The sequence below is a fragment of the Photobacterium sp. TY1-4 genome (assembly GCF_025398175.1).
In the GTDB taxonomy this organism is placed as follows: Bacteria; Pseudomonadota; Gammaproteobacteria; order Enterobacterales; family Vibrionaceae; genus Photobacterium.
In genome coordinates, this window is sequence record NZ_CP099734.1 from 1319730 (window position 1) to 1435072 (window position 115343).

The following is a 115343-nucleotide window of genomic DNA, read 5'->3' on the forward strand; positions in this document are numbered from 1 at the left end:
CTGGACGGTAAGCGGCGATCAGGGATTGTCGGTAGCGCAGTTGATGGCCAACGTGCAGACCAACCCGATCAGTTATACGCTGGCCCTGACCGGTGCCTTTCTCTGGGCGGTGTATTGCAATATCACCCGTCGGTTGGCGGATGGAAAGAATGCGATCACCTGGTTTTTTATCGCCACGGCCATGGTGTTGTGGGTGAAGTATTGCTTCAGTAGCGAGCCACCAATGGTATGGAGCGTCGGGGTGGGCATTGATCTGCTGCTGGTGGCCATTGCGATGGGGGGCGGTTATGCGCTGTGGAATATCGGGATCATTGGCGGCAATATGATTTTTCTGGCGACAATGTCTTATTTCACGCCGGTGTTTTCAACCTTCCTGTCGGCCATGATCCTGGATATTGAGCTGACGACCAGTTTCTGGCAGGGTGTGATCATGGTCACCGTTGCCTCATTGCTGTGCTGGTGGCTGACACGGGACAAACCGCAATCGTCACCAGACACGGAGCTGGCCGAAGAACGCGTGTAATCACCGTTGGCTAAAAGCGATTCACCTGTATTCGGGCTACTGCACGGGGCGCGTTCGTTATTCGAACGTGCCCTTTTGTTTTGTCTGTGGCGGGAGGCTATCTAGTAAAGCGTCCGGTCTTTCGTCGCTATACCCGGATAAAATCATAAAAATCAAAGATACCATTTGATGCACGGTGGAGTTTGAACAACATCCGATCCCGGCGTTGGGAATTTCGTTTTAATAGCGTGACCATTCGCAGAGAGAGCAAATAACGATGTTAGTAAGTAACGTGATGGATGAGATCCGAACCGAGCAGGCAAAAGAAAACTGGCTGGCGTACTGGAAGCATTTCAGCCGCTGTCAGGATCAGTATTGCGCCGAGGTCAATTGCCTGAACCCGCAGCATCACGGGGTATTGGTGAAAACGCAGCGTGCCGGTGATGCGGAAATTTATGTGATCCCGATGTGCAAAGATCACAGTGATAATTTTACCTCGCTGTTTGAAATTGCAGACAACACGGAGATTGTACCGGCCTCCTATACCCTGTAACAGGCAGTCGCTCGCGACGCATGAGGCTGCATTCATTGCGATACCTTGGCACGATGCGAGCGACATGAGCCGAATCAGGCTTTTTTCTGGTAGATCCGCTCGGGTCGACCGACTTTGCCGTGTTGGATCACGGCTTCCAGAAACCCACTGGCCGTAGAAAATTCCAGATACCGCCGCGCGGTGGTCTTGCTGATCCCGATGGATTTTCCGAGAGAGTCTGCGGTGTGCTGAACGTTCGCGATAGCAAACACTTCTTTGATTTTGTTCAGTGTCAGCTCGTCAATTCCTTTGGGCAGGTGTTCATGCTGTTTGTTTTTCGACTGGAAGTTAAACAGTTCATCGACATGGCGTTGATTGACGCTGTCACTGGCCCGCAATGAGCTGGTGTATTTCAGGTAGCGATCCAGAGAGTCTTTCAGCCGGTCATAAGAGATCGGCTTGAGCAGGTAGTCGAACACACCGCATCGAACAGCTTCGCGCACCGTTTCCATCTCACTGGCGGCGGTGATGAAAATGACATCGGGCGGTGATTTCGCGGTAGTGATTTCTTTGAGAAAATCGATTCCCTTGCCATCTGGTAAGAAGTTATCCAGCAAGATCAGCTTGGGTTTTAACAGGCGTACCATGTTCCGGGCTTCGGCGACGTTTTTGGCAACACCAATCGGTCGAAAACGGCGGGTTTGCTGAAGGTAGTGGGTGTGGAATTCAGCAATATTGGATTCATCTTCCACGATCAAGACATCAAAAAGTTCCATCTTTACAGCTCTTATGGTTATTGGAAATCGTATTGGGTATAAACAGAGAAAAAATAGTGCCCTGCGGCTCGGCATCATCGACCAGAATGGTGCCACCGGCCTGGGTGACAAAGCTATGAACTAAGTAGAGTCCAATGCCGTGCCCCGGCTGATTTTTACTGGACACGCCTTTGGTAAACAGGGAATCGGCAATGTTATCCGGGATCCCGGGACCGTTGTCGGCGACTTCAATCACCAGCTCATCACTGGCATCGGTCAGCAGGATCGAAATGGTTTGGTGGCTGTCCGGGTTTTTCAGCGTCGCCTCAAAAGCATTGTCGAGCAGGTTGCCGACAACCGCCGCCAGCTCGTCGGGCGTGATGTTGACCGGATCGGCATTAAGCTCGCAGCAGGGGTCAAATTCTAAGGTCAGGCCCAGCTCTTTGGCCCGGCAGTATTTGCCGAGCAGCTGACCGGCGATGACCCGTGAACGGAACGTCTGGGCGATGTAGTCAATCAGTTGTTGCTTGTCCTCCGTTTCGCTGCGAATGGCCTTTAAGGCCTCAGCGTAGGCACCGATTTGGATCAGGCCGCCGATGGTGGATAGCCGGTTGGCATGTTCGTGGCTGAGCACGCGCAGATTGTCGGTATGCTGGTGGATCTGGCTCAACTGCGAGGTGAGGGTGTTGAGATCGTCGCGTTTGCGAAAACTTACCACCCATCCGGCATGATCCCGGGCCGTTTCCACAAGGCCGGGTTCATCCTCCCAAATATTGACCCGATTGGCGATGAGGGTTTCGCCGTTACAGGCAATCAACTCATCTTTCATGTCGGCCGGTGCAGGTTCGCCCCGCTGGTTTCGGCCGGTAAAGAAATCTGCCGGGGTGATGAACTCACTGGCCTGACGCCCAACCAGATAACCGGGCGGATAGGCAATGCCCAGAATCGACAGTGCACGTTTGTTTACTGACAAGATGCGTCCCTGACCGTCAACCGCGATCACCCCTTCATAGACGGCTTGCAGCACCGATTTCTGGACCCGAAATGCCAGGGCGATCTCTTCCGGCTCCATGTTATACATCTGGCTTTTAATATGCCGGGTAAACACCCAGGCACCGAATGAGGTGGCAAACAGGATCATCAGGAGCGTCATCGACAGGGGCTGGAGGTAAGTAAACATCCAGTCACTGATATTTTCCTGTAAGTAACCGACCGAGACGACACCAATTACTTCCCCGGCTTGGGTCACGATCGGGGATTTTCCCCGAATGGATCGGCCGAGGCTGCCTTTGGCATAGGAGTAATAGTGTTCGCCTTGCTCCAGGGCACGGTGGTTATCGCCGCCTTTCATTTTCAGGCCGATTTTCTTCTCGTCAGGGTGGGCCAGTCGGATACCGTCCTGATCGCCGACCACAATAAAGTTGGCGTCGGAAATCCCCTGCAGGCGTTTAATTTCCCGCTGAATGCCATCTAAGTTATTGCGCTTTACTTCCTCAATCAGCTGGGGATCGCTGGCGATTTCCCGGGCCTGAACCACGGCACGGGTGCTGATTTGATGCTCCAGGGTGTTGGCAAGGGTGCGATGGAAGAAGACGAATACCAGCGACAGCTGTACGGTGACGAGAATGACCAGCAGCAACCAGACGCGTTTGCGAAATGACAGCCGACTGCAGATGTAGCGATGGAGAAGGTTGTGAATCAAAGGAAGCATAATCGTCATCTATACCAGTCAGTTGAAGCGAGTTTAGCGAGGGTATCCGGATAAAATATTGATCGGGATCTAGAACGATCCCGATCTGATATCCTGATTAACAGAAGTGTTAATTAGCCCCCCAGAACGTATTTGATCATCACCCCGGCGGCGACAGCGGAGCCAATGACCCCGGCGACGTTTGGCCCCATGGCATGCATCAACAGGAAGTTCTGGGCATTGGATTCCAGCCCGACCTTGTTCGATACCCGGGCCGCCATCGGTACGGCCGAAACGCCTGCCGAACCAATCAGCGGATTCACTTTTTCCTTCGCAAAACGGTTCATCAGTTTCGCCATCAGCACCCCGGCGGTGGTGCCGATACAGAAGGCGACGATCCCCAGCAGCAGAATGCCGATGGTTTCGGCCTGAAGGAACTTATCTGCGACCAGTTTCGAGCCCACGGACAGGCCCAGGAAAATCGTGACGATATTGATCAGGGCGTTCTGGGCGGTGTCGTTCAATCGCTCCACTACACCACATTCCCGCATCAGGTTGCCGAAGCAGAACATCCCCAGCAACGGGGTGGCCGATGGCAGCAGCATGGCGATCAGCACCAGCAGCATCAGCGGGAAGCAGATTTTTTCCACTTTGCCGACCTGGCGCAGTTGGCTCATGGTGATTTGGCGCTCGGCCTCGGTGGTCAGCGCGCGCATGATCGGTGGCTGGATCATCGGCACCAGCGCCATGTAGGAGTAGGCGGCCACGGCAATGGCACCCAGCAACTCAGGGGCCAGCATGCTGGAGACATAAATGGCGGTCGGGCCATCGGCACCGCCGATAATGCCGACGGCGGCGGCTTGCGCTACACTAAAATCCATTAGACCGAGAGAGCTGAAACCCAGCGCGCCGAGGACGGTGGCGAAAATCCCGAACTGCGCAGCCGCGCCCAGCAGTAGGGTTTTCGGGTTTGCTAGAAGCGGACCGAAATCCGTCATGGCACCCACACCCATGAAAATGATCAGCGGACCGGCACCGGAGGCGATGGCGATGCTGTAGAACAGGTACAGCATGCCATCGCTATAGAGGTGTTCTTCGGCCAGCAGACGGATGGAGGCGAGTTCGGACGGGGTGGCTGACGCCAGCGCCGCCTTGATTTCTGCCGCGGATGAGGTGGTGAGATCCAGCACCGAGGCAAACGCCTGCATCACTTCCGGCTTCCCGGCATGCAGGGCATTTTCAACTGCGGAGAGGGCCAGCCCAGCGTCCGGCAGATTCGCCAGGATCCCACCAAAGCCAATCGGAACCAGCAACAGGGGTTCGAACTGTTTGACAATAGCCAGATACAGCAGGCCGAAACCCACGGCAATCATGATGGCTTGTCCCCAGGAGAGGTGAAATAAGCCAAAGTCGTTAATTAATGCGGTGATTTGTTCCATAACTGCCTTACCTCATTAAGCCAGCATCAGCAGCGAGTCGCCAACCTGGACCGCGTCACCTTCACTGACCTCAATGCTGGCAATCACGCCACTGCGTGGCGCTTTGATTTCCGTTTCCATCTTCATCGCTTCCAGGATCAGCAACACATCGCCTTCTTCAACTTGCTGGCCCGGTTTGGTTTGAACCTTCCAGATATTTCCGGCAAGCGGCGCGGTCATCGGCTCGGCATCTGCGGCGGCAGGCGCCGGTGCTGCGGATGCGGCCGGTGCGGAAGTCTGGACCTGGGTGACATCGCCGCCTTCATTGACCTGAACCACATAGCTTTGGTTGTTGACGGTGATGGTGTATACGCCGGACGTTACTGAATTGGACATGGATTGCTTCTCGCTGGTTGTCGTTGTGGATGCGGTTGTTGTAGTTGTCGCTGTTGGGGTGGATGCGTCAGGTGCCGGTTCAAAGGCACCGGGATTGTTGCGGTTTTCGAGGAATTTCCAGCCGACCTGAGTAAACAGGGCCACGGTCAGGACATCATCGATGGCGTGTTCGGCCAGGGAAATGCCTTTGGCTTTGGCCTCGGTTTTCACCGCGTCAACCAGTGCTGCCATTTCCGGGGCCAGTTTGTCCGCCGGTCGGCAGGTGATGGCGGTGTCGCCATCAAGCACCTGGGCCTGGAGCGCGTCGTTCACTGCGGCCGGGGTACGGCCATATTCACCTTTCAGGACCCCGGCGGTTTCTTTGGTGATGGTTTTGTAGCGCTCGCCCATCAGGATGTTAATCACCGCCTGAGTGCCGACGATCTGTGAAGTAGGAGTGACCAGCGGCAGGTGACCGAGATCCTCACGAACCCGCGGGATTTCTTCGAGCACCTGATCCAGCTTGTCGAGAGCATTTTGCTGTTTGAGCTGGCTTTCCATGTTGGTCAGCATGCCGCCGGGCACCTGGGCAACCAGAATACGTGAATCGGTGCCTTTGAGCTGGCCTTCAAACGCGCTGTATTTTTTGCGCACGTCACGGAAGTAGGCCGCAATGCTTTCCAGTTTCTCAATGTTCAGCCCGGTGTCATACGGTGTGTCTTTGAGGCTGGCGACCAGCGATTCGGTCGCCGGGTGGCCGTAGGTGCCGCTCATCGAAGAAATAGCGGTATCGACCCGATCAACCCCGGCTTCAATGGCTTTCAACAGTGTCATGTCGGCCAGACCGGCGGTAGCGTGGCAGTGCAGGTGCAAATCAACATCAACCTGTTGTTTCAGGGTCGATACCAGCTCGTAGGCTTCATAAGGGGTGAGAATGCCTGCCATGTCTTTAATGGCGATGGAATCAACGCCTTGTTCGGACAGTTGCTGGGCAACGTCGATCCAGGTTTGCATGCCGTGCGCCGGGCTGGTTGTATAACAAAGGGTTCCCTGAGCGTGCGCGCCCTGTTTTTTCACAGCCTCGATTGCGCGCGCCATGTTGCGTGGGTCATTCATGGCATCAAAAACCCGGAACACGTCCATGCCGTTGGCGACGGCGCGTTCGATAAAGGTATCGACCACATCATCGGCGTAGTGGCGGTAGCCGAGCAGGTTCTGGCCGCGCAGCAACATCTGGAGCGGGGTTTTCGGCATCGCTTTTTTCAGCTCGCGCAGCCGGTACCAGGGATCTTCGCCCAGAAACCGGATGCAGCTGTCAAAGGTTGCACCTCCCCAGCATTCCAGAGACCAGTAGCCGATGTCATCCAGCTCGCTCGCAATCGGCAGCATATCGTCAAGCCGCATGCGGGTGGCGAATAACGACTGGTGGGCATCGCGCAGTACGACATCGGTCAGGCCGATCGGTTTTTGAATAACAGACATGTCTATCCCCTAGTAACGTGATGATTGTGTGATTTTTTTATGGTGAATGGCGGCGGCCATAACCGCGACCAGCTGTTCGTTTGTCTGCGCAGATGCAGGTTGCGGTGTCCGTTTAGGTTTCGGGATAACCGGTGGCGGTGCGAAGCGCGCCACGGCTTGTGACAGCATTGTGGTCGCGAAAATCAGAAAAACCAGAAAGACCATGACAAAGCCCATGCCGAGCATGAGCAGGTTAAGGCCTTCGGCAAATAAGTGTTGTTCCATTCAAAGCTCCAAATCGACAGGAAAGGAGAGCGTGAGACCACGCCCTCCCAAGGTGAGAGCGGGGGTTAGCCGCCAAGCATGCCGAAGACGACACTGGCGATGACCAGCACGATACCGCCGCCCAGACGTGAGGAGATTTGGGCATAAGACAGCAGGCTCATTCGGTTTGAGGCCGCCAGCACTTCCAGATCGCCCGAGCCGCCACGGTTAGCCATACACAGGCCGGCCGTGATTGAAGATTCAATCGGATAGAAGCCCATCAGCCAGCCGCCGATAGATGCACCCAGAATGGCACCAATAACAATCAGGCTCGCGATGAAGACGTTGGTGAAGGTCAGTGCCGCCAGAATTTCGCCGATATCGGTGTAGGCAATCCCGACACCCACCATCAGGACCCACAGCAGTTGCTTGGAGAAGAAAGTCGACAGGCGCTTGGCCCCTTCTTTGATTTCGTCGGTACACAGGCCGGAGGCATTCAGGGCTGCGACCAGAATCACCATGTAAGCGAAGGTGTGAATTTTTACATCACCAAAGCCCGGCAGGATGTCTTTTGACAGGGAGTAAGCGAAGGTGTAGATCCCGGCTGCCAGCATCAGGCCAATCGCAATTTCACGGTGGGTAATGGTGACTTCTTTGTCCTTGGTATCGACATCAAAGTTTGAGTTGCGCAGTAGCTCGCCGTTGCCGCTCAGAGATGGGATTTTTTCGCCGATGTTGTTTAGTACGGCAGCAGCCACGATAGCGACGATGTTAGCAATTGTCAGGATGGCAATCGCCACCGAGTAGTACTGCTCTTTCGAGCCGCCGGTCACGGATTCATAGATCTCAGACAGCGGAATTGCACCGGCACCGTTACCACCGCCCATGATTGGTAGCACATACAGCATCATGATGCGATCAACCGGGATCCCGAACAGCATCCCCCCTAGAATCCCCAGAATCGATGCACCCAACACGGCCGCCAGAATAGTCGGGATATAGCCCAGCAGGGATTTCAGCAGCAGGTTCCGGTTCACGGCCAGAATGGATCCGGTGATCAGGACCGCAATAAATAAGTCCAGAAAGTCAGTGTCTTTCATGACGGCGGTGACGACATCGATCTCCCGCTGTGACAGCAGGCCGATATGCACGAACCAGGCCGCGACCAGAAAGATCATGACGGGGGCACCACCAATGTATTTGTTGAATATCGGCAGGCGTTTACCGATTTCACCAAAAATGGCGCCAATGACAAACATAAAGGCGAAACCGCCGACGATGTTATTGGGCAGGGTGTCGGTGACATGTGCAGCTAAAAGAATTAAACCTAAGACACAGAATAGTGGTACAGGCAGTCCGAATATCCTGACTTGAGATAATAAGCCCAGCGCCGGGCTTCTTTCTTTTGCAATGTGATTATGCAGGGTCTTTTCATTCATTTTCTATTTATCCATGGTTGAATATCCTTTTTCAATTTATGGCTTTATTGAGTCGTCAAATGTGAGTGTGATCATTTCTCGCTGTGGAATAAAATCGGCTTATGAATTTTAAGATTTTTATTTCCTTGTTTCCTTTTAAAACAAAAGCTTAATAAATTAAAAACGTTAAAGTCATAAAGAGTTTTTAGGCGCGGCCAGAACTCGATATGTGTCATTATTTTTCATGCGCCGCTCTTGCATCATGAACGTCAGTCACCAATGAGGACAGTGTTCATGTTTGATACTTATACGTTTAGCCGCGTTTCAGCAGGCAATAGGGAAAAAGTCGAACCTATTCGTGCGTTTCTGGCCGAGCAAAATTTGGATATCGATTCGGATGTCGAATATTTCGTGGTGGCCTATTCAGAGCAGCATGTCATCGGATGCGGCGGGATTGCGAGCAACATTCTGAAATCGATCGCCATTGCGCCCGCGCTCCAAGGCAGCGGCTTCTCGCTCAAGCTGATGACGGAACTGACGAACTTTGCCTATGAGATGGGACGCTTCCACCTGTTCTTGTTTACTAAACCGGATAATATTCCGATGTTCCGCGCCACCGGATTTTTCCCCATAGCGCAGGTCGGCGAACAACTGGCATTGCTGGAAAACAGTAAGAATAAACTGTCGCGTTATTGCCAACAGCTGTCTTTATTAAAGGTGCAGGCACCCAAAGTCGGCAGCATCGTGATGAATGCCAATCCATTTACCTTGGGGCATCAATATTTAGTCGAACAGGCCGCCAGTGAATGTGATTGGTTGCATTTATTTGTGGTGCAGGAAGAAGGTAGTGAGTTTGCTTATCTAGATCGCTTTGACATGATCCAGCAGGGCACCCGGCATATTGAAAATCTGACGGTGCATCCGGGATCGAAATATATTATCTCCAAGGCAACGTTCCCCACTTATTTCATTAAGGATCAGGGCGTGGTGGATTATTGCCATACCGCCATCGATCTACAGATATTCCGCCAGCATATCGCACCGGCACTCGGGATCACCCATCGCTTTGTCGGCACTGAACCCCATTGTGTGGTGACCCGCAACTATAACCAGCAGATGCAACATTGGCTGCATTCTCCGCTGGTCGAGAGCCCAGCGATTGAATGTGTCGAAGTACCGCGACTGACGTCCGGTGAGCAGCCTATTTCGGCTTCCCGGGTTCGCGCCTTATTGGTTCGGGGCGACTTTGGTGCGCTTGAGACGCTCTTGCCCCGAACCACCCTGGAGCACCTGAGACACGCGCCGCTCGGAGCGGGCGTTCAGCCCCCGGTTGCTCAACCCTATGATTCCGTCGTGGCGTAAATTGCCGCGAGCATTCATATCCATCATCCAATAACAAGGTTTAACCGATGAATATTACCCAACCCGCCTTTGCAGGCACGCTGGAGTCCAGTGATCTGCAAGTTCGTATTGCGCCCAATCCCGATACCGGGATCCAACTGACGCTCGACAGTACCGTGGAGAAGCAGTTCGGCAAAGCCATTGAAGCCCTGATCTGCGACACGCTGGAACAGCTGGGCGTGACCTCCGCCATTCTGAACGTCGAAGACAAGGGTGCGCTGGACTGCGTAATTAAAGCGCGCGTTCAGGCTGCCGTGATGCGAGCCGCTGATTCCAATGATATCTACTGGAGCAAATTATCATGAGTAAACTTCGTCGCAGCATGCTGTTTGTGCCCGGTGCCAACGCCGCCATGCTCAGTAATACCTTCATCTACCAGCCGGATACCATCATGTTCGATCTGGAGGACTCCGTCTCCCTACGCGAGAAAGACACGGCGCGAATGCTGGTGTTTAACGCATTGCAACATCCGCTGTATCAGGACATTGAGACCGTGGTTCGGGTCAACCCGCTGGATTCAGAATTTGGCCTCAAGGACCTTCACGCTGTGGTTCGCGGCGGTGTTGATGTGGTGCGGCTTCCGAAAACCGACAGTGCTGAAGATGTGCTGGAAATGGAGCGCCATATCAAAGATATCGAGCGTCTGTGTGGCCGTGAAGTGGGCAGCACCAAGATGATGGCAGCGATTGAGAGTGCCCGGGGGGTGATCAATGCGGTGGAGATTGCCCACAGTTCGCCGCGGCTGATCGGCATCGCGCTGGGGGCGGAAGATTATGTCCGCGATCTGCGTACCCAGCGTTCGCCGGAAGGCATCGAGTTGCTGTTTGCCCGTTGTTCTATCTTGCAGGCCGCGCGCTCTGCCGGGCTGATGGCGTTTGATACCGTCTATTCCGATGTCAACAACGAGGAAGGCTTCCTCAATGAAGCCGAGCATATCAAGCAATTGGGCTTTGACGGCAAATCTCTGATCAACCCGCGTCAGATTGAACTGCTGCACAACGTTTTCGCGCCGACCCAGGCCGAAGTGGATCACGCCAAAGCGGTGATCGAAGCGGCGGAAGAAGCCGAGAAAAAAGGGCTGGGCGTGGTCTCCCTGAACGGCAAAATGGTCGACAGCCCCATCATCGAGCGAGCCCGTTGGACGCTGCAAAAAGCACAATCCGGTATTAAACAGTAAGGCATTCCCATGACGATGAAGACATTCCCTGGCCTGTTGCCAACCCATGAACTTGAAGCCCGCAATCTGGTTGCGTTTACCGATGCCAATACCATCACCCCGCATCTGGCGGATGAAACCGGCAAGTGCTCGCGCAAGCTCAAAGCGACCCTGAAAGAAGCTATTTTTGATATGGGACTGGAAGACGGGATGACCATCTCGTTTCACCACGCGTTCCGTGGCGGTGATAAAACCGTGAATCTGGTGATGGCGGTGATTGCCGAGATGGGCTTTCAAAACCTGACGCTGGCGTCAAGCTCGCTGACCGGGGTGCATGCCCCGCTGGTGGAGCACATCAAAAACGGCGTGGTGACCAAAATCTATACCTCTGGTATTCGCGGTGAATTGGCTGAAGCGATCTCCGGTGGTCTGCTGGCCGAGCCGGTTCACATTCATTCCCACGGCGGTCGGGTGCATCTGGTCCAAAGCGGTGAGCTGCAAGTGGATATCGCTTTCCTCGGTGTGCCTTGCTGTGACGAGTACGGCAATGCCAACGGCTTCCACGGGAAATCCCGTTGCGGCTCTCTGGGTTATGCCAAAGTCGATGCCGAGCATGCCCGTAAAGTGGTAATGCTGACAGAATCTCTGGTGGGTTATCCGAACCATCCGGCCTCGATTACCCAGGATCGCGTTGATGCTGTGGTTCAGGTCGAGGAAGTGGGCGATCCGTCGAAAATCGGGGGCGATGCGACCCGTCTGACCAAGAACCCGCGTGAGTTGCTGATTGCCAAGCAGGCGGCGGAAGTCATCGCCCATTCCGGTTATTTCAAAGACGGCTTTACCCTTCAGACCGGCTCCGGCGGGGCATCTCTGGCCGTGACCCGATTCCTGGAAGACAAAATGGTCCGCGAAGGCATTACGGCGGAATTTGGCCTGGGCGGGATCACGTCGACCATGGTCGAGATGCACGAGAAGGGGCTGATCAAGCACCTGCTGGATGTGCAGTGCTTTGATGCCGGGGCGGCGGACTCACTGTCGCGCAATCCGCACCATATCGAAATTTCGGCCAATGAATATGCCAACCCGTCATCGAAAGGCGCGGTGGTGGACCGCCTGGATGTGGTGATCCTCAGTGCGCTGGAAATCGATACCGACTACAACGTCAACGTGATCACCGGATCTGACGGGGTGATCCGCGGCGCTTCCGGCGGGCACAGCGATACGGCTGCCGCGGCGAACCTGGCAATCATTGTTGCGCCGCTGGTTCGCGGTCGGATCCCGACGGTTGTGAAGCAGGTGACCAATGTGATCACCCCGGGGCAGTCGATTGATGTGCTGGTCACAGACCATGGCATTGCCGTCAACCCGGCCCGGGAAGCGATGAAGGCCCGGTTGATTGCGGCAGGCTTGCCGGTGGTAGAGATTGCAGACTTGCAGGAGCGCGCGGAGATGCTGACCGGTGTACCAGCCCCGATTGAATTTGAAGAGCGGATTGTCGGCTATGTTCGCTACCGTGACGGCTCTGTTATTGATGTGATTAAGCAGGTGAAAGCATGACCCAAACTGTCTCTCTGTCGGAAGTCAGCCTGATGGAAGTGCTGGCCAATAAAGAAGCCCGAGTGAAGAGACAGCAGGAGTGGCTGAAAAGCCACTCTTTGCCCCTGATCTCTTTCAGCGTCAATATGCCGGGTCCGGTCAAGATGAGTGAAGCGGCAATGCACATTTTCAACCAGGGTGTCGATGCGGTCATCGACGCCTGTGACAGCCATGGTTGGACGATTGTGACCCGCCAGTTGCTCCAGGAAAAAACTGGACCGGAAGGGGTGTTTGTGGTCGATGCGCCGTCAGCCTCGTTGCTCAAACTGGCGATGATGCAGGTCGAAAACGGGCACCCGCTAGGTCGATTGATGGATCTGGATGTGCTGGGGGCAGACGGCAAAATCATTTCGCGTCAGGGTAGCCGAATGGCCCGGCGTCAATGCTTGCTCTGCGAAGAAGATGCGTTCGTTTGTGCGCGCTCCCGGCGACACGACTTACAGGGCTTGCTCGGCAAAATTAATGAGATGACAAACTATGGCTAATACTGCAGTGAGTCTGCTGGTTGATCCCGCGGGGTTTCGGGTCGAGACCCCGCAAGGCAAGCTGCCGCTGATCAACCTGTTCAAACTGGTGGGTGATCTGGGTTTTCACGCCATGATGCTGGAAGTCCATCTGACGCCTAAGCCCGGTTTGGTCGATCTTTACTCCTGCGGGGCGCACACCGATATGGATATCCAGGCATTTATCGCCAGCGCTGAGGCAATCCATCCCTATCTGGATAAATTCGCCTACGCCGGTTGGCAGTGCGCCGGCCAGCCGGCCCACACGCTGCTGGCCGCGCTGCGCCCGATCGGGCTTGAAGCGGAGCAGGCGATGTTCCGTGCCACCCGGGGCGTGAATACCCACAAAGGGATGATTTTCAGTTTGGGCCTGGTGTGTGGTGCCGTCGGCTGGTTGCGCGGCAAGCAGATTGCTTTTGATGCGATGCATATCAGCCAGACCATCAAGCAGTGCTGTGCGCATCTGGTTCGGGACGAACTGCGCGGCAATACGGGGCGGCAACCGGCGACGTCAGGTGAGCAGATCTTTCAGCAATATGGGTTGAGCGGCGCCCGGGGAGAAGCAGCGTCCGGGCTGGCAACCGTCATGACCCACGCGCTGCCGTGCTACGAAGCCTCGATTGCCGAGGGATTTTCAACCGAGCAGGCGTTGTGGCAAACCTTGCTGGTTCTGATGGCTGAAAATCCCGATACCAATGTTGTTTCGCGCGGTGGTCTGGCTGGTTTGCAGTTTGTACAGGCACAGGCACAAGCGTTGCTGGCCCAAGGCGGCGGCATGTATCCGGGCATCGAAGACGCGCTGATCGCAATGGACCAGCGTTTCATTGAACGCAATTTAAGCCCGGGCGGCAGTGCCGATTTACTGGCGGTGACCTGGTTGCTGGCGCAGCTGAACGAGTTCAACCGAAAACAAGCTTGATCAACACTTTCTCCCTTGCTTCCTTCTTCTTATCCCCCGATAAGTGTGTGCGATGTTTCGCCCTGGCTCTGGATGTCCAATGTCATATTGGTTTCCTGCACCAGGGCGCTTTTTGCCCTTGTTGGCTGTTCTTTTTCGTATTTTTAATTGCGATAAAAAATTCCTTATTAGTATTCAAGCGGGCAGCGAATGGGGCTCTGGAATTAAATCAATAAAGTTTATAAACAAAATTTAAATAGCTCCTCAGGTTTTCCCGGCTTCGGTATTCTGCTGTCTATGATTTGATCTGACGCATTTGAACCGTATGAAACCTGATTTAACATTGAGCTTCAAATTTAAAGTTCTGTTTCCGATATTCATTGTCGCCCTGTTATTTTCCGGCGTCTCGGCATTTACCTATCACCACCTGAACCGGATGGTAAAAACGGAGCTGTACCTGACCGAACATGTTCAACCGGTACTGAACAACCTCAACGATGCTTATCGGGATATGTATCAGGTCATCACCGCCGCACAGAATCTGATGCTGGACTACAGCGATGCGGCTTATATTCAACAGCAACAAGCGGAATATCAGAGCAATGCCGAGAAAGCAGCCAGCCGACTGGCATCGACGCACCAACTGATTGACGCGCATTTTATTGCTGACGGCAATCGCGCCAAGCTCAAGCTGGTGCTGGATCAGTTTCACCAGTGGAGCGCGCTGTATGGCCAGCTGTTTGCTGCGCCGGAAAATGCATCGGATTTCTACCTGCAGCATCAGGCCGAGCTGGCGCGCCTGTTTCACCAAATCCGCACCGCGTTGATTGAAATCCGGACCGAAATCGAGTTGCAGGAGCAAACGCTCAAGGCGGAATTGCCGAGAAACGAGCAGATTGTCCAGTCTGTCACGGTGTACGGCACCTTGGGGGCCTTGCTGATCTCGTTGGGGATCGCCTGGGTGGTCTCGGGCTTGTTGCTGGCTTCGATCAAACGGTTGCAACAGGCAATGATGAATGTCGTCACAGGCGATGGCGATTTGACGCTACGGCTGGCAGTGGAGTCGAAAGATGAAGTCGGCCAGTTGGCCGATACTTTTAATGAGTTCCTGGCCAAGATCCAACAGTCGGTCAGAGCGGTGGTGCTCTCGGCAGCGGATGTACGCCAGGAAGTCGCAGCCATAGATGCAACCACCCGGACGATTCAGGCGTCGGCCAGCGTTCAGCAAACGGAAAGTGAGAAAGTTGCGGTGGCGGTCAATCAGCTGACGGTGACTAGCGAGAGCATGAGTGCGTACGCCAACCAGGCGGCCTCGGCGAGTAGCCAGGTGAATCAGGAGGTGCAGGCGGCGCGGCACAATGTCACGGAATCGGTCGAAACCATTTACCAGTTGTCGCGTGAAATTAATGATTCCTGTGCGGCGATTCAGGCGCTGGGTCGGGAGGTCAGCAATATTTCCTCGGTGCTGGATGTGATCCGCAGTATTGCCGAACAAACCAACCTGTTGGCGTTGAACGCTGCCATTGAAGCCGCGAGGGCAGGTGAGCATGGCCGAGGATTTGCGGTGGTGGCAGATGAAGTGCGGATGCTGGCCAGCAAAACCCAGGGCAGCATCGGTGAAATCGAGAGCATGATCGTCCGCTTGCAAAGTGGCGCAGAAGGGGCAGCGCAGGCAATGAACGTCAGTGCGCTGAACGGGCAGGAGAGTGTGCGTTATGCCGATAATACCACCCAATCGATCAATGAAATCAGCGGCTCGATTATCACCATGGATGAGATGAACACCCAAATTGCGTCTGCGGCGCTGCAGCAAAGTCAGGTCAGCGGCAGTGTTCACCAGAACGTGCAGAAAATTGTTGAAAAGAATGAGGATACGCTGCGTACGACCAATGATGCGCAAGCCGCTTGCCTGCGGCTGGTCCGGCTCTGTGAGAAGCTCGATAGCGTGGTGAATCAATTCAAAGTGTAGGTGAGTGTCTACTCAGCTGTGATCTATCGTCCCTGCAGTATTTGCAAACAGGCGGCGATGCAGACTCTTAATGTGAAACAATGGAAAGAAAGTCAGATGAAGTATAAAAATGTGATCGGGTTTGGCATTGCCGGTAACTTTGCCGGCCATTTAGAGCAGGCCGGGGAGGCCGCAGATTTTGAAGGGATGGCCGTGAGTGATCCTCTGGCGCCCAAAGCGTTGTTTCCCTTGTACGTCCCCGGTGAAACGGCAGGATTTTTATCGGTATATCCTTTCTCTGACAGGACAATTACCCCGCCGACAGATGCCGATAATCTGCAAATCGAACCGGAAGTGGCGCTGATTTGCGACATCACCTACCAGGATGGGCAGGTGACGGCTTTAACGCCGAAACAGTTCGGCGCATTCAATGATTGTTCTATCCGCCGTCCGAATGCCCTCAAAATCAGTGAGAAGAAAAACTGGGGCGAACACTCAAAAGGCCTGGCGGCGACCCTGTTTACGCTCGATTCTCTGGCGGCCGGCAGTACGATTGACCGTTTCCGGATTGCCAGTTTCCATCAGCGGGCGGGAAAAGTGGTGCGTTACGGCGAAGACTGCCAAGTGAAAGACTACAGTTACTTTCACGAAAAGCTGCTGCATTGGATCGTGGATCGTATGAATCATCAGCAAGATGTCGGCCCGGCGGAAGATATTTCGAAGATCCTGGCAGAGGCCGGCTATCCGATGCAGGCGGTGATCGCGATTGGCGCAACCCGTTATACCGAGTACGGGGAAACTCATTTTCTGCAACCGGGTGATGTCAGCGTAGTGGTGGTTTATGACGGCGAGCGGTACACACCTGAACAAATTTTCACCAGAGTGAGCAATGGGCAACTCGAAGTCGAGGGGATTTCGGCGCTGATTCAAACTGTCGCGTAGCTGGCTGTGTCGTCAAGCCCCGGATCTATGCTGACCGGGGCTATTTTATTTTGTGTCTTCTTTTCTGAAAAATAGGTCATATCTCTGGGGAATGGATGGGCCTTTCTGAGGGGCTTTTTCCGCATTTCTTGCCGGGATTTGGTACCCGGTCAGCAAACTGTAAATGAATAGATAATACAGCGTTCTGAATTAATATTCATTTGTTGCATATAAGTCCAAGAAATGACGAGATCTTGTTACAAAACACTGTAATTTGTCTATTGGTAATTTATAAATATTTGGTATATTTCTCATTTATGTCTGAAGTTTCTATGAAGCCGCATGCGCTTAATTTAGTATCCGCTTGATAAATTTCAGGTATGACCTTGTTGCTGTCTCTGGCAGCCAAGGCGGCTTAGGGTGAAACAGGAAGTTGCAGCGCCCGACAGTAGCCCTTTCGTCGATACCCGGTTTGGACAGTGCCTGTCCAAATCGTATGAGTCTGACTCATGGAAGTAGCTGCAAACAATGTGATTTATTTAACAGGAAGTTATATGAAAAAATTCACGATGCTCCCGTTGGCAGCACTGGTTGCCTCCAGCCTTGCAATGGCTGAAGACATCAAAGTGTTCAAATTCTCAGAAGACGGCACGCCAACGACCTTCGACCCGGTTCAATCTGGCACCACCTATGCCAATACAGTGACGACCGCTGTCTACGATACCCTTTACGAGTACAAATACCTGAAGTCTCCGTTTGAGCTGAAGCCGAACCTGGCTGTTGACATGCCTCAAGTCTCTGAAGACGGCCTGACGTACACCATCAAACTGAAGCAGGGCGTGAAGTTTATTGACGATCCGGCGTTTGAAGGTGGCAAAGGGCGTGAAGTCACAGCTGAAGACTTTGTTTACTCGATTAAACGTCACTTTGATGCTGAAAACCGTTCCCAGGGCTCCTGGCTGTGGGCCGGCAAGATTGTCGGTCTGGATGCGTGGAAAGATGAAGGCTCTGACTATGGGAAAACCATTGAAGGTCTGAAAGCCCTGGATCGCCATACGGTTCAAATCAAGCTGGTGAAGCCATTCCCGCAGCTGACCTACACCCTGGCAATGGGTTACGCCGGCGTGGTTCCGGTCGAAGCGGTTGAGAAGTACGGTCGTGAACTGTCGATCCACCCGGTTGGCTCTGGTCCGTTCAAACTGGTTTCTCACAACAGTACGAAGACCGTGCTGGAGAAAAATCCGGATTATCGTCAGGAAACCTTCGACCTGGCCGGCGCTGGCTATAACGAAAAACTGCACGGCTTTACCGGTATTGCCACGCTGGACGGCAAGCAACTGCCGATCGTGGATCGTGTTGAGCTGAACTGGGTGAAGCAAGCTTCAGCGCGCTGGAACTCATTCAGCAAAGGTTCTGAAATTGTCAACACCACGCTGCAGAACGAGCAGATGGATGAAGTGCTGGCCAGCAAACACCCAGTGAAGCTCAAGCCTGAGTACGCTGAGAAATTCAACTTCCGTGTCAATCCGGAAGCGGGTCTGGTGTACAACTTCTTCAACTTTGATGATGAGTATTTCGGTTACTCTGACGATCCGAAAACCAATGCACAGAACAAAGCACTGCGTTGTGCGATCGTGAAGTCCTTCGACTGGCCACAGCGGATCAGCCGCTTCTATCTGGGCATCGGCGAAGCGTACCCAGGCTTTATCGTCCCGGGCACCGACGGCTTCGATCCGAATATGGATGATGCCTCCATCACCCAGGATCTTGCCGGCGCGAAGCAACTGCTGAAAGAGCACGGCTGGAACAAGCAGAATCTGCCGGTGATTTACTATCCGGGAACGGCTAACACACGGAACAAGCAGTTCTTTGAACAGTTCCGCGGTAACCTGACCAAGATCGGCTATCCGAAGAACAAAGTGAAGCAGAAAACCTTCGCGACGTTCGGTGACTTCAACCGTGACGTGAAAAACAGCAAAACGCAGCTGATCCCAATGGGCTGGGGCCTGGACTACCCGGATGCCGAGAATACCCTGCAGCTGTTCTACGGTCCGAACCGTTCACCAGGTTCGAACAGCGCAAACTACAACAATCCTGAGTTCAACAAACTGTACGAGCAGGCTTCTGTGATGCAGCCAAGCCCTGAGCGGACGGCGTTGTACCAGAAAATGAACCAGATGGTTGTCGATGACTGTGTCGGCATTGGTGGTTACTCACGCACGCGCATCCGGATGTGGCACAAAAATGCCATCATGTGGCCACAGCGCGACGTCATGGGTAACTATCTGAAGTATGTTGATATCAAATCATAAGTAAAGCTGGGTCATTATGGAGATTTTAAAACACTGTTTCAGGAAGCTGATCTACAGCATCCCATTGCTTTTCGGGGTGACCCTGATCAGCTTCGTATTGATGGTTTATTTCGGTCCGGACAAGACATATGACTTGTTGGGCCGGAACCCGACTATCGAGGAGATTAACGAGATTCGGCATCAGCTGGGTTATGACCGTCCTTTCCTGATTCGTTACATTGAGTACGTCAAGGAAGTGTTGGTGTTTGACTTTGGCTATTCCGACTCTACCGGCGAGCAGGTGACGTCAATTCTGGCGAAAACCATTCCGGTATCCATCGCATTGCAGCTGCCCGGATTTATTCTGGGGAACGTGCTTGGGGTGTTACTGGCGCTGTTTGCGGCGATGCATCGCTCAAGCTGGTTGGACAAGATGATCATGTCGTCTTCGGTGGTGGGGATGAGTATCTCGTATCTGATCGTCATTATCGCGACACAGCTGATTTTTTGCTCCAGTTATGGCCTGAATCTCTTCCCAGTCTATGGCTGGGAAGTGAATTCCCTCTCGGATTATCTCTACTACATCACGGTGCCGACGATTTCATCGGTGTTCGTGGCACTGGGCTATAACACCCGGTTCTATCGGGCAGTGATTGTAGAAGAGACAACCCGGGATCATGTGCGCACGGCCAAAGCCTTTGGTCACAGCGCCAATACGATTCTGTTCAAACATGTCCTGAGAAATGCCCTGGTGCCGATCGTAACCCGCATCGTGTTTTCTATCCCGTTTGTCATTGTGGGTGGTGCACTGCTGCTGGAAAGTTACTTTGGGATCCCGGGGGTCGGACTGACGGCTTATGATGCAATCACCACCGGTGATCTGCCGGTACTGAAAGCCATTATTGTGCTGACAACCTTATTGTTTATCGTGGTTGTGAGCCTGGTTGACGTGCTGTATCGCGCCGTAGATCCGCGTATTTCATTAAAATAAAGGACGCAAGCAATGTCGGAAGCAATTATGGAGCAGGGCGCGAGCGCGGCCAAACCGGCCAAACATGAGTCTCTGTGGACGAAAGCTTTTTATAAATTTACCCGCGACAAGGTCGGGATGATCAGCCTGTCCGTGGTGATGCTGTACTTTGGGATTGCCGTACTGGCCTGGTCCGGTCTGATTGCCCAAAACTGGGATGCACTACTGGCCCCGGGTCAGAATGGGCCGACGGCGGAGTACTGGTTCGGTACCAACATCAACGGCCAGGATATTTTCCAGCGGGCGATTTACAGCACCAAAACCGCCTTTGAAGTGGGCCTGACGGTGGCGGTTGTCGCCACAATTACCGGCGCGCTGGTGGGGGCAACCACCGGGTACTTCTCCGGTACCGTGATTGACGAGCTGTTTCTGTGGCTGATGAACTGTCTGGATTGTATCCCGTACTTCCTGATGGTTGCGGCGTTTGCCGTCGCGCTGGCGGAAAACCCGTACGCCATGCACATCGCCATGATGTCCTGTTTCTGGATGGGCACGGCACGTCTGGTACGTGGTGAAGTGATCAAACTAAAAAACATGGAATTTACTGAAGCGGCCCGGTCGCTCGGGGTTCCGGTGTATCGCGTGATCTTCAAACACCTGCTGCCGAATACCTCGCATATTCTGCTGGTAGAAATGACGCTGTTGTTTATCACGGCAATCAAGAGTGAGGTGATTCTGAGCTTCCTTGGACTGGGCGTGAAAGACAGTATCAGCTGGGGACTGATGATTTCAGAAGCGAGTGGTGAGGTGACCGCCGGTCATTTCTGTAACTTCTTCGCTGCCTCCGGCATGCTGTTTGTGCTGGTCCTGGCTTTCAACATGTTCTCTGATTCGCTGCAAGATGCGCTGGACCCAAGGAAGATTTAAATATGTCTGAGCAAACCCCACTGCTGTCAGTGGATAATCTGACGGTCGAATTTAAAACGGACAAAGGTACGGTTCGTGCGATCAACGGTGTGAATTTCAAAGTCATGCCGGGCGAAACGGTCGCGATCGTGGGTGAATCCGGTTGTGGTAAGTCGGTCAGTTCGCTGTCGATCATGGGCCTGGTCCCTTCGCCGCCGGGTAAAATCGTTGATGGGAGTATTACCTTCAAGGGCCGTGAACTGATCGGCCTGAGCGAGAGGGAATACCGCAAGATCCGGGGCAACGAGATCTCGATGATCTTTCAGGAGCCGATGACGGCCCTGAACCCGGTACTGAAGATCTCCACGCAGATGATCGATGTGATCCGTCTGCACAATGATGTGAACAAAGCGGAAGCGCGGACCCGTGCGATTGAGATGCTGGACAAAGTCGGCATCCCGTCGCCGGAGAAGCGCATCAATCAGTACCCGCATGAGCTGTCCGGCGGGATGCGCCAGCGGGTGATGATCGCCATGGCGTTGTCCTGTGGTCCGGAGCTGTTGCTGGCCGATGAGCCGACCACCGCGCTGGATGTGACCATTCAGGCGCAGGTGATGGACGAAATGGTCCGGCTGCAGAAAGAGCTGGGCATGGCAGTGATCCTGGTCACCCACGATCTGGGTGTCGTGGCCGAATCCTGTCAGCGCGTGGTGGTGATGTACTGCGGCCAGATCATCGAAGAAGGTCCGGTTGAAGAGATCTTTGCCAACCCGAAACATCCGTACACTAAAGGGTTGCTGGAGTCGATCCCGGTCGTTCGTGACAAGAAGATCCCGCGTCTGCCGACCATCAAAGGCGTGGTCCCGGATCTGCTGCACCTGCCGGAGGGTTGTCGTTTTGCCGACCGCTGCGACAAGGTACAGTCGGAATGCCGTCAGGCAATTCCGCAACTGACCGGTGATGTGCATCACAGGGTGGCCTGTTTTCGTCCGAATGGAGATGGACAATGAGCGAAGTATTACTAGAAGTGAATGGTCTGAAGAAGCATTTTGCAGCCGGTAGTCGCTTCTTTGGCACCCAGACTCTGTGTAAGGCCGTCGACGATGTCAGCTTTACCATTGAGCGTGGCAAAACGTTAGGTCTGGTCGGCGAGTCCGGTTGTGGTAAGTCGACGCTGGGGCGCTGTGTTCTGCGGTTGCATGAGCCGAGTGGCGGCGAGGTGAAGCTGGAAGGTAAGGATATTGCCCATTTCAGCGCCAAAGAGATGAAAGCGATCCGTCGTGATATTCAGATCATCTTCCAGGATCCGTATGCATCGCTGAACCCGAGGATGACGATCCATGAGATCCTGCGTGAGCCGCTGGATACGCACCAGATTGGCACGCCGCAGGAGCGGGAAGATAAGATCGCTGAAGTCATGGCGATCGTGGGCCTGCGTCCTCAGGTGCTCAACCGTTATCCGCATGAGTTTTCCGGCGGTCAGCGCCAGCGGATCGGGATTGCCCGCGCGCTGGTACTGGAGCCGAAATTTATCGTCGCGGATGAGCCGGTGTCTGCGCTGGACGTTTCGGTACAGGCGCAGGTGCTCAACCTGATTGCTGAATTGCAGGAAAAGAAAGGCATTTCCTTCCTGTTTATTGCCCACGACCTGGGTGTTGTGCAGCACATCTGTGACGAAGTCGGGGTGATGTATCTGGGACGGATCGTGGAAAAAGCACCGGCGGAAGTGCTGTACCGCAATCCGAAACACCCGTACACCCAGGCCTTGCTGTCGGCGATCCCGGTGCCGGATCCAACGGTCACCAAAGAGTCGCTGAAACTGGAAGGGGATGTGCCGTCGCCGCTGTCACCACCGAGCGGTTGTACGTTCCGGACCCGTTGCCCGCATGCAACCGAGCAATGTAAGCAAACCCGTCCGGAAACGCACAATACGGGCGAAAATGGCGTTGAACACTTGGTTGCCTGCCATTTGTTTAACTGATCCGGTTTTACGGATCCAGAAACCACGTTCATCGTGAACAATCGTGAACAAAGCCAGCCGGTTTCGGCTGGCTTTTTTAATTGCTTTGATTGGACTGATGCGACCGGGCTTAGGAGGACACCGAGGCCAGCACGTCCAGATGAGTATAGACACTGCGCGCCAGCGCGGTGAGGTGATACCCGCCTTCCAGCGTCGAGACCACCCGATGATTGGCATACGTGGCGGCGGCATCCACAATCAACTCGCTGATCCAGCGAAAGTCCGCTTCATTCAGACGCAGATCGGCCAGCGGATCGTCTTTATGGGCGTCAAAGCCGGCAGAGACGAACAGCATCTGCGGCTGGTGATGTCTGAGTGCCGGCAGCCAGCGTTCGGTTACGGTTTGGCGAAACGGGTGGCTGCCGGTCCCGGCTGGTAGCGGACAGTTAATGATATTCGGCCGCTCAATATCGTAATAGCGCAGCGGATAAAACGGATGCTGAAACGTTGAGCACACCAGCACTTCCGGCCGGTCCTTGAAGCTGTCGACGGTGCCGTTGCAGTGATGGACATCGAAATCCAGGATGGCGACGCGATCGATGCCCGGTTGAGCCAGGGCATGGGCTGCGCCAACGGCAATATTGTTGAAAAAGCAAAAGCCCATCGCGGTAGCGTGTTCGGCATGGTGGCCCGGCGGACGAACGGCACAAAACGCATTGGTAACCTGACCGGTGAGAACCAGATCAACGGCCTGGGTGACCGCTCCGGCAGCCAGACGCGCGGCATGCAGGGTGTGAGGATTCAGGGCAGTATCCGGATCGGCATACACCAACCCTTGCTGCGGCTGGAGCGATTCCAGGTGGCGAATATAGCCGGCCGGGTGGATCCGTTCGAATTGCTTTGGATTGACCTCAAGGGCGGTGTGCCATTGCAGTTGGTCGGCCAGCGGCTCGCCGGCCAGATACTGGAGTATGGCACCCAGCCGCTCGGGACATTCCGGGTGATCCGGCCCCATGGTATGGCGCAGATAGTCGCCATGAGTGATTAACGCTGTGGTCATTTCAGAGATCCACGGTTGATGATTGTCTGTCAGGCAATTTTCGACGCAAGGCGTTGCTCCCGGCGCAGCCTTTTTAATCACCCTTCTTTGTACCGTGAGGGCGCTGTTTTTAACTATAGTTGAAGGGATTCAAGCAGCGAGGGTGCGTCATGGACTGTATTTTTTGTCAAATCGCCAGCAATGCGATCCCCGGCAAACGGGTGTACGAGGATGATCAGGTGGTCGCATTTCATGATAATAATCCCCAGGCTCCGACCCATATCCTGATCATTCCACGCCAGCACATCGAAACCACCAATGAGTTGGAATTGAGTCATAGTCCGCTCATCGGGCACATGGTGTTGACGGCGACTCAACTGGCCAAGGAGCTTTCTCTGGCGGAGGATGGCTACCGTTTGGTTTGGAACTGCAATCGATACGGCGGGCAGGCGGTTTATCATATTCACCTTCACTTACTCGGGGGACGGGCCATGCGCTGGCCGCCAGGATGAGATTTCAGGTACAGGTAACATCTTGGCGGTGAGGTGTTTGACATTTTTTCGGTGCCTGTCTTAACTGGTCTAATCAGTCATAAAAAAGGATAGATGCCATGGAAAGCCGAGTCGCGAGCGCAAACGCAATGCTCAAACAATTTGCCGAGCAACACGTGAAACTCATTGATTATTGTTCCCCTGAGATCCAGGCGATCAGTGACGATCACCTGGCGCTGCGTATCCCACTCAATGATCGCACCAAAAATCACCTGCAAAGTATGTATTTCGGCGCGCTGGCCATTGGTGCCGATGTCGCAGCCGGTCTGTTGGCGATGGAAATGGCGGCCCGCTCAGGATTGACGCTGTCTCTGGCCTTTAAATCAGTCCAGGGTGATTTTCTGCGCCGTCCTGAAGGGGATGTGGTCTTTACGTGTCATCAGGGGGCTGCTATCCGGGAGATGCTTCAACGCTGTGCTGAGACCGGTGAGCGGGTCAATGAGCCGGTGGAAGTGGTGGCTACCTGTCCGAGTCAGGATGGCGATGAGCCCGTCGCCCGGTTTACGCTGACCCTGTCGCTCAAAGTGGTTCCGGCAACCGCTTCAGCCTAAGCCAAAGCCTAAGCCTAAGCCTAGGCGTTTCCCCGCGAAACAGCCGGGAAGACAGGGAGACACAGGAAGAGGGGCGGTTTTTTGCCGCCCTGAGCCATGGTGTTTATTTCCGACTGTTCAACGACTCAATCGCGTGAGCATTCATTCCGCCGTGCGCATTCACCCCAAACAGTGACGCGATTAACGCGCACTCCAATCCAAACGGCAAGTAGCCGGCATAGCCCAGCAGTGGCATTTCAAACAGATAAAACCGATCCACATACGGGATGTTATAGATCCACGGCGCTTTACTGCCGAAATTCCACAGCTCCCACAGGAACCCGCATTGCAGGCCAGCCAGCGCCGGCAGTGCGAACGGGCGCCAATCACCCTTTGGGATCACGGAGAAGAGGGTCGGCTTGCCGGCCAGGGTTTCAAGACCAACGATGACTATGAGCGGTGAAATCCAGACCAGGGGGAAAAAGCTGTCCGGCCAGGCGCCCAGCGCAAACAGAGATGAAATGGCGGCCAGGAGCGCCAATCCGGCCAGTCTTTTGGGGTGAGGCAGCGGAAAATGCACGTATTGGGTGTAGGCAACTTGGCAGCGTTGGAACCCGGCCAGCCAGAAGACGGTGCTCATCACCGCCGGTAGTACCGTGGAGAAGGATAAACTGGCCGTGAGCGTACGCGTCAGCGGCGTGATCGGCGGGCCGACATAATACCAGTTGTGGACAAACAGATTGAGGTACTCAAAGAACCACCAAAACACGGCACTCACGAGAAATAACCAACCCAATCGACCGGGCTGCGCACGGAGCAGGCTCATGCCGTGTTGCTTCTCACTCAGTCCATTGATCACCAAGATATAACCGAGCCAGAGCGGGGTAAAGGTGTAGCGTTGCCAGGAGGGTCCGCCGGGGATCTCGATCCAGGCCAGAACCCAGCTCAGGATCAGCAGACAGAGTCCCAGCCAGCCCCAGCTGGGAAATGCGGTGGCGGAAATGTGGCGGCGTGAGGCCGCCGGCCCGCTCAAGCTGTTCCTTTCGGCGGGGGGACTGATGAGCCGCCACAGTAGCGGGTACGTGCAACACAGGATCAACAGGGTCAACAGGAGAAAGATGGGCCATGAAAACCCAGGCTTTTCTACATACAGGGTTGAAGGCATCAGGCTGAGGTAGGGGGAAAGCGGTTTGCCGGCGAACCACACGCCGACCAAAGGCGGGGCGATCAGTAAGCCAACGGCGATGAATACTCTCAGCAGTTTGCGGAGCAGTTCGGCTGAATTATCGGTCCGTGTCATGGTTCAGTGTCCAATAGCGCTGCATCTCCAGATAAAGAAACGAGGCAGTCCAGGTAATGAGCACTAGCCCGGTCAGCGATTCAACCCCGGTTAAAAACCGCAGGTGACCTACCGGCTCAATGTCGCCAAACCCCAGCGTGGTGTAGGTGGTGAACGAGAAATACACGCAGTCGAGCAGGCTACTATCAAAGTTTCCCGTCAGCGATCCCCAGTTTTCAGAATGATGCAGCTTGTAGTAGGCATAAGCGAAGATCCAGACTTCCGCGGAGTGTGCGACCAGGGCCCCCAGTACGCCGAACAGGATTTTAAACCCATGGAGCATCGGGATCCGTGGAATATGGAGACTCATTTGACGCAGAAAGGTGTAATGCAGGAAAACAGTTAAAGCAACAATGGCGCTATTGACCAGAAAAAGCGTTATCACGTGATCTCCTTGTAATTTTTTACATTTTATTTAGGTCCATGAACATTACATTGTGCTTTGCAAACAGTGTAGCTCACCCGTCTCTATATGATTAATTCTACAATGTTTTTTGTGAATCGAAACGTCTGATACGCGAGAGGTATGTGGTATTTGGGGAAGTTGCGCTGTTTGAATTTGTCGGGAGGGGTTCATATAATCCTGCGAGTTACAACGCAATTCATCGTACAAAAGGTCCAGGCTTAATGCTGACAAGGTTATTGCTCGTTTTATTCTGGCTTGTGCCGATGGCTGCGTTTGCTCAGTCCCACCCAACCGTGCTGCTGCTCAACTCCTATGATTCTCAATATCCCTGGAGTGAGGCACTGACCCGCGGCGTGAAAGACGAGTTTTCAAAGACCTTCCCCGATTACGACCTCCATGTCGAGTATATGGATGAGCGGCGCTTCGTTGATGATGAGACCTACCATCACCTGCTGGTGGATTTGCTGCAGTATAAGTACCGGCGATATACCCCGGAGATCATCATCACCGGCGATGATCTGGCCTATAACTTTATGCTCGAACATGCCGAAACCCTGTTTCCGGGAACGCCGGTGGTGTTTAGCGGGGTGAATGTGTTTGATCCGGATGCCCTGAAGGATAAACCGAATTTCACTGGGATCCAGGAAGGCATGGAAATCCAGGGCAACCTGGAATTGATCACTCACCTTCAACCGGATGTTGAACGTATCGTGTTGCTGGGCGATCGTACTGAGCTGGGCCGCAAGATGGTCGAGCAGGTCGATGCGATTAAAACGCAATGGGAAGATGACCCGGAAAAGGCCCGGATCCAACTGGATGTTTGGGATGACTTTACCCTTAAGGGCTTGAATGAACGTGTGAAAGATCTCGGGGAGCATACGGCCATCCTGATGATGGCGATTCATATGGATAATGATGGCAATTATTTCTCTTACCGGCACGATCTGCCGTTGTTGGCAAAGCATAGCCCAGTACCGATTTACGGGATGTGGGGCACTTTGCTGATCGGCAACTGTGTGATGGGTGGGTTGATGAATGATCCATACCAGCATGGCCGAAATGCCACCAAAATGGCCATCAGTATTCTTAATGGCACGCCGGTCGAGGCCATTCCGGTCAAGGATAAGGCTGCTTATGCGCCGGTGTTTGATTACCGTGTTCTGGAGAATTTTCAAATCGATCTGGCTCGGTTGCCGCCGGACAGCAAAATTGTGGGAAAACCGGTTTCATATTATGAAGAACATATGATGCTGGTGAACACAACGGTGGCGGTGGTTGTCGTCTTGTTGGGGATTATCTCGGCGTTGATGGTGAATATTCATCAGCGTCGCCAGGCACAAAAGAAGCTGGATGAATTCAATCAGACGCTGGAAACGCTGGTGGAGCGCCGGACCCGGGAACTCGATGCCCGGAATCAGGAGCTGAGAAAAGCATCAACAATCATGCAGTCCCTGGCCTATACCGATCCGTTGACCGGTTTGGGGAACCGTCGGGCAGGAACCAGTGAACTGATGGCCCGTATCGAGCGTGGTGAGGTAGACGGCTCCCCGTTCCATGTCGCGCTGCTGGATATCGACTTCTTTAAACAGATCAATGATACCTATGGCCACCCGGCCGGGGATGCGGTGTTGTGTGCGGTCGGACAGGTGTTGCGGGAGAACATCCGGGCCGCAGACCGGGTGTTCCGGTGGGGCGGAGAAGAGTTTCTGCTGTTGATGACCTGCCAGCAAGCTGGGGAGTGTACCGAGATGTTACAGCGTTTGCGGTCTCAGATTACCCGGATGTCAGTAGACAATGTGGCACGTATCACCATCAGTATCGGGACGGCATCCTTCGCCGATGCGGACACGTTTGAGTCCATTCTCCACCGTGCCGACCAGGCCTTGTACGCCGCTAAACATAACGGGCGGGACCAGGTGGTCGCATTCTAAGTCGCCATAAACCGAATGTGTCTTCGGTTATGGCGCAGGCCTCTGATGGGGAGGATTATCCTTGCTGAGAGCTGAGAGCTGAGAGCTGAGAGCTGAGAGCTGAGAGCTGAGAGCTGTAAAATGAGGTCCGGTCGACAGGGTCGACCGGACAAGATATTGCAGACGAATGGTCACTAGCCCATCTGGGATTGCAGGTAATTCGGCAGGCCGATTTTATCGATGAGTCCGAGTTGCTTTTCCAGCCAGTAGGCATGATCTTCCTCGGTATCGGCCAGCAGCTTTTCCAGAATTTCACGTGATTGATAGTCCTGCTCGGTCTCGCAGACCTTAATCGCCGCCTTAAGCGCTTTATCGACGTCATACTCCAGCGCCAAATCGTTCTTGAGCATTTCCGGAACGTCCTTCCCGATATGCAGGTCGGCACGTTTGGTGAGATCCGGCGTGCCTTCCAGGAACAGAATACGTTCAATCAACAGCGCTGCATGGCTTTTTTCATCATCGAATTCGTGGTCGATTCGCTCGTAGAGTTTATCCAGTCCCCAATCCTGATACATCCGAGAATGGATGAAATACTGATCCATCGCGGTGAGCTCACCGGCCAGCAGGGTATTCAGGGTGTCAATGATCTTGGTATTACCTTTCATGTGAATCACCTATTTATGAAATCTGAGATTGAAGATAGTTTTCAAGACCGATGCTACTGATCAGTGCTTGCTGGGTTTCGATCCAGTCGACATACTCTTCTTCATAGGCAAGAATATCTTCCAGCAATTCGCGGCTGACATAGTCGGATTTGGTCTCACAAAATGCGATGGCTTCCCGCAGCAGAGCCAATTGCTCCATTTCCAGGATCAGGTCACATTGCAGCATCTCTTCCGCTTCTTCTCCGATACGGATTTTTTCCAGATGTTGCAGGTTCGGCAGTCCTTCGAGGAACAGGATCCGCTCAATCAGATCATCGGCTTGCTTCATGTCCTTGATCGATTTTTTATACTCTTTTTCGTTCAGTGCTTCCAAGCCCCAGTTTCGGAACATTCTGGCATGCAGAAAGTACTGGTTAATTGAGGTGAGTTCTATCGTTAGTACCTGATTGAGATAACTGATCACCTGTTTTTTACCTTGCATGAACCTTCCTCCTGAATGACGCTGTTTCATTTGATGTTTCAGCTTTCATATCAGCATAGGCGCTGGCGCATCCATGTGGGGTATTCAGTGTGAAAAATGGTGATTTTCTTTTGATTTCATGGCGAAAAGGGTAAAAGCGATATTAATCAGAATGATTCTCATTTTGCAATCATGGTTTGCTGCTGTGCAGCGCCACCCCGATCACCGATGCGCAAAGTGAGAGGGTTTTCAGGTATGCGTGAGTGATTTTCTGGACGTTATTGTCTAAAATTACGGGGTGCTGACATACCTTCAAGCACTGCGCTTCAGGGACTGAATATGACTGAGCTGTATGAAAAGATCGCTGTGAAATCAAACTGAAACGGACTTCTTTACCTGGCCTGATACGCTGCGGGGCGTACGACCGGGTGTTCTCCTTGTGGTGAAGGCTTCTCGTCCAGCCGGCGCGCAAGCGCGTGGGGAGTGGAGCAGCAGGATTTTCTGACTAAGTTATAACCACTTGGATATATTGAATTTTATACTTTATTTTTTCAGATATATGGTAAATACTGCTGCTTAGTTTGTTCAATTTACCAATCTGCGTTCAAAAGCTTTTGTCCCCTTTTTGTCAAGTGACACCTGGCAGAGAAACTTTGCGCTAAAACACAGAAACAGTGGCAGCTCAGATTTCAAGTTAGGGTAAAATTGGGTAAGATCAGTAATAGCTATCCTGCCAATTCCGGCTGGGTGCAGAGCCAAATCATATCGGAGATACAGCTTGATTAATGTATTCCTTGTAGATGATCACGAACTGGTTCGCACAGGGATCCGACGTCTTCTTGAAGACGTCCGTGGTATTAAAGTGGTAGGGGAAGCCGACAGTGGTGAAGAAGCCGTCAAATGGTGCCGCCAGGAGCATGCGGACATCGTGTTGATGGATATGAATATGCCGGGTATCGGTGGCCTTGAAGCAACGCGTAAGATTCTGCGCTTTAGCCCCGATGTCAAAATCATCGTTTTAACGATTCACACCGAAAACCCGTTCCCGACCAAGGTGATGCAAGCGGGGGCCGCGGGCTATCTGACCAAAGGGGCTGGCCCTGATGAAATGGTCAATGCGATTCGGATGGTCAACAGTGGCCAGCGATACATTTCTCCGGAAATTGCCCAGCAGATGGCGTTGAGCCAGTTTGCTTCGGATGCGGAAAATCCGTTTAAAGACCTCTCTGAGCGCGAACTGCAGATCATGATGATGATCACCAAAGGGCAGAAAGTCACAGAGATTTCCGAACAGTTGAACCTGAGTCCGAAAACGGTCAACAGCTACCGCTACCGCTTGTTTAATAAGCTGGATATCAATGGTGATGTTGAGCTGACCCACCTTGCGATTCGTCACGGAATGTTAGACACAGAGACGTTGTAGTAGTGTCAGAACCGCTTGAATCCAACAGCTTCGATTCGAAGAGCTTTCTCAAAACAGTGACTCACCAGCCGGGCGTCTATCGGATGTACGACCAGGCTGGTGAGGTCATTTACGTCGGTAAAGCCAAAGATCTGAAAAAGCGCTTGTCGAGCTACTTCCGGACCCATGTTGCGGGCGAGAAAACCCGGGCGCTGGTTCAGAGAATTTGCAAGGTCGACGTGACCGTGACCCACACGGAAACCGAAGCGCTGATCCTCGAACATAACTACATCAAGTTGTATCTGCCGAAATACAACGTCCTGCTCCGCGACGACAAGTCGTATCCCTACATTTTTCTCAGCAACAATGCCCATCCGCGATTAACCATTCACCGCGGTGCCAAAAAGCGCAAAGGCGAGTATTTTGGCCCGTACCCGGACTCCGGGGCGGTGCGTGAAAGCCTGCACCTGTTGCAGAAAATTTTCCCGGTTCGCCAGTGCGAAGACTCGGTGTATGCCAATCGCAGCCGGCCGTGTCTGATGTATCAGATCGGTCGTTGTCTGGGCCCGTGTGTGAAAGGGCTGGTCAGTGATACCGATTACCAGGAGCAGGTGAATTTCGTCCGGCTGTTCCTGCAGGGCAAAGATCGTCAGGTGATCGCGTCGTTGGTCGAAAAGATGGAGCAGGCCAGTCAGCAACTGGCGTTTGAAAAGGCAGCGACTTATCGTGATCAAATCCAGGCACTGCGTCGGGTCCAGGAGCAGCAGTTCGTCAGCCAGGATAGCGAAGATGATATGGATGTGATCGGCATTGCCCATGAGCAGGGCATGGCCTGTATTCATGCACTTTATATCCGTCAGGGTAAAATTCTGGGCAGCCGGAGCTACTTCCCCAAACTACCGACCGACACCGAGCTCACTGAAGTGTTGTCCAGTTTTGTCAGCCAGTTCTATCTCAACCAGGCGGAAGGTCGGGTGATCCCGTCGGTGATTTTGCTGGGGGCTGAGCTTGGCGATGAGAAAACGGTGATTGCCAAAACCCTGACCGAGCTGGCCGGGCGCAAGATTGAACTCAGAACCCAGTCGCGCGGCAACCGGGCGCGTTTCCTGAAGCTGGCCCAGACCAATGCCAGCACGGCGCTGACCAGTAAGCTCAATCACAAAATGACAGTTCACCAGCGCGTGACTCAACTGCGTGAAGTGCTCAAGCTCAACAGCCTGGCGCGGATGGAATGTTTTGATATCAGTCACACTATGGGTGAAAAAACCGTCGCTTCGTGCGTGGTGTTTAATCAGGACGGGCCGCTGAAGCAGGAATACCGTCGCTATAACATCAGCGGGATCACCGGCGGAGATGATTATGCCGCCATGGCGCAAGCCCTGGAGCGTCGTTACGGTAAACAGTTGGATCCGGACAAGATTCCCGACATTATTTTTATTGATGGGGGTAGAGGTCAGCTTTCAAGAGCGTATGATGTAGTAGGTCCGTTGATGGGTGAATGGCCCAAGCGTGCCCTGCTGGTTGGGGTGGCCAAAGGCACCACGCGGAAACCCGGGCTGGAGACCCTACTTCTGGTGACGGGTGAAGAGTTTTCGATGCCGTCGGATTCACCGGCGCTGCATTTAATCCAGCATATCCGCGATGAAAGTCATAACCATGCCATCAGTGGCCACCGGGCGCAGCGCGCAAAAGTAAGGAAACGCAGTGTACTGGAAGATGTGGAAGGTATTGGGCCGAAACGTCGCCAGGCGCTTTTAAAATATATGGGCGGGTTACAAGAACTGAAAAGAGCAAGTCGAGAAGAGATTGCCAAGGTCCCTGGTATCAGTCGTTCACTGGCAGAAAAAATTTATGACGCATTGCAGCACGGCTAGCTTTGCGGCACCCTAAAAATAATTAATCATAAGAACTATTCATTATGCGTTTAACGATCCCGAATATCCTCAGTTTCATCCGGCTGCTGCTTATCCCTTTTTTTGTGGTCACTTTTTACCTGCCGTATAGCTGGGCGCCTTTTGCGACTGCACTGATCTTCTTCATTGCCGGTGTCACCGACTGGTTTGACGGATACCTGGCGCGTAAACTCAACCAGACCACCCGATTCGGCGCTTTTATCGATCCGGTTGCCGATAAAGTGATGGTGGCGGCGGCGATGGTATTGGTCGTTGAACATTACCACTCGGTCTGGGTGACGATTCCTGCTGTGACCATGATCGGCCGGGAAATTATCATTTCTGCGCTGCGGGAATGGATGGCCGAGCTGGGCAAACGCTCGAGCGTGGCAGTTTCCTGGGTGGGCAAGGTCAAAACCGGCTCCCAGATGTTTGCGTTGTTGGTATTGCTGTGGCATCCGAATGAGTGGCTGGTTTGGGTCGGTTATATTGCCCTGTATGCGGCGATGGTGCTCACTTACTGGTCAATGTATGTTTATCTTCGGGCGGCGAAAGACGATTTGTTGAATTCCGAAGACGTGTAAGGCGCGCCTGAGCGTGATTCGAGACAAAAAGCGGCAGTGGATGCCGCTTTTTTTGATCTCAGGTTCGCTGATGACGATGAGATGGGGGGATTGCAGCGTCTGATCCCTGTGCAGTAAGCTGGTATTTTGAAGGGTCTGGTGAAAAATGAGTCGAACGCATCTGTTTTTTCATTTTTTTCGTGACACGCTCCGGTGGATCTGTACAATGGCCGCCATACCAGACAGGGTCACCCGACATGGTAACAATTCAGAGGCGCGTTGGCAGAGTGGCTATGCAGCGGATTGCAAATCCGTGGACCTCGGTTCGACTCCGGGACGCGCCTCCATTTTCTCCTTCTATTCGGGAGAAACAGACCAGCATGATGCTGGTTTTTTTGTATCTGGCGTTTTTCTTCCCTTCATCTTTCATGCTTCACGCATCTTTCTCTTTTCTCTCCTTTCCGGTGCCGCAGAATTCCGGTTATGAGTGATTGGTAAACTTTTTGCAACAGGCTTGTGAATCCGAGTTTATTTATTTGCTAATATCCCCCCGATAAAATACGGCTATTCCAATCACTGCCTGTCCCGGTGTGTTTCATACCTGTCCGGCAGTACATAATAAAAAATCCCTATGGATGAAGTACACGGAGCCGCCATGCAGCAGCCATATAACACCCTGATTGCACAGTTACAGGAGCGCATTGATGCGCAGCGTATCATCACCGATCCGACCCTGACGCTGGCCTATGGAACCGATGCCAGTTTTTACCGCCTGATCCCCAAGCTGATCCTGCAGTTGGATAACCTGGAGGAAGTGGTTTTTGCGATGAAGGCGTGTTACGCCCTGAATATCGCCGTTACTTTCCGGGCCGCCGGAACCAGTTTGTCGGGCCAGGCCCTATCCGATTCAGTGTTGATCACCCTGACGACCAACTGGCGCCAACATGAAATCTTAAAGGGCGGTGAACAAATCTGGTTGCAACCAGGCGTGATTGGGGCGGATGCCAATAAGTTCCTGGCGCCGTACGGGCGCAAAATCGGTCCGGATCCAGCTTCGATTAACACCTGTAAAATCGGCGGTATTGCGGCGAACAACGCCTCGGGCATGTGTTGCGGGACGGCACAGAACAGCTACAAAACCCTGGCGGGGATGACGGTGGTGCTGGCGGATGGCACCGTGCTGGATACCCTGGATGACGAGAGTGTGGCGGCGTTTCGTCGCAGTCACGGTGAGATGCTGGATGATTTGTCAGCGCTGGCGCAAAGCTGTCTGGACAATCCGGCGCTGACAGACAAAATCCGCCACAAGTATCGGCTGAAAAATACCACCGGCTACAGTCTGAATGCTTTGGTGGATTATGACGACCCCATCGAGATCCTGCAGCACTTGCTGATCGGCTCGGAAGGTACCCTCGGCTTTATTGCCGATATCACTTACAACACAGTGGTGGATCATGCCTTTAAAGCCTCGGCTCTGTTTGTGTTTGCGGATATCGAAACCACATGTCGGGCCGTAAGTGAGCTGAGCAAGACCCAGGTCGCGGCGGTAGAGCTGATGGACAGCCGCGCGCTAGCGTCGGTCGCGGACAAGCCGGGGATGCCGGGCTTTATTGCCCGTTTGGGTGCTGAAGGCAATACGGAAGCAGCGGCGTTGCTGGTGGAGATCCACGCAGAAGATGATCCAGGTTTGACCGCGCAGGCGGAAGCGCTGACGGCGCTGATCAAAGGTTTCGTCCCGATCGAAGCCGTCCCGTTTAGCCGGGATCCGCAAGTGTGCGCGCAGCTGTGGGGTGTCCGAAAAGGGTTGTTCCCGGCCGTAGGCGCGGTACGTGAAACCGGCACCACGGTGATTATTGAAGATGTGGCGTTTCCGATTGAGCAATTGGCGCCGGCGGTGCGTGAATTGCAGGAGTTGTTCACCACGTACGAATACCATGAAGCGATTATCTTCGGTCATGCGCTGGCGGGGAACCTGCACTTTGTTTTCACCCAGGCATTTGATACTGAGGCAGAAATCACCCGCTATGGCGCGTTTATGGATGCGGTAGCCAAGCTGGTTGCGGTCGATTATCAGGGCTCACTGAAAGCTGAGCACGGGACCGGGCGAAACATGGCCCCCTTTGTCGAGCTGGAGTGGGGCAGTGAAGGCTACGCCCTGATGCAACAAATCAAGCGGATTTTCGATCGCACCGGGATCCTGAACCCGGGGGTGATCCTCAATGACGACAGTGATGCCCACGTCAAAGATCTCAAAGCGATGCCAGCGGCCGATATGCTGATCGACAAGTGTATCGAATGTGGATTCTGTGAGCCGGTCTGTCCGTCGCGCAACCTGTCCCTGACGCCGCGCCAGCGCAATACCGTGTATCGGGAAATCCAGCGCCTGCGTCGCAGCAACGAGGATCCGGCACGCTTGGCGCAGATTGAAAAGGCGTTCCAGTACCAGGGAATTGATACCTGTGCGGCGACCGGTTTGTGTGCCGAGCGATGCCCGGTGGATATCAACACCGGCGATCTGATGCGCAAACTTCGGGCGAACCATTCGGCGATGGCAAGCACGATTGCCCGCTGGACGGCGGATCACTTTGATGGCGTCACGGCCGCCGCCAGAGTCGGGCTTCGCGCCGCCGATGGCATACACGGCGTGCTAGGCAGTGGCGCGATGCGCTCGGTGAGCACAGCGGCTCGCAAATTGTCCGGTAACCGGCTGCCACTCTGGACGCCTCATATGCCGCGCTCTGCCGGGAAGCTGTGCCTGCCGTCCGGGTTGAAGATCAACGCCATCGGCCGGGAGAAAATTGTTTACTTCCCGAGTTGCGCCTCACGCAATATGGGGACCGAGAAACAGGCCATGGATCCCCGCTCCCTCTCAGACGTGACGATATCGCTGCTGGCCAAAGCTGGCTACGAAGTGGTGATCCCGGAGAACCTGAATAGCCAGTGTTGTGGTATGCCGTATCAAAGCAAGGGGTTCCCGGAAACCGCTGCCAGGAAAGCTCAGCAACTCGAGGCTGCTTTGTGGCAGGCCTCCGAGCAGGGCCAGTTACCGGTATTGATGGATACCAGTCCATGTGCCAGCCTGAGTAAAGATACCCTGCGCGGCGATCTGACCATCTACGAGCCATTTCAGTTTGTGGCAGAGTTCGTCATGCCGCGGCTGACGATCACGCCACAGGAAGCGCCGGTGATGCTGCATATTACCTGTACCTCACGACGCAAGGGCTTGGCAGGCGTGATGCAGAAAGTCACCGAAGCTTGTGCAACGCAGGTGATCATCCCGGAGGATATCCAGTGCTGTGGTTTCGCCGGTGATAAAGGCTTTACCACACCTGAGCTCAATGCCGCGGCGCTGTCGCCACTGAAGGCGCAGGTACCGGAAGACTGCCGGGAAGGGTATTCCAATAGCCGGACCTGTGAGATCGGCCTGTCGGAGCACAGCGGCATCGAGTATCGTTCGATTCTGTATCTGGTGGATAAGGTCAGCCAGCCGATCGCGGGTTAGCCCTAGATCTGGTGAGGTCATGTTGCGCCTCACCAGATCTGCCGGATTGCGGTCAAAATTTGTCTTTGTGCTGCTGGTAGCACTGGTAGAGGTGTTCAATGAACAACCGAATTTTGGCCGGTTGTTGGCGGGTATACGGGTAGATGGCGTAGATCCCGAGCCGTTTGGCCACCTGATCCTGCAGCACCTCGATCAGCTCGCCCCGGGCCAGATCGTCGGCCACCAGGATGCGCGGGACATACACCAGCCCTTGTCCCAGCAGGGCAGCACTGCGCAGGGATGAGGCGTTGTTGGTGCTGAAGTTCCCCTGAACCTTGGCGGTAAACGGACCGGTTTTGCCGTGAAACAGCCACTCTGTTGCCCCGGTTTCCTGATAGGAATAGGCCAGGCAATTGTGTTTATCCAGCTCCTGATATGACTTCGGGGCTTTCCGGCGGTCGAAGTAAGCCGGGGCACCACAGATGACCCACTGTGCCTCGACCAGACGTCGGGCGATGTAGCTGGAGTCCGGCAGCATCCCGGTGCGGATGGCCAGGTCGTAGCCTTCTTCCACGATATCGACAAACCGGTTGTCCAGATCCATCTGAATGGTGATGTCCGGATATTTGTCGCTGAATGCGGCAATGGCTTTGGGCAGGATCAGCTCCCCGGAAATGGTCGGGACCGTGATGCGGATGGTGCCTGACAGCCGTTCTCCGAGGCCACTCATGGCATCTTCTGCATTTTGCACCGATACATAGACTTCGCGCGCGTGGCTGAAGAAGACTTCTCCGGCTTCCGTCAGTGTCAGCTTGCGGGTGGTTCGGTAGAGCAACTGAACCCCGAGCTCTTCTTCGAGCCGGGTCATGCGCTTGCTGACCACGGATTTCGTCAGGCCGATATGTTCGGCGGCCTTGCTGAATGAGCCTTGCTCGATCAGGTGATAAAAGATCAGAAAATCGTCAGTGTTCCGCATGATTAATAAACTTAAAGCAACAATAAAATTTTTTGTTGCATTATACGCCATAGCGTCGATTGTGCCATAGACGCAGGCCGGAAATCGGTTAAGTCGGTGCTCTGTGGGTAGATTATGTTGTACAAGATGGGATTGTCATAAAAATATAACAGTCGGGTAAAAAATAATGTTTGTCATTGCCATCAACACTATGTTACGTTCTGCGCAATCTCAGACGACGGCTTTCTGAGACATATGCGCTGTGATGAACTCAGGCTGATTGCATCACAGCGGTCGTAGGTACTGACAGACCGACTGTCAGTAGAAGGGCATTGATAGCGCTATCCTGCCAGAAGTAAGCAGGAGCATATTGAAGGAACCCAACAGTGATCACGCTAATATCGAATTCACAAATCAGCTTTGTCTTACCGAACTGCAGTATTATTACTGAGCCTTGATCCCATCCCCGACCGATACAGCTTTTTGGCTGTAAACCCGTGACCTCATCGGCATTGGCTGATGATGAGTTTGTGTTTGCAGGCAGAGAACATACCTCTGATATCTCACCCGGGCACCTGAAATTCCCACGAGGGCATGACAGGTGGTTGTGTGTTTTTGTAGTCAGATTGATATGTGCTCAGCCTACCGCTGGCAGCGGATTAACTTTTTTGGATCGCACTCATGAGTAATGTGTTTGATTTTGATGGTATCAAGCTAGATTCAACTGTACCGAATGTACAGGATTTATACGACCTAACCCCGGATGAGCTTCTGCTGAGTCAGGAGCACTATGAGTCTGAGGTTCGTTCGTACCCGAGACGCCTGCCGCTGGCAATCAAAAAAGCCGCCGGTGTGCTTGTCGAAGACAGCCGGGGCCAGGTGTTTCTGGATTGCCTGGCCGGTGCCGGTACGCTGGCGCTGGGCTACAACCACCCGGAAATTAATCAGGCGATCATCGATCAGCTGAATCAGGGCCTGCCGTATCAGACCCTGGATATGACCACGCCGGTGAAAGATAAATTTATCAAAGAAGTGATGAACTTCTTACCGGACGATTTTGCGGCCAATGCCCGCATTCAGTTCTGTGGTCCGTCTGGCGCCGATGCTGTGGAAGCCGCCATTAAACTGGCCAAGCAAACCACGGGTCGCAACACCATGGCGGCGTTCCATGGTGCATATCACGGGATGACCAACGGTACCATGGCCATGATGGGGAACCTGGGCACCAAAGCGCGTCGTCAGGGGTTGATGGCTGATGTACATTTCCTGCCATTCCCATACACACTGCGCTGCCCGTTTGGCCTGAAAGGCAACGAGAGTGCCAAGCAGAGCATCCGTTATATTGAGCGGATGCTGAACGATGACGAGAGCGGCGTACAAAAGCCGGCGGCGATTATTGTTGAGCCGGTTCAGGGCGAAGGCGGGGTGATCCCAGCGCCGGCGTTCTGGCTGCAAGAGCTGCGTCGGATCACCAAAGAGCACGGCATTCTGCTGATCCTGGATGAAATCCAGTGTGGTATCGGTAAAACCGGTTATCGTTTCGCATTTGAAGAAGCGGGCATCACACCGGATATTCTGTGCTTGTCAAAAGCTATCGGTGGCGGTTTGCCGATGTCGCTGCTGATTTTTGACAAATCAATCGATACCTGGCGTCCGGGCGAACACACCGGGACGTTCCGCGGCAACCAGCTGGCGATGGCGACCGGTGCCAAGGCGCTGGAAATTATCCGTCGTGACAACTTGGTGGAACACGCCGCCAAAGCAGGTCAGTACCTGCGTGAAGGGCTGGAGCGTATTGCCCGCCAGACCAGCTGTATTGCTGAAGTTCGCGGTAAGGGCCTGATGCTGGGCGTTGAGATTGTGAAGCCAGACGGCACCAAGAACAAGTTTGGTGAGCCGGAAGCGGATCCGGCGCTGACGATTAATATCCAGCGTGCTGCGCTGGAGCGTGGTCTGATCATTGAAAAAGGTGGCCGCCAGGGCTCTGTTCTGCGCTTCCTGCCGCCACTGATCATCAGCTACGAGCAACTCGATTTCGCGCTGGATGCACTGTATAACGCGATTCTGGCGACCGCAGGTCCGGCCATGATTGCGGAAACGGACACCGATAGCGAGCAGGAAAAGTGGCGTACCCACTTCATCCACACCGGTGAAGGTGGTGCCAATGTGCTCGAAGCGGCACTGAACCAGACCACTCAGGTGCTGAAGCAGGTGTTTGAGTCAACAGATGCGCCGTACTCCGGTATTGAGCCGCTGATGCTGAAAAACCTGATCAACAACATCGATCTGGACAGCCAGCAATTGCCGCTGGAAACCGTGATTGAGCAAACCGGTGAACTGATTGCCAAGAACTCGATTATGGTGCAGCACCCGAGCTGCATCGCGCACCTGCATACGCCACCGCTGATCCCGGCCGTTGCGGCAGAAGCCTTCATCAGCTCATTGAACCAATCGATGGATTCATGGGACCAGGCCAGTGCGGCAACATTTGTTGAGCAGAAGGTCGTGGACTGGCTGAGCGGCGTTTACGGCTATGGCGCCGGTGCGGATGGTGTCTTCACCAGTGGCGGTACCCAGAGCAACCTGATGGGCTTGTTGCTGGCGCGCGACTGGGCGGCTGATCAAATGTCCGGCCATAACATCCAGAAAGACGGCTTGCCGGAGTACGCGGGTAAACTCCGCATTCTGTGCTCGAAGAAGTCTCACTTTACCGTACAGAAGTCGGCCTCGCTGCTGGGCTTGGGTGAGCATGCGGTGACGTGTGTTGATACGAACCCTGACGGCACAATTCGCCTGGCCTCGCTGGTTTCAACCCTGGAGAGCATGAAGCAGGACGGTCTGCTGCCGTTCGCGCTGGTGGGTACCGCAGGGACCACGGATCACGGTGCGATTGACGATCTGGCCGGTCTGGCTGACATCGCTGACCAACATCAACTGTGGCTGCATGTCGATGGTGCCTACGGTGGTGCCCTGATCCTGAGCCGCCATAAGGCGCGTCTGAATGGGATCGAGCGTGCAGACTCGTTGAGCGTGGATTTCCACAAGCTGTTCTATCAACCAATCAGCTGTGGTGCGGTACTGGTGCGTGACAAAGCGAACTTCAAGTATCTGTTGCATCATGCAGATTACCTGAACCGTGAAGATGATTTGCTGCCGAATCTGGTGGACAAGTCGATTGCGACCACCAAGCGTTTCGACGCCTTGAAAGTGCTGATGACCATGCAATGTGTGGGCACAGATGCGTTGGGTGCCATGTATGATCACCTGCTGGGTCAAACACAGCAAGTGGCGGATATGGTCAACCAGTCAGCTGAGTTTGAACTGCTGGCCGATCCGGCCCTGTCGACAGTCCTGTTCCGCTATATCGGGAACCCGGCGGTGGATCTGGATCAGTTCAACAAGGAACTCCGAATTGAAGCTTTGGTGAAAGGCATTGCTGTGCTGGGCGAAACCGTTGTGGACGGCCAGGTGGCATTGAAATTCACCATTTTGAATCCTTGCCTGACGATGGCGGATTTTGAAACTTTACTTAACGATATCAATCAACTGGCGAGAGCGATTACCCAGTAATTGAGAATGACTACGGGGGCTGCCTGGCCTGATGGTTCGGACCAGGCAGTACGAGAGACTCTAGATTAATAACGGAAGACAGAAAACTATGGCAATTCTACAAATTGGTGCAGGCGGCGTAGGTTGGGTGATTGCCCATAAAGCGGCCCAGAATAACGATGTACTGGGTGATATCACCATTGCATCCCGCACAGTGAAAAAGTGCGACCAGATCATTGAATCGATCAAGAAAAAGAACAACCTGAAGGATCCTTCAAAGAAACTGGAAGCGCGTGCGGTAAACGCTGATGATGTGGATGCGCTGGTTGCACTGATTCAAGAAGTTCAGCCTGATCTGGTCATTAATGCCGGACCACCGTGGGTAAACGTAGCCATTATGGAGGCGTGTTACCAGGCGAAAGTATCTTACCTGGATACGTCGGTTGCGGTTGACCTGTGTAGTGAAGGCCAGCAAGTACCTGAAGCTTACGATCCGCAGTGGGCATTCCGTGAGAAGTTCGAAGAAGCGGGCATCACCGGGATCCTGGGCGCCGGTTTCGATCCGGGCGTGGTCAGCGTATTTGCGGCATACGCCGTGAAGCACCTGTTTGATGAAATTGACACCATTGACGTGATGGACGTGAACGCCGGTGATCACGGTAAGAAATTCGCGACCAACTTCGATCCTGAAACCAACATGCTGGAAATTCAGGGCGACTCTTTCTACTGGGAAAACGGTGAGTGGAAACAAGTGCCATGTCACACCCGTATGATGGAGTTTGACTTCCCGGAAGTGGGCAGCCACAAAGTTTACTCGATGGCGCACGACGAAGTTCGCTCAATGAAAGAGTTCATTCCGGCCAAGCGCATTGAGTTCTGGATGGGCTTCGGTGATCGCTACCTGAATTACTTCAACTGTATGCGTGACATCGGCCTGTTGAGCCCGGATCCGGTGACGCTGCAAGACGGTACTGTTGTTGAGCCGCTGAAAGTGCTGAAAGCGCTGCTGCCTGATCCAACCTCTCTGGCACCGGGCTATACGGGTAAAACCTGTATCGGGACCTGGGTTCAGGGGACCAAAGACGGTAAAGCGCGTAGCGTGTTTATCTACAATAACGCGGACCACGAAGTGGCTTACGAAGACGTGGAGCACCAGGCCATTTCTTACACCACGGGTGTTCCGGCGATCACGGCTGCGCTGCAGTACTTCCGTGGCGAGTGGGCTGGTAAAGGCGTGTTCAACATGGAGCAACTGGACCCGGATCCGTTCCTGGAAACCATGCCAGGCATCGGTCTGGACTGGGGTGTTCAGGAGCTGGAAGTTGGTCAACCGCTGATTAACATCCTGAAGTAAGGGGTTGAGTGACTCGGTTCTTGTCGTGAACACGGCAAAGAATTCTGAGAGGCCTTAATCTTGTAGAGACCTAAAAGCCGATGCAAAGCGCATCGGCTTTGTTCGATTATTAAAGTGATTGAATCCATGCAAAAAAGCGAACTAAAAACTCCTTACTTCATGATTGATGAAGCCAAGCTGATCGCCAACCTGGAAATCGCCAAGCGATTGAAAGAGCTATCGGGTGTGAAACTGGTTCTGGCACTGAAGTGTTTCTCGACCTGGGGTGTCTTTGACATCATTAAACCGTACCTGGATGGGACCACCAGCAGTGGCCCGAATGAGGTCAAGCTGGGATATGAGACCTTTGGCGGTGAAACGCATGCTTACAGCGTCGGTTACAGTGAAGATGATGTCCGCGAAGTGGCTGAAATTTGTGACAAGATGATCTTCAACTCGCAATCTCAGCTGGCAGCGCATCGCCACCTGGTTGAAGGGAAGGCCTCGGTCGGCCTGCGCCTGAATCCGGGTGTCAGCTATGCCGGGCAGGATCTGGCAAACCCGGCGCGTCAGTTCTCCCGTTTGGGGGTTCAGGCCGATCATCTGGATCCGGCGGTGTTCGAGACCATCGACGGCGTGATGTTCCATATGAACTGTGAGAACAAGAGCGCGGATGCGTTCATCGGGCTGCTGGATGCAATCTCGGACAAGTTCGGTGCTTATCTGGATCAGCTTCAGTGGGTCAGCCTGGGCGGCGGAGTCTTCTTTACCTGGCCGGGATACGAGCTGGAGAAGTTGGCTGCGGCTCTGAAAGCTTTTGCTGAAAAGCATGGCGTGCAGCTGTACCTGGAGCCGGGCGAAGCCATTATCACCAAGACGGCGGATCTGGTGGTGACTGTGGTGGATATTGTCGAGAACGGGATGAAAACAGCCATTGTGGACAGTGCTACAGAAGCGCACCGTCTCGATACGCTGATTTATAACGAGCCGGCCTCGATTGCCGAAGCCAGCGAGCAGGGCGAGCATACCTATGTGATTGGCAGCTGTTCATGTCTGGCCGGCGATCAGTTCTGTGTGACTTCGTTTGAGCAGCCACTGGAAATTGGTCAGCGCCTGCACATTATGGACAGTGCCGGTTATACCATGGTGAAGCTGAACTGGTTCAATGGCCTGAAAATGCCGTCGATTTACTGCCAGCGCCAGAATGGTGACATCGAGAAGCTGAACGAGTTCGGTTACGATGATTTCAAACGTTCTCTGTCTCAGTGGTCTGTAAGCTGAGTCTGACACCATATCCGACAGATGCCTGAAAGCTTCTGTTCAAAGCCCGGTGTGCTTGTTGGCCCCGGGCTTTTTTGTACAACTTATTGGTACAACTTCTTTGTACAAACTGTCTGGTTGAAAACGATCCATCTTGGATGAAGAGTCATTGAATGTGCTGCTTTTTAAGCAGTTGACATCAAGTTGTCATCTTTTTTATTGACTCATTTTTCAAAATCAGTAAATTACACCCCGTACCGCAGCGGAAGCTTCTTCATTATCGGTATAGACAAAATGGCGCGTTGGCAGAGTGGCTATGCAGCGGATTGCAAATCCGTGGACCTCGGTTCGACTCCGGGACGCGCCTCCATTCTCTCTTGAGAATATTATGCGACACTAGCTCAGTTGGTAGAGCGCAACCTTGTCAAGGTTGAGGTCACGCCGATTTCCTTGAAGATCAGGAACCTCGTGTGTCGCTCCAGATTTAGAAAAGCCCCGACAGAAATGTCGGGGCTTTTTGCTTTTCTCGTGGTTCTATTCTCTGCGACTGCCGGTGTCGGGTCAGCACCGGAGTGAAACGGTTACCTCAACGCTGACGGTTTACCCAAGGTACGGGTTTGCACACGGTGTCAGTAAATCTTGTAGATCGCCGGTGCGTATCTCTAGCCCTGTCGCGGTTGGCGATTCCTGTTGTACAGTGACTTTCCGGCATTGTGAAATGGCCTGCGAAAAACTGAGCCATGCCGGAGCTATGGTTTCGGTGTCGATAAAGTAATACCGCTGTCCGATTGGATCGCTGAGATTGGTCCAGATGCTGTAGGACGCGCGTTCACTATTTTCGGGATTGAAGTGCATTGGCACCGCGCATGTGGCTGCCAGCGAGCGCGTCTGGGCAATCACAGCCGGATGTGAGGTGGCCGGTTTGGAAAACGTCAGATAAAAGCTGGCTCGTTCAAAGTGCTGGGTGGCGCTGTTCCCGCCCGGAACAGAATAGCGAGTCGGGTGGGGGTTTCTCGCTGGTGAGATCCCCCACTGATACTGCCAATACTGGGTCAGGGTCTGCTGGGTGTTGTAGTCAGGTTGATTTGTAACAATACGATCGGCTGAGTTGTGGTGGATCTGGAAAATACCTTGCCTGACTTCGATCACCGCGGAGTCACCGTGGCGATCAGAAATGGCCAGGTGGAGTGCTGCCTGCATCTCCGAGTGATCCGGAACCGGCTGCGAAATCAGCCGGAACGGGACAGCGCGGAAGTATGCCGTGGTTTGCGCAACGGTCGCAAAAGAATCTAAAACAAATTGAGCCCAGCGAAGCGCACTGAGGACGGATTTTCCCATTGGGTGTTTCAGCTCGCCATAGCTTGAATCGGAATCATACAGCGCGTTGACAACGAGTCCGGGCGCGTTCATGCCGTCAATGGTGGAGTAATCCGTATTTTCATCCCCCATCACGCTCGCAATACTGGCGTATTTTGACACCCAGGAAAACACGTCGCATTGTTCGAGTTTAAAATGTTCTCGGGCAGCTTCGGATAAGCCGTTTCGTCGTTCACCTTCAGGAAAAGTAAATAAGGCAGCATTGACCGGCCAGAACCAGTCCATATTGCGAGAGGTCACTGGAAAGTCGGGGTGGATAGTGTTTAATATTCGGGTGCACACAGGTTTGTTTCCTCCGGGGTATTATTAACTAAGTTGTAATTACAATGGGCGTTCTGTATTCTAATGTGTTGATTTTCATTAAGGAATGTGATTTTTATGCGTTTTGACGCCTTTGATGGAACGCAAACCTTGCGCGCACGTGTGCTCGGGGGCATGTGTATCGCCTTAGGGGTATTGGCCGCCCTGATGGCTGTTGCCAATATACTTTGGAGTCAGTCTTATCTGTTCGCTCTGATCGAAGGTATTTTTGCCGTTCTGTCATATTTCTTATATGTGAAATCCAAGCGTCAGACTTATACGCTAAGGGAAAAGAATTGTTATTTGCTATTCCTTTTTGTCTTGGTGAGTTATGCGATATATGCCAAGCCGCTGCTGATGGGGGTCTATATGTGGGCCTTTCTGCTCCCCATTGTGTTTTATTTATTATTGGGGAAAAAGCAGGGGTTCGTTGTATCGCTGGCGTCACTGGCTGTTCTGACGGCTATTTTATTTTTTAAACAGCCAGTTGACCCGCCTTTCCAGATCATCCCGGTGCTCATCAATTTCTCTTTTTGCTATATCAGTATTCTTGGCGTGTCTCATGTTTATGAATCGAATCGCGATAGAATTGAGCAAGCCCTGCACGTGCTCGCATTGACGGATGCGCTGACCGGGGCCAAAAATCGGTTGGCTTTTAAAAAAGACATTCAGGCAAAACGTCGGCAGAAGAAAGTGCTGTCGATTGTGGTGCTGGATATTGACCATTTTAAACGGATCAATGATACCTACGGCCATGAGGCGGGGGACGATGTTCTGAAAAAAGTGACGCGCTGTATTGCCGGCATTGCCGGGGAGGACGCAGTGTACCGCCAGGGGGGAGAAGAGTTCTGCGTGTTGGTGGCAAAGGGCCTGAGCGGCGCTGAACAGCTTGCTGAGTCCATCAGGGCGGGGATTGAGACGACTGAGTTTGTCACTCAGGGCTACCCTATCGGGGTGACGGTGAGTCTGGGGATTGCACAGTTTACCCCTGAGCAGAGTGAAGATGATGTGTTGCGAATCGCCGATGAGCGCTTGTACGCCGCGAAACTGCAGGGGCGGAACCGGGTTGTTTCCTCTTCAGGTCCTCTGCCGTCCTGCTGAGTGGTGGAGCGACTTAGCGTTGTGAGAGGATGAGAGAGTTGGTATCCTCGGCCAGCTCGCTACAGGCCTGCTCTTGAGGTTTCAGGGCCGGCCAGCTGTTGAGCTGGCAGAACAGTTTTTCTCGCCATGTTTCATTATGCCAAATCGTAATATGTCCTGGTTGTTCGGACAGCCATAACTGTTTGGGGCCGTTCGCCAGGTCAAACAGGGTCTGCGCGTGGCTTTCGTCGATTAAAGGATCGTTAATGCTGTGCGCAATCAGAATCGGCACTTGCTGGATGCTCGCAATGGCGAGTGACGGCGCGTAGTGATTGGTCACCGTCCAGCTGAGCGGGTACTGAAAAAGCCAGGTGAGCCAGGACTTGCCCAGGGTCTGCTGCATGATTTTTTGGTGTGAGCTGAAAGTACTGTCGATGATCAGGCCCTGTGGCCGCTCGGCGGGAGGCAGTTCCGCGACCATGTTAATGGCGATGGATGCGCCAAGGCTTTGTCCCCAGACGATCACCGGTCGGTTTACCGTTTGCTGGGCGCGTACCATCCGGTAGCTGTCCAACGCGTCTTGCTGCACCGAGGCAAAATCGGGCCGACCGACAGAGCGTCCGTAGCCACGGTAGTCGATCAACACGACTTCCCAGCCTTGCTCGGCGAGCCAATAGACATTGGCGGCGTGAAAACTCAGGTTTTGCGCATTACCGTGAAGAAAAAAGATGGTGCCTTTCCCGGGGCCTTTGGCCTGAATTTGCCAGCCATGGATGATGGTGCCGTCTTCGGTGCGAAAGAACCGATCCCGCTTGGTGAAATCAAACATCTCCGGTGTTGGTGCCATTTTTTTTGTCGGCCAGAAAAACAGGCTTTCGCAGCCGGTCAGGCTGGTGGTGAGCCAAGTGCAGATGACTAGGATCCAGAACTTACGCATTGGCCTCTCCCCCTTTTCCACGTGTCCTTAGTGTAGTGTCCGCGATCGGGCTTACCAGTAATATCGATAAGACACATTGGTTTCTGTCGCTCCGTCGTAGCTGACTTGGGTCCGGATATCCCAGTCTTTCGCCTGCCCGAAGCGTTGCTCCCACGCCAGGCTGTGCCCGTGCTGTTCGGTATTATCCAGATAGTAGTGATAGCCGACAGCAAGGGATGTTCGCCAGTACGGGGTCAGTCGGGAGACCAATCCTGCGGAAACACCGGCTTTGGCATGGCCACGCTCCCGGTCGGGAGCTTGCAGCTTGCCATCAAGCATGCCGTATATTGCGCTCTGCGGATTCAGGCGGTAGCTTTTTCCCCAGGAACCTGAGATCCCGGCCACCAGGCAGTCGTCACATGTTAAGTCAACATTGCTCACCCCGACGCGCAGGGTCCAACTGTTACCGCCGTCATAGGGCAGTCCGGTGCTGGATGCGTTCAGGTTCTGGATCCGGAACAAGTCCCAGGACTTGAGGCGCCATTGTTGATCCCGGTACAGCAACGAGAGATCGAACATCGAGAGTTCAGAGAAGGGCAGGCGTCCGGCATCAAGGGCCAGCAAGTCATAATAATTGGCCCGGTACCGCAATTCGACCCCTTCCCCCAAGCGTGAGTTGTAGGTTGGTGCCAGCTGGACGAAGGAAGGAAACTGCGCTTCGTGCGGCGGTGTGACTGTTGGTGTTTTCCAGTCAACGGGCGTTGCCGGAAGCGTAAACCGCTTGGCGAGCAGTTTCCGCTTGGCGTCGTGTTGCTCGGGGTCAAGCCCGTCTAAAGAGACTTCCAGAAAACTATAGTAATCAAACAGGGTTTCAATAATACGCTTTTGACTCAGTGTACTCTGACTGAGAAAAACCGACTGATTCAGCGCTTCCATATCTTGCGCCAGGGTTTCTGCGGCAGCCTGCTCCTCATGGCTTAACTGATGAAATTTCTCATAAAATGCTTCCTGCCGGGACTGGTGCTTTCGAATTACCTTGACCACTGCCTGATCCCGGTTTACCCCAGCGACACCTGCGACGACATCGGAGGGCATCACCCAGGGCTTTCGGGCATTTAACAATGAACCGTCAACCGCCAGCTCTAAGAGTCTGGCGATATGGTAGGCACAGTTTTGTTTAAAGAAATAATAGGTAAAGGTCTTATCATGGATTTCCCAGTGATGGGCCAGGATAAAGTCGACTTGCTCCTGGGTCAGATCCAACTGATATTCCCACAGATCGCGCAGTTCTTTTTCGTTATAAATCTGGCTGTGACGATGGAATGGTTCGGATGAGTACTGTGCCTGGTATCCGCCAAAAATACCCCAGGTGATGTATTTGAGTTTATTGTCCTGCGGCGGCACCATGGCTCCGTAGTTCAGGGTGTTTTCAAGTAGCGGTGTTTTGTCATCAGTGTTGAGTTTCACCAGCAGGTGGCCGTACATTGAAGCCGGGTTGCCCAAATAGCCGGATGCAAACAGCAGACTGAGCGAATTTGCCGTGTGCTCAGCGGCATGCGCTGCGTATTCCGGACACGCAACAGTCGGCAGGGCCTGTGCGAACCCCGGTAGCATTTGCGACAGCCAGTGTTTTCTGGCCGGAAAACGGCATTGAGCTGAGGCATCCGGCTGGGTTTCCTGGCGCAGTAGGGCGGTGATGGTTGCGTTCAGTTCATCTGCGGGGGATGTTTTTCCCGTGGGTGCCAGAAAAAAATGCTCTGAGGTTACCTCACTGGCATGTTCGCTTGAAAAAGTGCTTTTTTCATAGTGACCCAGCTTGAGCCAAGTCGGGTGCTGGGCTAACTGTTGCTGTTGTGCAGCGGCAAGCCAGGGTTCATCGAGGGCTGCGGCTTGTGTCGTCTGGGCGATTGCAGGACAGATGCAAAGCAGTGCCGGGAGCAAGAAATGTTTGTGCATGGATGAAGAACTACGCAAGAGGGTGGCTACCAAGGCAGAAAAACGAAGCAGAAAGAAAAAAGGCAGCCTCAGGCCGCCTTTTCAATACATCGCGATAGATTAGGCCGCAGTGTTGGCAATCAGCGCGTTGTAGTAAAGCTCAGCTTTTTCAGCTGTAGTTGCATTCGCGTAGCTTGGTTGGCTAACAATACCAGCCATGTCGGTACGGACGGCTGCGATCACGTCAGCGCGAGCGGCCGGAGTGACTTCCAGCAGATCAAGCATGGCTGTGATGTGCTCACCGTTGCCAATCGCAGTTTCTTCAATGATGTTGTTGTAGCTTTGCTGGATGAACATCGCTGTCTTCACATTGGCGCCGGCACAAGTGTTTTCAGACAGACCAGCTGAGGTTACAGCTGTTGTGCCCAGATCCCAAATAACGTTCGATACTGCCGCTGCGACTTCGCTATCTTCGAACAGCATGGCACCGATACCACAGTCAGTCCAAGGGTTCATACCTGATGATGCTTTTTCTTCAGCCATTGACATTGGTGCAGCGAAAACTGCAGAAGCGATAGCCACCGCGGTAATTAGTTTTTTCATTATTGTTCCTTATTTGTCCCTATTCAGATACATGTGCCTGACTAGGCTAGGTAACATGTATCATAAGAGGCAAGATGATAGTTAATCTCGTTATTTGATTCAATATGAAAGAAGTCATTTTTTACTCATAGTCTGAAGTGGGTTCCAACCGGGATTCTCATGAGGTTGACTGAGTAGGCAGCAACTTTCTTCGCAGGACGGCTATGATTACAAGGAGCCCACGATTCCTCATTGTGTGATGGGCATGCTGTTTTCGGGCAGCGATGTACAGATGACGGAGAAGAACTATGAAAAAAGCGCAACTTGTACTGGCAGCTGTGGCAGTCACCCTGTCGACGGCAGCCTTTGCCGATATCAAAATTTCTGACCGGGAAAACGGTGCCTGGGTGACGGTGACCCATCAGGGAGCACCGGCAGCGAACGCGACGGTGTCCGTTGTTAATTTGCCGCAGGCGCGTCAGAAATATCAAACGGACGAAAACGGCCGGGTCTTTTTGCCGATCTCAGTGACGAACTCACGAGCCATAAAATACCGGGCTGTGACCCAGGAAGGGAATGTGTATAGCAAATTTGCGTTCCACTCAGACAAGAAGCGTTGATGTGATAAGGCGCTTGTTCTGTTGAGAAGTCGCGCTTCTGCAGACCCGCTTGTTTCATGGGCCCATTAGGGCTCATGAATTTCTTTATCTCCTCAGCTTTCTCCCGCTTTTATTGATTGCCCCTCTCTGCGCTTTCGCCATTCACTCAATTCCTGATGTTCCCAAAGCTCTCGATGCGACACAAAGTTTCGCGACCTAATTGACCGCCCGTTGTTTTTTTGTGAAGTCCGGGTTGGCGTTTATTAGAGGAATATGGAATAACTTAGTCTGATATGGATGTTGAATTCAGGTTGCGCTTCGGGTCTTATCGGTGCCGCAATGATTGCTTGCATCGTTTGACTATAAGTTTATGAAATAAAAGAGGGAATTTGTCTTGAAAAAGATTCTGTTATCAACCTTGGTCAGTGCTGTATTGGGGATGCCGACGTTGTCAGCCTTGGCGGCTGAAGTCCCGAGTGGGGTGGCCCTGGCGAAAGAGCAATACTTGGTGCGAGCAAACGGCGCAGAGCCGAATACCCTTGATCCGGGCCTGGTAGGTTCGGGTAGTCCGGGCGATGTGATCGTTAATGATCTGTTCGAAGGGCTGGTGATTGAAAATCTGCAAGGAGAAACCATTCCGGGGCAGGCGGCATTCTGGACGATTTCAAAAGACGGCCAAACCATCACGTTCAAATTGCGTGATCAGTTACAGTGGTCCGATGGTTCGCCGTTGACCGCACAGGACTTTGTGTATGCCTGGCGACGGGCGGTGGATCCGAGTACCGGCAATACCACCAGCTTTTATTTTCAGACCGCCAATGTGCTGAATGCTGAGGCGATTATTGCCGGGGAGAAACCCGCTTCGACGCTCGGGGTTCAGGCGCCGGATGACGGTACGTTAGTCATTACCCTGGCGCGGCCGACGCCGTATTTCCTCAGTCTGATGAGCATCAAAACATTCTTCCCGGTTCCCCGTGCGGTGGTGGAGCAATACGGGGACGCCTGGACTCGTGCGGAGCACTTTGTGTCCAATGGTGCTTATGTGCTGAAACAGTGGGTGCCGAACGAAAAAGTTGAGGTGGTGCGAAATCCCCACTACCGGGACAACGAGACAACGGTGATCGACGGTGTCACTTATCTGGCCCTCTCTTCACAAAATGCTGAGCTGACCCGCTATCGGGCCGGTGAAATTGATATGACCAACCGGGTCCAGCTGGAATACTACCAGAAGCTCAAACAAACCAATCCGGAGCAGATTAAAGCGTTGCGGCTGTTGGGATCTTACGTCTATGCCTTCAATACCCGGGTGGCACCGTTTGATAACCCGGATATACGCCGGGCGCTGAATTTGGTGATAGACCGGCAGTTGCTGGTGGAGAAAGTCACCGGTCAGGGCGAGCCACCGGCCTATTCTGTGGTGCCGGATATCATACCGGGCTATCAGGCGCCGGAACCGGCGTTTGCATCGCAATCCCGACCGGAAAAGCTCGCGCAGGCACGCGAACTGTTAAGCAAGGCTGGATATAGTCAAGCTAAGCCGTTGACAGTGAAGCTGACTTACAACACCAGTGAAAACCATAAGAAAATTGCCCTGGCGATTGCCTCAATGTGGAAACAGCTGGGGGTGAAAGTCGAGCTGGAAAATATGGAATGGAATGCCTATCTGGCGGCCAAATCGACCGGGGATTTTACCGTGGCCCGCTCATATGCGTTTGGTGACTTTGCGGAGCCATCCTCGGTGCTGGAAAGCTTCACATGCGGTCATGTCGGCAATGAAAGCGGTTTTTGTAATCAAACCTTTGATCGCTTGCTCAACCAAGCGGCCAACACGCCTGAAAAGGCCCAGCGCTATGCGTTGTTCAGTCAAGCTGAGCAGATCCTCCTGGAGAACTCACCGGTGATCCCGCTCTATCACTATAACCATACACGGCTGGTGCGCAGCTCTTTGCAGGGCTTCCCGGAAAATAACCCGAAAGGAAACATTTACGCCAAAGATATGTATTTTATCGCCCAATAATATTCATTGCATGGATATGACGGGGAGGTGGTTCATACTGCGATGAAAGGGGCTTTGAGCCCCTTTTTTGATCGTGAATTGCTGATTCTTCAACCTGACTGTTCGGTTATTGTGATGGTCTGTTTGATTTCTGTGGGACGGATGTCCAATAGGTTGAATACAGTGCCAACTGAGAGTATATTGCAAACGGTTATGATAATGGATTTCATTAAGGTTTTTAATTCTTATGAACAAAATTGCAGCATCAGTATTACTCGGTCTTTGTACCTCACTACCCGCATTGGCCGCGCCGGTCACGATTGAGCACCGGATGGGGGAAACCGTCATTAATGAGACGCCAAAACGTGTCGTTGTCCTTGGCATGGGCGCCTTGGATGCTGTGGACAAATTTGGTATTGAACCTGTGGCGGTGAATAAGGTCGCGCAGCTACCTGAATACCTGCACAAGTATAAAGATGCAAAATATGCCGCTGCGGGCAGCCTGTTCGAACCAGACTTTGAAACCATCTATATGCAAAAGCCGGATTTGATTATTGCCGGCGCGCGCGCATCGACCAGTTATGACGAATTGTCCAAGATTGCGCCGACGATTGTGTTTGCCGCCGAGAGCGATAAAGGCTACTGGGAAAGCACGAAACAGCAGTGGCGGAACCTGGGCAAGGTATTTGCGATTGAAGCCAAGGTCGAGCAGAAAATTGAGGCACTGGACGCTGAGTTCAAAGCCGTTCGTGATTACAACCAGAAACATGAAGTGAATGCACTGACTGTGATGAGCTCGGGTGGCAACATTACCACCTTCGGTGCCCAGTCGCGCTTCTCTGCGATTTATAAAGACTTCGGGTTTAAAGAAGCGGCGAAAAGTATCAAAACCAGTAATCATGGCGACTTGATTTCCTACGAATACATTCGCAAAGCCAATCCGCAGACCCTGCTGATTATTGACCGCGACAAGCTGGTGAATAAAGGCGAGAGCACGACGCGCCAGGATTTTGAAAATGATCTGATCAAAGCGACCCAAGCTTACCAGAACAACAAGATGACCTTCCTGGATCTGAACGCCTGGTATGTGTCGATTTCGGGCGTGACTGCGACCGAGCAGATGATCAGTGATGTGAAACAGTCCATCGGTCTCTGATTGAACCGCCCGACAAGCTGAGGTTAGCTTTGAAAAAGTTATTGCTTGTTCTCGCGGGTTTAAGTCTGGCCTCGTTATTTGTTGGTGTCAGCGAACTGTCGTTCAGCCAGGTGATGGCTGGTGATGAGAGTTCGCTGCATTTGCTTTTAACGAGTCGACTGCCACGGCTGCTGGCAATTTTGCTGGCCGGCGCTGGTTTAAGCATCGCGGGACTCATTATGCAGCAAATCAGCCAGAACCGGTTTGCTGCGCCTTCCACGTCCGGCACCATCGAGTGTGCCATGCTGGGCTATGTGCTGAGCCTGGTCCTGTTCGGACACGGCCACAACCTGTGGCTGATCTTCGGGGTTGCGATGGCCGGTACGCTGGTATTTGTGCAGTTCATTCAGCGGATCCAGTTCAAAAACGCCATTTTTATCCCGTTGATCGGCATTATTTTCGGCAATGTCGTCGACTCTGCCGCAACGTTTATCGCCTATAAATACGATGCGGTGCAGAACTTGTCCGGTTGGACGGTGGCCAATTTTGCCAATATCCTGCAAGGGGATTTTGAGCTGCTCTATATAGCCGTCCCAATTGCGATTTTCAGTTATCTGTATGCGACGCGTATTTCCGCCGTTGGGCTCGGCAAAGACTTCGCGGTAAACCTGGGGCTGAATTATCAGCAAGTGGTGACGATTGGTGTGCTGCTGGTCTCGGTGCTGGCAGCCAGCGTGGTGATGATTGTCGGCCAGCTCCCGTTCCTGGGGCTGATTGTCCCGAATCTGGTCAGTCACTTCTTTGGCGATAATCTGCGCAAGAATATTCCGTTGACGGCGGTATGTGGCGCCTTGCTGGTGCTTGGATGTGACCTGATTGGCCGCTTGATCATCTTCCCGTACGAAGTGCCGATTTCGATGGTGATCAGCATTTTGGGCGGCGGCGTGTTTATTTTCCTGATCCTGGGAGGACAAAAACGTGTCGGATAGTCGTAAGCTCTGGATTTTGGGCATCACTTCACTGGTGTTTGCTGCCTTATTTATCGGTGTCGGGCTCAATGCGGATAACTATGTGTATTTTCTGTCTCGCCGGGTGCCGAAGGTGCTGGCGATGGTGTTGGCTGGTGTGGCGATTGCGCAGTCATCCCTGGTGTTCCAGACCATCACCCATAACCGGATCCTGACCCCCAGCATTATGGGCTTTGATTCGCTGTATGTTCTGACGCAGGTCAGCGTGGTGACGCTGTTCGGGAGTTTCAGTGCTTACAGCCTCAATGCTTATCTGAACTTCTCGCTCTCTGCCGGGGTGATGGTACTGTTTTCGCTGCTGCTGTTTGGCTTTTACTTTGCCAAGCAGGGCCGAAATTTATTCACCCTCTTGTTATTGGGACTGATCCTCGGCCAGCTGTTTATCAATGTCTCGTCATTTTTTACCATGCTGATGGATCCGAACGAGTTTTCGACGGTTCAGGCCAATCTGTTTGCCAGCTTCAGTAATGTGAAAGTTGAGCTGGTGTATCTGTGCTTGCCATTATTGGTGGCCGCCAGTGCGGCTCTGTTCCGAATGAACCGGGTGCTGGATGTGTTCTGGCTCGATCACGACAATGCCATCAGTTTGGGCGTGGATGTTCGGCGAACCACCATGCAGGTGCTGATGTTGTCGGCATTTCTGATTGCGGTCTCGACGGCACTGGTTGGCCCGATCATGTTCTTCGGCCTGCTGGTGACCAATTTGGCCCGCGAAGCGTTCGGGACATATCACCACCGAGTGCTGATGATTGGCTGTTCGTTGTTGGCGGTGTGCGCATTGCTCTCGGGCCAGTGGGTGATCGAAAACATCTTCCACTTCGAAACCACGTTAAGTGTGGTGATCAATTTCATTGGTGGGGCTTACTTCCTGTCGATGTTGTTCAGAAACAAGATTGTGTAGGTCCGTGATGATTATCGTAGACAAGTTAACGAAAACCTTCGGCCACAGTAAAGTGGTGAGTCAGGCGAGTGCCCAGTTCGAAAAAGGGAAAGTCACTTCCATTATTGGACCCAACGGGGCCGGGAAAAGTACCTTATTGTCGATGGCGAGCCGCCTGCTGCCGAAAGACAGCGGCAGTGTGGTGATTGACTGTAAAGATCTGGCGGAATGGGATACCAAGCAGCTGGCCAAGAAGCTGGCCGTGCTGCGCCAGGCCAATAATATCACCATGCGGTTTACCGTCCGGGAAATGGTCGCTTTCGGCCGTTTTCCTTACTCGCAAGGGAAGCTGAATGCGCAGGATCAGGATGAGATCAATAATGCGATCGAATACCTCGGGTTGACTGCCATTCAGCATAAATACCTCGATGAGTTGAGTGGCGGTCAGCGTCAGCTGGCATTCATTGCCATGGTGATTGCCCAGGACACAGACTATGTGTTTCTGGATGAACCACTGAATAATCTCGATATTAAACACTCGCTTCAGATCATGAAGAATATCCGCCGTCTGGCTCGCGACATGAATAAGGCGGTGGTGGTGGTGATCCACGATATCAATTTTGCCGCTTGCTATTCCGACATCATTATTGCGCTCAAGCGCGGCGAAGTGGTGGCCAGTGGCACTGTCAATGACGTGATTCAGGCGTCGGTACTGAGTGAGATTTACGAAACGCCATTCAATATTGTCGAAGTGGACGGCAAGCGGATGTGCACCTATCACTGAGTCGTTTGAGACAATTTCCAACCAACAGCAAAGCCGCCTTCATTTGAAGGCGGCTTTTTTAGGGCTGTTTGTCATCGCGGTGGAACTTCTGTGCCACTTCGGACTCTGAATGAAAGCGGGCGTATCCTTGCCGTATCCCAACCCACCCAAACACAATTCACAGGATGGCGAAGCGGTTTGCCAACGGTGCGCTAATGGCTTGTCAATGGTTGGCAGTGACTCCCGTTATTTGGTGGCATAAATTTGTTGCGGCGGCACCCCAAAGGCCCGTTTGAAGGCGCTGGTAAAGTTTGAGGGGTGCTGATAGCCCGCTTCATAAGCGGCTTCGGTAATGGTAATTTGCCCACGCTCTAATTGCTGCTTGGCTATTTCCAGGCGGCGAAGCCGGATATAACCGCTGACGGTCAGGTTGAGATTTTGTTTAAAGCGTCGTTGCAGGTTCGAGACGCTCATGGAGAATTGCGCCGCTAAGTGTTCCAGCGATAAATTCTGGTCCAGGTTCTTCTCTATATAATTAACGATATGAGTCACCTGAGAATAACGTGGCGTGATGATATCGGTTTCAACTTGAAATGAGCCCTGGGTTAGTTGGTTTAGGACACGGGCCGCTAACGTGTGGGTTAAAATTTCAAACCGCATTTTTTCTTGAAATGTTTGTGGGTGCGACAACGCCATCAGTGCATGCGTCAGTTCGAGCATCTCCTGATCCAGCTCGATGTGTTGATGGGCTTTATGATAACGGCTGAATTGTTGCACCGGGCAGTCAAGGCCGGCGCGCTGGGTAATCCAGGACGGGTGAAAGCAGAGATTGAGTTTGCTGACTTGATTACCGGCTCTGAACTCCCGACGAAAGTTGGCGGGTTTGGCTAAATTGACAACCACCGCACATGGCTTGGTTTTTGAATCCAAGTGAAATTCTAAATCATCATAGCTGAACCTTAATTGCCCCTGAAGCAATACCGTAACGATAAATGACGGGGGCACAGCTGAAACCATATTGGAATCTGCCAGTTCGGAGCTGGTTCCACCGTGTACTGTGATGTTGTCATGAAAGCGGTATGCGATGAAGTCCCCTTCCGCGAGTGGGGTTTCTTGAGTTCGCTCCTGCATCAGAATCAGTTGTTTATCGTGGCACTCTATTTTTTTCGTTAGAACAGTTTTCTTTATTTTTCTATTTTCTTCCCGCGAAAACGTCATTTTGACCATTCCTAATAACTACTGTGCAGTTTCGCATAAGTTATTTATCTTTTAGTTAATGAGAATCAATCCTATCATACCTGCGAATTGTTATCATTTGTGTTTGGGAAGTTATTTCATGGAATGGGTAAAAAATACGCCTGCTAAACCATCTTTGCTTTGTCTTGCTATCGGTATGGCGCTCTCTTCAGGTGCCTATGCTGAAGAAGAGCAGTCTTATTTTGATGAAATGGTCGTTTGGGGAACGAAAGTTTCCAGTAACTCGGAGTCGCTGTATTCGCAAGATATGTCATTAAAGCAGGCGGACCACATGTCGGATCTGCTGCGTGATATTCCAGGGGTTGATGTCGGCGGGACGCATTCCGTAAACCAGCGGATTAGCATTCGTGGTTTGAGCGAAACTGATCTGGATATTCGTTTGGATGGCGCATCGCAACACGCCAACATGTTCCACCATATCGGCAACCTGACTTTGAACCCGGACATTTTGAAATCTGCCGATATTCAAGTGGGGAACAACTCCGTGACGCAAAACGGTCTTGGCGGCGCGGTTTACTTTGAAACCAAAGATGCCAAAGACCTGCTGGGTTATAACGAACGATTTGGTGCCCGTGTGTTTGGCGGCTACCAGACCAATGATAGCCAGCAAGGCTCTTTGACGGTATACGGTCAACTGACGGATACCGTCGATGCCATGATTTACGGCCACTATATTACCCGTGACAACTTTGAAGATGGGGAAGGTCACAAAACCATTGGTGCCAAAGGGGATACTTACAACATCCTGGGTAAAGTCGGTGTCGAGCCAAGTGAGCAGCACCGGTTTGAATTGGCTTACGACCTGTATCGTGACAGCGGTGACTACAGCCCGCGTCCGGACATGGGCGGCAGTGCCAATGGTGAGCTTTCTAAGGAAGCGGTGATCCCGACCGACTATGATCGTGACACCATCACGCTGAGCTATGAATTAGATGCCGGCCAGCACATGGGTAAAGTGGCGTTGTATACCAGCAAAACAGAAATCACCCGCAACGAAGCGGTACTGAGTGAATATGGTGTTCGCTGGCCGGGTAACCGTTTGTCTGAGAGCAGCGCGGAAAATACCAACACGGGTGTGAACGTGAAATTCCAGTCTCAACTGGCATTGGTATCCCTGGCAAACCAGATCACTTACGGTCTGGACTACATGAACAAAGACAGCGAAAGCACCTATGGTGGCGTTAAGTTCATGGATGAAAAGGCAAAAAGTGCCGCTGTATTTGCTGAAAATAAAATCTTCTTCACCGATGATTTCTCCGTAACTGCCGGCCTGCGTTACGACGATTACAAGCGTGAAGCCGTCACGGGTACGGATAACTTCGATGAAGTGACCTGGGCTTTGGGCACCGAGTGGAATATGACGCAAGACTGGACGGTGTTTGCTAACGCGCGCTCCTTGTTTAAAGGTCCGGAACTGTTTGAAACTTATGTGAAGTACCAGGATGTTGCGTTCCTGGCCGATGATATCAAAGCGGAAACCGGTCTGAACACCCAAGGTGGTGTGCGTTACGGCAAGAACTTTGGTGAGCATCGTGTTGGTGCCAATGTCACGGTATTTAAAACCGGTATTGATGACTACATTGTGACTAACTACCAAGACGCATCGAAAACATATCTAGTTTCAAATGCTGGTGATGTAGAAATTACGGGTTTTGAAGCCAGTGCCAGCTATGGACTGGGAATGTTCAACAGCAAGCTGTCTTATGCCAAGTCGGATACGGAATACAAAGACACAGGTAAGCCGGTTCTGCTTGAAAATGGTCGCAGCATGGATGTGGGTGACAGCATTGCCCTGACCCTGGATTACCAGTCTGAATCCTTGGAAACGATTTTCGGCCTAACCTCGATTGTGGTTCTGGATGAAGACAACGTCCTGGCCGATCAGCCGGAGAAAGAAGGTTACGATGTTCATAACATTTATGCGCAGTGGGTACCTTCCAAGGTTGAAGGTCTGAGCGTAACCTTCGGGATCGATAACCTGTTTGATGAAACCTATACCTCACATGCATCTCGCTCGGGTGTAGCACGCGGCACCATTAATTTAAACGACTACGAGCCAGGACGTAACTTCAAACTGTCGGCCGCTTACCAGTTCTAAGCCTGCCGATAGAAAACTGAAAGACACGGATAATCGACCCACCAGCTGGTGGGTCGATTTTTTTGTATTTGCTCGGTGGTGTTATGGCACGGCCAGGATGACGGGATGACGGGATGACGGGATGACGGGATGGCAGGTGATAGGTTTGTGGAGAGGCTGGGACCCGCAGGCCATCACCGGTATGAAAAACCGCCCGAAGGGCGGTTGAGTGAGGCGTTTGCGTATCGACTTATGTTTGGCTGCGATCGCGGATCAGCAGTAGTAAGAAGTAGGTCCCGCCGATCACCGACACCAGCGTGCCGGCTGCAATTTGCATCGGGTAGACGATGGCCTGACCTAACCCGTCGGCAAATAGCATCAGTGCTCCGCCGACCAAACCAGCAATAAGGAGCTGACTGCGAACCTGCTTCGCGCCCAGCATGACCGCCATGTGAGGTGCGAGCAAACCGACAAAGGCAACCGGGCCCATGGTGGTGGTGACGAGCGCACATAGCAGGGCAACCACACACAAGAGGAGCACGCTGGCGAGCGGGACATTCAGCCCACGCGCAGCGGCAAACTGCCGACCGGCTGAAATCAGGGTCAGCCACCGGGCCGTGCTCAAGGTAAACACGAACAACAGCATGACACCGGCAAAGAGCAACATTGCGCCGTCCGGAGTTACCCGATACGTTGAACCTGCCAGCCAGCGAATAATGCTGTAGCTGTCTTCTGTTCCTCTGGCGAGGGCGAACTGGACCAGCGCTTCAATCAGGGCCGTGATGGCGATCCCGATTAAGATCAGGCTTGAAGGCGCGAACTGGTGTCGTCGACCCAGCAATAACAGCAGCCCTAAGACCAACATGCTGCCACTAAAGGCCAGCATGGAGCCCGAGGCAAAGATACTGCCGCCGACAAACACGCTGCTGGCGACCAGCGCAAAGGTGGCACCCGCGGAGATGCCTAGAATATCCGGGCTGGCCAGCGGGTTATAGATCAGGCGTTGCAGGATAGTTCCGGCCAGTGCAAGACCCAATCCGGCACTCAGTGCGGTCAGGATCCTCGGCCAGCGCAGCTCCAATTGGTATGAGTTCGGCAGGGCCATCGTCCAGTTGTGCTCACTCGGAACAAACGTCAGGCTGAGGGCAATCAAGCCCAGCACCGTGAGGGACAGGATCGGCAGAGTCAACGACGACAACCGCGCCCGACTCGGCGGTAGCTTGATGGAGAGCTGATCCTGAGCCTTGAGCTTTCTGCGACTGAACCAAAGTAGCGCCGGGGCGCCAATGGCTGCGGCTGTGGTGCCGCTCGGGAGTGCATCCAGGGTCCATTGGCTCAGCAAGATGGCGGCACTGTCGGTGAAGAGCAGCAGCAGACTACCTAAGATCATGCTGGTCCAGAGCTCGGCTTTTGGCGTTCGCGCCCCCAGTGCCCGGGCAATATTCGGTGTCAGTAAGCCGATGAAACTGATCACCCCAACAGCGGTAATGGACGCGGCAACCAGCCACAGCCCGATCCCGATCAGCAGGAGAAACATCGGGATCACATTGAGCCCGCGAGCTGCGGCGCCCTGGTGACCTAAGCGCATCAGGGTCAGGACCCGAGGCGCCAGCAGCAGCAGGAGCAGCGCTACGGAGATGCGCGGCAGCAGCCACTGAACCCACTCCCAGCCGTTCTGGGTTAAATCACCGGCGCCCCAGATAAAGACATTCTGGGCATACTGCTCGTTGAGCAGGATAATCGCCGTTGCGATCGCCCCGAGCAGAATATTGACGACCATGCCGGAGAGCACCAACGGCAAACCGGTCATGTTGCGCGGTCCGGCTATGGTGATCACCAACAGCAGGGCCAACATCGCACCGGTCATAGCGGCAGCGGCGCTGAGATCGGCCACACTGTCCGGGAACCAGACATTGATGATGATCAGCGCCAGCCAGGCGCCGGAAGAGGTGCCAAGGGTCAGGGGAGAAGTGAGCGGGTTCTGGGTAAGCTGTTGCATCAGGCTACCCACCAGACCCAGCATGGCACCGACTAACATCGCCATGATTAGCCGCGGGAGCTGGGCATAGGTAAAGGCAAAATCGGCAAATTCTTGTGCCGTGTCGCCCAGCAGTAAGTGGATCTGACGCTCAAACGGAAGTTCATTCCCGATTTGCAGGCTACCAATGGCGAGCAGAAGTAACAGCGGAATGTAAGTGATGGCTCTGTTCATGGTTTCGGTGCAATCTCCAACAGGCTGTGGGCCATGCCTTCAGCGATGTATTGGATCGACATCGCACCACCGTAATTCCATACCGAAGGAACGCGATTGACATGCTTCATCCGAACAAAGGGCATCGCTTGCCACAGCACGGATTTCTGCAGCGCTTTTTCTTCATGAAAAGGTTCAAAGTAAAGAACGTAGCCGCTGCCGACATGCTGCAAGTCGGTGATCCGCTTTTGCACAATGCCCCATTCGGTTGCCGGTTGCGGCAGGGCTGATTTTAGCCCGAGCTGCTGCAGGGCGTATTCCGTCGTGGAGTTTTCGCCGTAGATGTAGACCGAAGTTTTACTGGCAAAGCGCATGGCAACGACCGGGGGAAGCTGGCCCTGAAATGCGCTCAGCAGCTCAGCCTTGAGGGTCGCGATGCGGGTCTGCATCGCCGTGAGTTTTTGTTCGGCTAGTGCTGATTTCCCGACCACTTCGGCGATTAGACGATAATTGTTGATGGCCATTTCCGCGCTGTTGCTGTCCTTGCTGTAGGTGCTGTAATACAGCACCGGGGCAATTTGAGCCAGACGCGGGATCAGGTCACGCTGAGGGGAAGCAGCCAGAATTAAGTCGGGCTTGAGCTCGGCCAGCTTTTCCAGGTTCGGCTCGGCGCGGGTGCCGATGTCGGCGACCTGATCCGGCATCGCCGGTTGGACCACCCATTCACGGTAGTCCTTAATATTAGGGACACCCACTGGGACCACATCCAGCTCCAGCAGTTGTTCCGCTAAGTCCCAGTTGAGGGCGACAATGCGCTGGGGATGGGCTGCGAGTTGGTGCTCGCCGAGGCTGTCGGTGACAGTAATGGCAGCCAGGCTGGACGCACTGAATAATATGCTGAGCAGTGTACCGAGCAGAGTGAAGAGGGCCAATCGGCTCTGTTGAGCACGGGAGTGTGTCGATGCGCGGCGAAGCCAGCGGAGATTTAACATACAACGGCCACCTTGTTCGATTGAGAAGAAGATACGGGGGCTGGGTGATCAATCAGTTTGATGTCAGCGCCATAGAGCTCAGATAGTTTTGACTCGCTGAGCATATGCTCGCTGGCCCCATTGAAGATCACCTGACCCTGTTTCAGCGCTACGATATGGCTGGCATAGCGCAGGGCGAGGTTGAGATCGTGCAGGATCACGAGAATACCGCAGTCGGTCTTGGCGTTGAGTTCGGCCAGCAGGGACATCAGTTGGTATTGATGGCTGATATCCAAGGCTGATGTCGGCTCATCAAGGATCAGCACCGGAGATTGCTGTGCCAGCAGCATGGCGATCCAGGCCCGCTGTCGTTCGCCGCCGGAGAGTTGATCGGCAAGGCTGTCGGCAAATGGGAGGGTGCCGGTTTGGCGCATGGCTTCGGTGATGATGTCGTTGTCCTGCTTCTGCCACCGGCCCAGCGTGCCGCGCCAGGGGAAACGGCCGAGGCGAACCAGTTCACGGACGGTCAAACCCGCCACATCCGGCAATTTTTGCGGCAAAAAAGCAATCTCCCGGGCGAGCGCTTTGGCGGAAAGACGTGCCAGCGGTTGGTGATTCAAAGCAATCGTGCCCTGATCTGGTGCCAGCTGGCCGGATAGCAGGTTGACCAGCGTCGACTTCCCGGAGCCGTTATGGCCCAGAATCACGGTTAAGCCATCGCTGCGGATCGATAACTGATCAATCGTCAGAATATCCCGGCCGTCACGATGCATCCGGATATTGTTCAGCTCAAACATGGTGTAAGTTCCCAATAAGCTTTTCAAAATAATGCAAAAGCCGAGCGTGGGTTCAGTACCCAGCCCGGCTAACTTCAGGATGATTCCAGGTGTCGATTACCAGCGGTATTTCAGGCTGGCAATCACACGGCGGGATTCACCGTAGTAACAGTAGTAATCACAGCTGGCGACGTAGACTTCATCGGTCAGGTTGTTGATGTTCAACTGAGCCTGCCATTGAGGATTGATGTCATACTGCGCCGAAGCATCCCACAGGGTATAGGCCGGCACTTTCCGATTGCTGCTGGCCGGGTTATCGACGCTGGTTCCGATGTAGCGGACACCCGTGCCCAGACGGAAGCCTTCGAGGCCCAGGGTGGTGAAGTCGTAGTCAACCCAGGCGTTGGCCATATGACGCGGAATTTGTGCCGCACGTTTGTCGCCGGAGCCGGTATTGTCATTGCTGCGGGCATCGGTGTAGGTGTAGCTGGCGGTCAGCTTCAGATCTTCCGTGACATAGCCCACGCCCTCGACTTCGACCCCGCGTGAATTGACTTCACCGCTCTGGATTTGTGCGCCGCCATCGGGGTTGGTCGCCAGGTTGTTTTTCTCGGTCAGGTCAAACCAGGCCAGGTTGATGTAGCCGTCAAAAAACTCAGGGGTGTATTTGACCCCGACTTCGGTTTGCTCGCCTTCCAGCGGTTTGTAAGGGTTGCCGGTGCTCGGATCGATTGTTGCGAGAACTTCAAATGACTCGGCATAGCTGACATACGGTGACAGGCCGTTATCCGCCAGGTACATCAACCCGGCATTCACGGACAGCTGATCGTTGTAATAGCTCTGCTTGTCTCCGACCGTTTTGTTTTGGTTGCTTGTTTCTACGTAGTCGTAGCGGCCACCCAGAATACCCATCCAACGGTAGTCAAACGTCAGCTGATATTGGGCATACAGGCTGGCCTGGTCCTTACGGATCTTCCGGTCGATGGCGGCAGACTCGTCAATCGGCGTGAAGTTGCCGTGCTCGGGCGCGAACGCATCAATGGTGCCGAAGGCGAAGTTGTCTAGCTCTTTGCCACGGTTCTCGTGGGTCTGCAGATCAACGCCAACCAGTAATGTTTGCTCGGTTTGCTCGCCATACCAGCGACCCACCGCCCGGTTATCCAAGGTGATGCTGCTGAGGTCGCCATCCCGGAACACCACGCCGCGGTAGAGGGTGCTGGATAAGTCATTCGGAAAAGCATAACTACTGCGCAGGAACAGCTCGTTCAAGCCATAGTTGAAGTTCTGGGCAAAGGTCCAGGTGTCATTAACTTGATGATCAAGCTGATAACCGACCGAAATCTGTGTCCGGCGGTATTTGTCGTAACCCGGCTCACCCAGGTTGGTGGACGGATCAATGGTTCCCTGCGGCGTGTCGATGAGGGAACCGTATGCCGGGAAGAAGCCGTTGGTCGGGACACCATCGTCATGCATGATGGTTGCCAGCAACGTCAGGGTGGTGGCATCGCTGAGATCCATGGCCAGGCTCGGTGCCAGGTAGTAGCGGGTATTTTCCGTGCCGTTCAGCTCGCCATCACTATCTTTGAACAAGCCGACCAAACGGTAGCGCATATTGTCGCGGCCGCTGACGGTATCTGCGATGTCAAAGCCAACTTGTTGGTGATCTTTGTTGCCGGCTTGGATTTCCACTTTGCCTTGCGGCGTGGTGGTTGGTGTTTTTTGAATCGCATTGACCACCCCGCCCGGAGGTGCCTCTCCGTAAAGGATCGAGGCCGGGCCTTTCAGCAGTTCAACGCGATCCAGCCCGTAGGGCTCCAGTAGCCAGGTGTAGTAGCCGTCTTTGAATAATCGGCTGCCATTGAGATAGGTGGCCGCATCAAAGCCTCGTACGCGCAACCAGTCGGTATCGTTATCTGCGCCGTATGGTGCTGAAAGAACACCAGACTTATAGCGAAACGCCTCATCCAGCTTTTGGACCTGATGCACTTCCAGTTCATCGCGGGACACCGTTGAAACCGCGGTCGGTGTTTCCGCCATCGGTGTCTCGACTTTAAGGGTCGATGCCGTGACCACAATGGTCTCATGGGTTGTCGGTTCACCGGTAACTTCTGCGGCTGCCGGGACTGCAAGCAAGGTGAATGAGAGCGGCAGTAATGTGGAACGGCAGGTTCGGGAAATCGTGCTTGCCAGCAAGTTTCGCTGGGCAATGGTTGTCGGTAACATCCGTTATTATACCTCTAAATAAAACGTCGAATCGATATGCTAATTATTATCATTTATATTATGTCGACATTTTTTGATAAAATAAACGGTTTGCACTCAGGTGCATGGCTTAAATAAATATACTTATCAATACGGTGCATATTGAAGTGATATAGTTCGCAAAATGGGTTGCTGAAACCGGTATGAGGCTAATTCCATTCAGGCGAAATTTTGCTTTCAGCTATGCTATTACCCCTACAAAAACAAATACTTTTTTATCGATGGGCATCAAGCTAAAGTATGTCGACTGTCTCTCTGTCCAGCGTCACACGCTGTACTGTCCAAACATAGGTTCATGAATATATGTTTAAGTTTTTTGAAAATTTAACGGCGGCTTTTCCACCACAGGAATCCGAACAGCCGCCGGGAAATTTATTTGCGTTTTGCCGGTTCTATACCCGTGGGTTTGAATTACCGCTGTTGGCAATGTCTGTGCTCAGTGCGCTGGTGGCAATCGTCGAAGTGATTTTGCTGGGCTTCATGGGGCAACTGGTTGACATGCTGGCAAACCACACCCCCGACACCTTGTGGGCGGAAGAAGGCAACACCCTGTTGCTGATGGGCGGATTGGTGATTGTGGTGATCCCGGCGCTGGCTTTCCTGCACTCGATGATCATGCACCAGTCTTTGTTGGGGAACTACCCGATGTCGATTCGCTGGCTGGCTCACCGGTATCTGCTGCGCCAGAGCGTGTCTTTTTATCAGGATGACTTTGCCGGTCGTATTGCGACCAAAGTCATGCAAACCTCGTTGGCGGTGCGTGAAACCGTGATGAAGCTGGTGGACGTTCTGGTTTATATCAGCGTTTATTTTACAGCCATGATCATCATGATGGGGAATTCGGATTTCTATCTGATGTTGCCGATCCTGGCATGGCTGACGTGCTACATTGCCATTCAGTTCTACTTTGTGCCGCGAATGAAGAAAGTTGCGACGGAGCAGGCGGATGCCCGTTCGATGATGACGGGGCGGATTGTTGATAGCTACACCAATATCGCGACCGTGAAGCTTTTCTCTCATACCAACCGGGAAACCGAGTATGCCGAGAAGGGGATGCAGGGGTTTCTCAACACGGTGTACAACCAGATGCGTCTGGCGACCTGTTTTGTGCTGAGTGTTGATGCCATCAACTACCTGCTGCTGTTCACCGTGGCTGCGTTGTCGATTGGCCTGTGGATGAATGCTGCGGTTACCGTCGGGGTGATTGCGGTGGCGATCAGTATTGCGCTGCGAATTCAGGGGATGTCGAAGTGGATCATGTGGGAGATCGGGGCGCTGTTTGAGAACATTGGCACCGTGATTGATGGCATGAAAACGCTGTCGAAGCCGGTATCGATTCAGGACGTTCCGAATGCGCCGCAACTGAGCGTGAAGCAGGGTAGTATCGATTTTGATCAGGTCAGCTTCCACTATGGTGAAAAAGAAGGGGTGATTGAAAAGCTGAACCTGTCGATCAAGCCGGGTGAAAAAGTTGGTCTGGTGGGCCGCTCCGGTGCGGGGAAATCGACCATGGTGAACCTGCTGCTGCGTTTCCATGACGTGGAAGCCGGGGAAATCAAAATCGACGGCCAGAATATTTCGCTGGTGGATCAGGATTCGCTGCGCAGTAAGATCGGGATGGTCACCCAGGATACGTCGCTACTGCATCGCTCGATTCGTGAGAATATTCTCTATGGCCGTCCGGATGCGACCGAAGAAGAACTGCTGCAGGCGACGCGTCAGGCCCATGCGCATGAGTTTATTGAGCATCTGTCAGATCCGCATGGCAATACGGGTTATGACGCTCAGGTCGGGGAGCGTGGGGTGAAACTCTCCGGCGGTCAGCGCCAGCGGATTGCCATTGCCCGGGTGCTGCTCAAAGATGCACCGATCCTGGTGATGGACGAGGCGACCTCGGCGCTGGATTCCGAAGTGGAATCCGCAATCCAGGAAAGCCTGTATCAGTTGATGGAAGGGAAAACCGTGATTGCCATTGCGCACCGGCTGTCAACCATAGCCCAGATGGATCGCCTGGTCGTACTGGATCAAGGGAAGATTGTTGAAGAGGGCTCACATCAGGAGCTGCTGAAGCAAAACGGCATTTATGCTCAGCTATGGGCGCATCAAACCGGCGGGTTTATCGGCGAGAGTCTGGCGCAGGCATAATCGCGACAAAGCTAATTTGCGACAATACTGCTTTTCGATAATGCTACATTACGACAAGGCTAGGATGAGAAAAAGGCTGCACTCGGTGCAGCCTTTGTTTTTCTGACTGGGTTTACAGCTGAGAGCCTAAAGAGTCGAGCACGTTGTCCAGTGCTTGTTCGGCTTTCCCAGAGTTGAATTTCTTCCACCAGACTGGATCTTTCCCTTTGGCATGATTCACGATCTGCTGCAGGTTCTGATCATAAGTGGCTTTATCCATACCGACTAAGGTATACAGGCCACCGCCAGGGCTGCGCTGAGGCCAGGTGAATGTTCCACCCGGCCAACGAACGTGAGAGGAATGACAGCGGATTAGTGGATCACGGACTGGATTCCCATTTCTTCCGGTGTCGCACTGTCGGTTCGAATCTCGCTCGAGATTGCCGACATGAAAGCATCGAGTGCCTGAAGCTCTTCATTGGTCAGCGCCAGTCGTTCGATCAGCGGGGAAACTACCGGGAAGTTCTTGTCATACTTGGCCGCATATTGTGGGAAGTTACCGCTCCGGTTTCGAGTCATCCCGTTGTTGTACATGGCCAGCAGGCCGGTCACTCTGCCGCTGGAAGCATTAATAGTGGCTAGCTTGAATAAACCCAGGTGCGTTGTCGGATCGGTGGCTTTGATATCTCGCAACATCTGAACCCGGAACTTGCCCATATCTTCAGGTTGGTAGGTGACATTGTATCGCCCGCGATCTTCCAGACTGCGGCCGTAATAAGCCAGACCAATATTTTCGAACTGCTGATTGGTCATCATCGGGCCGCTGTGGCAGTTCATGCAACGGGCTTTGGTGCGGTAGAGGTGCAGCCCGTGCAATTGCTGGTCGGAGAGCGCATCTTGATCCCCTTTGAGGAATCGATCAAAGGCACTGTCTTTGCTGATGATCGTGCGCTCGAACGTCGCGATTGCTTTGGCAATCCGCTCCAGCGTAATGGTCTCGTTGCCGAAAGCTGTCTCGAACTGGGCCGGGTATTCAGCAATCTGATCCAGCTTGAGCAAGAGTTCGTCATGCGGTAAGCCCATTTCGATTGGATTTGCGATCGGGTGGAGTGACTGCTCTTCCAAAGAAGCTGAACGCCCGTCGAGGAACAGGGTGTCGTAGTAGGCTGTATTCAGGATCGTGGGCGTATTTCGTGTGCCGATTTGGCCGTTGATCCCGACCGCTTGTCTGACCCCGTCGGCCCAGCCTTTGGCCGGATCATGACAGCTGGCACAAGAGACTGTGTTGTCTTTTGAAAGCCGGGTATCGAAAAAGAGCGCTTTGCCCAACTTCACTTTGGCTTCTGAATAAGGGTTATCGGCCGGAAACGGGACTGCTGGACGCAAGCCGAGTTCTTGCCAAGCCACGCCCTCACTGATGTTTGGTGACGGCCATTGGGAGGCGTCTTGTGAATAGGTTGTTCTGAGCGCTGCCAGATCGACCGGTGTGTTAACAGGGGCAATATTGAACCAGACATCGAAAGGGGTAAAGCTATGGAGCAATGCCTGCGCGCTGGCATCACCTGCGGGTTGAGTCACTACGGCATCTCCGCTGGTGAAATTCACCAGAACCAGCGTGTCGGCGTCATCGGTTGCCCAATATTGTATGGCTTGCGCCAGTGCCGGGAAAGTGTTCGGGAAGTTCAGACCACCTTGATCAAACAAGTCGGAAAGCTCGGTGACAGTAGGTAGACGCCACGTTGCCGTGTTACATGTTTTATTGTGATTCGCCGCCAAAATCAGGTCGGTCAGCGTCTCTTGTCCGGTGGCCTGGTTGTCAGGCGTCTGCCACAGTCGGGTGCCGTAATCTCGGATAGAGACTTTACGGATGTCGTCCACGCAAGCCCAGGGCGCTTCCTGATAGGTGAGAGATTGATCTTGAAGCGGCCAACCGGTTTGATCCAGACGCAAAAAGTCTTTCGCTTCTTCATTCAGCGGTATGGTTTGGTTGAACAGCGAAGCTTTGGCTGCCTGAACCAGACTGGCGTTGGTTGCAAAGAATGCGCGTTTTGCGGCTTCATCTTGGAGGAAGTCAACCATCAGTGCATAGGTGGTTTCATAGTAGAGTTTTGCCGGCGCCTGACGTGCCACTTCCGCTGCAACCATTAAGTCCTGCATCTGCTCCTGATGTTCGCCCTCGGCGCTGGCGACGTGATGGTGCTCGATTTCATCGTCAGACAGCACACCATTGAAATTACGATCGGCGAGGGCAAATGTTGCCGTTGTCTGGAGTGTGATTTCGTCGATTGCAGTGGCATTTATTTCCGCCGTTGCCGACCCTGAAGCCTGCTGAGACGCGGCTTTCATCGCGGTAACTTTTGCCAGTGTTTCAACATTTTGACTCAGATACTTAAACGTATCCAAATTGAGCGCGACGCTGACTTGCAACGGTGCAGCGATTGTTGTGCCCGCCGGAATGCTCACCTGAATCATGCGGTCGTTATCGACTGTCCCGGTGATGGTCAGATCGCTGTGGGGCTGCCGAAGGGTAAATGCGCTGCCGGCGGCTTCGTCATGATCAACGCGGGCGGTAAAGGTGAATGCCCGCTCTGTGACCAAAGGAAGCTTGGGTGGCGTGATTTGATCCTCCGCCGGGGGTTGCGGCGTGGACGTATTCTCATGTTGGCAGCCACCCAAGAGCGATAGGGTAGCGATGAGCACGGCAGTGGAGATGGCGCGACGCGTGAGTGTGAAGTCGTGATTGCTGACTATGTTCATATGTGAATAGGAATAATTGTTGTTATCAGTATCAATTCGGTTGGGTAATATAATGCGATAACACAATATTTACAACAGGCATATTGTGCTCTTGAGTTGGAAAGTTAAGGACGTGTCGGGGGATATTGATGGTCTGCGGGGGAAATGGATTTGCCTATGCGGCATACCGAATACGTCAGGCTGGGAAACCTGTGCCTACGGTTAGACAAGGGTTCCTATTGCTGAGGACATGACGTGTGCCGGCATCGCTGCGCCATGCGTGGCTATTGAGATGAGCCTGATGCTCTGTATTGCGCTTGATATCCCTTTGTTATACGTGATAGCTCCTTGCTACACGTGGTGACGCTATGTCTGGCGTGAGAACCCTATGTCATACATGACAGCCTAGGGCGTTGGTTCGGACGCCAGCAACACCGAATCAGCATTGAACTGGAGTTGGCAGATGATGTTTTCCTTCCGCATGGGGCGATAGAAATAGAAGCCCTGGATTTCGTTAATCTGCCATGTGTTGAGTTGGTCAAGTTGCGCTTTGATTTCAACGCCTTCTGCTACGGTTGTCAATCCGAGTTCATTGGCCATCCGGGCGATATTGCGGATCAGGGTACTTGCTTTGTCGTTGTGCGTGAGTTGGTTAATGTACGAACGATCCAGCTTCACAATATCAAGCGGGTAGTTGCACAAGGTCGTAAGCTCGGCATGATAAAAGTGCGGTGCGGCCAGATTCACGTGCATGCTGAATGGTTTTTGTCCCTGAGTGCCTTGCTGGGTAAGCTCATGACAGAACTGGCAAGCTTGCTCCAGGATCAGCTCACCCAGCTCGATGATCAACTTGTGTTTTTACGCCAGCGGAATAAACACGGCCGGAGAAACCGGGCCAAGGGTTGGGTGGTTCCAGCGGGCGAGTGCTTCAAAACCAATAATCTTGCCCGATTGTGCCGCAACAATCGGCTGATAGTGCGGCTGAATTTCTTTCTGCCGGATGGCGGTATTCAGGTCACGACTGATAATCAGTGCAATGCGTGCCTGCTCGGCAGCGCATTCATCAATCGTGCTGATATGGTGATTGCTCTGTTGTGAAGACGCATGCGTCGCGTAATAGGCTGCTTGTAATAAGTGCTCGAGCGAGTAACGGGTCAGTTCTGGTTCGATAAATGCTGCTTTGAGCGAGAGATGCAGCTGATAGCCGTCAGTCTCGACCGGGCTTCTGAGCTGATCAATCAATCGGTTGGCTTTTTTCAGCTTTTTGTTCAGCTCGGTCCCTGGTTTCAGGAGAATGACAAACTCCGATTCGCTCAGCCGGCCAATGGTCGCATTTTGAAACTGTTCGGTAAATAGCACGGCAAGGTATTGGATAGCGGCATCGAAAGCGGGATAGCCATATACTGATGCGACCTGTTTGAGTCGCTCGATGCTGAAATACAGGATTGCAAACTGCTGCGGCGCCGCAGCGGATTGTTCTTCAATCAACTGCATCACCGTCGGGCGGTTCAGCAGCCCGGACTGGGCATCTTTACCCGCCAAATCTTCAATCAGTTTCGCTTGTTCTTTTTGGGTGCGCATATCCGTGATGGAGAGCATCAGTGCGCTTCGGCCTTGCTGTTGAATCAGACGGCCTTCAATGCCGCAAGGCACGTGTCTGCCGTCACCGGTCAGCAGAGCCGCTTCTAATTGTTGTTGTTCCTGGTGTAAATGGTGGCAGAGGGTTTCCAGCTGGAGCTTGCTGCATTGATTATCCCAAATGGTCTCAAAGGCTTGCCCGACAAGTTGCTCTTTGCGATAGGCCAGCATGGATAAAGTGGCTGTGTTCACATCCTGGATTTTTCCGTCGACCACGAGCATCATGCCCAGTGATGAACTCTGGTAAAGGGCCTCGAACTTTTGTATCGCATCCTGGAGTTGATCCTGGGCCAGCGATGAAGAGCGTGCCGCTTCACGTACGAGGGCAGTGATCCGTTCAAATTCATCTTTTTTTCGCACGCTATACAGAAAAAAGCTCGGGTGATGAACAGGCAGCCAGCAATGATACCGAGGAGCCCGAAGCCAAACAGGAGCGCGGTCTTTTTACGTAATGAAAGAGTGTGAAATTGCTTTGCCGACATCGTGTGTTCAGATTGTGAGCGAACCGGCGGCAGTGTAGCTGTTTTTCAGAAGAAAGAAGTAAAGTTCATTCAAATTACAGTGTGACCGATCAATAAGTCACCGCTTTTCATTCTTTTAGGGTATTGGTTGGTGGTGAAGGAATGAGCGCTGTGCGGGAGATGACTCCCGCAGGTTTGCGTTGACCCAGGATGATCTGTTGGTTCAGGCTCGTCTAAAGAGGGAAGGTGTTGGTCAGTACTTTGTAGAGCTCGGTCCCTTGTTGGACACTCGCGGAGGCGAAATGCAGCACAGGAATACAGTCGCAGGGTAGGGTAATGACCCGACTATGATTGGCTTCGCTGGCCAATGCGTTGAAATGCCACAGGGTTGCCAGAGGTTCACCGGCAGGAAGTGGATGATTGAGCCTGGCCTGATATTCGACCTGGCCTCCGGCCGGGCTGAAGAATGCTTTGTAGTCCTTGAGGTAACAGGCGTGCATCGTTGCTGGTACCAGTTGTACCGGATGATCGGCCCATACCCCCTGATGTTGCAGATAGTTGCAAATGCCTTCGGCATCTTTGCGGGCATCCGCCACATTCAGCCGCTCTTGTGAACCGAGTTCAATGGTAAAGGCATCGACCATCACCGGTAGTTCACGTCCTAATTGGGCAAAATGTTGGCTTAATTGCCACCATGGGCTGAAGCTGGCTTCGTCCATGGCGCCGCTGAAATCACTCGGGATCAGAATATTGAGCGGGATTTGAAAATGGCGAGCGCGCGCTCTGGCATATTCGGGCACATACAGGTGGCGTTCCGAAATCGGCCCGGTATGTAAATCCAACACAATATCGGCTTCAACGGCCATTTTTTGCAGGTTGAGCGCCAGGTGTTGTCCACATGTAAGCCCCCAGGAGGAAGCCAGTTTTGTCTCAAGCTGCTGGACTAATTGGGCCCGAAAGGCATCCCGGATCTCGCTTTCTTCCGCGTTCAGGTAGGCTTGGGAAAAAGGTTCCAGCACACTGCTGTCAAAATGATATTGGCGGTTCCAGTTCACACCGGTCACGGGATCGAAACGACCCAGTGTAAACTCCCCGCTTTTTTGATTGATGCCCAGCGGGTTCGCCTGCGGCACCATCACCACATCCCCGAGCGGGGGATGTTGACGAAACAGATTCAGCAATTGGTAAATGACCGCATTGCCCTGAACTTCCGCACCATGGATATTGGCCTGGATATAAACACGCGGACCATTGCCCTGGCCCTGAATATGGATGACCGGGACTTCCATCGGATTGCCGGTGGGTTGCTCACCGACTTTAACAGTTGTGGTTGTGATCATAAGGAACTCGTTATCGGGCGAAGTCGTCATTATGATTGATCCTGGCAGCTGTGCATCCACTGATTAATGTCGTGATTGGCATTGAGAACCGGCGTCAGTTCCGGTAATTCGTCCATATACAGCGGTGGACGCAGCCCGGCGTGGCGCAGACGCCCCTGGTGCTGCATCAGGGCTTTGACCGCGATTGGGTTCGCCGCGCAAAACAGGCTGTTGCCCGCGCTTTGCCACAGTTGTTTAAAGCTTGGTTCCTGTTGAAAATTTGGCTCCTGCTGAAAGCTTGGTACTTGTTGAACGCTGGATGCCGTCTGGCTCAGAGTTTGGCGAACGTACAGGGCGGTTGCTTCCGGCCAGGCATTCCCCGCCACGGACACCAGACCACAGGCCCCTGCTGCAGCAAAATCAACAAACAGCGCATCGTCACCACAGAAAAACTGCAGCGTCGGGGCGGCTTGCGTATAACGGGTGAACACCTCCACGCTGCCACTGGCTTCCTTGACCGCCCAGGCATTCGGATGGGCGGAAATTGCGCCCAGAGTTTGCGCATCCAGAGCGGCACCAGTTCGTGAGGGCACATTATAAATCATGCAAGGCCAGCGGCTGGCATCCAGCAGGGCTTCGAACCATTTTTGCTGGCTGGCTGCGCCGGGTTTTGCATACAAAGGGACCGGGAGCAGCAGGGCATCAATCGGATAATCGGCTAAGAAGGTCAGCCATTGCAGTTGCTGCTGAAGCTGGAAACCGCCGACGCCGACCATCAGCGGCGCGGACAGCTCCAGCGCACATACATGACGAACCACCGCTTGCTGCTCGGTCGGTGTCATCGCCAGTGCTTCCCCGGTACTGCCAAGCAGCAGGATCCCGTTACCGACGGCGTCTTGTTCGGTGGCCAGTTGGGTCAGTGTCTCAAAGTCAACCGACTCATCGTCGTGAAAAGGGGTGATCAAAGCCGTCCATAGCGTTGTCTGGTTGAGTGACGTGGCTTGCGGCGATACCAGATGTTCTGTTGTAGGGCATGAATTGTGAATTGGCATCTCTAATCCGAATGTCATTGTTATCCGTTTAGAGAGCTTGGCATTGCGAAGAAAGCCGATGGCTGTGAGCCATTCTTGAGGGCAAAAAAGCACAAACACCAGAAGCTCTCCACCAGCGGTGACAGCCCTGGGGATTCAGCCCCAGTGACCGATAAGCTTGCTTCCAAATACAAACTTACCTCGGCGTTAAGCCCCCTGATCTGTGTTCAGCGGTATTTGGATACCTCCGACAGACTACCTGGTTAACGCGCCTCTTCTGATCCCTATGAGAGGGAATGATTTGATTCAATCATCAATGGTGACGGGATGTCAATCTCCGTCATGATTTTTTATGCGGCTTTAGCTCATTTTATTTCACCACTCGCCGTCAAAGTCCTCAAAACTGCCGGGTGAGTGCCGCGGCGATGATCCCTGCGGTGATCGCCGGGAGGGGTTTCTGCCAGATAAACATCACGACGGCGGTTGAGAGTAGCGCCAGACGGGCGCCCAGATCGCCCTCGACGGCCAAAGGCGCCAATAAGGCAACCAGCACCGAGCCGGACATTGCGGTAATAAACTGCTGTACCCGGTAGCCAATCGGAATGAACGACATGATAAACACCCCGCCCCAGCGCGTGGCGAGGGTCACCAGTGCCATGATCAGGATAATCAATAAGGTACCGCTAAAGCTGGTTTCAATGCTCATGACTTTTTCTCCGTCCAAAATGCGCCCAGCGTTCCCCCGGCAATCGCACCGACAACGACATGGCTGTTCTCAGGTAAATACCAATAGGCCAGCAGAGATGACCCGGCAGCGGCAGCCCAAATAGCAAACACGCGCAGGTTCTTCGGGCCCACGCCAATCATGGACAGCAAAAAACAGCCCATCACCATATCCAGCCCGAGGCTGACCGGATCAGAAATGGCATTGCCGAAATACAGCCCAAGCCAGGTGCCGATTATCCAGAATGACCACAATGCAAGCCCGCCGCCGATCAGCAGGCCCAGACCGGGCTCTTTGCGGCTGAAAGCCTGCATCGACATGGCCCAGTTCGCATCCGATGCCAGCAGCATCACCCCGTAGCGTTTCGCTGGTGGCAATTCACGCAACCACGGGTAGAGTGTTGCCCCCATGAGCAGATGCCGTGCATTAATGGCAAAGACGGTGACTATCACCGGAATGATGGGCACGTCGGCTCCCCATAGATCCAAGGTTGCGAACTGAGATGCGCCGGCGAATACCAGGGCACTCATCAGCATGGTTGAAATGTTGTCCAGCCCGGTTTGCGCCGAAGCCACCCCGAATGCGATCCCGAAAACGATGACGAAAAAGGAGAGGGGGACCAATTGCGTAAAGCCGTTCCAGACATCTGTGTAGGTGAACTCGTGGAGGCGAGTCTCCGGGATTAAATCCTGTTGTGTGTCGGTTTGCATGATTATCTTTTCAACGTGAAGTGATTTGAGTCAATGTCAATCCAAGGGGATACCACAATCGTTCGGGCTGGCAGAGCGTCGCCGCTTGCCTCGGTCATGAGGCTCATGCGTAGCGCCATGATTGATTTATTATACAATTAGACTGTACCGGGAAGAGTGCCATGCCTGATATGGATATTCAACATATTCATAACATTTGCTCGGGAATATCTCTGCCCGGCGATAAGGACAGCCGGACAGGGAGTGATTAGGCCAATTTTTCAGGACGCGATCCGGCTTGGGGCAGGGAAGAGGATTGCAAGAAGGCACTGGTCAACTGTTGGAACAGCGCGTCCACGGCAGGTCGGGATTGCAGGTGTTCAAACAGCGGAGTATGTACGCTCGCCAGGATTCGTGCGTCGTGGTTGCAAATCTGATTGCACAGTTGCACCGGTTTGACGATTTCATCCATCTTGCCCTCAAGCAAAATACAGGCTTGCGAAAGGACAACCTGACCGCCGCCTTTTTTCAGCAATACGCGCTGCGCGGTCCCCACCACTTTTTTACCATCGATATTGAGATTGTATTCTCCATCGCAATACGAGCCGGGCGTGGCATGGACATTCACCCTGACGCCCAGCGCTGCAAAGAAGTGACTCAGGACCTGACATAAGTTGAGATAGGCTGCTTTGATATCGTAAGGCTGGTTATCCGGCCAGTGATAAATATGGGAGAGATTAATAACACCTGGCTGTTGAGGGACAGGTGCCCCGCCGGTTGTTCGTGAAACCAGTTGCCAGCCAGCCTGGTTCAATGCGCTGGTGAGCTGGGGCGTCACCGGCCACTTCTTCCCCGCCGGCAGCACTAGGGTTGGTCGTTTTGCCTGCCATAACAAGAGCACCTGAGAGAGTTCATTCGATTGCACCTGTTTCAACAATTCAGCTTCTTTATTGAACAGAGCTTCTGCGTCAATGCTGAGGTAGCGAATGAGTTTGTTTTTGGATGTCATAAGCCCTATCTACGCTATGTGCTGATGGATTCATGGTTGCATTAGTCGGTGGCTACTGACCCACGAAGTTCATTTATTGAGAAAAGGAGCCTTCTTGCTGGCTCCTATTGTTGTATATATGGCAAACCCAAGCCCTACATCAGTTGCCTTGAATCCACTTCAAGGTTGTTCCCTTTAATCACTTGGTAGTCTTTGACGGCTAATCGGACTCGGCCCCGCTTTCGTTCAATCAGCAAAGGGGGGACCATGCCTTCAGATTGCAAAAGATCGGATAATTGCTTTCTTGCCCGGTGGATCTGGATATTGACGTGTGTCTCGGAGAGGCCAATGTCTTTCGTGAGTTGCTCCACCGAGCGCCAGCCTTGTTGGGATTCCGGGACTTGGTTTTTCAGATCTTCTCCTTTATAGCGGGCCAGCAGGGCGGTTAGGTAATGGTGGCTTCTTGCTTCACAATTGAAGGAGCGGCTACGATTCGACACAGTCAGTTCAGTCAGTTCCTCATCTGGGCTGATGTTGAAAATATAACAAAGCTCATTGTGGGGATTATCTGTGATGGCAATGGTTTCTTGTTCTTCGTTTGCTGCCCCTTTTAGTAGTTGCCACTGACGATGCGAAAATTCTAAGAGTTCGCCATCAGAGAGTTTAAAAGGATTGCTATCATTTAAGGTTTCACACATCCAGCTTCGCTCTGCCGTGTCGTAGAAAACGATGGTTTCCGGGGACTCTTCAGAGGGTAGAAAGTGGTAATTCTCCAATAAGATCGGCTCGACATCATCGACTGACCGCGCATCTTCTTTGATATAGGGAACGAGCAAATCTCTCGGCGGATCAATATTCTCGGCAATAAATGTCGTATTGTGTTGGTGAGAAAAGCTGATGTGATCCCCCTTACTTAACGGATGTAACTTATTTGGGGTAATCGGTTGTCCGTTCACCCATACCCCGTTTTTGCTCAAGTCTCGCAAGAACCAATAGTGGCCATCCCACTCAACCAAGGCATGAAGCCTGGATATTTCCGGGCCATTTAGCACCGTATCAACCGCCGTCGATAAACGGCCAAACTTGTGAAAGGCTTTGAGAAAAATACGGTAGTGTGTGTTTGGGGTTGATAAGTATGCCATGGGATTTCCTTTTACTATGGATGCCTAGAGACAATGGAGTCGCCTGCCAGCAGGCAGGCGCTGTCCCGTACTGTTATTTGACAGCTTCAGTAGTGATACCGCTGCACATACTGAAGCTCTTCCTCAACAATGGTCAGATCAATCTGCTCCAGATTTTCCGCAAATCCTGCAGCCTGCTGACAAAGGTCATTGATCGCCTGGGTCAATGCTGTTTCTGCCTGGTCTTTGCTCAGTGCATTAGTTTGCCATAGGTTGTGAAAAGCAATGGTTTCGGTCTCAGAAGGCTCTACCGGCCAGAGCGTTGTCAGTTGCCACCCCGTTTTTGTCATAATTGACGGGAAGACTTCCTGTGCCAATGCTTTATAGCGTGTCTCATCTTTTGTGTTGATTGACAGGGATACAACCAGGTCAATCGGGTGTTCCTTATTCATCTTTTGCTTTCTCCTGTTGACAATAATGGTATTGATACTCTTTGAGCACTGCGGTTCGCATTTCTTCCAGAGAATCAAACCCGCAAATTTTCCAATAGTCTTCAACGTGCTTTGGTTTTTCTTGCCGGAGGCGAACGGAAAAAAACCATTGCCACAGTTCTTCCTCGTTGATCCCAAGTTCTGACAAGCTTGCTGCGGTCATGGTCTTTTTGCTGTTAATTCGGGCCTGGTATGCGGCAAAGCTCTGGTCAAGCTTCAGGATATCCAGGAGTTCGCTGTCGATACGTTCATCGATACTGTGGAGCCAGGCAAGCAATCCCTGACGTTGAACTAACGCATGGAACTCTTCCATGTTGATGTGTTCAGCGTTGAGCCACTGGCCGAGCTTGTCGAAATCAATTTCAGGTCCGGCACATGCCGAGCGTTGATACGCAAGCTCAAGCAAGACGCGTTGAATGATGTCTTTATTCAAATCAGGTGCGTATTTTTGGGCTTCGCGCAGCGCGGATTTTCGGCAAATGGCTTGTTGTCGACGTTGAAAAAAAGTGCCATCCAGTTTCGTTTCTCGCCAAAGATCCTGAAGCTCGCAGATTTGGCTATTCGATGTTTGCGTATAAGTGACATCGGCGACTAACCGCTCCCAGGCATCGGTCGGCGTGAAACTGTAGTGTACCTGTTTGGCCGGCAGTTGCTCGATGTCGATGGCTTGCAATGTTTTGAGCAGGCTGATGGCGTCCAACCTTTTGAGATCGACGGTGTCTGTTTCAATATGGCGTTCTAGTTCACACCATTGATGATGGCTGAGTATTTCCTTCGCCATGGACAACAGACACGAATAGTTTCTTTCCGGATACCATACATTCTTTAGCGCTTGGGTCAGCAGTTTTGCTTGTTGGGGAGCGATAATCTGTTTATCCACTGCCGTATTAAGGGTTGCTCGGATGTTGACCATCGGGATGGATGCGGCGATATAGCCAGCCTCGGCCGGTGCATGGACCAGTGCGACTTCGTCGTCATCTTCGAAATCGCCGGAGGCGAAACTTTCGAAGACCTTGCCATAGCCTTCCATGCCAAAATGCTCAAGCTCAGCTGCCCGTAGGGCGCCCATACTGCTGCAACCAAAAACATGGATGCCTTTTGACATGGCATACAGGATTTCCTTGTGCCAGACAGCAGGAACACTTTCAAAATAACCGTCAATAATGACGATCATTTTGGGGTTGTCGAGTGTCGCCAGATAAACGTCCCCCTGCTTTGCCGGCGGACGGTACGAAGCAGTGAGCAGTGGCGCTGCATCTTTCTGAGCTAAACTCGGGCCACTAAAAACAATGATGCTCATGCGTTGTCCTCATCAATAATCGCCTGCTGTTTCGCACGTGCGCGTTGACCCATGATGTAGCCGGGGGTTTCGTGGATCCCTTCTAAGCGTGGGACGAGTACCTTGACAACCGGGATTTGAAACTCATTTTTTTCTAGATTGATAACGGCAACCTGAGAGACGCCGACCTGTTGCAACTTGTCCAGGAGCAGCGAAATGTCCTGTTCAAAGTTACTGTGGTGCCAGGATTGGATGTCTGCGAAGTCTTTTTGTCCGTCGTCCGGGCCAGATGCCTGAAGATTCGTATGTCGGGTGTATGAATTGGTATCAATGTCGTCCCGGGAACCTGAGATCAGAGTCAATCGGGTTTGCGCTGCTTCGGTCAGCGCCCGCAGCAATGCGATATTTTTGCAGGGGTGTGTGCCGGAACCGATGGCGGCATAGGCCGGACCACTGGCATTCTGAGCCGGGCGGATTTTGCAGAGAAAACTGGGGATGTCGATGTCTGAGGTGATGTCCCAGATCTGGATTTGCATCTGCGCCTGTCGAAATTTGGCGATGACACTCAAACAAGCGGGATCATTGACGGTGTCGAGTTTGATTTGATGATTGCTATCTTGGTTACGTTCAAGTTGCCAAAGGGCCAAAGCATCGCGTTCAATGACTTCGCACAACCCGTGTACCACAGCTTCGTGGTAGGTGTTGCCGGATGCCAAGCCGTTGGTACTCATGACAAATGACCCGCTCCCCGTCGGTAAGGGGAGCGAGAAGTTGCAATGGACCACTTCGTACGGCACAAAGAGCGAGTGTCCTTGGAGCAGGTCATGCCCTTCAATCCAGAGCAATTTCCGGGTGTCACTAAATTGGCTAAAAGACAACTTCGGCAGGTAGGATACGTCGATGACGTGCTCCTTTTTACACAACTCGGCATAACTGGCAAGCCGTAAAGGGTGCTCAATATGTTCACCGTGATAGGTCTCAATCGCTTCCATAACCCCGGAAACCTTCGCTGATATGAGATCCAATCCTTTTCCCTGGGAGACCGAAACCGAGCTTGAATCCGGCCGGCAAACGGTGACGACAGGGACGCCAATTCGATCTAACCCGGTCACATTCGCGACTCGAGTGATCCCCATCTGTAAGAGCCAGGGGGATATTCTGTCAAGCGTCGACTGCGGCGAACATTGCCTGTGTGTTCCCAGTTGGTGTCCTTTTTGCGTCATAGTGTTCTCTTTTTCTCCGAAATTTTGGATGACTCTGCTCAAAGGGCATCGTGATTACTTCAGAAAACTCTGTAAATTGGCCACCATACAAACGGCGCCGAGTGAGTGGGTGTCGACGTTGATATCTTTTGGATTTAACGCGCCAACCTGTACACCGGCGTTCTTGTAGTAGCGAGACAGTGACTGGGAGGTGAGTGTGTCGTTCTCCTCGACGATCTTCTGGATGCGAGCTGCTTGCTTATCAGGTTCAACATCATGAAGGGTTAGTTTCAACTCAAGAATCGTGTGTTTAAGTTCGTTCAGATCTCTATCCTGTCCGCGCTCCAGATCATACTGTGTCAGTTGGTCCAGGGCTTCCTTGCTCAGGTAGTGAATGTGGTAAGGGTAGAACAGATTGTCATCTCTAACGTGCAGAGGATTCTTATAAGAGACGATATATAAATTGTCTTCAACGGCCTCACTGAGCTCTTTTAAAGATGTGACCGGTATATTCCGATCATCTTTGCGAGGTGTTAAATTGTCAGGTACCAGCTTCCCGATCGGTTGATCAAGAATAACGTCGGTTTTCGTTTCTGTACGACTCGGTGGGTTCAGCCGGCTCATTTGCAGTGCTCTTAAATCAAGCAGGTAACCGGGTTTTAAATCTGTTTTGTCGATCCCGGCCGGGCAGCGGGCGGTGCTGAGGTTCCACGGGATCACTTTGGTCAGCGCTGGGCTGGTCAGGTTAGCGGGGCGCAGGCCATTGCCCGTTTGGAAGAAAAAGTGGTGATCGGTTTCGCTGTAGCACCACTCGAGCTTAATGGCTTTTTCGTTACTTTTTTCGTTATCTTTTTTACTGTTTTCTTCGTTGTTTGCTTCGCTGCCTTTTTTAATATCTTTCGTACCAGCGTAATCGTCATAATTGATCAGCGTCGCGCGGGTGCCTTCTTTACGTATCACGTATATATCTTGCGAGCGCAGTGTGAGTTGACCATTTTCATTAACGTATGAATCTATTTTCTCGATGTAAGAATTATCTGTTTGAGATGACATAATTATTCCTTTTGATGTTAAAGATAACCTAACCTTTTGCTGTGATAGAGCGCGCTTGCCAATGGCGCCAGGCTGCGCGATTCGTTTGCTGAACGTTGCTGATGAAGTGAAATCACCTCCTTGAGGGGGGTTGTAATGGTTTCCGGTAACCGTTGCTGAGTTGAATCAATGAGTGACTCAACGACAGTCATTAAGTGTGGCCAGGTGGTAACGTCTACGGCTTCCAGGTGTTGTTGGGTGAGGAGATCAAGCTCAACCAACAGCGCGAGCCATTGCAACGGGAAAGGGAACTGGCTTGCGAGGCCTTGCCAAGTGCGATGGCTCAGTGCGACCAGTTTGAATGCCCGACGTGATTTGTGCTGCTTATAGGCGACCCAGGCTTGGTTAGCATGTGCGATCGCAATGTAGTCGTCCATTGCGGCCAGTTTCGCGCTGACCATCGCCTGCTTGCTGTAGCTGAGCGTGCCGTCGATGTCCCCTAGCTGACGATGCAGGATGGTCAGATAGGTCAGGCATCGTGCCTGCAGCGTTCTGTCACTCTGTTGTTTGGCCAGTTTCAGGGCTTGTTGCAGCCTTGGACCAGCCTGGTCGTAGCTCTGGCTGAAGTAGAGGGTAAAGCCGAGTACAAACAGGCAGTAGGCTTGTAAATCAGCATCATCTGTCTGTGTTGATGTGTGATAGGCTTTCTCGGCGAGCATCACATCTGTGTGGTTGAGGTTGTACTGTGTTTGCCTGAACCGCAAGTGCAGCGCGTTGTCGTAAAACTTAGCCTGAGTGTAAGCGTCGCCTGCTTGCTCGAGCATCGGTTCGATTTTGTCAAGTAACGCTGTCATTAAGTTGATGTCATTTCGCCAATAACAGACATACAACTTTGCGCTGAGTACATCGAGCTGAGTCTGTTGCCATGTTTCGTTTTGCGCCGGGTGTTGGGCAAGTGCTTGCTCTGCTTTGTCGTATGCCGCCATGGCGCGATGGTGATTGTGGTGTGTTTCCCAGGATTTGCCGTTTTTGAGGTGGATTTGTGCCGTTAGGATCTGATCCGTTTCGGCAAGCTCAGATAGTGCAAGATCATAGTGTTGTCGGGCTAACTCGTGCTGCGCCCGTCGAACCAGATTGTCAGCAAGCCCTAAGTGTGCCGAGACCTTGTGCGCTAAAACGGTCGTATCATTGATTACTTCACCAACCTGAGGCGACTGGTCATGTTGCTTGGTGAGCTGAAGGGCCGTTTCGTAATAATGAATTGCATCATCGATAATGAATGCTTTCGAGGATTGTTGCCCGGCGTGCAAGTAGTAGGGGATAGCTCGCTCAGGTTGATTGGCTTTCATCCAGTGCCAGGCTAATCGTTCGGGGGCATATCCAGTTTGGTTTGTGGCAAAATCCTCCAGAGCGAGGGCAATGTGTTTATGTAAAGCGATAATATTAGCTGCACTTTCGTAAGCTGCTTCTCGGATCATCGCATGTTTAAAAATATACCGGTTGCCATTGACTCTGCGCTGCACATAGATGATTCCTGCTTTTTGTAATTCATCTAAATCCCCGAGAATTTGAGTTTCATCTTTTTCAGATGCAGCAAACAAGAGATGATCGTCAAACTTCCGTCCAATTGCAGCGGCTAGCTGGGCGGTATCTTTCGCGAAGGTCAGGTTATCGAGACGCTGTTGCAGTGACTCTCTTAAGGTAACCGGAATACTGATTTCAGGATCTCGGCCGATGAACTCGATCTTGCCATTGATCTTGCAAACCAACTCTTGTTTTTGAATATTGCTCACCAGCTCCTCAAGAAACAGAGGGATCCCATCACATCGCTCAATTAATAAACGCTGTACAGCTTCACTCACCGTCTGATCGCCGAACAGGCTCTCGATCATGTGGCGGCAGTTTGTTTCAGTGAGCTTACCCAGTTGTATTTGCTTAAAGCCTGCTTGTTTTAAGTGGCTTGGTAGTGGTTTTCGCGAGGTGTTGAGCCAAATGTGATTCCCATGAAGGAATGGCTCAGAATTCACAAAGTATTCGATAAACTCTGGCGTTGTCGGATCGGACCAATGCAGATCTTCACAGATAAAGAGTTGGCTTGATGGATGCTCTGGAGATGCTGTTGTAGATTGAGGTTGGCACAGCAGGTGAGCAAGGATCTGAAACAGGCAATCTTTTTGCTGTTTAGGAGACATTGCTGCCAGAATACGCTGCTGTTGCTGAACTGCGGCTTCATCCGCTGTTGACTCCAGATTCAACCAGGCGCGTAGTACGCAAAGGCTTTTTGATTGCGTCTTCGAATCCAGGTTACATTCTGCGATGATCTGTTCAAGTTTGGCGGTGGCGTCGGTTGCGTTAAAGCTGTCAAGTTCATATCGGGCTTTAATCAGTTTGAGGATCGGGAATAGTGCATTGTTCCTGTATTCGGGTAAGCACTGAGCAACCCAGTGTGGCGTCGCCCACAACTGTTCTTGGACTTCAAATACAAGCCTGGATTTTCCGATCCCTGCCTCTCCATATAAATGCACCAGCCTCCGCAGTTCTTGTTGACCGTAGGATGCTGTCCCCTCAGCTTCGTGAGTAAAGTTGAGTAGTGCCTCAAACATGTCTTCGCGGCCGATGAAAGCACTACGCTTCCAGGTGCCGCGCAGAAAGCCAAAAGCTTCAGATACCCGCTCACTGAGCAATAAGTACTGAGGCGTATCAAGGGCGTGAAGCGGGCCGGAAGATTTGTTAGACCGAAAGATAAGATGATTTTCAAGGATCGTTTTGGCTTGCTCTGAGCATAGAATCTGACTTGGCTCAGCCAGCCTGGATAAGCGTAATGCGTCATTGGCGATTTTGCCTTCCGGTGAGTTCCCGGAAAAGCCCTGCATAATCCCGATTTCGATGCCGACTTTTAGCTCACTGACCAAGCCATGGTTCTGAAATAGCTGACCTTTTTTACCATTGAGATTACTGGAAATATCTAAAGCAGCACGAGCGCACAAGCGACTGTCATTATCACTGAGTGTGGGGTAGCCAAAATAAAACAGTAGGGTGTCCCCCAGGGTACCGACATGATAAGCACCGTACCGGATTGCGATATCGATACATTGATGGAGCTGATCCGCATGGATCATGTCAATGACATCCTGGCTGATGGCCGGGGGAACGTGGTGATGACGCGGCTGGGCTCGGTAAGTGGAGAGAATCACACTGAGCGCTGCAATTTGTTTGCGTTCCGTGATTTTGGAATAAACAGGGGAGCGCGTATTGATTTGCGTTTGGTTCTCAAATTCCGGGCTTGATGGCTTGGCACAGGCTCGCTGATTGGAAACGACCAGATCTGAAAAGTTGAGTTTCCTGAATTCCTGATAGAGCTCAACCGTGCTGCCGGGTCTTTGCAGGGGCTTCTTGTTCAGTACCCGGCGGAATAAATGTGCGGATTGGTGGCTGGCCAATGGCCCCAGCGGGATATTGGATGTACTTAACTGTTGGTGAAATACGGCAGCCATGCTGTTCCCGGACAGGGTCGGGACGCCGGTGAGGCATTCGATAAACACCAGCCCCCATATGTATAGATCTGTCTGAGGCAAAGCGGGTTCTCCCCGCAGTTGTTCGGGAGCGCTGTAAGTGGGGGTTCCCAGTGTTTCCTGGGTGAGCGTCAGGGTTTTGTAATCCGTCTGCCTCACATCATTTTTCAACGTTCCAATGCCGAAGTCGAGTACCTTCACATGCAGTTTTGCCCCGACTTGATAGAGCATAATGTTCGCCGGTTTGATATCCCGGTGGATCACGCCATTCTCATGGGCATGCGTTAGTGCATCTAACACACAAGCCATGACATCCGCTGCATCTGACGGGGTGAACGGCCCATGCTTTTGGAGATACTCTTTAAGAGTCAGACCGTCGATAAACTCATAGACAGCGTAAAGAATATCGCTGCCTTGCTGACCTTTATCGAGAAGTGACACGACATTCGGGTGGTTTAAACGGCGAATCAGGTCGCACTCGCGATGGAAACGCTCGACTTGGCGTAGTTTTTTATCAGGATTATCGGTTTCAAGGAGCGTCAAAAACTTAATCGCAACAAACTTTTGTGTCCGGCGATGCAGTGCTTTGTAAACTTGGCCAAATCCCCCTTCACCGATTTTCTCGAGTAACTCGTATTCGGCAGATTTGAAGCGAGAGGTGATCAGCTGCTGGCTCTGACGTTCCTTTTCCATGTATTCCATTGGTAATTTAATAAAGCGAGGTGTTCAATAAAAGCCAGTATAAATCAAAACAAATATGCAGATCGATGCATTTGTCAATTTTGCGACTTGGAGGAGGATCACAAAGAAAAGTCTGGGATCAGTGGTAAAAGCACCCCTGAAGTCGTGCAGATGTGTTCAGTTTTGGTGGAAGTATTGGGGATTGATGCTTTCTGAATTATTGACGCTTTCTGGTTAAGGGCATTCTGGAAGCCGGGAAACCATCAACATCATTTAGTGGATAGGCGCTGCAGTTGAAGTAGAAAAAATTGCCGCTATCTCAAAGATAGCGGCAAGACGGAATGATTCAGAAATTACTCAGCTTTAGCGGTTGCTTTGCCAGCTGGACGCGGCCGGCGTCTTTGGTTTGGCTTTGCAGCAGACTTATTGGCTGCGCCGCGTGGCTTGCCGGTGGCATTGCTTTGTCCATCCGTATTGCCATTTGCTGGGCGGCGACGTGGGCGGCGTTTGCTTGCCGGGGTAGCGCCGTCGGTACTTTTCCCTTCTGCCCGGGACGAATGTTCCGCTCCGGCTTTCGGCGTCTTCGGTTTTTTAGGTTTCTTCGGTTTGATTGGACGGGTATCCAGCTTGGATTCCGGCAGGACATTGGTTGGTTGATAACCATCCAGTTCCATGCGAGGCAAGACCTTCTGAATTAAGCGCTCAATGCCAAACAGATCAGCAGCTTCAGCAGCACACACCAGAGAAATAGCCCGTCCGGCTTCACCGGCACGACCGGTACGACCAATGCGGTGAACATAGTCTTCAGCGATGTTTGGTAATTCGAAGTTCACAACTTGTGGCAGCTGCGGAATATCGATCCCGCGCGCAGCAATATCGGTGGCAACCAATACGCGAATGTCACCGGATTTGAATTCAGACAGAGCGCGGGTACGAGCGCCCTGGCTTTTATTGCCGTGAATCGGGGCCGATGTGATCCCTTGTTCATTCAGGAAGTGTGACAGGCGGTTCGCGCCGTGTTTGGTCCGGCTGAAGACCAGCGTTTGCTGCCAGTTGCCGTCTTGGATCAGTTTCGCCAGCATAGGTGCTTTTTTCTTCACGTCTGCCGGATAGACGAACTGCTCGACGGTTTTGGCGGTCGAGTTTGCCGGGGTCACGGAAATCTCGATCGGGTTGTTTACCAGGCCTTTGGCCAGCTCGCGAATTTCATCCGAGAAGGTGGCAGAAAACAGCAGGTTCTGGCGCTTAGCAGGAAGCAGGGCAAGGATTTTACGAATATCGCGAATGAAACCCATATCCAGCATTCGGTCCGCTTCATCCAGCACCAGCACTTCCAATTGGTTAAATTTAACCGCGTTTTGGCTGTACAGATCCATCAAGCGGCCAGGGGTCGCGACCAGAATATCAGCGCCCTTGCGTAACCGAAGCATCTGCGGGTTGACTTTCACCCCACCAAATACAACAGCAGAATTGAGTGATAAATGGCGGCTGTAAGTGACGATATTTTCCTGGATCTGGGCGGCCAGCTCGCGCGTTGGAGTCAGGATCAGGGCGCGAACATGGTTGCCCTTGACCTGTTGTCCGTTATCCAGACGCTCTAGAATCGGCAGGGTGAATGCCGCGGTTTTACCGGTTCCCGTCTGGGCCGCAGCCATGACGTCTTGACCTTGGATCACGGCTGGAATGGCCTGAGCCTGGATTGGTGACGGGGTATCGTATCCTTTATCCTGAATAGCTTTGAGGATTGGAGCGGAAAGGCCTAGAGAGGTAAAACCCATAAATTTGATTCTCAGTTTGTATAGATAACGCAGTGGCTCAGAACAATAGAAGCTCTCAGCCAGCGCGGAGCAAGTGCGGTATTTTGAGGATTTTACGGCCAGACAGCAACCTGTATTCGATGTTTATCGTTCTGGAGGCTGTTAACTCATTGTTGAACAGCACGAAGTGTTGTGGTGGATCTCGCCATCGGATCTCGGAAAACTTCGGTTCAGCGCGTGATAAAGATATGGGTAGGGGCGTATGATTGCAGCTTTCACCTGATGCAACGCTTGGGTGGAAGGTTGTGTTGGCAGATTGTCAAAGCAGTACAGGCGTATAACCCTTACTCGAATTGCCTGCCAGATGTGCTGAGCGGCGTATTTTTTAACCATCTGAATCAAAAAGATAAAATTTCTTATTGACGGATTTTTTCAATCGAGTAAAGTACATCTCGTTCTCACGGCAAAGCTCGTCAGAACAGATGGTGTTTCCATCGCAAAGATTTGCGTTGCCCTGGTGGTGGAATTGGTAGACACAAGGGATTTAAAATCCCTCGACGTTCGCGTTGTGCCGGTTCAAGTCCGGCCCGGGGCACCATCATGCAAGATTGCGACATTAGCTCAGTTGGTAGAGCGCGACCTTCCCAAGGTTGAGGTCACGAGTTCGAACCTCGTATGTCGCTCCATTTGGCGCGTTGGCAGAGTGGCTATGCAGCGGATTGCAAATCCGTGGACCTCGGTTCGACTCCGGGACGCGCCTCCATTCTCTCTTGAGAATATTATGCGACACTAGCTCAGTTGGTAGAGCGCAACCTTGCCAAGGTTGAGGTCACGAGTTCGAACCTCGTGTGTCGCTCCAAATTCAGAGAAGCCCGGTAGAAATGCCGGGGCTTTTTGCATATAGAGCACAACCTTGCCAAGGTTGGGGTCACGCCTGGTCCCTTGAAGATCGGGAACCTCGTGTGTTGCTCCAAATTCAGAGAATCCCCGGTAGAAATACCGGGGCTTTTTGCATGTAGAGCACAACCTTGGCAAGGTTGAGGTCACGCCTGGTTCCTTGAAGATCGGGAACCTCGTGTGTCGCTCCAAATTTAGAGAAGCCCCGGTAGTAATGCCGGGGGCTTTTTGCATATAGAGCACAACCTTACCAAGGTTGAGGTCACGCCTGGCTCCTTGAAGATCGGGAACCTCGTGTGTCGCTCCAAGTTTAGAAAGGCCCCGGTAGAGGTACCGGGGCTTTTTGCATGTAGAGCACAACCTTGCCAAGGTTGAGGTCACGCCTGGCTCCTTGAAGATCGGGAACCTCGTGTGTCGCTCCAAATTCAGAGAAGCCCCGGTAGAAATGCCGGGGATTTTTGCTATTCATTTCCCGTCTTCAGGACCTTCTGGTATTAAGCAATCCCATGCGCTGCCCATGCTGCAATATCGTTCAATAACGAACCTCGCGCCTGGGTTACCTTCTCTGTATCAAGAGGAGATTCGATGATGGACAATATCTTTTTTGCCATGGTGGCGTTCGCGTTTGTCGGTGCGGTGACACCAGGGCCCGTGAATATGCTGGCAACCAGTACTGCGTTGAATCACGGAAAGCGAGCGGCGGCTGCCCATGTGATGGGGGCATCTGTGGCGTATGCGCTGATCGTGTATTGCTCGGGGAGTATGATGCACACGCTGCTTCGTCAACTACCTGAGGTTGCAACAGCGATGAAAGTCGGTGGTAGTGCCTTGCTCTTAACCATGGCCTATCAAATTTATGCCGCGCCGGTAGCGTCAGTTCAGACATCACAGGTGACCCGTTCGGGATGGTGGATCGGCTCTCTCACGCAACTGCTGAATCCGAAAGCGTGGATTGTTGCCATGTCCGGCGTCAGCCTGTACGTCGCAGGGCAGGACAATGAATGGCTATCACTGATGGTGTTTACCTGCATTTCCCTGATTGTATGTGTGATGGGGATCGGTCTGTGGGCGATATTGGGGCGGGGGCTGGCAAAATACCTTGAAAATTCGACCCGGCAGCGTCAGTTTAATCAGGTGATGGCGGCGATGCTGGGGGCATCGGTGATCATCATTTGGTAATAAGGATTGGGAGCCGAGATTGACCATGAAAAAGGATGTCAGCGCCAGTTTCAAACAGAGTACCTTGATCCCTTGGATTGAACTCAGAGTCGCCGACCAAAGTCGTGCTTGCTACGAGGCGCATTCCCACGATGAGTTTTCTTTCGGGATCATTGACCAGGGGCGAGCATTTTACCGTAACCGTCAAAGGATCCATCAAATCGGGCGGGGCGACCTTGTCACCATCAACCCGGCCGATGTGCATGCTTGTAATCCTGAATCCGGAGCTTGGTCCTATCGGATGCTGTTTGTCGATACGATGAAAATGGGGGCGGCGCAGCAGGAGGTGCTGCAAACCACTGCGCATGACTACATGGCCTTTGCGCACGATCTGGAGCGAAATGTTGAACTCCGGCGGAAGTTTCTTGCGCTGTTTCATGCATTGCATACGGAAGCAGATCTTTTAGAGGCCGAGGTCAGTTTTTACGAGTTTCTGGAAGCGAGTGTGGGTCAGCGGTCGGTTGGGTCTACTGTTGGCCTCAAACCACAGCCGTGGCCAGGCTTGAGCCGGATTCGCGAGAAATTGTTCGACGAACTGGAAAGCCCGCATCCATTGGAAGCACTCGCGGAAGAAGCTGAGATGAGTCGCTATCAGTTACTAAGGGCGTTTAAGCACCAGTTTGGGCTACCACCCCATGCCTATCTGATGGATGAAAAGATCAAGCGTGCCAAAGTGATGCTCAAATCCGGACAGGACATTGCCGAGGTTGCCCTGCAATTGGGGTTTGCCGATCAAGCGCACTTCCAGCGCCAATTCAAACGAAAGCTGGCGGTGACCCCTAAATTTTATCAATCCCATTTTGTCGGGCGGTAACGGTTTTCTTGTGAGCGGTGTGACCTCCGGGCCGCCAGTGCGGTAGAGGGAGCAACCGCGAGGTTCACAGGTTGATTTTCGTCTGAGCAATGGATCATTCGGATCCGGCACAGATCACATTTAAAGCAAATCAACTTTTCATGTAACCGGTTTCATTCTATGATTTCAGAAAATGTAACCGGTTCCATCCTGGTGTTTCCTGCGACTTACTGCAGATCATACGACAACGCGGGCTGTGGTTGTCAGTGAGTGAACCGGACGATATGTCACTTGTTCAAATCAGACGGAGTAAAAGCGATGACAACATTTCCGGAACACTTTTTGTGGGGTGGCGCGATTGCTGCAAATCAGGTTGAGGGGGCTTTTGACACCGATCACAAAGGGCTGTCGACGGCCGATCTGCTGCCGTACGGGATCTTAAGCCCGCATCAGGAAAAGGCAGAACGTACGCCGGGCATTAAAGATCTGGCGATCGATTTCTATCATCGCTACCCGGAAGATATCGCCCTGATGGCCGAGATGGGATTCAGTTGTTTTCGGTTGTCGATTGCCTGGACCCGGATATTTCCGCAAGGCGATGAAGCCGAGCCGAATGAGGCCGGGTTAGCGTTTTACGATCGGATCTTCGATGAACTGGCCAAGTACAAAATTCAGCCGATGGTGACCTTGTCCCACTACGAAATGCCCTACGGGCTGGTCGAGAAATTCGGTGGCTGGCAAAGCCGTGAAGTGATTGCGCTGTTCGAGCGTTATGCCAAAACCGTGTTTACCCGCTATGCCGACAAGGTCAAGTTGTGGCTGACCTTCAATGAAATCAATATGTCGCTACATGCCCCGTTTACCGGCGTCGGGTTGCCGGAGTCCGCATCGGAGCAGGCTATTTATCAGGCGATCCACCATCAGTTGGTGGCCAGCGCTAAAGCGGTGCAGTGGTGTCATGAGCTTGTCCCGGAAGGAAAAATCGGCAACATGCTGCTCGGGGCCATGACCTATCCTCTGACCTGTCAGCCGGATGATGTGATCGCTGCCATGCATGAAAATAATCAGTGGCTGTTCTTTGGTGATGTACAGGCGCGTGGGCGCTATCCGGGCTATATGCTGCGGTATTTCCGCGATCAGGGGATCCGGATTGAAATGGCACCGGGTGATTTGGACACCCTGGCGGCGGCGAGTGTCGATTTTATTTCGTTCAGCTATTACGCCAGTGCGTGCGCCAGCGCGGATCCGAAACAAAAAGAAGTCGGCAATATCGTCGCCAGTGTGTCGAACCCTTATCTGGAGAAGAGTGAGTGGGGTTGGCAAATCGACCCCAAAGGCCTGCGGGTGATATTGAACTTCCTCTATGATCGCTACCAAAAGCCATTGTTTATCGTTGAAAACGGTTTAGGCGCGAAAGATGAGCCGAACGCTGCCGGCGAAATCATTGATGACTATCGTATTGCTTACCTGAAGGCGCATTTAATACAGGCAAGAGAGGCGGTGTTAGACGGGGTTGAGCTCATGGGTTACACCAGCTGGGGACCAATTGATTTGGTCAGCAACTCGACTGCGGAAATGAGCAAGCGTTACGGATTCATCTATGTGGATCGGGATGATCACGGCGAGGGCACTTTGATCCGTCAACGGAAGAAAAGTTTTTACTGGTATCAGGATGTGATTCGCACTCATGGTGCGTCGTTAGGCTAACGCTTTTTCAAGAAGACTGTTTGTTTTAAGAAAATACTGTTTCAAGGAACCACTTGTTTCAATACAGCTACTTGTTAAATGAAAGCGACTTGTTTCAATAAAGCTCATTGTTAAATGAAACCACTTGCGGCAGCTGGCTTGGCGTTCAGGCTATCTGCCGCTTTGTTGTTTCTGTGTGCTGAAGAGCGTTTCTCATCGCCTGAATTGAGCCGATCGGCTTCCTCTGCCATTGAATTCATGACTTTTTACACATGCTGACCCGGTTGTCCATACGGTAGCTTATGGGGGTCGATCACAAGGCCTGAATCTTGGTTGTTGTCTGGTTTTTGAGATGGATATCAATCAGCTTGGATAAACGGAGACAAGTTCATGAACAAGCAAGTGGCATATATGTTGATCTTCTCTGTGCTGGCGGCACCTGCGGCGGCAATGCAGCAGGGAAAGTTCGGTCTGTATGGTGAAGTGAATTTACTCGCAGGTGGTGCCAGCGAGAAATCATCGTTTAACACCGAGGGGCAAACGGTGATCACGGACTATAACGCACCGGGACAAGCCGAAGAGTCCACCGTGTTTTTTCCGGTGTGGGATCTGAATTTCAGGATCCCCAGCACCAACAGCGAATTGTATTTCAAGTCAGATCTAGTCGGAATGGCGAGTGATTTCTATATGCAGGCCGGCTATCGGCATTACCTGGTAGATGGCTCCAGTGTGGCGATTGGTTTTGTTCCGGGGGTACTGGAAAAAGAAACCTGGCAGGATCCGTTTGCGCTGAACACCGAGCGCCAGGAAACCAAACAAACTGTCCGGGGGCTTGTCTTCAATTATGACAATATTCTCGGCTCGTCCCTGGCGCTGGAACTTGCGGCAGGGGAGCATCGTGTCGATGACGAACAAAGCGGGGCGACGACGATTGAGAATACCAGCCTGCTGACCCGGGAAGGGAATTTGTATTATGCGGCTATCGGTCAGTCTATCCCGCCGATTGCCGGGCTCGGGCTGGAATGGGATATCCATTATCTGTTCGATGATGCAGATGGCGCGGCCATGCGTGGGGAGCGCGTTGGGATCAAAGCGGAGCTGAGTCGTCAGGTGAACCGCCACATTTTTGTGCTGGGGGGAGATTATTCCACACACAGTTTTGATGCGTCGCATCCGATTTTTAACGAGGTCAGGGAAGATACCAGTACCGGATTCTCTTTGCGTTATGTGTATGCAGCCCCGTATAACTGGCGGAATGTCATGTTGTTTGCCAGCGGTGGCTGGGACCGTCGGGAATCGAATATTGACTTTTACGATCGGGATCAGGTGCTGACGACGCTTGGCTTGCAGTATCAGTTTTAACGGGTAGAGAGCAAATCGACGCGGCTCGGGCGGGATATCGACGGAGCGAATTTGTCTGTTCGAATTTTTAGAACAAGTCGCGCAAATCATTGCGCTATCATCTGAACCGGACGCTCACTATAGTTATCCCATCAAAGAACAACCAGATTGTTTAATTAATCCTCGTTCAACTTCCGTTTACCTTTCTGGGATTAAGATAGGTATCAAGAAGTAAAGATGTTTGAACAATAACCCCGTGGTTGATAGCAGTTGGTTTTACAATCACGACAGAAATGATAATTACACGGAGATATTCTAATGAAAAAAGTCAGCATTGCACTCGCTTCTTTATTGATGGGTTTTTCAGCTTTATCTTATGCTGATATCCAAGTGACTGATACGCAAAATGGGGCCTGGGTGACTGTGACCGACGGCGGCCAACCATCTGCCAACGCGGTGGTTTCTGTCGTGAATCAGCCTCAAGCGCAGAATAGTTTCCGGACCGATGATTCAGGCCGGGTATTTATTCCGCTGTCGCTGAATCACTCTCGTTCTGTAAAATATTCAGCAGTCACCGAATCAGGAAATGAATATAGTCGTTTTGCTTTCCATGGTGTTCGGAAGAACTAATTTGAGCAAACGACGATGTTTGCCTTTTCATGGATGAAAAGGCCATTTTATTCTGCTGATCGCGCGCTCATTAAACTCGTTTCATGTCGCTTCACAAGTATCCTCAATAAACAAATATTCCTGCACTTTTCACCTGTCTTGTAGTCACACGGCATCATTTCATCTACTGTTGCTGAAGTTCGAAGCATGGTTCCCCCGAGGCATGTTTCCCTAGGTATGGTTTCGTGGTACCACCCTATAGCACAGCCCTGTGGCACTGCTCTGGGGTATGGCTCAGGGATATAGCTTTTTGGCGAAGCGTTTTTGACACAACTTTTTGGTATGGCTTTCTGACATAGCTTTGGCAAGATTCTTCAACAACATCCTCTTGCATAAAACAGAGCGACGCGTGCATGTTTGGGATCTTTCTTCTCTGAACTGACTGTACTATCGGTTGCATTTGGATAACTGAGAATCATATTGATGTCGCAGGTCATCTTGTTTCATCAATAAGAAACTTCCGAGGATGAAACAGCGCCGAGCCAACTAATTTACTCTTTATATTCATTTTTTCTCTCCAAATGTAATTTATAAAATACCCTCAGATTCTTTATACCATTTATATATAAGGGTAGATTCTGTATTACAAACGGTAATATCATCAAATCATCATGAAGGACAAGGTCAAGCTGCCTATACTTTAAATTGAGTTTGTTAACCAAGGTAGAGAAGGAATCAATGTTCGCTAAACATCGGTCTTATACCCTTGCGGGTAAATTACATAATCATGCACATCTGGCTATTAAGCCAACAGGTGAATTATCTGTGGAAATATTGGAGGAGCATAAAAAGTTGGAAGGTGATTTTGAAGATTTGTTTTTTTCAACCCATGGTAAAACAACCGGGGTGGACTGCATCGAGCATAATCACCCTACTCATAAACTTTGGCATATTGATCTCACACGCAATGATGCTCGAGAGCTTCATCGATTGATTGATGACGCGAAAGAGGAATATGAAACAATCATGCGTGACTTGTGCTGATCTATAATCAGTTGCCCTATGCAACGAACAGCCTTCCTTACAAACTCTTCATCATTTTCGTTCATTTGTGATTTTTGGCCTCCCTGCGCTACCAGGGATTGGCCTTATAGTATTCAACCAAATGGTCAATCAAGGCTCTGACGCCCGGAGCAAGGTGTTTGCGAGATGGGTACAGGGCATAGACGCTCATCATCTTCGGTTGCCACGCCGGTAACACCTGAACCAGTTGCCCGCTTTGCAGATATGGATTGGCCAGATAGGTGGGCTGCATGGCGATTCCGTGCCCGCTCAGGGTTGCGCTCAATAGCACGGTGGCTTCGTTGGCGGTCAGGCGGCAGTGGATATCAGTGGAGATGTGTTGTCCAGCTTGACTCAAGTGCCAGACATGACGCTCAAAATTTTTATAGCCTAAGCACTGGTGGCGGGATAGATCTTCCGGGTGCTCAATCGGGGCATGGTGTTGCAGATAAGCCGGTGAGGCCACCAGGATCGACGCGCATTGCGCAATCGGCCGACCGATCAGGGTGGGATCGGGATCCGCGGCAATTCGGATCGCGAGATCAATCTGCTCTTCGACCAGGTTTACGGCACGGTCGGCGACATCAACATCAATTTCAATCCCCGTATGTTGGCTCATGAACTCGTGAATCGCAGGCATCAATTGAGCATGGCCGAATGACATGCTGGTGGTGATCCGTAATTTCCCCCTGAGCCGATCATCCGGTTGGTGCAGCCGTTGCATCTGTTCTGCCATCTCGACCCACATCCGGGTTTGGGCCAGACAGCGAACACCGGCATCGGTGAGCGTAACCTTCCGGGTTGTGCGTTGTAACAGTCGGGCCTGTAACCAATTTTCCATCGCTTCGATATGGCGGGTTACCATTGAGCGGGACATCTCCAGCCTTGCTGCCGTCGCGGTAAAACTGCCGGAGTGTGCGACATCAATAAAGACTCTGGCCGCAGTAAGCTTATCCATTTATCTGACCGATATAAGAAACAATGTTGCGCATTATTGGTTATATATCTGAGCAAATCAACACGGTAATCTTGGCTCCAACTTAGACAGAGAGATTTGGAGAGAACAATGCGAACACTAACCAAGATTGCGGCTTCATTACTGCTTGCCGGTACAACGGCTACATATGCGCAGGCTGCACCGTTGCAACTGGATGTATACAACGCTGGCCCGGGCAGCTTTCATGTCAATGCCAGCGTGGTGTACGGAGAGACGGAAGCGATGGTCGTCGATACCGGATTTACCAAAGCGGATGCCTTGCGGATTGCGGCCAAAGTGCTCGATTCCGGCAAAACATTGACAACGATTTTCATCAGTCAGGCGGATCCGGATTACTACTTTGGGGCTGAAGTGCTGGTCGCTCTGTTTCCGGATGCGAAGGTGATCACCACCCCGGCGGTGCGTGAGAAAATTGCTGAGAAGATGGCGGGTAAGCTGGCATTCTGGGGACCGAAAATGGGTGCCAATGCGCCGGTTGCACCGGTGTTACCGACGGCATTTCAGGGCCATACCCTGAAGGTTGATGATCAGGTGATTGAGATCAGGGGCACAGATGGTTTGATGGCACATCGTCCGTATTTGTGGATTCCATCGACCAAAACGTTACTGGGTAACGTCGCCGTGTACGGGGATGTGCATTTGTGGATGGCTGATGCTCAGCAAGATCAGGCGCGTCAGGCCTGGGCGGAGCAGCTCGAAGCGATGAAAGCGCTGAAACCGGAGACAGTGGTTCCCGGGCACATGAAAGCCGGGACCCAGCTCAATGGCGCAACGATTGATTATTCTCAGGGTTATCTGACGGCATTTGATGTGGCCAAACAGCAGAGTGGCAATAGCAAGGATCTGATTGAAGCGATGACGGCACAATATCCGCAGGCCGGATTGCCGATGGCGTTGGAGATTGGCGCGAAGGTGCACATGGGAGAGATGAAATGGTAACGGTTCATTATTTTTTCGACCCGATGTGCGGCTGGTGTTATGGCGCTTCGTCGCTGATTGAGCAGTTAAACCAGCGCGATGGGGTGTCGCTTGTGTTGCATCCCGGCGGCATGGTGGCCAATCGTGCCATTGACCCGTCGTTCCGTCAGCACATTTTGCAGCATGATCAGCAAATCGCCCGGGAGACCGGTGCCGAGTTTGGTGACGCTTATGTGGCGCGTATCAAGAGCACTGCCCCTATAGTGATGGATTCGTATCTGACCGCGCAGGCGATCCTGGCGACTGACACGGTGGGGGGGGACCCGCTGGAGATGCTGCGTGCGATCCAGCAGGGTCATTATCGCGATGGATTAGCGGTGAATCAGATCGATACTCTGGCCGCACTGACCGAAGAAATCGGTCTGGATGAATCCGCGTGGCGTGCAGCAATGACAGCCAATGAAGCGCAATTGCATGGCACCATCACACGGACTCGCCAGTTGATGACGCAGTACCAGGTGTCGGGCTATCCCACGCTAATGCTTGAAACTGAGCAAGGGTGGCAAAAAGTGGCTCCCAGTTCGTTCTATCGGCGGGAGGCGCAGTGGCAAGGTTACTGGGATGGTGTGCTCGCAACTGACGCGTCCGTGAACACAGCTGAAATTTCAGTGATGAAGCAGATAAACATGGCCGGCGAATGCCGGCCATGGGAAGCCGTTATGCGGTGCGCGTTTGGTACAGGGCACGCTCTGTACGCAAGCCTTTGATCAGGCTGTAACACATCAGCAGCAGGACCAGGGTAAACGGCAGTGCAGTGGTGACGACCCCGGCCTGCAGTGCTTGCAGGGCCTCCGTCCCGCCAATCCACAACATCATGGCCGCAATCGCGCCTTCAATCGTTGCCCAGAAAATCCGTTGTGGTACCGGCGCATCAACTTTACCTCCGGCGGTAATGCTGTCGATCACCAGCGAGCCGGAATCTGATGATGTAATAAAGAAGACGATGATCAGCCCCAGTGAGATCACGGAGATCACAGAGCCGAATGGCAGCGCGTCATAGACGTGAAACAGGGTCAGCGAAATATCAGTCAAACCGTTTGCGCCCAGCTCACCGACTTTGTTGATCACTTGGTCAATCGCAATACCGCCAAAGACAGCCATCCAGATGGTGGTCATTAAGGTTGGCACGAAGACAACAGCAAACAGGAATTCACGAACGGTACGGCCTTTAGAAACCCGTGCGATAAACATCCCGACAAATGGTGACCAGGAGATCCACCAGGCCCAGTAGAATACCGTCCAGCCATGCATCCAGGTTTCATCTTCACGGCCATGCGGGTTGCTCAGCGGCACCAGGTTGTCTAAATAGCCCATGATGGTGGTGGTGAGTGAGTCCTGCACGACCCCGAAGCCGACGCAGGTGACGAAAATAAACACCGCCAGGGCAAACAGCATGTTGATGTTACTCAACACCTTCACACCACCTTCCAGGCCGCGAACCACTGAGATCACTGCCAGCGTGGTAACAAAGACAATCACCCCTAACTGCATACCCAGGCCGCCGTCGGTTCCGAAGACATGGTTGATCCCACTGGTAACCTGTTGGGCACCCAGCCCCAAGGAGGTCGCCAGGCCAAACAGGGTTGCCAGAACCGACATAATATCGATGACGTGTCCCATCCAGCCCCAGGCCCGATCCCCAAAGACCGGGTAGAAAATGGAGCGCATCGATAACGGCAGTCCTTTGTTAAAAGCGAAGAAAGCCAGTGACAGGGCGACCAGCGCGTACATGGCCCAGCCGTGCACCCCCCAGTGGAACATGGTGGCACCTAAAGCGAGTTCGCGTGCTTCGGCAGAGTAGGGTTCAACGCCAAGCGGGGTTTCGTACCAGCCGGTGAAATAGGCGGTTGGCTCAGCCACGCCCCAGAACAGTAACCCGATCCCCATTCCGGCGGCGAATAGCATGGCGATCCAGGACAGGGTGGTATGTTCCGGCTCGGCATCCAACCCCCCGATCCGAATTTTACCCAGCGGCGAGACCATCAGGCCGATACAAAACAGGAGGAACAGGTTGGCCGACCACATAAAGAGTTGGTCAAAATTGCTGATGATCTGGCCTTTTAACCCGTCCAGTGCGCTTTTGGCGGTGGCTGGGTCAACCACAGCCAGGCTGAGTAAACAGAGAAGAATCAAACCTGCGCTGATCCCAAACACAGGGTTGTGGACATCAAATCCCCATTTCTGAATATTGTCCTGGCCGACCTGATAGTCGGTTGTTTCAATGCTGTATTGATTCAATACGCTATCCATAAAGTCTCTCGGTTGTTTTGTCCTCTAATGATTTGGGCGGGTTTTCGTGGTTCCACGAACGACCCATACAGCCCAAATCCATTAGAATTCAAATTAAAAATCGCATAAATGTTAACATTGAGAATAAAAAATCACAACTTTGAAGCGTTTTTTGAGTGAAAAGTGTACATAAGTCTATGATTTTATGTGTCGAGTGCTTGGGGTTGATTTCGTGCACGAAACGATGTGTTCGAATGATTTTATTTGGAGGAGATATGAAAGCACCCCGACAACCTGTCTGGGTGAGGGCGCGGGCTGTGTTTCGGATCAGTGTGCGCCGGTTGACCACAGATCGATCGTTTTCCACTAGACGCCGCCAATGAGAAAGCACACTGGAATTACCACCAGGGTAAAAATAAATCCGATTTTCCACCATTGTTTGAGAGACATATAATCGACACCGAACAGAATCGGGGCTGGGTTAAATCCGGCTCAGGCAACACACCAACGATTTCGGCCCAGGGCTTTGGCCTGATATAACGCTTGGTCGGCGTTTTTGATCAGTGCGGTGATGTTTGCTTCGCTCGAAGGAAGGCAGGCCACACCGAAACTGGCCGTACATTGTAATTGTGTGTGTTTGTGGTCGATGCGCAGGGCTTCAATGGCACTGCGAATGCGCTCTGTGATCTGTTTGGCATCCGCTAGGGTTGTATGGTTCAACAAGATCACGAACTCTTCGCCGCCGAAGCGGCTTAGCAAATCTTCTTGCCGCAAGCTGGCCTGGATGGTTTGTCCAACGCTGTACAACACATGATCCCCTGTCAGGTGCCCGTAGTTGTCATTGACTAGCTTAAAGTGATCAATATCGAGCAGGATCAGGCTGAACGGTGTTTCCTGACCCTCTGCATTATCCAGCATCGTTTGTGCGCTTTGGGTAAACGCCCGGCGATTAAGCAGCCCGGTCAGGCTGTCCGTCTCCGCCAGATATTTCATTTTTCGATTTTGCTGTCGGTGAAATTTCACCCAGCGAGCGCTTGTCAGCAATAAGAGTAGAAAACCGAAGGACTGACAAAGATCTTCCAGAATGTCGAGCGTATGGCAGGAGCGGATAAATTCATCGACAACGTCAATGAAATGGCCGATAAACAGCAGTGAAGAAGACAGTAGCAGTAAGCGGTAGATTGGACGGTTTTCTTTGACGCCATGGATCCCAAACATCAACAGCAGGCAACTCAGGGCCATCACGCCTTCAATGACAACATTGGCATAATCAACGGGAAGTTCGGACGCATGGAAGGTATAAGCGATGCAAAACGCACTGATGGCACTCAACAGAATTGCGAACTGAGTTTTGACTTGAGCGACAAATACCATATGTATTGATGTACCTTTGCACATTGAGTTTGGTTAACGCGCAAAAATATACCATACAGGGATGACTGGAGAATCAAAAACCGCCGGGATGACTGTTTTATTGAAGAGATCTCTATATATTACTTGTAAATGTATGCATTGATGTCTGCATGTTTGGACGGTAATGGTGCCGTGAAGACAGTGCAGGTTAAGCTTGATGTCGTAATATAGCGGAGTTTTACAGCATGTGTTTGTGTTGATGAACCCATGCGCAATCCCATGACGATTTGAATCAGCAAATGACAAGTCGGGAGACACCGGCACCAGAGCAGAAGCTGAGAGGAAGAGGTTGATGTATACGAATAAACGTGTCAAACAACGAGTCAAAGAAATTTCGGAACGCACCCGACGCAAACATCTAAACGATCTGGGGGCGCAAAAAGCACAGGACCGTGATTAGGTATGGATTGTCGACCGCGACGTGCGGCAAGTTCAAACGCAAACAGCCGCGCTGAGTGACGTTCTTTGTGGGATCATCCAGCGCGGCTGTTTTTATTGGATGCAACGTTTTATTGGGGGACAGTTTTTTCGGAGTCGCGGCTTTATCCAGTGAGCCGATTTTTTACATGTACCGCTTGCACGGGTGAGTACATTTCCGGTTACTTCGTCGTCAGGCGTTGACGTGCGCGCACTTTTGCCATTTTCGCCAGGTAATACACATTGACGCAGGCAATAAAGCTGTTGGTGACGACCACGGGCATTGCATCGATCATAAACCCGTAAGTCGTGAATAAAATACAGCCGATCAGGTTCAAAACCCGTAACCAGACGATATCTTTCATCATCAGGGAAACCGCAACCATGAATGAGGATGCGTAGCCGAGTAACTCGATGGTGCTGAATGCCATGGCGGTTATATACCTTTCTCTTCATCTGTCCTGAACAGGGGTCTCTACATCTGGATGCAGATGACTCTCCTCGGCACTCCTTGCCAGACAGATTCGTTAATGAGCCTGAACCTGGCCCGACACAAAATCACCCGGATCATACCAAGCTCCGTTTTGAACGAGAACCGGCATTGCCGGAAAAGGCCTGTTCAGCAGGAATAAAGCAGTCGACAGCTGGTTTTTTCAGCGTTTCTCTGCAAGGAAGCGCTCACCATTCGGCATCCCGTCGTCGGGCTTATTTTGCCAGCTCGACAAAGCTGTGCACCCCAAACAGACAAATCATTAAACCGCCCAGTAACTGGAGATAAAACGGGAAAGTCAGGGTATCGAAATGCTCGCGGTAAGCTGAGCCGAAGATGGCCAACAGGCACTGAATCACCAGACTCCCGGTAAAAATAGCGCCGGCCAGTTGCAAGGCGTACAGCGGGTTGACCGCCATGTCGGCATGGCCGATAAAGGCGGAGAGCGCAATGACCGCGATGGGGTTGGCCAGGGTGAGATAGAAAGCGGCCCGGAGTCCCAGTTTGCGGGTGGGCTGATGAAAATTGGCCAGTAGCCGGGTATTGCGCAGGGCGCTGTACATCATATAAAAGCCGACGAAGATCAGGACCCAGGAAGAGAGCAGGATGATCTGGTAGTGATAATCGGAGAAGGTGGTGATGATCCAGGTACCGGCTATAAAACTAATCAGGGCATAGCAGTAATCGGCCAGTGCTGCGCCAATGGCACTGCGGACTGCCACTGTGTACCCATGCTGAATGCCGTTGTTTAAAACCAGAATCGCGATGGGCCCAATCGAGAGAGATAAGAGCAGGCCGAAGAAAAAGGCTTTCATAACTTCCATAGGCTCTCCTTGAAATACTGCGGGTCAGAGCGTCAGGTAAGCAGGCGCTTAATTAAAGAATAGTCAGAGAGGTGAAAGGTATGCCAGATATAAACCAATGTTTCCAAGCACATAAATGAGGCAAACGTTGAGTTTATGCACATCAAGATGTCGTCAGGGTTTCTGTAATTGAACGCCGCCAGGTCCCAGGTGATTTTCTATTCGGCATTGATGAATAACTGGTTGTTCAGGGGATAACAGGAAAGAAAGCAATGGGGCTTTCTTTCCTGTGGGTCGGTAGGGACGACCAGAGCCGGGCGACTATTGGCCTGACTGCTTTGGTCCGACACTATCGCTTGCCGGTCCGCTCATTAGTCTGCTGTGAAGCGATGGGTTGATCCCCGATGGTGGTTTTGCCCGGACAGATTCTTCGCACTGGGCATTTGGGGCATCCCCAAATAGCTGCGTAGGGGCACAGCGCGATCACTTTATTTTTTTTCGACATTGCTCACCTCGTTTTATTCAATCGTGTTGGAGCGAGTGGATTTACCTTCCCTTCAGCTCGGCCGCCAGCAAGCGCTGGGTCAACTTGTCCTTAAATGTTGCGGGTCGAAGCAGATCCATGCGCGCCAGTAGGGGACGCAGGCTGGCGTCGTTTGGGTTGGCGGTCAGCGCTTTGAGGATGCATTTCAGTTTGCCGCTGGGTGTGGCTGTTTTGGCTTTGAGTGATTTCAGCGCTTTACCCAACTGGAGCTCCTCGGCCGTAAAACTGCAACCAAACGGGAACGGCGAGAAAATTTGTTGTTGGGCGAATTTCTGATACACCCGCTGAATCGCTTTGGGCGTGTTATTGCAGTACGCCGGTGGCAAGGTATAGTCTTTGGCCACTTTGCCCGCGGCTTTGGCCTGGGCCAGCAGCTGCGGCTGGAAGCGGGAGTCAGCAATTTTGATTAACTCGGTATACACCACGTGATCGGGTTTGCTGCGCAGATCTGCAATCCCGTATTCGGTGATCACGATGTCCCTGAGCTGGCGCGGAATCGTGGTATGGCCGTAGTTAAACAGAATATTCGATTTGAGTTCCCCGTTGCGTACCGCGCAGCTCCTGAGCTTCATGATCGAGCGGGAATCGTGCAGTTGGTGCGACTGCGCCACAAAATTGTATTGTCCGCCGACGCCGCTGACCACCTGGCCGTTTTCCAGCGCATCGGAGACTGCTGCGCCGCTGAGAGTAACCATCATCGCGGAGTTGATAAACCGGGCGTGCTGCCGCTGGGCCTGCTTGAGTTGCTGGCTGCCGAGGAAATGATCGTAGAGATCATTGACGTAGTTGACGCTGGTCATACAGAACTTCTGATGATCGGCCTCACTCATGGTGTTCAGGGCGTCGTAGAAATCTTTCGGTCCGACAAAAAATGCGCCGTGCATGACCATGCCACCACTTAAGGTATCGCCCAGGCAGTGCTGTTCAATCCAGGCGAGTGAATCGGCATGGTTCAGGTTAGCCGGAGCTTGCTGACGGCCGACAAACAGCTGGCCTTGCTCGTATCTCACGTTGGCGCGAAATACCCCAATCCGTTTCAGGTAGGCGACATCTTCGCGGGTCAGCTGTGTGGCGATGGCACCGTGCTTCAGCAGGGCGAGCAAAGTTGCGAGTGAGACATCCGGGGTGATTTTCTGCTGGTTCAGCAGTGTCTGGAGAGTCAGATCTTCAAAAACTTCCCGTTTCAGGATCCCGGCTTTGTACAAGTGGACGAAACCATCAACCATCAACTCGCTACAGCCGTACAACCCCTGCTCAAAGGGGCCACTGTCTCCGATTTTCTGGCTGACCGGAAATTTCTCGGCCACGTTCAGTTCAGTCAGGACTTGATGATAGACGTCGTTGTGCTGGTGGCGCAGCAAGGCGCTGTAAATGAGCGCGCTGCTGAGCGAACCGATCCCGACCTGCAGGGTTCCCCCGTCTTTGACCAGCGTACTGGCGTAAAAGCCAATCAAATGATCTTCCGGCGAGATGCTGGCATGGGGGGCGGCAAACAGGGCATAGTCCTGATGGCCGGGTTTGAGGTTTTGATCCAGCACCCAGTCAAAGACATTGTCGGCCACTTCAGCATGATTGTGCATAAACGGCATGTTGGCATTGACCTCCGCGACCATGGCAACCGGGGTTCCGTTTGCCCGCATCTCTTCCATTAACGGCGCAAAGTCGAGGGCCAGATCAGAATTACTGCATAAACTGTAGGTGGTCACGCCATCCACCGTCCGTTTGGCAACCAGCTGCGCGACAACGTTCACGCCTTTATCCAGCAAGTCCCGCACGGCGTGGGTATAGTTGGTGCTGGTGTAGTTCTGTTGCTGCGGGCTGTTGAGAAAGCTGCCGGCCTTAAAGAAGAACTCACTGACCGTGATATTGGCCGGTACCTGATTGCGGCGCAGATCGGTGAGGTAATCCAGATCCGGGACGCCGGCGAATTCACGTTCAATGAAGGGCCCCAGGAACTTCTCTTCCAGCGGACTTTTCCCGACGGGTTTTTCCAGGCTAATCCCGGTTTCGATCCGCAAGGTGATCCGGGGGTCGGTTTTCGCCCGCTGATAGAGTGCGTTGACAAACGCGACGGGTTTTCCAATCGCCAGCGGCACGCCGAGCGTGATTTGGTTTCCGACCGTTTCCAGAATGCGATCAACCAATTGTTCGACATCGGCAAAGGCGGGCGCAGCTGGTTTTTCACAAGTCACAGTCATGCTCGTTAGCGGCGGTGTGGGGGTTTCCACTAATTCTAGTACTGACATTTTGCATTCCTTGTTCGATTTGTTATTGGAAAGAAGCATATTTTTGTGCGTCAGTTTCATTGTTAGCACCAGGAATAGAGTGTTCACTCTAGACTTGCTTTTTCATCACGTTTTTGGTCGTTTTTTTGCCAATTTTTGGCGAGAAGTTGAACTGAGTCACAGCCTTGATAAGCCGCTTGGATGGGTTGGGGGATGTGGGCCAGTCACTGAGCCGTGGTTCAGAAACATTATACTGTCACCGATCGGCAAACTTGCACATCACTGGCTATACGCGCGGCGTTAGGTTGGATGGCGGATGGCGGATGGCGGATGGCGGATGGCGGCTGAAGGCGGAATTTAGAAAGAATGATCTAATTTCAGTTGTTAGGCTCTGGGATCTCAGTGGAACTTCAATAATGAACAAACAGGATTTTGACCATGATGAATCCAGTAAAAATGATCGGAAATATGAAAACTGTGACTGAAACCGGAGAGAGCGCTCTGAAGCAGGTTGTCTGGGCGGGGCTCGGGGCATACAGTAAAGGTATCGAACAGGTCGGAATGGCCCAGCACCTGGTGACCAAACGGTTTACTTCTCTGGTTGAGCAGGGTCAGCACGTAGAAACGGAAACCCTGTCGCGGGTGAAACATACCAAGGCAGCGATGCTGGCGCGGACAGAAACGCAGCTGAATGATGCCCTACGCAAAACTTGCGGGGTGGATCGAAACCACTTGTCATCGGTCGAAGCAAAAATCGATCAGTTGCAGTTGGCCGTCGATAAACTGGTGAAGCAAGCCGCAGAATAAGCGGGCTGCAATCGGTCCGGCGGTATACCGACGGATAACCATGTGTGAGGCAGATTGGCTGCCAGACAAGCTAGAAAAAGGAATCTTCTATGCCAAGTTTGTCTCTTCTTGATTTCAGTTTTATCGCATTTGAAACGGCAAAAACGCCGATGCATGTCACGGGGTTGGTGATCCTGGATCCTCCCCGGGAGCAGGCTGCAACCTTTGCGCAGGATCTGTATTCGCACTTCCTGGCGCAGACCGAAACGGCCGCACCGTTTAACTGGCGTCTGAAGTGGTCGCTGACGGGGAAACCTTCCTGGGAAGCGATGCCGCAAGTGAATCTGGACGATCATCTGCGGATCACCATGTTGCCATCTCCGGGCAATGAGCAACAGCTGCAGCAGGTCGTGGGTCGTTTGCATAGCCAGGTCCTGGATCGCAGTCGCCCGATGTGGGAAGTGTGGGTGATTGGTGGCCTCGAACATAACCGGGTTGCCCTGGTGATGAAAATTCATCACTCAATGGCGGACGGGGTGCGGGCCAGCCGGATTTTCACGTCTTGTTGTCATCCGGATCCGGAGCAGTCTTTTACCAAGCCGTTCTGGCAACATGATTTACGGAAAACGGATGCGCAGCGCCGTCAGGAAACCCATCTGACGGATTTGGTGATGAAAACCGCTATGACCGCGACCAAACAATTGTCGTTGTTGCCTTCCATGTTCCGTCTCGGCAGCAAATTGGCCCTGAAAGCGGTGAATCTGGCGGACTGTGATTTGAAAGTACCGTTTACGGCGCCGAAAACCCCCTTCAACTTAAGTCCGAAGCGCAGCCGCGCCGTGAGTCTGGGGCATTTCTCGATGCGTCAGCTCAAGCATATCAGCCATATTACCGGTGCTTCGCTGAACGATATTCTGTTTACCGTCAGTGATATTGCGCTGAACCGGTATTTACAGGATCGGGCGATCCCGCTGAATAAGCCGCTGGTTGCGATGATGCCGATTAACTTAAGGGGCAAGGACGAGGCCGAAGGGCAGAGTAATAAAATGTCCATCGGCCATGTGGAGTTGGGGAAACCCTTCCTGAGCCCGCTGGAGCGCCTGGAAGCGATCCAGCATGCGACCTTGGACCTGAAACAGGAGGCGCTGAACATTTCTCCCGATGCCTATGTGAATTACTCGCTTTTGGTGAACGGGGTGTCGTTGTTTAGTGGCAAGTTCGGGCTCAATAACTTCATTCCGCCAGCCAGTAACTTGCTGATTTCCAATGTACCGGGAGCCAGGGAGCAGCTGTACTTTATGGGGGCGACCGTGCGGGAGCAATATCCGGTGTCGCTGCTGATGCCGGGCCAAACCCTCAATATCACCTTCTTCAGCAATGCGGATACCATTTATTTTTCCCTGGTGGCCTGCAGTCAGTCACTGCCGGGTTTTGAGGCGATCACCGAGTATATGCGCGAAGCTTTTGCTGAGATCGAAGCCGAAGTGATGCAAACCGCGGTTCATGCCGTCTCCGAGCAACTGGAATATCGTCAGGACAAAACGCTGGCGGTCGAAACTGCGGTTGAGGCAGCCGGCAGCTCCCTGTCTCCGGATGATGAAGATTTCGAGCAGATTTTTGCTGAGAAACAGAAAAAGGTCGAAGCCCTGGAGCAGCAACTGGCGAAGTTGACAGCACTGTTGACGGCGACGCAGCTCAATGAAACCCAAGCGCAGGATTCAGATGCTTTGCCGGGAGGGGTCTCTGCCTCGACGGAAACACCACAGCCGTCTGCTAAATTGCACTAAGCCGCAAGGCGTGACTGATCAGACAAAGCCACCGGGCATCAGCTGGGTGGCTTTTTCTTTACTGCCCGTTGAAGGGAGTCTTTAACCGCATAAATGCAGAATCGTCTACCTGTGAACAGGACGATGTTCAGACAAAAGAAAGACCGCAATTGCGGTCTTTCTTGAGCGGTCAGGAGAGCGAACCTGACCGCAAATTCGGCTTCACGCCTATGCGTAAGCAGCTTTCATGGCGGCCACTTTATCCACGTACTGTTGCATCGCAGTATCGCTGTCCATGCCTTTCAGTTGCTCCCACGCTTCATACTTCGCCGCGCCTTTGAAGTCAAACATGCCGGGTTTGCTGCCGTGGACATCGCCTTCGGTGGCTTGCTTGAACAGCGAGTACAGTGCCAGGAGTTCATCATTCGACGGACGCTGGGTGAGTGTTTTGACATCCAGTTGCGCTTGTTCAAAATGTGCTTGTAAATCTGCCATGATTCTTTTTCCTTTTCAAAATGTGGCTCAGCCACTTCAGTGTAAGCGTTGTGTTCCTTACTTCGTGTCACTTGTCTGTGTTTGGCTTACAAGTGAATCCCCTTGAGCAGGGCAGAGAAAGCGATCAGCTCTGCTGAAGAGGCTTTCTCGGTTTTTTGCTCTTTACCCTGATCGCTGTCTTTTGAGTCCGGGAACATCCGGAAGCTGCTGTTCATCACGATTTCGGCCAGTTTCGGGAACAGGGCGTGTACGACCGCGCCGAAAATGCCCAGGTTGGTGGCGATCCGTTTCGGCTTGTCAATGATGGCGGTGGCCAGCATATCGGCCGCTTCATTTGGCGTCAGGGTCGGGACGGACTGGTAGATCTTCGTCGGGGCAATCATCGGCGTCGCCACCAAAGGCATATTGATGGTGGTGAAATGGATATTGAGATCCGAATACTCTGAAGCCGCACAGCGGGTGAATGCATCCAGCGCGGCTTTTGAGGCCACATAAGCTGAGAAGCGTGGCGCATTGGTCAGCACACCAATCGAAGAGATATTGATGACATGGCCGCCGCCCTGCGCTTCCATTGCCGGGAGCAGCCCCAGGGTCAGTTTCAGTGAACCAAAATAGTTGAGCTGCATGGTCCGCTCGAAGTCGTGGAAGCGGTCAATCGAGTTGGCAATGGAGCGGCGGATCGAACGACCGGCATTGTTGATCAGAATATCGACCCGACCGTGATCAGCCAGCACCTGCTCAATGAGCTGTTCGACCTGTTCAATGGCCGATAAATCACAGGTATAGGTGTGTGCAATTCCGCCGCGCTCTTCAACGGCCTGCTTGGTCGCTGCCAGTTTTTCTTCATCGCGGGCAACCAGGATCATTTCGGCGCCGTTTTCCGCCAGTTTGAACGCGGTTGCCTGGCCGATCCCGGAGCTGGCGCCGGTGATCAGGATGATCTTGTCGGAGACCCGGGCACTCAGGCTGCGATCGCCGGAGATCGCCGGATCCAGATGGCGTTCCCAGTAGTCCCAGATGGCCGGGGCATAAGTCGGCAGGCGAGGGCATTCGATGCCGGAGCCTTTCAGTGCCATCTGGGTTTCCCGGCAGTCGAACTCGGTTGGATAGGTGAAGAATTTCAGAACCTCGGCCGGGATCCCCAGATCTTTCAGCGTCACATCGGTAATTTGTCGGATGGTCGGCAATGACAGAATTGCTCCTTTGACCTGGTTCGGGATCAGGCCGAACAGGCGGGCATCCAGGCGAAGGGCCATGCGCGGGGCGTGACCGGCTTCGGCAAAAATATTCAGCACTTCACCCGAGCGGTAAGGCTTGGGATCGGTCAGGTGGAAGCAACGGCCATCCAGATCCGGCTGGTGGGCGATATGATCCAGTGCGTTCACGACGAAATCGACCGGCACAATATTCAGGCTGCCGCCTTCCAGACCGATGGTCGGTACCCAGGCCGGCAACACTGATCGGATCCGTTGAATCATTTTGAACAGGTAATACGGGCCGTCTACTCGGTCGGCCACCCCGGTTTTGGAGTGACCGATCACCATCCCCGGCCGGTAGATCCGGTAAGGCACCATGCAGTGCTCGCGAACGGCCTTTTCTGACAGATGCTTGGTTGAGAAGTACGGATGATCCAGATTTTCCGCTTCTTCGAACATATCTTCCCGGAAGTGCCCCTGATACAGCCCGGCAGCCGCAATCGAGCTGATGTGATGGAAGCAGCCTGCATCGAGATCTTCTGCGGCATCCAGTGCATGTTGCGTCCCTTGTACGTTCACCGCTTCCTGGGCTTCGGCACTGGCCTTGAGATCATAAATGGCCGCCAGGTGGAAGAAGTGACGAATGTTGCCGCGGAGCTCGGCGATGCTTGACTCAGACAGCCCCAGTCTGGGTTGAGTCAGGTCGCCGAGCACCGGTACCACGCGGTCGGTCTGAATGTGCAGTTCTGTGACCAGGTCGGCCAGTTTTTCCTGCGCCTGCTCGTTTCGGCACAGGACAAAAATGGTGCCTTTACGCTGAACCAGTTTTGAGATGAGGTGACGGCCTAAAAAACCGGTCCCTCCAGTCAGAAAATATGCCATGAGATCTCCTTAAATGCAGGCAAAAAAATGAGTATTCCTTTATACAATATTAAATCTACACTGGTCAGATGTGTTGTCTTTACTCAAAATCGAAAACTATTAAACAGATCACCTTTTTATTTTTACTGAAACTTTTTATTGCAATGGAATAATCAAAACAAATCAAAGTGAGTAAAAGTTGCCTATGATTTATTAGAGAATCAATAAAGAATAACCATGACTGGGATTATTCATCTGGCTGGCAAATCATCACATTTAACTGAGGGAATGTTATGTATGATTTTATTATTGTTGGCGCGGGGTCGGCCGGCTGTGTATTAGCGAACCGGTTGTCCGCCGATCCGTCGGTGAAAGTATGCCTGCTGGAAGCCGGACCGCAAGATGCCAGCCTGATGATCCGGGTGCCGCTTGGCATCATCGGCATGATGCATTCAAAAAAAATGAACTGGCGCTACTACACCGAGCCGGAACCCCATTTGGGAGGCCGTCGGCTGTTCTGGCCCAGGGGCAGAACGCTGGGAGGGAGTAGTGCATCGAATGCGATGTGCTATATTCGCGGTCATGCCTGCGACTACAACCAGTGGGCTGCGCTTGGGAACGAGGGCTGGGGCTATCAGGATGTGTTGCCCTATTTTAAAAAATCCCAGCATCAGCTTCGCGGGGAAGATGCTTATCACGGTGTTGATGGGCCGCTCCATGTGTCGGACCTGCGGGTCCATAACCCGCTGTCAGACGCCTTTATTGAAGCGGCAATGCAGGCCGGTCATCAACGGGCGCAGGACTTCAACGGCAGTGAACAGGAGGGCGTTGGTTATTACCAGGTGACCCAGAAAAATGGTGAACGGTGCAGCACGGCCGCCGGTTTTCTGCGATCGGCAGAGGCGCGGGACAACCTGACGGTGATCACGGACGCGTTGACGACGCGGGTATTGTTCGACGGCACCCGGGCCACCGGCGTGGAGTATCGCCGACATGGCCAGCTGAACACGGTGTCTTGTCGGGGCGAAGTGCTGCTCAGCGGCGGGGCTATTAACAGCCCGCAGCTGTTGCTGTTGTCCGGTGTCGGGGCTCAGGATCAGCTCAGTCGGCATGGGATTCCGCTGGTTTACCATCTGCCCGGTGTCGGGGAAAACCTGCAGGATCACCTGGATGTACTGGCCGTGACGCGCGAAAGAACCTTCTACTCGATTGGGTTTTCACCGGTGGCGTTGCTGCGCTCCGTGAAAGGTGTGTTTGATTACTTCCTGTATCGAAAAGGAAACTTCACGTCGAATATTGCGGAGGCCGGCGGCTTTGCCAAAAGCGCGCCTGAGCTTGCGGTGCCGGATATCCAGTTTCATTTTTCCCCCTGTTTTCTCGACAACCACGGCCTGAATCTGTGGCAGACGGTGCGTCACGGCTATTCACTCCATGCGTGCAATTTAAGGCCGAAAAGCCGTGGTCGGTTAACGCTCAGGGATGCCGACCCGACCACGGCGCCGGCTATTCGGGCCAATTACCTGGATGATCCGGAGGATATGGCGGTGATGATCAAAGCGCTGAAGTTGTCGCGGGACATTCTCAGGCAACCGGCATTTGCTCGCTATCGCGGGCAGGAGGTTTTTCCGGGGACTGAAGTACAAACGGATGCGGCATTGGAAGCCTTTATCCGCCGCAAGGCCGAGTCGATTTATCACCCGGTCGGGACCTGTAAAATGGGGCAAGATGAGATGGCGGTAGTTGATGCTGAACTCAGAGTTCGGGGCGTATCCGGATTACGGGTGGTTGATGCTTCGATCATGCCGACTTTAGTCGGTGGCAATACCAATGCGCCGACCATTATGATCGCGGAAAAAGCATCGGATATGATTTTGGCATCCTATTTAAAAAAGTCCGTTAATCATGAATTAGAAACGGTTGATATGATTTAATCGTCAAAAAGTTTCAGGCTATTTTGATGGCCTGACTCTATTTCTAAATCAATAAATAAAAGTTAGAGTGATTTTTCTAATTTTTATTTTTACAATAGAGCGGCGCGCTTCTCTTTTATTTTTATTCAAAATCAGTTGATGGTTATTCCCCAGCTTGATTCTCATATTTAATATTCGCCTGAATCCTGTTCGAGATTGACTTGATTTCTGATGTTGGCTCATAAATGATAGGAAGCGACGTTGGCAGCAGTAGGTTGGTGTATGATTTCGAAGAATAACCTGAGTCAAAGATTTCAGAGTGTGATGGATGAATTTTCGTCCAAAATGTCTGAGAACAAGCTGGCGGCGAAAGAGAAAATCGGCGACTTCATTGAATCGGGGTTACCGCCGGTACAGAGCGAGATGGTGATTGCGACGCTCAATGGGGCGATTGGCGATTATCTGGCACAACGGAACAGTCGTTTCCTGCAGCCGATGTTGCTGCGGGATCAGCATCAGACCCTGGTGTTGGAGCCGGGACAACTGCAGCAGCAACTGACACGTTGTTCTGAGCGAATCGTCGTCTGTGTCCACGGCTGGTGCATGAATGATGTGCAGTGGAAACGCAAAGCGCATGATCATGGCGAAAGCCTCAGACGATATGGCTATACCCCGATCTACCTGCGTTACAACACGGGTCTGCATATCTCGGAAAATGGGGAAAATTTCGCGCGGATGCTGGACGCGCTGGTGATGGCCTGGCCATGTCCGGTGAAAGAGCTGGTGATCATCGGCCATAGTATGGGGGGACTTGTGACCCGCAGCGCCTGCTATTATGCCGAGCAGCACCAATTGCCGTGGCTTTCGGTGCTGAACACCTTTATTACCCTCGGCTCTCCCCACAACGGTGCGCCTTTGGCCAAGCTGGCGTGCTGGATCGATGACCGAATCGCTGACAGCCCTTATCTTAAAATGCTGACCCGGTTGTCGGAGATCCGCAGTAGTGGCACCAAAGACTTAAGTCGGGGATATATTCGTCATACGGACTGGCAACCGCAGGCAGAGTTGGCGTTGCCACCCGAGCGTCCTGCCTTACCGCAAGGGGTTGCTTGCTATGCGATTGCCTCATGTTTGGGGCAAAACCTGGACGATGAAAAAAATCTCCGCCTGGGAGACGGCCTGGTCCCGGTTTCGAGTGCCCTGGGCGCTGCCAGCGAAGGGCTGTTAGCCCTTAATTATCCGCAGCCCCATCAATGGGTGGTCGGCGGGATCAATCATATCGATTTGCTCACCCACCCGCAGGTCGCCCATCAGGTCCATCAGTGGGTTTTGTTTAATACCGCCGATTAATATCTATTGCGGGCCAAGCCTTCTGGTCCCTCAGCAGGCTTGGCCCGCATCTTATCTTTCAGTTTGT

91 protein-coding genes, 7 tRNA genes, 1 pseudogene and 1 riboswitch (1 of these 100 only partly in view) are annotated in these 115343 nt (G+C 52.6%); of the genes and pseudogenes, 53 read left to right on the top strand and 46 right to left on the bottom strand.

Annotated elements, in window-relative coordinates:
* A protein-coding gene (yddG, locus tag NH461_RS06310; protein ID WP_261602396.1) for an aromatic amino acid DMT transporter YddG crosses the window boundary here: on the top strand, positions 1–523 show its 3' portion. It extends 404 nt beyond the left edge of the window; 523 of the gene's 927 nt are visible here — the last part of the coding sequence; its start codon lies beyond the left edge, outside the window; it ends in the stop codon at positions 521–523.
* A 256-nt stretch (positions 524–779) separates the two neighbouring features.
* Positions 780–1055 carry a hypothetical protein gene (locus NH461_RS06315; protein ID WP_261602397.1) on the top strand — a complete coding sequence of 92 codons (276 nt, stop codon included), beginning with the start codon at positions 780–782 and terminating at the stop codon, positions 1053–1055.
* 74 nt (positions 1056–1129) lie between these two features.
* On the opposite strand, the gene NH461_RS06320 is transcribed toward NH461_RS06315, so the two are convergent.
* The 6 genes from NH461_RS06320 to NH461_RS06345 all read right to left on the bottom strand — a co-directional run bounded on the left by NH461_RS06320 (position 1130) and on the right by NH461_RS06345 (position 8436).
* Positions 1130–1810: a response regulator gene (locus NH461_RS06320; RefSeq protein ID WP_261602398.1), complete on the bottom strand. Its 681-nt coding sequence runs from the start codon at positions 1808–1810 to the stop codon at positions 1130–1132.
* The gene (locus NH461_RS06325) at positions 1797–3500 is read right to left on the bottom strand and encodes a sensor histidine kinase (protein WP_261602399.1); all 1704 of its coding nucleotides are present in this window, start codon (positions 3498–3500) and stop codon (positions 1797–1799) included. The genes NH461_RS06320 and NH461_RS06325 overlap by 14 nt, the downstream gene beginning before the upstream one ends.
* Positions 3501–3613: 113 nt before the next feature.
* Positions 3614–4918 (bottom strand): sodium ion-translocating decarboxylase subunit beta, encoded by a 1305-nt coding sequence (locus NH461_RS06330; RefSeq protein ID WP_261602400.1) that lies wholly within the window; start codon positions 4916–4918, stop codon positions 3614–3616.
* A 15-nt stretch (positions 4919–4933) separates the two neighbouring features.
* The gene (oadA, locus tag NH461_RS06335; protein ID WP_261602401.1) at positions 4934–6754 is read right to left on the bottom strand and encodes a sodium-extruding oxaloacetate decarboxylase subunit alpha; all 1821 of its coding nucleotides are present in this window, start codon (positions 6752–6754) and stop codon (positions 4934–4936) included.
* 9 nt (positions 6755–6763) lie between these two features.
* Positions 6764–7018 (bottom strand): OadG family protein, encoded by a 255-nt coding sequence (locus tag NH461_RS06340; protein WP_261602402.1) that lies wholly within the window; start codon positions 7016–7018, stop codon positions 6764–6766.
* 65 nt (positions 7019–7083) lie between these two features.
* The gene (locus NH461_RS06345; protein WP_261602403.1) at positions 7084–8436 is read right to left on the bottom strand and encodes a 2-hydroxycarboxylate transporter family protein; all 1353 of its coding nucleotides are present in this window, start codon (positions 8434–8436) and stop codon (positions 7084–7086) included.
* A 273-nt stretch (positions 8437–8709) separates the two neighbouring features.
* On the opposite strand from NH461_RS06345, the gene citC reads away from it, so the two are divergent.
* The 13 genes from citC (at position 8710) to NH461_RS06410 (ending at position 22986) form a co-directional block, all read left to right on the top strand.
* Positions 8710–9777, top strand: a complete 1068-nt coding sequence (gene citC / locus NH461_RS06350) for a [citrate (pro-3S)-lyase] ligase (protein ID WP_261602404.1) — start codon at positions 8710–8712, stop codon at positions 9775–9777.
* Between the two features lie 47 nt (positions 9778–9824).
* Positions 9825–10121, top strand: coding sequence for a citrate lyase acyl carrier protein (gene citD / locus NH461_RS06355; RefSeq protein WP_261602405.1), 297 nt, complete (start codon positions 9825–9827; stop codon positions 10119–10121).
* A complete protein-coding gene (gene citE, locus NH461_RS06360; RefSeq protein WP_261602406.1) occupies positions 10118–10993 on the top strand; it encodes a citrate (pro-3S)-lyase subunit beta in 876 nt (291 codons plus the stop codon). Before citD ends, citE begins: the two co-directional genes overlap by 4 nt.
* Positions 10994–11002: 9 nt before the next feature.
* A complete protein-coding gene (gene citF, locus NH461_RS06365; RefSeq protein WP_410000096.1) occupies positions 11003–12529 on the top strand; it encodes a citrate lyase subunit alpha in 1527 nt (508 codons plus the stop codon).
* Positions 12526–13053: a citrate lyase holo-[acyl-carrier protein] synthase gene (gene citX, locus NH461_RS06370; protein ID WP_261602407.1), complete on the top strand. Its 528-nt coding sequence runs from the start codon at positions 12526–12528 to the stop codon at positions 13051–13053. The genes citF and citX overlap by 4 nt, the downstream gene beginning before the upstream one ends.
* Positions 13046–13990 carry a triphosphoribosyl-dephospho-CoA synthase CitG gene (citG, locus tag NH461_RS06375; protein ID WP_261602408.1) on the top strand — a complete coding sequence of 315 codons (945 nt, stop codon included), beginning with the start codon at positions 13046–13048 and terminating at the stop codon, positions 13988–13990. The genes citX and citG overlap by 8 nt, the downstream gene beginning before the upstream one ends.
* A gap of 304 nt (positions 13991–14294) precedes the next feature.
* Positions 14295–15938, top strand: coding sequence for a methyl-accepting chemotaxis protein (locus tag NH461_RS06380; protein ID WP_261602409.1), 1644 nt, complete (start codon positions 14295–14297; stop codon positions 15936–15938).
* Between the two features lie 96 nt (positions 15939–16034).
* The gene (locus NH461_RS06385) at positions 16035–16859 is read left to right on the top strand and encodes a DUF5718 family protein (RefSeq protein WP_261602410.1); all 825 of its coding nucleotides are present in this window, start codon (positions 16035–16037) and stop codon (positions 16857–16859) included.
* A 533-nt stretch (positions 16860–17392) separates the two neighbouring features.
* On the top strand, positions 17393–19150 hold the full coding sequence (locus NH461_RS06390) for an ABC transporter substrate-binding protein (RefSeq protein WP_261602411.1): 1758 nt from the start codon (positions 17393–17395) through the stop codon (positions 19148–19150).
* Positions 19151–19166: 16 nt separating this feature from the next.
* The gene (locus NH461_RS06395; protein ID WP_261602412.1) at positions 19167–20120 is read left to right on the top strand and encodes an ABC transporter permease; all 954 of its coding nucleotides are present in this window, start codon (positions 19167–19169) and stop codon (positions 20118–20120) included.
* 12 nt (positions 20121–20132) lie between these two features.
* A complete protein-coding gene (locus tag NH461_RS06400; RefSeq protein WP_261602413.1) occupies positions 20133–21026 on the top strand; it encodes an ABC transporter permease in 894 nt (297 codons plus the stop codon).
* A 2-nt stretch (positions 21027–21028) separates the two neighbouring features.
* Complete coding sequence (locus tag NH461_RS06405; protein ID WP_261602414.1) at positions 21029–22015, top strand: ABC transporter ATP-binding protein; 987 nt, start codon at positions 21029–21031, stop codon at positions 22013–22015.
* Positions 22012–22986, top strand: a complete 975-nt coding sequence (locus NH461_RS06410; RefSeq protein WP_261602415.1) for an ABC transporter ATP-binding protein — start codon at positions 22012–22014, stop codon at positions 22984–22986. The genes NH461_RS06405 and NH461_RS06410 overlap by 4 nt, the downstream gene beginning before the upstream one ends.
* Before the next feature lie 109 nt (positions 22987–23095).
* Here NH461_RS06410 and NH461_RS06415 read toward each other — a convergent pair whose 3' ends face one another.
* Positions 23096–24025 (bottom strand): histone deacetylase family protein, encoded by a 930-nt coding sequence (locus tag NH461_RS06415; RefSeq protein WP_261602416.1) that lies wholly within the window; start codon positions 24023–24025, stop codon positions 23096–23098.
* A 149-nt stretch (positions 24026–24174) separates the two neighbouring features.
* Here NH461_RS06415 and NH461_RS06420 point away from each other — a divergent pair, with 149 nt between their 5' ends.
* Both NH461_RS06420 and NH461_RS06425 read left to right on the top strand, forming a co-directional pair.
* Positions 24175–24516, top strand: a complete 342-nt coding sequence (locus NH461_RS06420) for a histidine triad nucleotide-binding protein (protein ID WP_261602417.1) — start codon at positions 24175–24177, stop codon at positions 24514–24516.
* A gap of 98 nt (positions 24517–24614) precedes the next feature.
* Entirely contained in the window at positions 24615–25106 is a 492-nt protein-coding gene (locus NH461_RS06425; RefSeq protein ID WP_261602418.1) for a PaaI family thioesterase, read from the top strand.
* Positions 25107–25209: 103 nt separating this feature from the next.
* On the opposite strand, the gene NH461_RS06430 is transcribed toward NH461_RS06425, so the two are convergent.
* Complete coding sequence (locus NH461_RS06430) at positions 25210–26385, bottom strand: hypothetical protein (RefSeq protein WP_261602419.1); 1176 nt, start codon at positions 26383–26385, stop codon at positions 25210–25212.
* On the bottom strand, positions 26369–26809 hold the full coding sequence (locus NH461_RS06435) for a potassium channel family protein (protein WP_261602420.1): 441 nt from the start codon (positions 26807–26809) through the stop codon (positions 26369–26371). Before NH461_RS06435 ends, NH461_RS06430 begins: the two co-directional genes overlap by 17 nt.
* A 242-nt stretch (positions 26810–27051) precedes the next feature.
* Between NH461_RS06435 and NH461_RS06440 the strand changes: the two genes are divergently transcribed.
* On the top strand, positions 27052–28761 hold the full coding sequence (locus NH461_RS06440; RefSeq protein WP_261602421.1) for an ABC transporter substrate binding protein: 1710 nt from the start codon (positions 27052–27054) through the stop codon (positions 28759–28761).
* A 173-nt stretch (positions 28762–28934) separates the two neighbouring features.
* On the opposite strand, the gene bfr (NH461_RS06445) is transcribed toward NH461_RS06440, so the two are convergent.
* Positions 28935–29405, bottom strand: coding sequence for a bacterioferritin (bfr, locus tag NH461_RS06445; RefSeq protein WP_261602422.1), 471 nt, complete (start codon positions 29403–29405; stop codon positions 28935–28937).
* A gap of 13 nt (positions 29406–29418) precedes the next feature.
* On the bottom strand, positions 29419–29886 hold the full coding sequence (bfr, locus tag NH461_RS06450; protein WP_261602423.1) for a bacterioferritin: 468 nt from the start codon (positions 29884–29886) through the stop codon (positions 29419–29421).
* Positions 29887–30643: 757 nt separating this feature from the next.
* Here bfr (NH461_RS06450) and uvrY point away from each other — a divergent pair.
* From uvrY to NH461_RS06475, 5 genes are all read left to right on the top strand, one after another.
* Positions 30644–31288, top strand: coding sequence for a UvrY/SirA/GacA family response regulator transcription factor (gene uvrY / locus NH461_RS06455; RefSeq protein ID WP_255390124.1), 645 nt, complete (start codon positions 30644–30646; stop codon positions 31286–31288).
* 2 nt (positions 31289–31290) lie between these two features.
* Positions 31291–33141 (top strand): excinuclease ABC subunit UvrC, encoded by a 1851-nt coding sequence (gene uvrC, locus NH461_RS06460; RefSeq protein WP_261602424.1) that lies wholly within the window; start codon positions 31291–31293, stop codon positions 33139–33141.
* A gap of 44 nt (positions 33142–33185) precedes the next feature.
* A complete protein-coding gene (gene pgsA, locus NH461_RS06465; RefSeq protein WP_261602425.1) occupies positions 33186–33743 on the top strand; it encodes a CDP-diacylglycerol--glycerol-3-phosphate 3-phosphatidyltransferase in 558 nt (185 codons plus the stop codon).
* 252 nt (positions 33744–33995) lie between these two features.
* Positions 33996–34069, top strand: a tRNA-Cys gene (locus NH461_RS06470).
* A 308-nt stretch (positions 34070–34377) separates the two neighbouring features.
* Positions 34378–37224 carry an FAD-binding and (Fe-S)-binding domain-containing protein gene (locus NH461_RS06475; RefSeq protein ID WP_261602426.1) on the top strand — a complete coding sequence of 949 codons (2847 nt, stop codon included), beginning with the start codon at positions 34378–34380 and terminating at the stop codon, positions 37222–37224.
* Between the two features lie 52 nt (positions 37225–37276).
* Here the strand turns inward: NH461_RS06475 and NH461_RS06480 are convergent, their stop codons facing one another.
* Positions 37277–38179, bottom strand: a complete 903-nt coding sequence (locus NH461_RS06480) for a LysR family transcriptional regulator (protein WP_261602427.1) — start codon at positions 38177–38179, stop codon at positions 37277–37279.
* A 660-nt stretch (positions 38180–38839) separates the two neighbouring features.
* On the opposite strand from NH461_RS06480, the gene NH461_RS06485 reads away from it, so the two are divergent.
* The 5 genes from NH461_RS06485 (at position 38840) to NH461_RS06505 (ending at position 44781) form a co-directional block, all read left to right on the top strand.
* The gene (locus NH461_RS06485; RefSeq protein WP_261602428.1) at positions 38840–41728 is read left to right on the top strand and encodes a pyridoxal phosphate-dependent class III aminotransferase; all 2889 of its coding nucleotides are present in this window, start codon (positions 38840–38842) and stop codon (positions 41726–41728) included.
* 88 nt (positions 41729–41816) lie between these two features.
* Entirely contained in the window at positions 41817–43061 is a 1245-nt protein-coding gene (locus NH461_RS06490; protein ID WP_261602429.1) for a carboxynorspermidine synthase, read from the top strand.
* 126 nt (positions 43062–43187) lie between these two features.
* Complete coding sequence (nspC, locus tag NH461_RS06495) at positions 43188–44321, top strand: carboxynorspermidine decarboxylase (protein ID WP_261602430.1); 1134 nt, start codon at positions 43188–43190, stop codon at positions 44319–44321.
* Positions 44322–44596: 275 nt separating this feature from the next.
* Positions 44597–44670: transfer RNA gene (locus tag NH461_RS06500), tRNA-Cys, on the top strand.
* A gap of 20 nt (positions 44671–44690) precedes the next feature.
* Positions 44691–44781, top strand: a tRNA-Asp gene (locus NH461_RS06505).
* A gap of 119 nt (positions 44782–44900) precedes the next feature.
* Here NH461_RS06505 and NH461_RS06510 read toward each other — a convergent pair.
* Entirely contained in the window at positions 44901–45959 is a 1059-nt protein-coding gene (locus tag NH461_RS06510; protein WP_261602431.1) for a linear amide C-N hydrolase, read from the bottom strand.
* Between the two features lie 96 nt (positions 45960–46055).
* Here NH461_RS06510 and NH461_RS06515 point away from each other — a divergent pair, with 96 nt between their 5' ends.
* Positions 46056–47078 (top strand): GGDEF domain-containing protein, encoded by a 1023-nt coding sequence (locus tag NH461_RS06515; RefSeq protein WP_261602432.1) that lies wholly within the window; start codon positions 46056–46058, stop codon positions 47076–47078.
* Between the two features lie 13 nt (positions 47079–47091).
* On the opposite strand, the gene NH461_RS06520 is transcribed toward NH461_RS06515, so the two are convergent.
* From NH461_RS06520 to NH461_RS06530, 3 genes are all read right to left on the bottom strand, one after another.
* A complete protein-coding gene (locus NH461_RS06520) occupies positions 47092–47994 on the bottom strand; it encodes an alpha/beta hydrolase (protein ID WP_261602433.1) in 903 nt (300 codons plus the stop codon).
* A gap of 51 nt (positions 47995–48045) precedes the next feature.
* The gene (locus NH461_RS06525; RefSeq protein ID WP_261602434.1) at positions 48046–49929 is read right to left on the bottom strand and encodes a DUF4105 domain-containing protein; all 1884 of its coding nucleotides are present in this window, start codon (positions 49927–49929) and stop codon (positions 48046–48048) included.
* A 99-nt stretch (positions 49930–50028) separates the two neighbouring features.
* The gene (locus NH461_RS06530; protein ID WP_261602435.1) at positions 50029–50511 is read right to left on the bottom strand and encodes a DUF3015 domain-containing protein; all 483 of its coding nucleotides are present in this window, start codon (positions 50509–50511) and stop codon (positions 50029–50031) included.
* Between the two features lie 287 nt (positions 50512–50798).
* Here NH461_RS06530 and NH461_RS06535 point away from each other — a divergent pair, with 287 nt between their 5' ends.
* From NH461_RS06535 to vctC, 6 genes are all read left to right on the top strand, one after another.
* The gene (locus tag NH461_RS06535) at positions 50799–51110 is read left to right on the top strand and encodes a DUF4198 domain-containing protein (protein ID WP_261602436.1); all 312 of its coding nucleotides are present in this window, start codon (positions 50799–50801) and stop codon (positions 51108–51110) included.
* A 418-nt stretch (positions 51111–51528) separates the two neighbouring features.
* Positions 51529–53106 (top strand): peptide ABC transporter substrate-binding protein, encoded by a 1578-nt coding sequence (locus NH461_RS06540; protein WP_261602847.1) that lies wholly within the window; start codon positions 51529–51531, stop codon positions 53104–53106.
* A gap of 226 nt (positions 53107–53332) precedes the next feature.
* The gene (locus NH461_RS06545; RefSeq protein WP_261602437.1) at positions 53333–54241 is read left to right on the top strand and encodes a siderophore ABC transporter substrate-binding protein; all 909 of its coding nucleotides are present in this window, start codon (positions 53333–53335) and stop codon (positions 54239–54241) included.
* Positions 54242–54270: 29 nt separating this feature from the next.
* A complete protein-coding gene (gene vctD / locus NH461_RS06550; protein ID WP_261602438.1) occupies positions 54271–55209 on the top strand; it encodes an iron chelate uptake ABC transporter permease subunit VctD in 939 nt (312 codons plus the stop codon).
* Positions 55199–56149: an iron chelate uptake ABC transporter family permease subunit gene (locus tag NH461_RS06555; protein ID WP_261602439.1), complete on the top strand. Its 951-nt coding sequence runs from the start codon at positions 55199–55201 to the stop codon at positions 56147–56149. Before vctD ends, NH461_RS06555 begins: the two co-directional genes overlap by 11 nt.
* Before the next feature lie 7 nt (positions 56150–56156).
* The gene (gene vctC, locus NH461_RS06560; protein WP_261602848.1) at positions 56157–56912 is read left to right on the top strand and encodes an iron chelate ABC transporter ATP-binding protein VctC; all 756 of its coding nucleotides are present in this window, start codon (positions 56157–56159) and stop codon (positions 56910–56912) included.
* Positions 56913–57137: 225 nt separating this feature from the next.
* Here the strand turns inward: vctC and NH461_RS06565 are convergent, their stop codons facing one another.
* The gene (locus NH461_RS06565) at positions 57138–58118 is read right to left on the bottom strand and encodes a helix-turn-helix domain-containing protein (protein WP_261602440.1); all 981 of its coding nucleotides are present in this window, start codon (positions 58116–58118) and stop codon (positions 57138–57140) included.
* A gap of 109 nt (positions 58119–58227) precedes the next feature.
* Here NH461_RS06565 and NH461_RS06570 point away from each other — a divergent pair, with 109 nt between their 5' ends.
* Positions 58228–60246, top strand: a complete 2019-nt coding sequence (locus NH461_RS06570) for a TonB-dependent siderophore receptor (RefSeq protein ID WP_261602441.1) — start codon at positions 58228–58230, stop codon at positions 60244–60246.
* A gap of 229 nt (positions 60247–60475) precedes the next feature.
* Here NH461_RS06570 and fhuB read toward each other — a convergent pair whose 3' ends face one another.
* The 4 genes from fhuB to NH461_RS06590 all read right to left on the bottom strand — a co-directional run bounded on the left by fhuB (position 60476) and on the right by NH461_RS06590 (position 66386).
* On the bottom strand, positions 60476–62437 hold the full coding sequence (gene fhuB, locus NH461_RS06575; protein ID WP_261602442.1) for a Fe(3+)-hydroxamate ABC transporter permease FhuB: 1962 nt from the start codon (positions 62435–62437) through the stop codon (positions 60476–60478).
* A complete protein-coding gene (locus NH461_RS06580) occupies positions 62434–63408 on the bottom strand; it encodes an iron-siderophore ABC transporter substrate-binding protein (protein WP_261602443.1) in 975 nt (324 codons plus the stop codon). The genes fhuB and NH461_RS06580 overlap by 4 nt, the downstream gene beginning before the upstream one ends.
* Complete coding sequence (locus NH461_RS06585; RefSeq protein ID WP_261602444.1) at positions 63402–64184, bottom strand: ABC transporter ATP-binding protein; 783 nt, start codon at positions 64182–64184, stop codon at positions 63402–63404. The genes NH461_RS06580 and NH461_RS06585 overlap by 7 nt, the downstream gene beginning before the upstream one ends.
* Positions 64185–64280: 96 nt before the next feature.
* A complete protein-coding gene (locus NH461_RS06590) occupies positions 64281–66386 on the bottom strand; it encodes a TonB-dependent siderophore receptor (RefSeq protein WP_315903239.1) in 2106 nt (701 codons plus the stop codon).
* A gap of 342 nt (positions 66387–66728) precedes the next feature.
* Here NH461_RS06590 and NH461_RS06595 point away from each other — a divergent pair, with 342 nt between their 5' ends.
* The gene (locus tag NH461_RS06595) at positions 66729–68570 is read left to right on the top strand and encodes an ABC transporter ATP-binding protein (RefSeq protein WP_261602445.1); all 1842 of its coding nucleotides are present in this window, start codon (positions 66729–66731) and stop codon (positions 68568–68570) included.
* Positions 68571–68682: 112 nt separating this feature from the next.
* Here NH461_RS06595 and NH461_RS06600 read toward each other — a convergent pair whose 3' ends face one another.
* From NH461_RS06600 to NH461_RS06675, 16 genes are all read right to left on the bottom strand, one after another.
* A complete protein-coding gene (locus NH461_RS06600) occupies positions 68683–68829 on the bottom strand; it encodes a hypothetical protein (RefSeq protein ID WP_261602446.1) in 147 nt (48 codons plus the stop codon).
* Positions 68830–68921: 92 nt separating this feature from the next.
* Positions 68922–71306: a cytochrome c peroxidase gene (locus tag NH461_RS06605; protein ID WP_261602447.1), complete on the bottom strand. Its 2385-nt coding sequence runs from the start codon at positions 71304–71306 to the stop codon at positions 68922–68924.
* A gap of 384 nt (positions 71307–71690) precedes the next feature.
* Positions 71691–72134, bottom strand: coding sequence for an EAL domain-containing protein (locus NH461_RS06610; protein ID WP_261602448.1), 444 nt, complete (start codon positions 72132–72134; stop codon positions 71691–71693).
* Between the two features lie 9 nt (positions 72135–72143).
* Positions 72144–73283 carry an EAL domain-containing protein gene (locus tag NH461_RS06615; protein WP_261602449.1) on the bottom strand — a complete coding sequence of 380 codons (1140 nt, stop codon included), beginning with the start codon at positions 73281–73283 and terminating at the stop codon, positions 72144–72146.
* A 334-nt stretch (positions 73284–73617) separates the two neighbouring features.
* Complete coding sequence (locus NH461_RS06620; RefSeq protein ID WP_261602450.1) at positions 73618–74724, bottom strand: succinylglutamate desuccinylase/aspartoacylase family protein; 1107 nt, start codon at positions 74722–74724, stop codon at positions 73618–73620.
* Positions 74725–74753: 29 nt separating this feature from the next.
* Positions 74754–75773, bottom strand: a complete 1020-nt coding sequence (gene dapA / locus NH461_RS06625) for a 4-hydroxy-tetrahydrodipicolinate synthase (protein WP_261602451.1) — start codon at positions 75771–75773, stop codon at positions 74754–74756.
* Between the two features lie 76 nt (positions 75774–75849).
* Positions 75850–76019, bottom strand: a riboswitch (Lysine riboswitch).
* Between the two features lie 112 nt (positions 76020–76131).
* Positions 76132–76440, bottom strand: a complete 309-nt coding sequence (locus tag NH461_RS06630; RefSeq protein ID WP_261602452.1) for an AzlD family protein — start codon at positions 76438–76440, stop codon at positions 76132–76134.
* Complete coding sequence (locus NH461_RS06635; RefSeq protein WP_261602453.1) at positions 76437–77168, bottom strand: AzlC family ABC transporter permease; 732 nt, start codon at positions 77166–77168, stop codon at positions 76437–76439. Before NH461_RS06635 ends, NH461_RS06630 begins: the two co-directional genes overlap by 4 nt.
* Before the next feature lie 247 nt (positions 77169–77415).
* Complete coding sequence (locus tag NH461_RS06640) at positions 77416–78156, bottom strand: biotin/lipoate A/B protein ligase family protein (protein ID WP_261602454.1); 741 nt, start codon at positions 78154–78156, stop codon at positions 77416–77418.
* Between the two features lie 134 nt (positions 78157–78290).
* On the bottom strand, positions 78291–79277 hold the full coding sequence (locus NH461_RS06645; RefSeq protein ID WP_261602455.1) for an FHA domain-containing protein: 987 nt from the start codon (positions 79275–79277) through the stop codon (positions 78291–78293).
* 86 nt (positions 79278–79363) lie between these two features.
* Positions 79364–79708: a hypothetical protein gene (locus NH461_RS06650; protein ID WP_261602456.1), complete on the bottom strand. Its 345-nt coding sequence runs from the start codon at positions 79706–79708 to the stop codon at positions 79364–79366.
* On the bottom strand, positions 79701–81047 hold the full coding sequence (locus NH461_RS06655; RefSeq protein ID WP_261602457.1) for a TfuA-like protein: 1347 nt from the start codon (positions 81045–81047) through the stop codon (positions 79701–79703). The genes NH461_RS06650 and NH461_RS06655 overlap by 8 nt, the downstream gene beginning before the upstream one ends.
* Entirely contained in the window at positions 81044–82249 is a 1206-nt protein-coding gene (locus NH461_RS06660) for a YcaO-like family protein (RefSeq protein ID WP_261602458.1), read from the bottom strand. The genes NH461_RS06655 and NH461_RS06660 overlap by 4 nt, the downstream gene beginning before the upstream one ends.
* 54 nt (positions 82250–82303) lie before the next feature.
* Positions 82304–83281: a hypothetical protein gene (locus NH461_RS06665; RefSeq protein WP_261602459.1), complete on the bottom strand. Its 978-nt coding sequence runs from the start codon at positions 83279–83281 to the stop codon at positions 82304–82306.
* A gap of 17 nt (positions 83282–83298) precedes the next feature.
* Positions 83299–87465, bottom strand: a complete 4167-nt coding sequence (locus NH461_RS06670) for a TOMM system kinase/cyclase fusion protein (protein ID WP_261602460.1) — start codon at positions 87463–87465, stop codon at positions 83299–83301.
* 341 nt (positions 87466–87806) lie between these two features.
* Positions 87807–89231: a DEAD/DEAH box helicase gene (locus tag NH461_RS06675; protein ID WP_261602461.1), complete on the bottom strand. Its 1425-nt coding sequence runs from the start codon at positions 89229–89231 to the stop codon at positions 87807–87809.
* A 490-nt stretch (positions 89232–89721) separates the two neighbouring features.
* On the opposite strand from NH461_RS06675, the gene NH461_RS06680 reads away from it, so the two are divergent.
* The 10 genes from NH461_RS06680 (at position 89722) to NH461_RS06725 (ending at position 96798) form a co-directional block, all read left to right on the top strand.
* A tRNA-Leu gene (locus NH461_RS06680) sits at positions 89722–89808 on the top strand.
* Between the two features lie 12 nt (positions 89809–89820).
* Positions 89821–89896, top strand: a tRNA-Gly gene (locus NH461_RS06685).
* Between the two features lie 3 nt (positions 89897–89899).
* A tRNA-Cys gene (locus NH461_RS06690) sits at positions 89900–89973 on the top strand.
* A 20-nt stretch (positions 89974–89993) separates the two neighbouring features.
* Positions 89994–90069 (top strand) — tRNA-Gly (locus tag NH461_RS06695).
* Between the two features lie 626 nt (positions 90070–90695).
* Positions 90696–91286: a LysE family translocator gene (locus tag NH461_RS06700; RefSeq protein WP_261602850.1), complete on the top strand. Its 591-nt coding sequence runs from the start codon at positions 90696–90698 to the stop codon at positions 91284–91286.
* 25 nt (positions 91287–91311) lie between these two features.
* Positions 91312–92139 carry an AraC family transcriptional regulator gene (locus tag NH461_RS06705; protein ID WP_261602462.1) on the top strand — a complete coding sequence of 276 codons (828 nt, stop codon included), beginning with the start codon at positions 91312–91314 and terminating at the stop codon, positions 92137–92139.
* A gap of 297 nt (positions 92140–92436) precedes the next feature.
* A complete protein-coding gene (locus tag NH461_RS06710; RefSeq protein WP_261602463.1) occupies positions 92437–93825 on the top strand; it encodes a glycoside hydrolase family 1 protein in 1389 nt (462 codons plus the stop codon).
* A 369-nt stretch (positions 93826–94194) separates the two neighbouring features.
* On the top strand, positions 94195–95166 hold the full coding sequence (locus NH461_RS06715; RefSeq protein ID WP_261602464.1) for a DUF2860 domain-containing protein: 972 nt from the start codon (positions 94195–94197) through the stop codon (positions 95164–95166).
* Between the two features lie 297 nt (positions 95167–95463).
* The gene (locus NH461_RS06720; RefSeq protein ID WP_261602465.1) at positions 95464–95775 is read left to right on the top strand and encodes a hypothetical protein; all 312 of its coding nucleotides are present in this window, start codon (positions 95464–95466) and stop codon (positions 95773–95775) included.
* A 717-nt stretch (positions 95776–96492) separates the two neighbouring features.
* Complete coding sequence (locus NH461_RS06725) at positions 96493–96798, top strand: hypothetical protein (RefSeq protein ID WP_261602466.1); 306 nt, start codon at positions 96493–96495, stop codon at positions 96796–96798.
* 88 nt (positions 96799–96886) lie between these two features.
* Here the strand turns inward: NH461_RS06725 and NH461_RS06730 are convergent, their stop codons facing one another.
* Positions 96887–97774: a LysR family transcriptional regulator gene (locus NH461_RS06730; RefSeq protein ID WP_261602467.1), complete on the bottom strand. Its 888-nt coding sequence runs from the start codon at positions 97772–97774 to the stop codon at positions 96887–96889.
* A 108-nt stretch (positions 97775–97882) separates the two neighbouring features.
* Here NH461_RS06730 and NH461_RS06735 point away from each other — a divergent pair, with 108 nt between their 5' ends.
* Both NH461_RS06735 and NH461_RS06740 read left to right on the top strand, forming a co-directional pair.
* Positions 97883–98752, top strand: a complete 870-nt coding sequence (locus NH461_RS06735; protein ID WP_261602468.1) for an MBL fold metallo-hydrolase — start codon at positions 97883–97885, stop codon at positions 98750–98752.
* The gene (locus tag NH461_RS06740) at positions 98746–99498 is read left to right on the top strand and encodes a DsbA family protein (RefSeq protein WP_261602469.1); all 753 of its coding nucleotides are present in this window, start codon (positions 98746–98748) and stop codon (positions 99496–99498) included. The genes NH461_RS06735 and NH461_RS06740 overlap by 7 nt, the downstream gene beginning before the upstream one ends.
* Here NH461_RS06740 and NH461_RS06745 read toward each other — a convergent pair.
* The 6 genes and pseudogenes from NH461_RS06745 to NH461_RS06770 all read right to left on the bottom strand — a co-directional run bounded on the left by NH461_RS06745 (position 99449) and on the right by NH461_RS06770 (position 106933).
* The gene (locus NH461_RS06745) at positions 99449–101041 is read right to left on the bottom strand and encodes a BCCT family transporter (protein WP_261602470.1); all 1593 of its coding nucleotides are present in this window, start codon (positions 101039–101041) and stop codon (positions 99449–99451) included. The genes NH461_RS06740 and NH461_RS06745 overlap by 50 nt on opposite strands.
* Positions 101042–101386: 345 nt before the next feature.
* Positions 101387–101500, bottom strand: a pseudogene (locus NH461_RS06750) (anion permease); the annotation flags it as partial.
* A 12-nt stretch (positions 101501–101512) separates the two neighbouring features.
* Positions 101513–102394 carry a GGDEF domain-containing protein gene (locus NH461_RS06755; protein WP_261602471.1) on the bottom strand — a complete coding sequence of 294 codons (882 nt, stop codon included), beginning with the start codon at positions 102392–102394 and terminating at the stop codon, positions 101513–101515.
* A gap of 638 nt (positions 102395–103032) precedes the next feature.
* Positions 103033–103281, bottom strand: a complete 249-nt coding sequence (locus tag NH461_RS06760) for a hypothetical protein (protein ID WP_261602472.1) — start codon at positions 103279–103281, stop codon at positions 103033–103035.
* Positions 103282–103555: 274 nt separating this feature from the next.
* Positions 103556–104164, bottom strand: coding sequence for a LysE family translocator (locus NH461_RS06765; RefSeq protein ID WP_261602473.1), 609 nt, complete (start codon positions 104162–104164; stop codon positions 103556–103558).
* Between the two features lie 525 nt (positions 104165–104689).
* Complete coding sequence (locus tag NH461_RS06770; protein ID WP_261602474.1) at positions 104690–106933, bottom strand: acetyl-CoA hydrolase/transferase C-terminal domain-containing protein; 2244 nt, start codon at positions 106931–106933, stop codon at positions 104690–104692.
* 447 nt (positions 106934–107380) lie between these two features.
* On the opposite strand from NH461_RS06770, the gene NH461_RS06775 reads away from it, so the two are divergent.
* Together NH461_RS06775 and NH461_RS06780 are read left to right on the top strand one after the other, a co-directional pair.
* Entirely contained in the window at positions 107381–107719 is a 339-nt protein-coding gene (locus NH461_RS06775; RefSeq protein WP_261602475.1) for a phasin family protein, read from the top strand.
* Between the two features lie 89 nt (positions 107720–107808).
* Complete coding sequence (locus tag NH461_RS06780; RefSeq protein ID WP_261602476.1) at positions 107809–109485, top strand: wax ester/triacylglycerol synthase family O-acyltransferase; 1677 nt, start codon at positions 107809–107811, stop codon at positions 109483–109485.
* Between the two features lie 207 nt (positions 109486–109692).
* Here NH461_RS06780 and NH461_RS06785 read toward each other — a convergent pair whose 3' ends face one another.
* Positions 109693–109959 carry an acyl-CoA-binding protein gene (locus tag NH461_RS06785; RefSeq protein WP_261602477.1) on the bottom strand — a complete coding sequence of 89 codons (267 nt, stop codon included), beginning with the start codon at positions 109957–109959 and terminating at the stop codon, positions 109693–109695.
* An 86-nt stretch (positions 109960–110045) separates the two neighbouring features.
* The gene (locus tag NH461_RS06790; protein ID WP_261602478.1) at positions 110046–112037 is read right to left on the bottom strand and encodes an SDR family oxidoreductase; all 1992 of its coding nucleotides are present in this window, start codon (positions 112035–112037) and stop codon (positions 110046–110048) included.
* A 272-nt stretch (positions 112038–112309) separates the two neighbouring features.
* Here NH461_RS06790 and NH461_RS06795 point away from each other — a divergent pair, with 272 nt between their 5' ends.
* Both NH461_RS06795 and NH461_RS06800 read left to right on the top strand, forming a co-directional pair.
* Positions 112310–113947 (top strand): GMC family oxidoreductase, encoded by a 1638-nt coding sequence (locus tag NH461_RS06795; protein ID WP_261602479.1) that lies wholly within the window; start codon positions 112310–112312, stop codon positions 113945–113947.
* A gap of 303 nt (positions 113948–114250) precedes the next feature.
* A complete protein-coding gene (locus tag NH461_RS06800) occupies positions 114251–115276 on the top strand; it encodes an alpha/beta hydrolase (protein ID WP_261602852.1) in 1026 nt (341 codons plus the stop codon).
* The last annotated feature ends 67 nt before the right edge of the window (positions 115277–115343 follow it).

Bases quoted from the DNA above. Each gene is read 5' to 3' on its own strand.
- NH461_RS06315 (WP_261602397.1), top strand. From the start codon at position 780: ATGTTAGTAAGTAACGTGATGGATGAGATCCGAACCGAGCAGGCAAAA.
- NH461_RS06320 (WP_261602398.1), bottom strand. From the start codon at position 1,810: ATGGAACTTTTTGATGTCTTGATCGTGGAAGATGAATCCAATATTGCT.
- NH461_RS06325 (WP_261602399.1), bottom strand. From the start codon at position 3,500: ATGCTTCCTTTGATTCACAACCTTCTCCATCGCTACATCTGCAGTCGG.
- NH461_RS06330 (WP_261602400.1), bottom strand. From the start codon at position 4,918: ATGGAACAAATCACCGCATTAATTAACGACTTTGGCTTATTTCACCTC.
- oadA (WP_261602401.1), bottom strand. From the start codon at position 6,754: ATGTCTGTTATTCAAAAACCGATCGGCCTGACCGATGTCGTACTGCGC.
- NH461_RS06340 (WP_261602402.1), bottom strand. From the start codon at position 7,018: ATGGAACAACACTTATTTGCCGAAGGCCTTAACCTGCTCATGCTCGGC.
- NH461_RS06345 (WP_261602403.1), bottom strand. From the start codon at position 8,436: ATGAATGAAAAGACCCTGCATAATCACATTGCAAAAGAAAGAAGCCCG.
- citC (WP_261602404.1), top strand. From the start codon at position 8,710: ATGTTTGATACTTATACGTTTAGCCGCGTTTCAGCAGGCAATAGGGAA.
- citD (WP_261602405.1), top strand. From the start codon at position 9,825: ATGAATATTACCCAACCCGCCTTTGCAGGCACGCTGGAGTCCAGTGAT.
- citE (WP_261602406.1), top strand. From the start codon at position 10,118: ATGAGTAAACTTCGTCGCAGCATGCTGTTTGTGCCCGGTGCCAACGCC.
- citF (WP_410000096.1), top strand. From the start codon at position 11,003: ATGACGATGAAGACATTCCCTGGCCTGTTGCCAACCCATGAACTTGAA.
- citX (WP_261602407.1), top strand. From the start codon at position 12,526: ATGACCCAAACTGTCTCTCTGTCGGAAGTCAGCCTGATGGAAGTGCTG.
- citG (WP_261602408.1), top strand. From the start codon at position 13,046: ATGGCTAATACTGCAGTGAGTCTGCTGGTTGATCCCGCGGGGTTTCGG.
- NH461_RS06380 (WP_261602409.1), top strand. From the start codon at position 14,295: ATGAAACCTGATTTAACATTGAGCTTCAAATTTAAAGTTCTGTTTCCG.
- NH461_RS06385 (WP_261602410.1), top strand. From the start codon at position 16,035: ATGAAGTATAAAAATGTGATCGGGTTTGGCATTGCCGGTAACTTTGCC.
- NH461_RS06390 (WP_261602411.1), top strand. From the start codon at position 17,393: ATGAAAAAATTCACGATGCTCCCGTTGGCAGCACTGGTTGCCTCCAGC.
- NH461_RS06395 (WP_261602412.1), top strand. From the start codon at position 19,167: ATGGAGATTTTAAAACACTGTTTCAGGAAGCTGATCTACAGCATCCCA.
- NH461_RS06400 (WP_261602413.1), top strand. From the start codon at position 20,133: ATGTCGGAAGCAATTATGGAGCAGGGCGCGAGCGCGGCCAAACCGGCC.
- NH461_RS06405 (WP_261602414.1), top strand. From the start codon at position 21,029: ATGTCTGAGCAAACCCCACTGCTGTCAGTGGATAATCTGACGGTCGAA.
- NH461_RS06410 (WP_261602415.1), top strand. From the start codon at position 22,012: ATGAGCGAAGTATTACTAGAAGTGAATGGTCTGAAGAAGCATTTTGCA.
- NH461_RS06415 (WP_261602416.1), bottom strand. From the start codon at position 24,025: ATGACCACAGCGTTAATCACTCATGGCGACTATCTGCGCCATACCATG.
- NH461_RS06420 (WP_261602417.1), top strand. From the start codon at position 24,175: ATGGACTGTATTTTTTGTCAAATCGCCAGCAATGCGATCCCCGGCAAA.
- NH461_RS06425 (WP_261602418.1), top strand. From the start codon at position 24,615: ATGGAAAGCCGAGTCGCGAGCGCAAACGCAATGCTCAAACAATTTGCC.
- NH461_RS06430 (WP_261602419.1), bottom strand. From the start codon at position 26,385: ATGACACGGACCGATAATTCAGCCGAACTGCTCCGCAAACTGCTGAGA.
- NH461_RS06440 (WP_261602421.1), top strand. From the start codon at position 27,052: ATGCTGACAAGGTTATTGCTCGTTTTATTCTGGCTTGTGCCGATGGCT.
- bfr (WP_261602422.1), bottom strand. From the start codon at position 29,405: ATGAAAGGTAATACCAAGATCATTGACACCCTGAATACCCTGCTGGCC.
- bfr (WP_261602423.1), bottom strand. From the start codon at position 29,886: ATGCAAGGTAAAAAACAGGTGATCAGTTATCTCAATCAGGTACTAACG.
- pgsA (WP_261602425.1), top strand. From the start codon at position 33,186: ATGCGTTTAACGATCCCGAATATCCTCAGTTTCATCCGGCTGCTGCTT.
- NH461_RS06475 (WP_261602426.1), top strand. From the start codon at position 34,378: ATGCAGCAGCCATATAACACCCTGATTGCACAGTTACAGGAGCGCATT.
- NH461_RS06480 (WP_261602427.1), bottom strand. From the start codon at position 38,179: ATGCGGAACACTGACGATTTTCTGATCTTTTATCACCTGATCGAGCAA.
- NH461_RS06485 (WP_261602428.1), top strand. From the start codon at position 38,840: ATGAGTAATGTGTTTGATTTTGATGGTATCAAGCTAGATTCAACTGTA.
- NH461_RS06490 (WP_261602429.1), top strand. From the start codon at position 41,817: ATGGCAATTCTACAAATTGGTGCAGGCGGCGTAGGTTGGGTGATTGCC.
- nspC (WP_261602430.1), top strand. From the start codon at position 43,188: ATGCAAAAAAGCGAACTAAAAACTCCTTACTTCATGATTGATGAAGCC.
- NH461_RS06515 (WP_261602432.1), top strand. From the start codon at position 46,056: ATGCGTTTTGACGCCTTTGATGGAACGCAAACCTTGCGCGCACGTGTG.
- NH461_RS06520 (WP_261602433.1), bottom strand. From the start codon at position 47,994: ATGCGTAAGTTCTGGATCCTAGTCATCTGCACTTGGCTCACCACCAGC.
- NH461_RS06525 (WP_261602434.1), bottom strand. From the start codon at position 49,929: ATGCACAAACATTTCTTGCTCCCGGCACTGCTTTGCATCTGTCCTGCA.
- NH461_RS06530 (WP_261602435.1), bottom strand. From the start codon at position 50,511: ATGAAAAAACTAATTACCGCGGTGGCTATCGCTTCTGCAGTTTTCGCT.
- NH461_RS06535 (WP_261602436.1), top strand. From the start codon at position 50,799: ATGAAAAAAGCGCAACTTGTACTGGCAGCTGTGGCAGTCACCCTGTCG.
- NH461_RS06540 (WP_261602847.1), top strand. From the start codon at position 51,529: ATGCCGACGTTGTCAGCCTTGGCGGCTGAAGTCCCGAGTGGGGTGGCC.
- NH461_RS06545 (WP_261602437.1), top strand. From the start codon at position 53,333: ATGAACAAAATTGCAGCATCAGTATTACTCGGTCTTTGTACCTCACTA.
- vctC (WP_261602848.1), top strand. From the start codon at position 56,157: ATGATTATCGTAGACAAGTTAACGAAAACCTTCGGCCACAGTAAAGTG.
- NH461_RS06565 (WP_261602440.1), bottom strand. From the start codon at position 58,118: ATGGTCAAAATGACGTTTTCGCGGGAAGAAAATAGAAAAATAAAGAAA.
- NH461_RS06570 (WP_261602441.1), top strand. From the start codon at position 58,228: ATGGAATGGGTAAAAAATACGCCTGCTAAACCATCTTTGCTTTGTCTT.
- fhuB (WP_261602442.1), bottom strand. From the start codon at position 62,437: ATGAACAGAGCCATCACTTACATTCCGCTGTTACTTCTGCTCGCCATT.
- NH461_RS06580 (WP_261602443.1), bottom strand. From the start codon at position 63,408: ATGTTAAATCTCCGCTGGCTTCGCCGCGCATCGACACACTCCCGTGCT.
- NH461_RS06585 (WP_261602444.1), bottom strand. From the start codon at position 64,184: ATGTTTGAGCTGAACAATATCCGGATGCATCGTGACGGCCGGGATATT.
- NH461_RS06590 (WP_315903239.1), bottom strand. From the start codon at position 66,386: ATGTTACCGACAACCATTGCCCAGCGAAACTTGCTGGCAAGCACGATT.
- NH461_RS06595 (WP_261602445.1), top strand. From the start codon at position 66,729: ATGTTTAAGTTTTTTGAAAATTTAACGGCGGCTTTTCCACCACAGGAA.
- NH461_RS06600 (WP_261602446.1), bottom strand. From the start codon at position 68,829: ATGGATAAAGCCACTTATGATCAGAACCTGCAGCAGATCGTGAATCAT.
- NH461_RS06605 (WP_261602447.1), bottom strand. From the start codon at position 71,306: ATGAACATAGTCAGCAATCACGACTTCACACTCACGCGTCGCGCCATC.
- NH461_RS06620 (WP_261602450.1), bottom strand. From the start codon at position 74,724: ATGATCACAACCACAACTGTTAAAGTCGGTGAGCAACCCACCGGCAAT.
- dapA (WP_261602451.1), bottom strand. From the start codon at position 75,773: ATGACATTCGGATTAGAGATGCCAATTCACAATTCATGCCCTACAACA.
- NH461_RS06630 (WP_261602452.1), bottom strand. From the start codon at position 76,440: ATGAGCATTGAAACCAGCTTTAGCGGTACCTTATTGATTATCCTGATC.
- NH461_RS06635 (WP_261602453.1), bottom strand. From the start codon at position 77,168: ATGCAAACCGACACACAACAGGATTTAATCCCGGAGACTCGCCTCCAC.
- NH461_RS06640 (WP_261602454.1), bottom strand. From the start codon at position 78,156: ATGACATCCAAAAACAAACTCATTCGCTACCTCAGCATTGACGCAGAA.
- NH461_RS06645 (WP_261602455.1), bottom strand. From the start codon at position 79,277: ATGGCATACTTATCAACCCCAAACACACACTACCGTATTTTTCTCAAA.
- NH461_RS06650 (WP_261602456.1), bottom strand. From the start codon at position 79,708: ATGAATAAGGAACACCCGATTGACCTGGTTGTATCCCTGTCAATCAAC.
- NH461_RS06655 (WP_261602457.1), bottom strand. From the start codon at position 81,047: ATGAGCATCATTGTTTTTAGTGGCCCGAGTTTAGCTCAGAAAGATGCA.
- NH461_RS06660 (WP_261602458.1), bottom strand. From the start codon at position 82,249: ATGACGCAAAAAGGACACCAACTGGGAACACACAGGCAATGTTCGCCG.
- NH461_RS06665 (WP_261602459.1), bottom strand. From the start codon at position 83,281: ATGTCATCTCAAACAGATAATTCTTACATCGAGAAAATAGATTCATAC.
- NH461_RS06670 (WP_261602460.1), bottom strand. From the start codon at position 87,465: ATGGAAAAGGAACGTCAGAGCCAGCAGCTGATCACCTCTCGCTTCAAA.
- NH461_RS06675 (WP_261602461.1), bottom strand. From the start codon at position 89,231: ATGGGTTTTACCTCTCTAGGCCTTTCCGCTCCAATCCTCAAAGCTATT.
- NH461_RS06700 (WP_261602850.1), top strand. From the start codon at position 90,696: ATGGACAATATCTTTTTTGCCATGGTGGCGTTCGCGTTTGTCGGTGCG.
- NH461_RS06705 (WP_261602462.1), top strand. From the start codon at position 91,312: ATGAAAAAGGATGTCAGCGCCAGTTTCAAACAGAGTACCTTGATCCCT.
- NH461_RS06710 (WP_261602463.1), top strand. From the start codon at position 92,437: ATGACAACATTTCCGGAACACTTTTTGTGGGGTGGCGCGATTGCTGCA.
- NH461_RS06715 (WP_261602464.1), top strand. From the start codon at position 94,195: ATGAACAAGCAAGTGGCATATATGTTGATCTTCTCTGTGCTGGCGGCA.
- NH461_RS06720 (WP_261602465.1), top strand. From the start codon at position 95,464: ATGAAAAAAGTCAGCATTGCACTCGCTTCTTTATTGATGGGTTTTTCA.
- NH461_RS06725 (WP_261602466.1), top strand. From the start codon at position 96,493: ATGTTCGCTAAACATCGGTCTTATACCCTTGCGGGTAAATTACATAAT.
- NH461_RS06730 (WP_261602467.1), bottom strand. From the start codon at position 97,774: ATGGATAAGCTTACTGCGGCCAGAGTCTTTATTGATGTCGCACACTCC.
- NH461_RS06735 (WP_261602468.1), top strand. From the start codon at position 97,883: ATGCGAACACTAACCAAGATTGCGGCTTCATTACTGCTTGCCGGTACA.
- NH461_RS06740 (WP_261602469.1), top strand. From the start codon at position 98,746: ATGGTAACGGTTCATTATTTTTTCGACCCGATGTGCGGCTGGTGTTAT.
- NH461_RS06745 (WP_261602470.1), bottom strand. From the start codon at position 101,041: ATGGATAGCGTATTGAATCAATACAGCATTGAAACAACCGACTATCAG.
- NH461_RS06755 (WP_261602471.1), bottom strand. From the start codon at position 102,394: ATGGTATTTGTCGCTCAAGTCAAAACTCAGTTCGCAATTCTGTTGAGT.
- NH461_RS06760 (WP_261602472.1), bottom strand. From the start codon at position 103,281: ATGGCATTCAGCACCATCGAGTTACTCGGCTACGCATCCTCATTCATG.
- NH461_RS06765 (WP_261602473.1), bottom strand. From the start codon at position 104,164: ATGGAAGTTATGAAAGCCTTTTTCTTCGGCCTGCTCTTATCTCTCTCG.
- NH461_RS06770 (WP_261602474.1), bottom strand. From the start codon at position 106,933: ATGTCAGTACTAGAATTAGTGGAAACCCCCACACCGCCGCTAACGAGC.
- NH461_RS06775 (WP_261602475.1), top strand. From the start codon at position 107,381: ATGAAAACTGTGACTGAAACCGGAGAGAGCGCTCTGAAGCAGGTTGTC.
- NH461_RS06780 (WP_261602476.1), top strand. From the start codon at position 107,809: ATGCCAAGTTTGTCTCTTCTTGATTTCAGTTTTATCGCATTTGAAACG.
- NH461_RS06785 (WP_261602477.1), bottom strand. From the start codon at position 109,959: ATGGCAGATTTACAAGCACATTTTGAACAAGCGCAACTGGATGTCAAA.
- NH461_RS06790 (WP_261602478.1), bottom strand. From the start codon at position 112,037: ATGGCATATTTTCTGACTGGAGGGACCGGTTTTTTAGGCCGTCACCTC.
- NH461_RS06795 (WP_261602479.1), top strand. From the start codon at position 112,310: ATGTATGATTTTATTATTGTTGGCGCGGGGTCGGCCGGCTGTGTATTA.
- NH461_RS06800 (WP_261602852.1), top strand. From the start codon at position 114,251: ATGGATGAATTTTCGTCCAAAATGTCTGAGAACAAGCTGGCGGCGAAA.